Below are 110,972 nucleotides of genomic sequence, written 5' to 3' on the forward strand. Positions count from 1 at the left end.
CTCTTCGAGACCGAGGACGGGGCGCTGCGCCTCGATCCCGGGTACGAACCGACAGCCGGCCTCGGCGAGACCGGCAAGGAACACGACTTCGCCCTCCTGCAGCAGTGCCGGGATTCACGCCTCGTGGAGCCCGTCGACGAGGAGCACCTGTACTACGTCGCGATGCACTCGGGTACGTGCCGCCTCACGCCGCTGGGCCGGCACTACTGGCGGATGGCCGCCTCCGGGCGGATCTGAGCGAGAACGAGCTGCGAGGGTGACGATGGCGCAGACCCGACCGGACCGAGACACCGAGCGCAATGCCGCGCTGGCGTGCTTGCGGGACTGCGTCGCGCCGGGGGCCATCGCGATCGTGTGCTGGTTCGCGCCGAGGTGGCCCCCGCTCCAGGACTTCGTGCGCGACCTCGGGCTCGTCGACCTGGCGACGGTGCAGTGGTTCGCGGCCATCGGCGCATCGATCGCGACGGTGCTGGCCGCGATTCACCTGCTCCGGGCCGGCTCGCACCTGGTGCGGTGGCGGTCCGCCGTGCGCTGGGAGCGGCAGCTCGAGGATCCCGCGCGGGCCCACCTGGTGCCGCCGCTGGCGCGCCACACGCGGTCGTTGCGCGATCTGTCCGCCCAGGTTCGCGCGGTCCTGGTGGGAAGTGTGGTGGTGGTGGCGTTACTGGCCTATCTGGGCCTCGCGGCCGCGGGCCTGGCCCCACGGCCCCCGGACCAGGTGACCACGGAGTGGGGACCCACCGCCCTGTGGCTGCTTGGCCTGTTCGTGCTGACGCGGTTCGGGATGATGCGAGTCATCCCCCGTTGGCGCCGGGCACGCACGGTCGAACGCCTCTCGGTGGACCCAGCCCTTGCCGCCTCCGGGGCCGGGCTGCCCGCCGAGGTCGCCACCCATCGGGCCGCCCGGATCCCGACCCTCGACGTGGTCTTCGGGGCGAGTGGTCCGAGCGTGGCGGACCTGGCCGGCCGGCCCGGCCGACGGAGCTCGGGTCCGCTGGACATCCTCTACCTGAGGTTGTTCGACAACGTCGACGGCACGGCCGCCTTCCTCGGCAGCCCGTGGCGCACCGTGGGGTTCGTGCACCTGCTGCGCAGTGCCGGTCAGGTGGCCGCCGACGAACTCCGGGCGGCACGGGCCGGTGGCTCCCCTGCCACGATGTTCATCACGACGCCGGACCAGCTGGCCGCCACGCTCGCCGCACAGCCGACGCAGCGTCACGACCCGACCCGGCAGGGCGGGCTGCTCGGTACCCGCCGTTGGCTCCGCGACTCCGAACGTGGCCGATATCCGACCCGGGCGCTGCTCTGCCACGGCTCGTTCTGGCAGCAGGCGGTCGACCTGCTCCTCGACCGGATGGACCTGGTGGTGCTCGATCTGAGTGGGTACCGGCCGGAGAACACCGGCACCCGGTTCGAGTTGCAGCGCCTCGTCGACCGCGTCCCGTTCGAACGCGTGATGTTCCTCGCCGAGAGCTCCACCGACCAGCCGTTCCTCACCGCCCAGCTGCGCCTCGCCTGGTCGCAGATGGCGTCCGGGTCCCCGAACGCCGGCGTCGGCGAGCGCCGTGCCAGGGTCGCCTGGCTCGCTCCTCCGACCGGGTTCAGGCTCCCCGCGGCGCCCGCTGGCAGCGCGGGCAGAAGTACGAGGACCGGTTCATGAAGGCCTCCCGCACGATGGCGGTGCCGCAGCGCCGGCACGGCTCGCCCTCCTGCCCGTACACATTCAGGGACCGGTCGAAGTAGCCGCTCGCGCCGTTCACGTTGACGTACAGCGCGTCGAAACTGGTGCCGCCGGCCACCAACGCCTCGGTCATCACCTCGGTGGCGGCGTCCAGGACGTCCTCCACCTGGCCGGCACGGAGCCTGTCCGTGGGCCGGGCGTAGTGGAGCCGTGCCCGCCAGAGCGCCTCGTCGGCGTAGATGTTGCCGACGCCCGAGACCGTCTCCTGATCCAGCAGCACGCGCTTGATACCGCGGGAGGAGGAGCGGATCCGCCGGTTCAACACCCGCCGGGCGGGCGCGCCCGGCGCGGCCAGCAACGGGTCGAGCAGGTCCCTCGCGATGTGCGCCACAGGCGCCGGCAGGTACGCCCGATCGGGCGACGTGCCCGCGAAACCGCCGGGGCCGCCGTCGGGCGTGGGCACGAGCGGCACCACGGCGAGGTAGCCGAACGTGCGCTGGTCCACGAAGTGCAGTTCGGAGCCGTCGGCGAAGGCGGCGCGCACCCGCAGGTGCGGGTTGCGTTCGGCGTCGGGCGCGCTCGCGCCGGTGACGAGCAGTTGGCCGCTCATGCCCAGGTGGGCCAGGAGGGCGTGGTCCTCGGCGACGCCGTCGGGGCCGTCCAGGGTGAGCCAGAGGAACTTGCCGCGGCGCACGGCGGCACTGAGCGTCCGGTCGGTCAGCAGCGCAGTGAGCTCGTCGGCGCCGCCCTCCTGATGTCGCACGGCGCGGTCCCGGAGCACCTCGACGGCGGTGATGCGGCGGCCGAGTACGTGGTCGGCGAGGCCGGCCCGGACGGTCTCGACCTCGGGGAGTTCGGGCACCTCAGTCCCGCTCGGCGGCCAATGCGCGGTACGCCTGCTCGGCCGCGTTCTGCTCGGCGATCTTCTTCGAGGAGCCCTCGCCCTCGCCCCAGGCGACGTCGCCGAGGAGGAGCCGCGCGGTGAACGAGCGCTCATGGTCCGGGCCGGTGCCGGACACGTCGTACACGGGTGCGCCGAGGCCACGGTTGGCCGCCAGTTCCTGAACGCTGGTCTTCCAGTCAAGGCCGGCGCCGAGGTCGGCCGCGGCCTGCAGGGTGGGTCCGACGAGGCGCTGCACCATGGCTCTGGTGAGTTCGATCCCGTGGCACAGGTAGACGGCACCGATCACGGCCTCGAGGGTGTCGGACAGGATCGAGTCCTTGTCCCGGCCACCGGTGCCGGTCTCGCCCTTGCCGAGCAGCAGGTAGTCGCCCAGGTCGATGCCGCGGGCGGTCGCCGCGAGCGCTCGCTGGGAGACCGTCGCGGCCCGCATCTTGGCCAGGTCCCCCTCGGACAGGTCCGGGTGGGCGCGGTAGAGGTGCTCGGTCACCACGACGCCGAGGACCGCGTCGCCGAGGAACTCCAGCCGTTCGTTCGTCGGGATCCCACCGGCCTCGTGGGCGAACGAACGGTGGGTCAGGGCGAGCACGAGGAGTTCGGGATCGATCTCGATGCCGAGCGACGCCAACAGCCGCGTCGCGCTCGGGGCGGAGACGTCGACGGCCTGGTCGTCGGCGGCGTTCATCCGCGCGCCTGGGGGCCGGGACCGGGCTTGCGGCGGTCGCTCGCTGCGGGTTCCGCGGAGTCATCGGCCGTGGTCAGCCCGCTCAGTGCGGCCCAGCGTGGGTCCAGGATCTCGTGGGAGTGCCCGGGCTCGGCGTCCTCGAGCCGGATCCCGCACTCGGGGCACAGGCCCGGGCAGTCCGGGCGGCACAGCGGCTGGAACGGCAGGGAGAGCACGACGGCGTCCGTCACCGTCTCCTCGAGGTCGAGCAGTTCGCCGTTCATCTCCTTGAGCGGTTCGGCCTCTTCGTCCTCCTCCTCGACCTTCGGGTGGCGTCCACCGGCGTAGGCGAACAGCTCGGTCAGGTCCACCTCGACGTCGTGGATGATGTCGCGCAGGCAGCGCACGCACTCGCCGGTCGCCTCGGTCTCGGCGGTGCCGGTGACCAGCACTCCCTCCATCACGGCCTCGAGACGCAGGTCGAGCTCGATGGGGTTGCCGGCCTGGACGCCGATGACCTCGGTGCCCATCAGCTGCGCGGCCGGAACGGTCAGGGTCAGCTCGCGCATCGATCCGGGGCGCCGGCCCAGGTCGTGCGTGCTGATCACGAACGGGCCCTGCGGGGTGTGGCTCATGACTTCTCCTGACCGCCGCGCGGGCCCTGGTGGTTGCCCGCGCGATCCTTCGTCGCGAGCCGGCGGGGCGGGTTGGCGGGGCCCACGCGGGTGGGTCCCTGATCGTCGGCCGCGTCCTCACGCGCCGCGCGGCTGCGGTTGCGCTCCACGAGTCTGGCCCGGCCGGCCGCGACCTGGGTGTTGATCGCGTTCAGGTCGATCTCGAACTGGGCGAGCTGACGGTCGCAGTAGTCGTCGGCCTCGCGGGACAGCTTCTCCGCCGAGGCCTTCGCGTCGGCGATGATCTGTTCCGCCTTGGCGTTCGCGTCCTTCACCACGCTCTCCTTGGAGACGAGGTCCGCGGCACGCTCCTTGGCCTTCTCGACGATGCGGCCGGCCTCGGAGCGGGCCCGCTCCAGGACGGCGTCGGCGTCCGCGACGACGGTGTCGGCCTGAGAGATCTGGCTCGGCAGGACCGCCTTGGCGGACTCGACCAGCTCCAGGACCTCGGCCCGGTTCACCAGCGCTGACGCGGACATCGGCATCGACCGCGCCGAGGCGACCAGGTCGGAGAGCTCGTCGAGGATCGCGACCAGCGATTCCCCGTGCTCGGCTGCAGTACTCATCTGTGGTCTTCCTTGCTCTCGGTCAGGCGTGCGCCCGGGGCGGTGCCCAGCGCGTCGTACACGGCGTCGGCCACGCCGGGTGGGACGAGGTCGGTGATCTCCCCGCCGTAACGGGCCACCTCCTTCACCATGGAGGAGGAGATGTGCGAGAGGGTCGCCTCGCTGCTCAGGTAGACGGTCTCGACGCCCGCCAGGTGCCGGTTCATCAGGGACATCGGTTGCTCGGAGTCGAAGTCGGCGCCACCCCGGAGACCCTTGACGATGGCCGACGCGCCGAGCTCCCGGCACACGTCCGCGATCAGGCCGGGCGCGGTCAGTACCCGGGCGCCGGGCAGGTCCGCGACGGCCGCGGCGAACAGATCCCGGCGCTGGTCCACGGTGAGCAGGGTGGCCTTGGCGGCGTTGATGCCGATGACCACCACGACCTCGTCGAAGAGGGTGAGCGCCCGGCGCACGATGTCGAGGTGTCCCAGGGTCACCGGGTCGAAGGAACCCGGGCACACGGCGATTCGAGACGTCACCCCGTTAACGTACCGCCACCGCGGGCCCCGGCCACTTCTGCCGGGCGCGGCTCGCGTGTGGCCGGACGACCGGCCCGTCATCGGGAAGCGGTTTCTCGGCTAGGGTGGGAACGGTTGCGGCACGTTTGCCGTCCCCCGTCTGCAAAGGCTCATCGATGACCGACCTCCCCCTGCCCCTGCGCGACGTCGCCCTGCTGCTGCGCCCCGACGACTCGGTGGCCGTGGCCACCCGCGACCTCGCCGCCGGCACGTCGCTGACGCTGACCGACGGCGCCCCGCTGACCGTCCTGGTGGACGTGCCCCGCGGGCACAAGCTCGCCGTCCTCGACGTCGCGGAGGGTGGCCAGGTCCTCAAGTACGGGCAGTCCATCGGCCGCGCGACCGCGCCGATCGCGGCGGGCGAGCACATCCACTCCCACAACCTGGGCATGGATGCCACCGAGCGCGAACACGAGTTCGGCACGGCCCGCGTCACGCCCGAGGCGCCGGCGGACCTGCCCCGGACGTTCCTCGGCTACCATCGCGCGGACGGCCGGGTGGCGACCCGCAACTTCATCGGCGTGATCACGTCCGTGAACTGCTCGGCGAGCGCGGCGAAGATGATCGCGGACCAGTTCCGTGGCATGGCGATGGATGCCTACCCGAACGTCGACGGCGTCATGGCGATCACCCACCAGAGCGGCTGCGGCCTGGTGCCCTCCTCCGAGGGTGGGCAGATGCTGCTGCGGACGCTGCGCGGGTACGCCCAGCACCCGAACTTCGGCGGACTGCTGGTCCTCGGCCTCGGCTGCGAGATGATCCCGGTCTCCTCCCTCGCGGAGGGTCTTGACCTGCCCGAGGGGCTGCTCGTGGAGACCATGACCATCCAGGACAGCGGCGGCGTGCGCGCCACGGTGCGGGCCGGCGTCGAGAAGATCAAGGAGATGCTTCCCCGGGTCAACGAGGCGACCCGTGCCCCCGCGGACATCTCCCACCTGGTCCTCGGCCTGAACTGCGGCGGCTCCGACGGCTACTCCGGGATCACCGCGAACCCGGCCCTCGGCGTGGCCTCGGACATGCTCGTGGCAGCTGGTGCGACGTCCGTGCTCGCCGAGACCCCCGAGGTCTACGGCGCCGAGCACCTGCTCACCCGCCGGGCCACGACCCCCGAGGTGGGTCAGAAGCTGCTGGACCGGATCGAGTGGTGGAAGGCCTACACCGAGGCAGGCGAGGGCACCCTCGACAACAATCCCTCCCCCGGCAACAAGGACGGCGGGCTCACCACCATCCTGGAGAAGTCCCTCGGCGCGGTCGCCAAGGGCGGCACGGCCGAGATGACGGCGGTCTACGAGTACGCCGAGCCCATCACGGACAAGGGCTTCACGTTCATGGACACCCCCGGCTACGACCCGGTCTCGGTGACCGGGCTGGTGGCCGGTGGCGCGACCGTGGTCTGCTTCACCACCGGCCGTGGCTCGGTGTTCGGGTGCAAGCCGACCCCCTCGATCAAGCTCGCCACGAACACCGAGATGTACGACCGGATGTCGGAGGACATGGACATCAACTGCGGCCGGATCGTCGACGGCACGGCTTCCCTGCCCGACGTGGGCCGGGAGATCTTCGAGAAGATCATCGCGGTGGCCTCCGGCGAGCAGACCGTCAGCGAGGACCTGGACATCGGCCAGGAGGAGTTCATCCCCTGGCATGTCGGTGCCGTCACCTGAGCCGCACGTGGCGCTGCGTCATCAGGTGCGGCGCAGCAGCCAGTCCACCTCGCGCCGCAGGAGTTCGATGCGCCCGGCCAGGGCGTACGCGCGCGGGTCATGGCCGAACGCGTCGTAGACCACGCGGGCACCGGCCCGCTCGCGCGCCCAGACCAGCGGGTGGTCCTGCTCGTCGTGGGCATGGGTGACGAGCACCGTCACGTCCGGCGCCGTCTCGAGGTAGGAGTACCGCTCGTCGGTGGCCTCGAAGTCGCCGAGCCCGGCGGTGATCGGGTGGTCCGCACCGACCACCCGCACCACGGTGGTGTCCAGGGGCGGGTGCATCGAGGTACCCGGCACCCATCGGCCACCGAGGACCTCGGCCCACTCGGGTGTCTCGAAGAACGTGTTGGACGCCGCGTGCGTGGCCAGGACCGGCCCGCCGGCGCGGGCGAACGCGAGCGCCGCCTCCCGCGCATGCCCCTGCGCCAGTTCCGGCGCCGGCGTGCTGCCCCCACCGGCATCGACCACCAGCAGGGACACGTGGTCGAACGCGAAGGCGGCCTCGTCCGTGCCGCTGACCCGGGCGGAGACGCCAAGTTCCCCGAGCAGCGCCACGATCTGAGCCGACGTGCCCGCGAAGTCGTGCCACGGGTCCGCGTAGCGCCCCACCCCGGTGAGCACGACGGCGGTGGGTGGTTGCTGGTCGGTGCTCACGGGGCGCCCTTCAGGTCGTGCCAGGTGGTCTCGTCCGTTTCGACGGACGATCGCGGCTTCTCGCCCGAACCTATCGCTGCGCCGCGTGCCGCGGGACCCACCCCATGACCACCCCGTGCCAGGGCGACCCGGTAAGCGGTTTCCGCTAGCATGTCCGCATCAGCTGTGCCCGCATCTCGTCAGGACGCGGACCCGAGGCAACCGAAGGAGTTCCGTGACCGCACTGCACATCGGTGCGCGCGCCGTCGCCACCTACCACGACGGCCAGGACCTGGCCGAGCACCTCTCCCCCCGGCCCTACCTGCACCCGGTGACCACGCTCGAGGGCACCGTGCTCACCGAGGTCGAACCGGAGGACCACCGCCACCACTACGGGGTGAGCAACGCCGTCGTCGAAGTGAACGGGCACATGTTCTGGGGCGGCGCCTCCTACGTGCACCCGACCGGCTACGAGCTGCTCGAGAACCACGGGCGGCAGGTCCCGCGCAGCAGCGACACCACCGACCACCGCATCACCGAGACCCTCGAGTGGCTCGGCAGCGACGGCGCGCACGTCCTCACCGAGGACCGCGAGATCACCGCCGACCTGCTCCCGGAGCACCCGGCCTGGGCACTGCGCTGGCACAGCACGCTGCACGCCGACGCCGACGACCTCGAGGTCGGCTCGCCGGCCACCCGCGGTCGCACCGGCGCCGGGTACGGCGGTCTGTTCTGGCGGCTCTCCGCCGCATCGGTCGCCACCACGGCCACCACGGCCGACGGCGGCCCTCCCCTGGGCTCGACGGCGCCCTGGCTCCTGCTCACCCAGGCGCGCGAGACCGGACCGGTCTCCCTGCTGCTCGCGCAGCCGCGCGAGCGGGTGCTGCCGTGGTTCGTGCGCACGCAGGGGTACGTCGGCGCCGGACCGGCTCTCGCCTGGGACGCGCCCCGCACGATCGCCGCCGGGACGAGCCTCGATCTGCACCTGTGGGCACTCCTCGTGGACGGCGACCTGTCGCCCGAGACCGCCCAGGTCCACTACGACCGGCTGGAGCAACTGGCATGACCACCACGTTCGCCGTCGTCGGGATCCACGGGTTCGGCAGCCACCACCTGCGCGAGCTGGTCGAGCTGACCGCGGACGGCCTCGCCGAGGTCATCGCTGTGGCCGACCCGCGCGGCGCCGAGGGTGCCGAGAACGTCCCCCCGACGGCTCGTGCGTACCCGGACCTGACCGCGCTCCTGGCCGCCGAGAGTCCGGACGTCGTGATCATCGCGACGCCGATCCACACGCATCTGCCGCTCGCGGTCGAGGCGCTGCGGGCCGGCTCCCACGTGCTCCTGGAGAAGCCGACCACGGCGTCCCTCGCCGAGCTCGACGAGCTGATCGCAGTCTCGGCCGAGACCGGCCGGTCGGTGCAGGTCGGCTTCCAGAGCTTCGGGTCGCACGCACTGCCGGCCATCGACGCGCTCATCGCCGGCGGGGAGATCGGCGAGCTCGTCGGCGTCGGTGGCGTCGGCACGTGGCTGCGGGACACCCGGTACTACGCCCGCTCCCGCTGGGCCGGGCGGCGCACCCTGGACGGCGTCGCGGTGGTCGACGGCGCCGTCACGAACCCGCTCGCGCACGCCGTGGCCACGGCACTGCGGCTCGCGGGCGCGACCACCACGACGGACGTCGCCGAGGTGGTCGTGGACCTGTACCACGCGCACGACATCGAGGCAGACGACACCTCGGCCGTGCGGCTGCGCACCACGAGTGGCATCCCGGTCGCGCTCGGGCTCTCCCTGACGTCCGCGACCCAGCGCGCGCCGAGGCTGATCGTGCGCGGCACCCGCGGCACCGCCGAGCTGCGCTACACCGACGACGTCCTGACCGTCCGCACCCCCGACGGCGAACGCACCGAGACCTTCGAGCGGACCAGCCTGCAGCGCAACCTCGTCGACCACATCACGACCGGTGCCCCCTTGGTCGCCGACGCCCGGGACACCGGCGCGTTCATCCGGGTGCTCGAGGCGGTCCGCACCGCGCCGGACCCCACGCCGATCGCAGCCGAGTTCGTGCAGTGGCGCGACGACGAGCATGGCCGCCACCCGGAGGTCGCCGACGTGGAGGTGTGGTGCGAGCGGGTCGCGAGCGAGTATGCGACGTTCGCCGAGCTCGGGGCGCCGTGGGCCACCGGACCCCGACCATGACGGGCGCCCGCCACCGATGACCGGCCCAGAGCCGAGTCCCGCCGGACCGGCCGTCGCCGCTGTGCTCTGGGACGCCGACGGCGTCCTCCAGGACCTACCCGGTGGCTGGGTCCGCGCGATGGGCCAGATCGTGCCGGAACGCACCGAGGAGTTCCTCCGGGACGCCTGGTGCGCCGAACGGCCGACCCTCGCCGGTGACGGAGACTGGCCCGATCTGCTCGGCGAGGTGGTCGCCCGGTGGGGGCTCGAGCACGCCTACGGCGACATCCTGGGGGTCTGGCACGCAACGTGGAGGTGCCCGTCACGTCGGACTGCGCGCCGTGCAATGGACGATCGGCGAGGGCCACGAGGTCCTGCGGGGGCACCTGCACCGGCACGCCGCGCTGCCCGCCTCTTCCTGACCGACATCGCCGCGGTCCACCAGGAGAACCGGGGTCAGGCTTGCGGCACCGGCACCGGAACCGGCACCGGTGCCGTCCGGCCCGCACGCGCCGCCTCGACCGCCGCCGCAGTGTCCTGCGCCACCAGGGCGGCGTTGATCTGCGCACCGGCCCGCATCCCGGCCGCGGCCGCCGTGATCACCTGCGTGCTCACATCGGCGACGTTCCCGGCCGCCCAGATCCCCGGCACCGACGTCTCGCCCTTGCCGTCGGTGGGCAGGTAGGTCCCGAACAGGGTCTCGCCCATTTGGAACTCCTCCGCTTGCAGCCCCAGACCCTCGAGGGGACCGACCGGCGCGAACACCCGGGTCTGCACGGCCAGGGCCGACCTTGGCACGAACGCGCCGGACGCCAACCGGACCCCGGTGAGCCGGTCGTCGGCGCTCTCCACCGCTGCGACGGCGCCGTCGACGACCGCGATTCCCCGCGCGGTCAGCTGCTCCCACTCGGTCTCGCTCGGCTCGAGCACGTCGTTGAGGAACAGCGTCACGTCCGCGCTCCACTGCCGCAGCAGCAGCACCTGGTGCATCGCCATCGGCGAGGACGCGAGGACCCCGATCGGGAGATCCCGGACCTCCCAGCCGTGGCAGTACGGGCAGTGCAGCACGTCCCGACCGAAGCGCTCCGCCAGGCCTGGGACGTCCGGCAGCTCATCGCGGGCACCGGACGCGAGGAGCACGTGCCGGGCTCCGGTGCTACGGCCGTCGGCCAGAGTGATCTCGAAGCCGTCCGTCTCGGCCCGCCCGACGGCGGTGACGACCCCGGCGGTGATCTCGCCGCCGTAGCCGCGCACCTCGGCGCGGCCGATGGCCAACAGGTCACCGGGCGGTGTGCCCTCCCGGCCGAGGTAGTTGTGGACGCCGTCCGCGGGCGTGTTGCGCGGTTGCCCGGCGTCCACGACGAGGACGCTGCGACGAGCGCGGGACAGGGTCAGAGCGGCGCTCAGACCCGCGGCCGCGCCGCCGATCACCACCACGTCGTAGCCCCCGCGCAGTCCGGGCTCGTCGGGGTTCGTGCCGGGCATCGGGTTCGAGTTCGTCTGCATGAAGGCTCCTGGGGTCGGTAGACCGGAACAGCCGGCACTGTTGAGAATTGGTCTCGTTAGTAGTTCACACCACCCCGCCGCGAGCGGCAACGATCTTTGCCGGTCTGGCAAACTCGTCCCATGACGACCACAGACCAAGCGAGCGAGCTCGGCGACGTGCTGGACGCCGTCGGCCCGCGGTTGCGCTCCCTGCGTACCCGACGCGGCACCAGCCTGACCGAGCTGTCGCAGACCACCGGAATCTCGGTGAGCACCCTGTCCCGCCTGGAGACCGGGCAGCGGCGCCCGACGCTGGAGCTCCTGCTGCCGCTCGCCCGCGCCTATCAGGTGACCCTCGACGACCTCGTCGGCGCACCCGAGACCGCGGACCCGCGCGTCCACATCCGGCCCGTCGTCCACCACGGTGTGGCGCACGTGCCGCTCACCAGGCGGGTCGGCGGTCAGCTCGCGGCGAAACTGATCCTGCCGCCGGTCGACGTCGTCACGCCGCCGGACCTGCAGACCCATGAGGGTTACGAGTGGCTGTACGTGCTGAGCGGGCGGCTTCGGCTGATCCTCGGCGAGCACGACGTGGTGCTGACCGAGGGTGAGGTGGCCGAGTTCAACTGCCGGACCACCCCGCACTGGTTCGGCAACCCCGGCCCGGGACCGACGGAGCTGCTGAGCATCTTCGGACCGCAGGGGGAACGGATCCACGTGCGGGCTGCCCCCAAGCGTAGACAGGGTTAGGTGTCTCGTCCGGCTGCGTAGAATCGTGGCTCCTGTGCCCGTCCGTGACACCTGCGCGCACACCGACGGTTTCCCGTTCGACCGAAGGACTGAGCCGTGCCGGACCGACCTGAGATCGTCTGCATCTGCGGCTCCGCCAGGTTCGTGGCCGAGATGAGTGCGGCGAACCGTGCTCTGACCCTCGCAGGTGTCATCGTCGTCTCGCCAGCCGTCTTCCTGCGGCCCGAGGGTCAGGAGACGGACGAGTTGATCACCAACGAGCAGAAGACCGCGCTGGGCGCCCTCCACCTGCGCAAGATCGACCTGGCTGACCGGGTTCTGGTCGTCAACCCAGGTGGGTACCTCGGCGAGTCCACGAGCAGGGAGATCGCCTATGCCCACGCCACCAGCAAGCCGGTCTCTTTCACCGATCCCACCTGACCGGTTCGTTCAGGGAGCGACCCGGCCGTTCTCGTTGAAGGCCTCGTGGGTGAGCGGCATGAGGCCGGCCCAGAAGGCTTCCATCTTCTCCGCCACCATCTCGATCTCACGCTGTGGGAACGACGGGAATCGGCTGCCCTCGTTCTTCGTGCGCAGGGAGACGAAGTTCATGAGCGCGCGGGCGTTCATCGTCACGTACATCGAGGAGTAGATCGTGAGCGGCAGGACGATGCGAGCGACCTCGCGGGCGACACCGGCGTCCAGCATCCGCTGGTAGGAGCCGAAGGCCTCCGTGCAGACGGCGCGAACCTCGGCGGAGACCAGGTCCGTCTGCTCGGGGGTCCCGGGCAGGAAGTCGTAGGCACCGGCCTTGCCCACCTGCACGAGGTTGCGCTCGGGGCCGGGCACGTAGAAGACCGGGTTGAGCTCCCGGTACCGACCGCTCTCCTCGTTGTAGGAGGCGATGCGGTGCCGCATGAACTCGCGGAAGACGAAGATCGGCGCCTGCACGTAGAACGTCATCGAGTTGTGCTCGAACGGCGACCCGTGACGGTCGCGCATGAGGTAGTTGATCAGGCCCTTCGAGCGGGAGGCGTCGAGGCTCTCGTCCTGGGCGGCCCCGAGGGTCTTCTCGCCCTGCGTCGACACCCTGGCGGCGAAGAGGACGTCGGAGTCCGACGCGCTGGAGCGGACGAGTTCGACGGACACGTCGGAACGGAACGAGATCTCTTGAGCCACGGCCCTCACGATAGCGAGCACGCCGCGCCCCAGAAATGGGCGCGCCGACGCCGGGGCCGTTCCGGTACGCTTGACGACATGCACCAGATGTCTCGCTTCGCCGCGGCCGCCCGAGCTCCTCGCTCGCCGGCTGCCGCTGCCTGACATCCCCTTCCACACCGGCGACCGGAAACGGTCAGCCGGTGTTGTGCTGTTCGCACCTGGCCAGCTGGTCTTTCCGGTCCTCCCCCGAAAGGACCACTCCGTTGAGCCTCGAGAAGACCTTCATCGACTACTTCGTCCAGCGCGGTCACATCCCGACCACGGGATCCTCGCTGATCCCGCGACCCGGCGACCCCGTCCTCTTCACCGCCGCGGGCATGCATCCGCTGACTCCGTTCCTGGAGGGTGAGCCGCACCCACTCGGGCGACGGCTCGTCGGGGTCCAGCGGTGCCTGCGGACCACCGACCTCGATGAGGTCGGCGATCCGACCCATCTCACGGTGTTCGAGATGCTCGGCTCCTGGTCCCTCGGCGACTACGGCAGCGAGCAGAGCCTGCGGTGGGGATACGAGTTCCTCCATGACGTGCTCGGCGTCGACCCGGTGCGGATGCATGTCACCGTCTTCGGTGGCGACGACCGGGTCGAGGCGGACCTGGAGTCGCTGCGCACCTGGCAAGATCTCGGACTCCCGATCGAGCTGACCACCGAGGACAACTGGTGGTCGAACGGCCCGACCGGTCCGTGCGGCCCGGACTCGGAGATCTTCCTGTGGACCGGAGATGGCTCACCGGAGGGCACGCCGACCACGGACGACCGCTGGATCGAGGTGTGGAACCACGTCATGGTGCGCTTCCGCCAGCAGGAGGACGGGTCACTGGAACCGCTGCCGCAGCACAACATCGACACCGGCCTCGGCCTGGAGCGGCTCAGCATGCTGCTCGAGGGCAAGCGGTCCGTCTACGAGACCGACCGGTTCGAGCCATGGATGCGGCTCCTACCCGAGCTCTGGAAGCTGGACGAGGAGTCCGAACGGATCGTGATCGACCACCTGCGTTCGAGCATCGTCATCATCGGCGACGGCGTCCGACCGTCGAACACCGGTCGCGGCTACGTGCTGCGCCGGCTGATCCGGCGGGTGCTGACCCTGCTGTGGCGCTTCGATCAGTCCAGGACGCTCGTCGATCTGCCGGTGGAGGTGGTCGAGCACACGCTGCGACACTTCCACCAGGATGAGGGCGTCACGCTGGTGCAGCAGGTGCTCCTCGACGAGGAGGTCCGGTTCACCGACCTGCTCCAGCGGGGCCGGCGGATCCTCGGCAGCGACCGGTTCCGGAAGACGCTCGACCAACACGACTTCGAGTATCTGCACCAGACCCACGGTCTCCCGCGCGAACTCGTCCAGTCGCTGATCGCGCAGGAGAGTGGGGGGTCGAGCGCTCCCCTCTCGCTCACCTAGTGGCCGACGCGCCGATCTCGCCCATCCGCGGGGGCGAGATCAGGCGAGCACGTGCGATCTCAGCGGGTGAGGTCAGTGGTGGTCGCGAACCACAGCGTCGTGTCGCCGTAGGTCTTCTCACCGTCCGGGGTCAGTCCCTCCGGCCAGGTGGGTTCGCCCGACCGCCGGGCCTGCTCCACCACGACCACGGCGCCCGGAGCGAGCCAGCCCGGGGCGGCGAGTGCGGCCAGCACCTCGTCGAGTCCGCCGAGGTCGTAGGGCGGGTCCAGCAGCACGAGGTCGAACGGGCTGCCGGGCGGGCCGCCGTCGAGGTAGCGCTCCACCCGGGTCGCGACCACCCGGACCCGGTCCGCCAGGCCCACCTGCGCGGCGTTGGACCGGCACAGCGCCGCGGCCGCCTTCGCGGCCTCGACCGCGACCACCTCGGCGGCGCCGCGGCTGGCGGCCTCAAGCCCGAGCGCGCCGGAGCCGGCGTACAGGTCCAGCACGCGGGCGCCGCGAACCACGCCGAGATGATCGAGCCGCGAGAACAGGGCCTCCCGGACCCGCTCGCTGGTGGGCCGGGTCCCGGTGCCGGGCACCTTGAGCGCCCGGCCACCGGCGGTGCCGGCCACGATCCTCGTCATCGCGCCCCGGCTGCCTTCTGCGCCTCCGTGGCCCGCTCCATCATCGACGGCTTCTTCTCGTCCTTCACGTGGGTCGCGATGGCGAACGCGATCGCCGAGGTGGCGGCCTGCAGCCAGACGAGCACGAAGGTCGGCCCGAACGCGATGAGCGCGATGAGCGTCGGGATCAGGCAGAGCACCACCAGGTCCGGCCCGCGGGCGAACGCCAGCAGCACACCGGGCGGCACCGGTCCCATCGGGCCCGTCACCAGCGGCTTGGTCCAGTCCGGCGGCTTCCGGTACGCGGCCCGGACCACACCTGCGGCGAAGGTGGGCGCCGCGATCACGCCGAGCACGATCCAGCCGGGCAGGCTGCCATGCGTGGCACCCCAGACGGCGAACACCCCGGCGGACCAGAGCACCATGATCACGCCCGGCAGGATGATGCGGACCCGGCGCACGTCGAACGCGGAGATCGGGAAGAAGCGGTCCAGCACCGGCGCCATCTCGGCGCGGCGGGCGCTCTCGGCCGTGGCCATGGCAGCCAGGTAGCCACCGATCAGCAGCATCGCCACGTTCACGCCGGTGGGCCAGCCGGCGAGCAGTGCCATCAGCGCAACGGACGCCGCCACGGCGATCTGGATCAGGTGCCGCGGAGAACGGGCCAGCACCAGTGCATCCCCGGTGACGATGGCACTGATGGGACCGCGCACCCAGGACAGCCGCGCCGAGCGGCGACGCTGGTCCGGGGCGGTGCTCACGCTCAGGGCACGGCCGAGCTCACGGGTGTCCACCGAGGTGACCGCCCCGGCGGCGTACGCCGACACGGCGCCGCGGGCCCGTAGTTCCCGCCCTGAGATGGCGTTCAGGCCGGTGTCCACCCGGACCACCAGGGCCACCACCAGGACCGCGAGCACGGCGATGGCGACCACGGCGACGGTGCCACTGGGCAGGTTCAGGGGCGGGGGCCGCACGAACACCAGGATCAGCCCGAGCAGCGGGCCCGCGGCCATCAGGATGTCCCCGATCAGGGCTGCGGGACGCACCCGTGCTGCTCGCTTGTTGCCGAGCTGCACCTGGCCGGCGGCCACGGCGAGCGCGAGCGCCGCGCCCGCGAGGGTGCACAGGGCGACGATGGACCCGAGCGCGGGGCCGGGCTCCCCCAGCGCCAGGAACGCGATCAGGAGGCCACCTGCCGCGCCGACCACGGCGCCCATGATCGGCACCAGCACCGACCGAGGGCGCAGCAGTCCGCGGCGGTCCGCCGGCGTCGTCAGCCACCAGACGGCCTGACCGCCACCCATCCCGATCGGCCCGATCCGCCCGGCCAGCCCCACGACCGCGCCGGCCACGATGAGGGCTGCGACGACCGCGAGCCAGGTCGGGTCGAGGGTGTGCACCTCGGGCCCGGTGGTGATCGTGGCGTTCAGTCCCTGCACGGCGCCGAGCGCGACCGCCAGCGCTATGGCGGCGCTGAAGACCACCGAGTAGACCTCGGAGATCACCTCGAAGAAGTTCCCGCCGGTGTGCGCCTCGGTCGCGTCCCTGGTCAGCGAGCGCAGTTGCCGGCCGGTGGGCCAGGCGTCGTCGGGGACGCCGTCCTCGTCGGTCGGCCGATCCTCGCCGGTGTCCGTGGTGCTCACATCGCCTCGATCGCCTGGGCTGCGACCTCGGGGCTGACGACCCGGACCTCCTCCTCGCCGAGCAGGACCGCACGTGTGGCGACCACTCGGACCAGGACCGGGTCGTGGGTGGCCATGACCACGCCGCCGCCGGTCTTGCGCTCGGCGGCGAGCCGTTCCGCGAGGCGGTCGCGCATGCCGGAGTCGAGACGTTGCTCGGGCTCGTCGAGGACCATCAGCCGGCGGGGCCGGACGAAGGCCGAGGCGAGCAGCAGCCGGCGCCGCTGCCCGGAGGACAGTGCCGTGGGTGCGGCCTGCTGGCGGGCCGTGAGCCCGAACTCCTCGATGATCCCGGTGACCAGGTCCGAGACGCGCTCCATGCCGTGCCCGCGGGCGGTCAGCAGGAGATGCTCGCGGACGGTGAGGGCCGGCAGGTAGGAGTCCTCGTCGAGCACGATCGCGACGTCGGCGCGGAACCGACGGGTGCGCTCGTCGACGGGGCGACCGAACACGTTGATCTGCCCGCCGAGGACGTCCAGGAGGCCTGCGACGGCGCGGAGGAAGGTCGACTTGCCGGTGCCGTTCGCGCCCACGACGGCCAGGCCCTCGCCCGCCTTCATGCTGACGGAGATGGGCGGGCAGACGGCGCTGGCGATGTCCGAGCCGTAGCCGACGCTGACCTTGTCCGCGCGGATCATGGGGGCGGACGTCTGCTTCTTAGCCACGGTCGGGTAACTCCAGGGGGTAGGGCCGTTCAGGCACGATCGAGGAACTCCTCGTGGTCCGGGTCGACGAGCTGGGTGATGGCGACCAACAGGTCCGGGTGGTGGACCAGGTTGGGATCCTCGGCGATGAGCCTACGCGCGTCCTCGCGGGCCTCCTCGATCACGCCCCGGTCGGTGAACACCCGGAGCAGCTTGAGGGAGTTGCCGCGGCCGGACTGCGCCGCGCCGAGCACGTCCCCCTCGCGGCGCTGCTCGAGGTCCTTCTCCGCGAGCACGAAGCCGTCGGTCGTCTCGGTCAGGACCTTGAGCCGCTGCAGCGCCGGCGTGTCCTCGGCGGCGCCGGTGACGAGCAGGCAGGTACCCGGTGCGCTGCCCCGGCCCACCCGGCCGCGGAGTTGGTGCAGCTGGGACAGCCCGAACCGGTCCGCGTCCATGACGACCATGACGGACGCCTCTGGCACGTCCACGCCGACCTCGATGACCGTGGTGGTGACCAGCACGGGCGTGCGGCCGGTGGAGAACGCCGCCATGACGGCGTCCTTCTCATCGCTCGGAAGCCGGCCGTGCATCACGCCGACGGCGATCCCGGAGAGCACCGGTTCGGCCTCGAGCAGCTCGGCGACCTCCTCGACGGTGGCCAGTGGACGCTTGTCGTCGGGTGCATCGAGCAGGTCCGCGCCGTCGTCGCCGCCGTTCGCGGTGATCCGAGGCGCCACCACATAGGCCCGCTCGCCCCGCTCGACCGCCTCGGCGACCAGCTGCCAGGTGCGCGCGACCCACTTCGGCTTGTCCACCGGGACCAGGTGCGTGGTGATCGGCGAGCGACCGGCGGGCACCTCCCGCAGGGTGGACACCTCGACGTCGCCGAAGAACGTCATCGCGACCGAGCGCGGGATCGGGGTGGCGGTCATGTAGAGCTGGTGCGGCACGGTGCGCCCCTTGGCCCGCAGGGCGTCCCGCTGCTCCACCCCGAACCGGTGCTGCTCGTCGATCACGGTGAGTGCGAGGTCGGCGAACTGGACCTTCTCGTTCAGGAGCGAGTGCGTGCCGATGACGATGCCGGCCGCCCCGGAGGCCGCGTCCGCGAGCGCCTGCCGCCGCTGGGCCGCGCTCAGCGAACCGGTCAGCAACGCCACCCGGGTGCCGTCGGCGGCGCCGCCCAGCATGCCGGCCTCGCCGAGCGGGCCGAGCAGGTTCCGGATGGACCGGGCATGCTGTTGGGCGAGCACCTCCGTCGGTGCGAGCAGCGCCGCCTGCCCGCCGGCGTCGATGACCTGCATCATCGCCCGAAGTGCCACCACCGTCTTGCCGGACCCGACCTCGCCCTGCAGGAGCCGCTGCATCGGGCTGGGGGCGGCCAGGTCCGCGGAGATCTCCGCGGCCACCTCGAGCTGACCGCCGGTCAGGGCGAACGGCAGCTGCGTGTCGAGCGCGTCCAGCAGGGCGCCGGGCCGCGGTGGGCGGGGCGTGGCCTCGTAGGCGGCGATGTCCGCGCGCCGGCGGGCCAGGGCGGTCTGCAGCAGGAACGCCTCGGTGTAGCGGAACCTGTGCTGGGCACGGCGGTAGTCGGCCTCCGCATGCGGACGGTGGATCATCCGCATCGCCTGGGTCGCGTCCAGCATGCCCCGGCGCTCCACGATCTCGGGCGGCACCGGGTCGTTGACCTCGCCGTCGTGCAGCGGGTCCACCACCATGCGCATCGCCCGCCTGATCAGGAGCGAACTGACCTTCGCCGTTGCCGGGTAGACCGGGACCGGCCGCTCGGCCTCGTGGGCAGCGCGCAGATCGTCGAGGACGTCGCCGGTGTCGAACGGCTCGAACTCGGGGTGCTTGAGCTGGATGGTGCCGTTGAAGTTCTCCACCTCCCCGGAGAAGATCGCCGAGGTGCCGACCGTCAAGGCGTGCGCCAGCCCGTGGACGGTGCCCTGGTGCCGCGCGAAGAAGCGCATCGGGAGCCGGGTGCGTCCGTCGCTGACCGTGACGTCCACCAGCGTCATCGTCCCGCTGCGGGCGCGACGGGAGGAGAAGTCCACTACCTCGGCGGCAACGGTGACGTTCTCCCCCACCCGCAGTTCGGACAGCGTGGTGTACTCGCCGCGCTTGAGGTACCGGCGCGGGAAGTGGAAGAGCAGACCGCGCTGGTCGGTGATGCCGAGGGTGACCAGTGCCTTGGCAGCACCCGGACCGACCAGGCGGCTGAACTCCTTGGTCGGCGTGGGCTTCTCGGCCATCTGCATCCCTCCCCCGCGATGCTATCGCCCGGCGCCGACAGCGCCGCGCCCCGCGCAGGTCCGGGTGCGCCCACCCGGCCACGGCCGGCGGTGAGAAGATGTGGCCAAGCCCACGCACCGCCGTCGGGCCGTAGGGTTTGGGCCCGAGGGCCCGCGTGGAGTACTCTGGACCGGTTGCCCAACCATGGGCACGGTACGGCAGGCGTTGCGCCACGGCCGACCCCAACGAACTTTGCCGCTTCACCCTGTGGCGAGCACTGACCTAAGAGGAGACACACCGTGGCTGCTACGTGTGACGTCTGCGCCAAGGCCCCGAGCTTCGGCCACAGCATCTCGCACTCCCACCGTCGCACCAAGCGTCGCTGGAACCCGAACATCCAGAAGGTTCGCACCATCGTTGACGGCACGCCCAAGCGCGTGAACGTGTGCACCTCCTGCCTCAAGGCGGGCAAGGTCGTCCGCCGCGCCAGCTGAGACCCACAGACTCCGGGAGCCGTCCACCATCGAGGTGGGCGGCTCTCGTGTTTCACGGCCCCGGTCAGGTGGTCAGGGTGCGGAAGCCGTCCCGCCAGCTCGGGTGGTCCGGCTCCCAACCGAACTCGGTGCGCGCCCGGGTGTTGTCCGAACCACGGACGGCCGTCATCAGGTTCAGCCCGTGCCTGCCGAGCAGGGGCCGCACCAGCCAGGCCGGGACCCGCCGCGGCGGGCGTACGCCGAGCACCTCGTGCAGGTACGGCAGCCACACACTGACCGGCGCCGGGTCGGAATCGGTGATGTTGTAGATCCCCGGCCGGCCCCGGCCCACCGCGAGCGCCGTGGCCCGGGCGGCGTCGGCGATGTGCACGAACGACCAGACCCCGCTTCCGCCACCGACCACCGGAAGCGTGCGGGCCTTGACCATGGCGAGCTGGTCGCCGCCGGGACCGATGCCGGTGCCCGGTCCGTAGAACGTGCCGTACCGCAGCGCGAGCGCCTCGATCCCGGTCGCGGCGGTGACCGCCGCCTCGGTGTGCTTGATGCCCGCGAGCGTCAGACGGGACTCCGGCGCGGGATCGGCGTCGAGCGGTGCCGACTCGTCATGCACCGACGCCCCGGTGCGCGCGTTCGGCCACCCGGTGTAGCTGGCGGCGATGAACCGCTTCGCACCCACCGCCCGAGCCGCCTCGAGCAGGTTGTCGGTGCCCGCGACCCGGAGTTCGTTCGTCACCGCGAACTCCTCGTCGAAGTGCCTCAGGTCGCCGCCGCTGCCGGCCAGGCCGCTCATCTGGTGGATGACGACATCCGGCGCGGCGGCCCTGACCACGTCCAGCACCTCGGCACGGTCGAGCCCGTCCAGCACCACCGGTTCGGCGCCGAGGGCGCGCAGCGCATCGTCGTGGGTGTGGCCACGGCTGGAGCCGATCACCGTGTGCCCGTCGGCTACCAGCATCGGCACCAGAGGCCGACCGACCGCGCCGGTCGCACCGGCCAGGAAGATCCTCATGTCGCTCTCCTCATCTCTCGTTCACCCCGTCCGACGAGGCAGCCCGCCCGGCTGTGACAGGACGTGTCACGATGGGACGGTGGGTCTTGACGTCGAAGCCACACACGACCGGCTGCGACCGCTGATGTTCGCGATCGCCTACCGGATGCTGGGCAGCGTCACCGAGGCCGAGGACGTGGTGCAGGAAGGGTTCGCCCGGCTGCACGGCGCCCGGGACATCGAATCCGTGGAGGCGTACGCGACCACGGTCACCACCCGGCTCGCCATCGACGCGCTGCGCTCGGCCCGGGTCCGCCGGGAGCGGTACGTCGGGTCGTGGCTGCCCGAGCCGCTCGTCACGGCGGGCGCCCCGGTGGCGTCCGGGACGTCGCCGGCACCGGATCCGGCCGACGTCGCGGTGCGGCGGGAGTCGCTGTCCGTGGCCGTGCTCATGCTGATGGAGGAGCTCGGGCCGGTCGAACGCGCCGTCTACGTGCTGCGCGAGGCGGTCGGCCTCGACTACCCGCGGATCGGCGAGATCGTGGAACGGTCACCGCAGGCCTGCCGCCAGGTGTACTCGCGGGCGCGCCGCCGCCTGGCCGCGGCAAGCCCGCCCGACGGCGCAGCTGCTGACCGCAGGTCCGTCGCCGAGGCGCTGGTGGACGCGCTACACCGCGAGGACGTCGCGGGCGTGGAGGCGTTGCTCGCCGCGGACGTTCGCTTCCACGCCGACGGCGGTGGCAGGGCGCCGGCGATCGCACAGCCTCTCGAGGGGGCGGAAGCGGTGGCGCGGTTCCTGCTGGGGCTGGCCCGGCGGGGCGCTCGGTTCGGGCTCCAGCTCGACGTCATCGAGGCGAACGGCGGGCCGGCCCTGCGGGCGCGGGGCGCCGACGGCGCGTGGCTGGCCGTGATGGCCGTGCAGGTGGCCGGCGGCCGGGTGATGGGCCTGCAGAATCAGCTCAACCCGGACAAGCTCGCGCACCTGGGACCGGTCGGGGACCTCGCGGCGCTGATGGCGGGTGCTCCTCGACGGACTCCTTCAGGACGTCGCCTCCGCACAACCCGGAGACACTGACCCTGGCGACCTGCTCGGCACCGACGTTCCGGTCGGCCTGCCGCCGGCTGGACTCGGGGCGCGACCTGGTCTCGTCCCGGTAGATGATGCGGAGGTGGAGACCCCGGATGTCAGTGCCGCCTTCAGGGCGGAGATCACTCGACGTGACGCCTCGGCCGCCCCGTGGCTCGAGAGCATCCCTGATCTGTGGCGGAGGCTGTCGGGCGCGTGGGGCTTGACCACCGTGGGCCCCGCAAGGACGGGCAGGACATCACTCGTCGTTCCGGTCGTCACACCCAGCGGCGCCAGGGCCGCGTTGAAGCTGGTGAGTCCAGTGGTGTCGATGGAGGCCGAGGCGTCGGCGCTGGGCGCGTTCGGTGGTCGTGGGGCGGTGACCCTGCTCGACGCCGACACTGCGCGCCAAGCCATGTTGCTGGAGTGGGCAGTTGGACCGGCGCTCAGCGAGCTGGCCGATGAGGGCGCCGCGATGTCCATCGCGGGAGAACTCTGTCACGAGTTGGCCGCCGCGACACCACCTCCAGGTGCACCGCGTCTCGCCGAGCAGGCGTCCGGTTGGGTGGCACAGCTGCGAGCACAGCACGAGGTCGCCCAAGAGTCTGAGTCTGCACTCTCGGACCAGCACATCGAGGTGGCGGCGGAGATCATCCAGGATCTTGCGTCCGACGACACCTCGACCCTCACCCATGGCGATCTGAGCCTGTCCAACATCCTCCAGGCGGATGCTGATCGGTGGGTGGCCATCGACCCCCTGCTGCTGGTCGGGACCGTGGCCAACGAGGCTCATACAGTGGTCCGGAGCCACGTGGCGACCATCAGCAGGACGGACGACCCCGTGGTTCTCCTGACCGACTGGACCCGACGCTTCACCGAGGCGGCGGGCGTCGACCACGCGGTGGCGCAGGCCATCTCGTTCGCGCGCTACGTGTCCTCGTACTACTGGGAGTCGCAGAACCACGGAGCACCCACCAACGTGGCCGGATTGAGACGGGTCGCGCTGTCACTGGCCCGCTCAATCTGAGTTCGAGCGAGGCCCATCGCCTGAAACCCTCGCCGGGGCATGCTCGCGGACGATCGCGTGTCGGGAGTGCTCGAGTCGCCCTGATCGGCTTGCCGGCCCATGGAGAACCCGCACAGACAGCCGTGGCTCAAGCGATCACGCAGAAGAGAGTGCCGTCCGGATCAGCCAGCACCACGAAGTCGGCGTCGTCGGGATACTCCCATTCAACCCTCCGGGCGCCGAGCGTGATCAAACGCTCAACCTCTGCGCGCTGGTCCTGCTCGCCGTCTGCCCACAGATCAAGATGCGTCCTGTCCTCCACGTCCAGATGAAGCCGAACACCGGATCCATGCTCGGGCACCAGGAACGCCGGATTGTGCGGTTGTCTGGCATAGCCGAGTGCCGCTGACCAGAATGCCCCGGCCTTGTCGACGTCTGACACGTTCATCACCACAGCTCCGAGTCTCAACATGACTCGATCCTGACGCGCCAAGCGGCATTCAGCACGCGAAGTGGCACATCAACCGAGCCCGCCGCGCACCCTGGCCACGACCGGACGGCCACCGGTCACACCTCGTCGTCCGCCAGGGCTGTCGCCACCGGAACGCCTCCGCGCAGGGACATCGCCACGAGCGGGAAGACGAGCACCGACAGCATGCCGGCGCCGACGAGCGCCGCCGCCAGCCCGGTCGTGAGGAAGCCCTCGGAGACGCCGATAGCGGTCACCGCGACGATGATCGGCAAGCCCGTCGCGCCCATGAGACCGATGGAGGTCCGCTCCCGCCGCGACGCGCCGACGGGTGCCGCGAGCATCGACGGGACGCCACGCACCACGAACAGGGCGACGAAGCCGACGACCAGCACCACCAGCAGCCTCGGGTCCGCCAGCAGCGCCGCGAGATCGAAGGAGACCCCGGTGTTGATGAAGAAGACCGGCACCAGGAAGCCGAACGCGATGGCCTCGACCTTGCTCTCGACCGCCTCCTGATCCTCGTGCTTCGCGTCCCGGATCAGCAAGCGCCAGACGAGGCCTGCGACGAAGGCGCCGAGCAGGAAGTCGACCTCGAGGGCGAGGCTGAGCGCCAGGAGCGCGGCGAGCAGGAGGAACACGACGCGGATCGCGAACTGGCCGGAGGTGTGCAGCGTCGCGTTGACGAACGTGTGCAGAGCGCCGTGCGGACCGCGGATCCCGTACCAGATCGCCAGCCCGGCGACGACGGCGAACACGGCCAGTACGACCGACGCGGCGCCGGGCGACCGGGTTCCTAGGAAGACCGAGATCGCGATGAGTGGGCCGAACTCGCCGACCGCGCCGAGTGCGCTCACGCTGTGACCGAACGGCGTGTCGAGTTCGCGGGCGTCCCGCAGGATGGGCAGCAGGGTCCCGAGCGCCGTCGAGGCCATGGCGACACCGAGGATCACGGCGGCCTCCCCGGGCGCGATGAGCCACCCGAGGCCCACACCGACGACGAGGCTCACGAGCCAACCGAGCGTTGCGTTTCGGCCCGTCCGCCCTCGCAGTGCCGACGTCTGGATCTCGGTGCCGGCCACGAAGAACAGCATCGCGAGACCGAGGTCGGCGAGTCGGTCGATGAACTCGTTCGGATGCACCCACCCGAGCAGGCTCGGGCCCGCCACGATGCCGAGCATCAGCTCGAACACGACGACGGGGATGCGCACCCACCGCCCGAGCCCTCGCGTCAGCAGCGGCGCGAGCACTGCCAGCAAGGGGATGACCACGAGCGCGACGTCGGCGTCCTCCACGGGGCCAGCGTAGTAACACCCGGCTCGAAACCCGGGTCTACTCCTCGGGCGAGCCGAGCGAGTCGAGGTAGCGGCGCAACAGCTCCACGAACGCCGACCGGTCCGCCGCGTCGAAGCCGGCCAGGGTTGCCTCCTCGTCGGCGAACAGTGCGGTGACAGTCGTCTCGAGCAGGTCGAGGCCGGCGGGGGTGAGTGCGACCACCACCGACCGCGAGTCCCGGGCGGACGTCCGGCGGGTCACCAGCGCGGCAGCCTCGGCGCGGGTCAGACGCTGGGACACAGCGCCGCTGGTGACCAGGGTGCGTTCGGCGAGCTGCCCCGGCGTCAACTCGTACGGCGGCCCGGACCGTCGGATCGTGCTGAGCAGGTCCAGGGTGGCATCGTCGGTGCCGAGCCCTCGTAGCAGTCGGGACCGGCGCAGTTGCAACAGTTTCGCGGTGCGTCGGATCCGGGTGATGACGGCGATCGAGGACACGTCCAGGTCCGGGCGTTCGCGGTGCCAGTCCCGCTCGATCGCGTCAACGGGGTCGGTCGGCGAGTCGCTGGGCTCTGTCATCGCTCGCTCATCCGGGCAGCGCGCCACCGTTGACGCCGATCACCTGGGCGGTCAGGTGCCCGGCGTCGGCGGAGGCCAGGAACGCGATCGTCGCTGCGATGTCCCCCGGTTCGCCGGCCCGCTTCGTGAGGGTCTCGCCGACGAGCCGGAGGTGGCGCGCATCGGTCATCGCGTCCCCGAAGAACTCGGTGCCGGAGGTGTAGCCGGGTGCGACCACGTTCACGGTGATGCCCCGCGCCCCGAGGGCGCGAGCCCGGTCGTAGGCCCACCCGTGCAGCGCCGCCTTCGCGCTCGCGTAGCCGAGCCCGCCGCCACGTTGCCCGGCGATCGAGCCGACGGCGACCACCCGGCCGCGCCCGGCGCGCAGGGCCGGGCCGAGGGCATGGGTGAGCAACGCCGTCGAGAGCACGTTCGCAGCGAACGAGGAGCTCAGGTCCGCCGCCACCGTGCCCAGTCCGTCGCCGTCGTCGACCGGCTCGGGATCCACGAGGCCCCCGGCGGCGTGCACGAGGACGTCGACGCCGTCGTACCGCTCGTTGATCTCCGCGGCCACGCGCCGCACCTGCGCGACGTCGGTCAGGTCGCCCGGATGGACCGAGTGGCCCTCGCCCGGCAGGCCCGCACGGCTGCGTTCGAGCCGGTCCGGTCGGCGTCCGCACAGGGCCACCGTGTAGCCGTCGCCGGCCAGTCGGGCGGCCGTCGCGGCGCCGATCCCGCTTCCGGCTCCTGTGATCACTGCGATCGTCATGGATATACCTTAGCGCTAAGCAATAGTGGACTGTCTAGCATGGCGTTCGTGCCGACCTCGCGACCGCCATCCGTCCGCCTCGCCACCGCCGCCGACGTGCCCGGGATCGCCGAGGTACACGTGCGGGCCTGGCAGCGCGCCTACGCGGGCATCGTGCCTGCGGATCACCTCGACTCCCTGGACGTGTCCGTGCGCGCCCAGCAGCTCGCCCGCCGGTTCGGTCCCGACGCCGTGTCCGGGACGGTGCCGACGCTCGTCGCGCCCGGCTCCGGCGAGGACGACGGCACGGTGCTGGGGTTCGTGAACGCCGGCCCGTACCGCGAGGACGACGTGCCCGCGGATGGACCCGGCTGGGGTGAGATCTACGCGATCTACGTACACCCCGACCACTGGTCCCGCGGCGCCGGCCGGGCGCTGTTCGACGCCGCGCTAGCGACCCTCGACGCCAACCGGACCGTCGCGCTCTGGGTCCTCGAGGCGAACGCGAACGCCCGCCGGTTCTACGAGCGGATGGGGTTCACCCCCGACGGCGCAACGAGCGTGTTCGAGGTCGCCGGGGCCGAGATCCTCGAGGTCCGTTACCGGCGCGACCCAGCCACCTGACCGGCGCCGGGCGACCGGTCGCCGCGACGGCCGGGCAGCCTCGGTACCCATACTCGCACCGACGCCCGGTACCGCTCGTACGGGTCACCGAAGCGGGCCAGCAGGTCCGCCTCCTCGGCGCCCCTGATGCCGTGGTGCCACGCCAGACCACCCAGCACGGCGGCGAGGATCATCGTCCACGAGCCGAACCAGAGGCCGGCCCCGATGGACTGGAGCACGCCGGCGGTGGCCATCGGATTGCGGAGCCAGCGGTAGGGCCCGGCCACGACGAGGCGCCGCGCGGTCTGCGCCGGCAGCGGCGTGCCCTCGCCTGCGATCGCCATCGTCAGGCATGAGGCGAGGCCGAGCGGGCTGGCCACGAGGAACAGCGCCGCACCCACCGGGGGCCACGGGTCGGCCGCCAACGCGGACCAGTCCACCCGTAGTCGACGCTCGAACGCCACGAGCAGCAACGGGACCACGACGAAGAAGCCGACCCAGAACACGAGCAGTTGCGTCAGGCTCGCGATCACGTGCCGCCGTCGGGATCGGGCCCGGGCCACCCGGAACCGGAACGGCCCGACGAAGTACCAGCCCGTCGGGAACCGGCCGAACCGCAGGGTCACCGCTGCGGCCACGGACCCGACCGTCGCGGCCAGCATGAGGAGCACGCCCCCCGGCGGCGCGGTCGAGCAGGCCCTGGCCGAGCAGTGCGACCGTGAGTACCGTCGACCAGACCGCGGTGACGGCTGCGACCCGCCAGCTGCTGCGGGCCGCGGCGAGCGCGGAGCCGCCGACGAACAGGAGCAGGTCCGGCCCGACGAGCAGCCGCGGATCCCATGCGCCGAGCGTCCACACCCGTACGGTGTCGGAGGCGAACACGGCGACCCACCACAGCGCTCCCGCGACCGCCTGGCCGGCGAGGTAGAGCCGGGCCACGGTCGCGGGCGGGATCGGCTGGACACCGCCGGGACCCGTCGATCGTGACGGGGCGCCCCGCACTCCCCCGCCATCCGCTCGCACGACGGTCAGGCTATCGGGGGTCGACGTCCCGGTACCGCGCCCGGGTCAGCGGCGCACGTAGTCGACCAGGTGGTCCCGCTCGGCCTGGAGCTCGTCGATGCGGTTCTTCACGATGTCACCGATGGAGACGATGGCCTTGAGCTCGCCGTCGACGACGACAGGCAGGTGCCGGATCCGCAGGTCGGTCATCCGGCGAGCGAGGTCCTCCAGGTGGTCCTCGGGCAGACAGGTCTGCACCTCGACCGTCATCACCTCGGCGACCTGCACCTGCAGCACTGCGGGGCCGCGGTGGTGCAGCTCGCGGACCACGTCACGCTCGGTGACGATGCCGGATACCGAGTGCCCACCGTCCTCGGAGACCACCAGGGCACCGATGTGGTGCTCGTCCAACTGCGCGAGAAGGTCGGCCACGGTGGCGTCCGGCCTGATCGTGACCACGGCCGCGCCCTTGCGTCGAATCACCTCTGAGATACGCATACTCCACGATAGCCCGTTGTGACGTTGCTCACACAGTCGAGCACCGAAGTCGCCCGGCGACGGGTGCGATCGGGCGTCAGGACGACCCGAAGTGGTCCCAGCCGGAGCCGCCCACCGGCGCAGCCGCGCCGTCGAGCGTGACCCGGGCTCCGCCGTCGGGCATCTGCTCGGAGCTCTCCTCGCCGCCACCGTCGCAGGCGGGGCCGACGATACCGATCCGGCGGAATCCCGGCGGATAGGCCGCACCGGCCGGGAACGTCGCGACGAGGCCGTGGTCCTCTCCGCCGGTCAGCACCCAACCGAGGGCGCTCGCGTCGCAGGCCTGCGCCACCACGTCGAGCTCGTCCAGGGCCGGGCCGAGGTCGCGGGTGCGCAGGTCGATGGACACCCCGGAGGCCAGGGCGATCCGGCCGAGGTCCTTCAGGAGCCCGTCGCTGACGTCCATCATGGCGCTCGCCCCGGCGTCGGCCGCCGCGGGGCCGTCCGTCAGGGGCGGGTCGGGGCGCCGGTACGCGCGCACGAAGGCGGCGTCCTCGGCCGAGCCCTCGCCCGCCGTCGGGCCCTGCGCGCGGAGCAGCTCGAGACCGGCGGCGGAGTGCCCGAGCACCCCGGAGTGCACCACGACGTCCCCGGGCCGGGCGCCCGAGCGCAGCACCGGGGCGCGGCCGGCCAGGTCCCCGTGGACGGTGACGGCCGCGATGATCGCCGGCCCGCCGGACAGGTCGCCGCCGACGACGCCCACGCCGTGTGGGCCGCACGCCTGCGCGAGGCCGTCGGCGAGGTCCAGCACCCAGTCCACCTCGACGTCGTCGGGCAGCACCAGCGAGAGGACGAGGGAGGTCGGCCGGGCACCCATGGCGGCCACGTCGGCGAGGTTCTGCATGGCGGCCCGCCAGCCGACGTCCGCGCCGGTGCTCCAGGCGCGGATGAAGTGGCGCTCCTCGACGAGCACGTCGGTGCTGACCACGAAACGGCCGTCGGCGGCGCGGATCACGGCCGCGTCGTCGCCAGGGCCGAGCAGGGTGTCGGTGCCGGCCGGGAGCCGGGGGACGATCCGGGCGAGCAGCTGCTCCTCGGACAACTCACCCACGCGCATGAAGGCGAGGCTAGCGGGACCACGCCGCTCCGGCCGCATCGGGCTGCTCCGGCCGGGTGCGGGTGGGCGCTCGAACGCGGCTACCGTGAGGGGGTGAGTTCGACCTTCCTCCCACGCAGCGGTTCGGGCCCGCGCCGGACCCGTCGGGGCGCTCGCGGTGCTCGCCGTGCTCGCGCTGCCGGTTCGACGGCGGCCCTGGCGTTGGTCGGTGCCGCGCTCCTCGCGGGGTGCGCCACCCCGGCGAGCGTGGAGCCGGCTCCGAGCGCGAGCGAGCCGGTCTGCGCGGACGTGCTGATCGCCCTCCCGGACACCCTGGCCGGCGCTGACCGTCGGTCCACCACGTCGCAGGCCTCGCGCGCGTGGGGTGACCCGGCCATCACCCTCCGGTGCGGCGTCACGCCGCCCGGGCCGACCACGGACCGTTGCATCACGGCCGAGGCCGCGGACGGTTCGACCGTCGACTGGGTGGTCGCCGAGCTCGCCGATGACGACACCGGCTCCGAGTCGGGCTCGTGGACGTTCACCACCTACGGGCGGACCCCGGCGGTCGAGGTGGTGGTGCCCGTCGAGTACGCGGGTGAGGACGCCACCTCGGTGCTCATCTCGCTCAACGGTGCGATCTCGGTCATCCCGCAGACACGCGCCTGCATCGGATCCGAGGACCTTCTGTAAAGGTCGCTTGACACACTCGCACGATGTGAAGCACACTTGACGTCAAGCACGCTTCACACGTCGCACGTCGGGAGACCCCATGTTCGCTCGCTGGACCCTCACCATCGCCTTCGCGCTCGTCGCCGCGGCCGCCATCGGGGCGGTCGCCTCGGTGTTCAACCCGGAGGCGCCGCTGGTCACTGGGGTGGTCTTCGCCGCGGCGACCCTCGGCCCGGCCGGTGCGCTCGGCTGGTTCCTGTTCGTGAGCCCGAAGACCGTGACGCCGGACCCCAACGCCGAGGACAACGTCGAGAACACCTGGCTGCAGAAGGCTGCCGCCGGCGCGTTCACGGACCTGCTCATCGTGCTCGCGATCGCTCTGACCGTGGTCTCGGTCACCGGCCGCTCCCCGGACGCCGAGATCCTCCTCCTCGGTGCCGTGGTGCTCGCCATGGGCGACGTCGCGATCCGGTACGTCGTCACCGCCCGCCGGGAGCGCTGAGCCGTGCGCAACTCCCTGACCGAGCGCCGCGCCGAACGCGGCTGGTCCCAGGCCGAGCTCGCGGAGCGCCTCGGCGTCTCGCGGCAGACGATCATCTCGATCGAGAAGGGGCGCTTCGACCCCAGCCTGCCGCTCGCGTTCCGGCTCGCCGAAGAGTTCGGCGTCGCGATCGAGGACCTGTTCGATCCCGAGCGCTGACGCCTCTCAACGCAGGCCGGTCGGCCGCTCCAGGGCCAACTCGATCAGCTCGGTGATCAGGTCCGGGTACGCGAGCCCGGAGCGCTGCCACATCATCGGGTACATCGAGAACGGCGTGAACCCGGGCATGGTGTTGATCTCGTTGACGATCAGGTCCCCGGCCGGGGTGTAGAAGAAGTCCACCCGGCCCAGGCCCTCGCAGCCGAGCGCCTCGAACGTCGCGGCAGCCAGTTCGCGGACCTGCTCGCCGACCTCGGTCGGCACGTCCGCGGGCCAGGCCAGCGTCACGCCGTCGGCGTCGAAGTACTTCGCCTCGTAGTCGTAGAAGCCGTGCGAGGTGCCGGTGACCACGATCTCCCCCGGCTGGGTGGTCCGGGGCGGGTCGTCGCCGCGGCCCTCGAGGACCGCGCACTCGAGTTCCCGGCCGTCGATCGCGGCCTCCACGATCACCTTCGGGTCGTGCCGCTGCGCCTCGGCGATCGCGGCCTCGAGCCCGTCGGGGCCGTCCACGCGGGTGATCCCGATGCTCGATCCGGCCCGGGTCGGCTTCACGAAGACCGGCCAGCCGAGCCCGGCCACACGCTCGAGGGCATCGACGCGGTCGACCCGCCACTGCCGGGGCGTGATCACCTCGTAGGGCCCCACCGGGAGGCCGGCGGCGGCGAGCACCACCTTCATGTAGTGCTTGTCCATGCCGGCGGCGGAGGCGAACACCCCGGAGCCCACGTAGGGCAGCCCGGCCAGCTCGAACAGGCCCTGGACCGTGCCGTCCTCACCGAACGGTCCGTGCAGCAGCGGCAGCACCACGTCGACGGCGTTCAGCGCGACCGGGACCTCCCCCGCGTTCGAGACCACCAGGTCGCGCGGCTCGTCACCGAGCGGGATCGAGACGCCGGCGGCCTCCAGTGCGCCGACCTCCGGCACCACGCCCTCGGTGATCGCCCACCGCTGCGGGTCGTCGGCGGCGATCACCCACTGTCCGGCCCGGGTGATCCCGATCGGGACCACGTCGAAGCGCTCCCGGTCGATCGCGGCGAGGACGCCTGCCGCGGTAGCGCAACTGATGGCGTGTTCGTCGCTGCGGCCGCCGAACACGAGGGCGACGCGGACGCGGGGGTTCGGCTCGTTCATCATCGTCGAGGGTACAGGCGGACCGAGGGCCCGACGGCGGAGCGCGCCGTGGTCCGCGAAGCCGGCCCGGTCGGTGGCCGGGTAGGGCAGGGGAGGGCCAGGCCGGACCGGTCCGAGCCGGATCGGTTCGTCCGGGTCCCGAACAGCGACGGACCAGGAACCGGCGAGCGGCCGAGATGGTTCTACGCTGAATCCGTGACCGACGCATCCGCCACCCCGTCCGAGCCCACCGCCCACCCCGAGGGTCTGCACCCCGAGACGGTGGTCGTCTCAGCGGGCCGGCCGCCGCGCACCGAGCAGGCGCCGGTCAACCCGCCCATCGTGCTCTCGTCGACCTACGTCAGCACCGGGGAGCCCGGCCCGGGCGATCTGATCTACGCCCGCTCCGGCACCGAGACCTGGCTGCCGTTCGAGGAGGCCATCGCGAAGCTCGAGGGCGCCGAACTGCCGGGGCTGTTGTTCGGATCCGGGATGGCCGCTGTCACCGCGGCCCTGAGCCTGGTGCCGGTCGGCGGCGAGCTGATCGTCCCCCGGCACGGCTACCACGCCTCTCTGGTGGCCGCACGTGACCTGACCGCGCGCTCCGGGGTGCGGGTCACCGAGGTCGCCATCGAGGACACCGGTGCCGCGGTCGCCGCCGTGCGGGCCGCGGCCCGGCGCCTGTCCGGCGAGGGCACCGGCGCCGCCGTGCCCGCCGGCGCTGCCGGAGGGCGGGGGCCGGTGCTCTGGCTCGAGACGCCGACGAACCCGATGCTCGAGGTCGCGGACCTGCCCGCCCTGGTGGCCGCCACCCACGACGTGGGCGGTCTGGTGCTCGTGGACAACACGTTCGCCACCCCGCTCGGCCAGCAGCCGCTGAGCCACGGCGCGGACGTCGTGGTGCACTCGGTGACGAAGTACCTCTCCGGCCACTCCGACGTGGTCCTCGGCGCAGCCGTCACCGACGACCCGGAACTGCGAACGGCCCTGCTGGACCAGCGCAGCCTCGGCGGTGCGATCGCCGGACCGTTCGAGGCGTGGCTGGCCCTGCGTGGCCTGCGCACCCTGGCGCTGCGGGTCGAACGCTCGCAGGCCACGGCCGCGGACCTCGCCGAGCGCCTGTCCGGGCATCGGCACGTCGTCGCGGTCTCCTACCCCGGCCTGACCACGCACCCCCAGCACGAGCGGGCCACGATCCAGATGAACGGCTACGGCTCGATCCTGACGCTGCGGCCGGTCGGCGGGGCCGCGGGCGCGGATGCGCTCACCCGTGCGGTTCGGCTCTGGGTGCCGGCCACGAGCCTCGGCGGGGTCGAGTCCTCGCTGGAGCGCCGCCGTCGACTCGGCGCCGAGGCGCCCACCGTGCCCGAGGACCTGCTCCGGCTCTCCGTCGGCATCGAACACGCCGACGACCTGTTCGCTGACCTGGAGCAGGCCCTGGCGGTCGCCGCCACGTACGCTGGCTGAGATCACGAACCGGACCCCGGAGGCCACGATGACGAGAAACCGCCACCTGTTGACCCTCGCGGCCGCCGGCGCGGCCCTCGCGCTCCTGGCCGGGTGCAGCTCGGGCCCCGGCGACGACGACCCGACCCCCACCGCCACGACCACGGAAGAGACGCCGTCGGCCACCGGGACGGCCACCGAACCCAGCCCGAGCGAGTCCGGATCGACCGGCACCGGGCACACCGACGACGACATCGCCGACCCGCCGCCGTTCCCGGCCGACGCCACCGAGGACACCGGCGAGGCCTCCGGTGAGCCGGACCTGCTGCTCACCGACGTCCGCGCCGCCGAGCACGACGGCTTCGACCGTGTGGTCCTGGAGTTCGCCGGCACCGGCACCCCCGGGTGGCGCGCGAGCTACACCGACGCCCCGGCCCAGGAGGGCAGTGGCAACCCGATCGACCTCGAGGGCGACGCCGACCTGCAGATCTTCGTGTCCAACACCCGCTACCCGGACGAGGGCGAGACCGGATTCTGGGAGGGCCCGAACCAGTTCGAGACGGAGGGCGAGGAGGTCGAGGAGGTGAACGTGCCGGGCACGTTCGAGGGCGAGACCCAGGCGGTCCTCGGCATCGACAGCGTCGGCGCCCCGTTCCGGGTGTTCGCGCTCACCGACCCGGTCCGCGTGGTCATCGACGTCCAGCACGTCGAGGACTAGAGCCGGCTACTCCGCGAAACCCGCCTGCGGGTCCGGTCGCCAGACGAAGGGCTCCGCGGGCGGGGTCCCGTCCCGGATCGTCGCCAGCAGCGCGGTGATCGCGGCCATGATGCGATCGGTGGCCTCGCGCACGGCCGCTGGGTCCTCGGCACGCCCGGCGAGGTCGCGGAGGTCGACCGGCGGCCCGGCGACCACCTGCACCGGGCGGCGCAGCACCGGCCGGATCATCGACGCGTGCCGGGCCATCACCTGGTGCGCGCCCCACTGCGCGATCGGCACCACGGGCGCCCCGGTGGTCAGGGCCATCCGGGCCACCCCGGTCTTCGCGCGCATCGGCCACAGGTCCGGGTCCCGGGTGAGGGTGCCCTCGGGGAACACCGACACGCACTCCCCCGCGGCGAGCGCCGAGGCAGCCACGGTCAGCGACGCGGCGGCCGAACCAGTGCCGCGGTGGACCGGGATGTATCCGACCGAGCGCAGCAGCGGCCCGAGCAGCGGCACCCGGAACAGGGACGCCTTCGAGAGCACCTTTGGGTAGCAGCCGGCCTTCGTGAGGAAGTCCAGGAGGGTCAGCGGGTCGAAGTTCGTGACGTGGTTCGCGGCGGCGATGAACCCGCCGTCGGGCAGGTGTTCGGTGCCGCGGTGGGTCGGCTTCGTCAGCGCGCGCACCACCGGGCGCGCGATGGCGACCGCGACGCGGTAGGACGTCGGCGCAGGGGGTCGGGGCACGCACCGATCGTAGGGGTTGGCCCGAGGGCCTGCCCGACGGCGCAGCCGGGGTCGCGTAGGTCGCTCGCCGAGCCCGTGACGGGGCGGGCGGGCGCGACTGTCGGCGGTCGGTGGCAGGCTGGTGCGGTGGCGACCGCAGACCGACCCGACGTGCCCGCCGAGTGGCTCGACCGACTGGACCGAATCATGGCGGGGCTTCCCCGCGCGCACCTGGAGTCGGCCTGGGTGGGCATGCGGTGGCGGGTCGGCGGGGCGACCATCGCGCACGTGTTCGGCGGCGAGGACGGCCTGTTCCGGATCACGTTCCGCGCCGAGCCGGAGGAGGTGTTCGCCCTTGAGCACATGGGGCCGCCGTACTTCCGCACGGACTGGGGGCTCAACGTCGTCGGCATGCTGCTCGACGAGGGCACCGACTGGGGCGAGCTCGCCGAGATGCTCACAGATTCCTACCGGATCCAGGCGCCGGCCCGGTTGGCCGATCAGGTCCCGCAGCCCGGTTCGCCGAGTTAGATCCAGCCGCGGGCGCGCGCCAGGCGCGCGGCCTCGTGCCGGTTCCCGACACCCAGTTTGGTGGCGGCGGCGGACAGGTAGTTGCGTACCGTGCCCGGGGAGAGCGACGCGCGGGCGGCGATCTCCTCTACCGGGGCGCCGTCGGCGGCGAGCTCGAGGACGTCTGCCTCGCGGGCGGTCAGTGGGCTCGCACCCGCCGCGATGGCGTCGGCGGCCAGCTCCGGGTCGACGTACCGGCCGCCGTCGTGCACCTGCCGGATCACATCGGCAAGGACCTTCGCGGACACAGTCTTCGGCAGGAAGCCGCGCACGCCCGCCTCGAGCGCCTTCTTCAGGTAGCCGGGGCGGCCATGGCTGGTGACGATGATGCACCGGCACCCGGGCACGTCGACGGCCAGGCGCTGGGCGACCTCGATGCCGTCGAGCCCGGGCATCTGCAGGTCCAGTACGGCCACGTCCGGGGTGAACCGGGCGCCGGCGGCCACGGCCTCGGGTCCGGAGGCAGCCTGCGCGATCACCTCGAGGTCCTCCTCCATGCCCAGCATCATCGCCAGTGCGTCGCGGATGAGGTTCTCGTCGTCTGCGAGGAGCAGCCGGATGCTCACGTGGTCACTCCAGGGGTCGGTTCGGGGGTTACGGCCGACGCGACCGTGCCGGTGTCGAGGGGCACCACGGCCGTCAGTGCGAACTGGGTCTGGTCCCGCTGCACCTCGAGCGTGCCACCGACGGTCGCGAGCCGTTCCCGCAGGCCGTTCAGCCCGGAACCGGTCCGGGCAGCAGCGGCGAGGCGGGCGCCGTCGTTGCTGATGCTCAGGGTCGCGGCACCCGCCGCGGTGCGCAGCTCGATCACGCACCGATGGGCGTCCGCGTGCCGCACCACGTTCGTGACCGCCTCCCGGACCACCCACGCGAGGGCCTCCTGCGCCCGCGGCGGGAGCACCAGGTCCTCCCCCGCGACCAGCACCTCCACTCCCGCCGAGCGCAGGATCTCCCGGGCGCCGGCCAACTCGGTCGGCAGATCCGCGGCGCGGTAGCCGTCCACGACGGCGCGGACCTCCCGGAGTGCGTCCTGGGCGATCCGACGCACCTCGAGCATCTGCTCCGGTGCCCTGTCGTCGCCGCGGCGGGCGAGCTCGGCGGCGAGCTCGCTCTTCACCGCGACCGTGGAGAGGGTACGACCGAACACGTCGTGCAGGTCGCGGGAGAACCGCAGGCGTTCCTCGGCGACGGCCAACCGGGCGTCCACCGCGCGCCGCTGCTCCTGCTCCCAGACCACGCCGATCATCCAGACCGAGACCCGGAACGACAGTGCCGACCCGGCGGCGATGAGCGTCGTGGTGATGACCGGCACGGTCGCCTGAACCGGGCTGCCACCGGCGATCAGGGCAGCCAGGCCCGCGATCACGGGCGCGGCCAGCGTCGCCAGCATCAGTTTCCCGACGGTCAGCAGCGGCGAGAGCGCGAGGATCGCCACCACGGGCGCGATGGCCGCCACGTTCCCGACCACGATCGGCTCGGGGTTGCGCGCTCCCGCCGCCCACGCGAATGAGACGACGACCGCGACGATCGTCGTCACGGTCAGGAACCACAGCTCCCGCCGGGCGCTCACGGCCCGGCCGAGGTAGACCTCGAGGGTGGCGCGGGTGGTCACGATCGCGGCGGCGCAGTGCGCCACCGAGACCAGCGCGAAGGCCAGGGCGCCGGCGCCGGTGTACTCGGTGGCGCCGGTCAGGAGCCCGAGCGCGATCAACGGCTCGCAGGCGAGGATGACGTACAGGGTCCAGCGGTTGTAGGTCTCGAACCGCTGCGGGTTGCTGGCCCGGGACCACCCGGCCAGCCCGGTGGCGCCGGTCGTCGTGGGGGCACCGTTCACGGTCCCCACGCTACCGGCGGTCGTCACGACCGGGCCGCCGGCACGAGTCACCGGCGCGGTTCCCAGCGCATCCACCGGCGGGTCGCGAGGACGCCGAGCGCGGTCCAGGCGATCAGGACGATCAACGGCACCACCGCCTGGCCGAACGAACCCGCGAAGGCGACCTGGCCGCCGTCGGGCGTGACGCCGGTCAGGCCCAGGTTCAGCAGGGTGACCACCGGGAAGAGCGGGGTCAGCTCGGCGAGCGTCTGCGCCGGCTCCGGGAGCAGCGAGAGCGGGAGCGTCAGCCCGCTGAAGAGCATGGTCACCATCAGCACCGGCAAGGTCGTGAGCTGGGCGGCCTCGACGGTCTTGGTGAGGCCGGAACTCGCGTAGGCCAGCCCGGCGAACATGGCGAAGCCGAGGCCGAGGGCGAGGACCACGAGGATCGGGTTGGTCAACGGCGGCACCTCGATGACGCCGGCCGCGGCGGCCAGGCCGAGCACCGCCTGCGCGAGAACGATGATGAGGGCAGGCATGCTCATCGCGACGAGGACCTCGACGCGGCTGGACGTGCCGGAGGTGAGCCGCTTCAGCGTGAGTTCCTCGCGGCGAGCGACCGCGGTGGTGGTGAGGTTGTAGTAGGCCACGAACAGCAGGCCGAACGCGACGAGCGTCGTGAGCAGGGCGCCGCTGAACACGCCGGCGCCGGCGCCGTCGGTGCGGTCACCGATGACGCCCATCAGCAGCAGCACCATCAGGGGGGCGAGGGCGATCGCGTTGAAGAGCGTGGTCTTGTTGCGCCCGAGGAGCGTGACCTCCATCCGGGTCAGGGCCCGGGTCCGGGCGAGCGTGCCGGGGGCGAGGCGGGCACCGGTGGTGGCCGTGGCAGCGGTACTCATGCGGGGACCTCCGAGAGATCGTGGGTGGGACGGCCGCCGGCGGCGATGGTCAGGAACGCCTGCTCGAGCGATGCGGCACGTGCGTCCAGGCCGTCCAGGGCGACGTCCTGGGCCTGTGACCAGTCGAGCAGGATCCGCAGGTCCGCCTGCAGGTTCTGGGTGCGGATCAGGTGCCGCACGCCCCGGGCGGACGCGTCGGCCGAGTCGCGTCCGTGCAGTGGCGGCAGCGGCTGTCCGGTGGCGAGGGTGAAGGAGATGGTGGCCGGGGCGTCCGCGCCGATCTCGGCGGGCGTGCCCTCGGCGACCACGACACCCTCGTGCATGATGGCGATCCGGTCGGCGAGGTCCTCGGCCTCCTCGAGGTAGTGCGTGGTCAGGACCACCGTCACGCCGTCGGCCAGCATGGACCGCACGAGGTCCCACGCGTCCCGGCGGCTCTCCGGATCCAGCCCGGTGGTGGGCTCGTCCAGGAACAGCACCTGTGGCCTGCCCATGATGGCAAGGGCCAGGTCGAGCCGGCGGCGCTCGCCGCCGGACAGGCTCTTGACCGCCACGCCGGCGCGGTGCGCGAGGCCGACGGCCGCGAGCACGTCCTCCGGCGGCATCGGTGCCGGGAGGGTGGCCGCCCAGGTGCGGGCCATCTCGACGACCCGCAGGTCGGACGGGAAGCCCGCCTCCTGCAGCATGATCCCGATGTGCGGGCGCACCTTGGCCCGGGCGGCGTACGGGTCGTGCCCGAGCACGCGCACCCGGCCGTCGGTGGCGGGCGCGATTCCCTCCACGACCTCCATCAGTGACGTCTTGCCGGCGCCGTTCGTGCCGAGCAGGGCGAACAGTTCGCCGCGGCGCACCCGCAGGTCCACGCCCCGAACGGCCTCGAACGCCGCGGCGCCGGGGGTGGAGGGGCGGTACCTGCGCCGCAGCCCGTCGATCGTGATGATGTTGGAGTCCATGGATCCAGACTCCCGCCGGGTCCGGCATCTGCCCAGTGCGGGCCATCACGACCCGAAGGCCCGTACGCACCGCCGGACCATGAGAAATGTCATGAGTGGGGCACCGGCTCCCGGGGGAGGGGAACCGGCGCCCCGCGCGGGCACGGGGGGAAAGTCGCGCCGCGCAGGCCACCCGGGCATCACGTCCCGGGTGACGGTCTCTCGAGGTCGTTGTCCAGGCGACCCCGCGGCACCCTTGGGTGCCTCATGACCTACTCTGCGCGACGGGGCTGGGAGATCCCTGGGAAACCGCTGGCACCCACCTGCCAGTTCATCGGTGGTCCCGGCGGGTGCTAGTCCGTCTCGACCTTCGCGCCGAGCGCCTCGAGCTTGGCGGTGAAGTTCTCGTAGCCACGGTTGATCAGCCCGATCCCCCGCACTCGCGAGGTGCCCTCGGCGGCCAGCGCCGCGATCAGGTGGGAGAAGCCGCCGCGCAGGTCCGGCACCTCGATGTCGGCGGCCCTCAGCGGGGTCGGACCCGAGACCACCGCGGAGTGCAGGAAGTTCCGCTGGCCGAAGCGGCACTGCAGGCTGCCCAGGCACTCGCGGTAGACCTGGATGGTCGCCCCCATCCGGACCAGGGCGTCGGTGAACCCGAACCGCTTCTCGTAGACCGTCTCGTGCACGATCGACAGGCCGGCGGCCTGGGTCAGCGCGACGACGAGGGGCTGCTGCCAGTCGGTCATGAACCCGGGGTGCACATCCGTCTCCAGGACGATCGAGTTCAGGTCGGTGCCGGGGTGGCGGAACCGGATCCCGCCATCGTCGATGTCGAACGCGCCGCCGACCTTCCGGAACGTGTTCAGGAACGTCATCATGTCGGCCTGCCGGGCGCCGCGCACGTACACGTCGCCGCGGGTGGCGAGGGCTGCCGAGGCCCACGAGGCCGCCTCGATCCGGTCCGGCAGCGCAGTGTGGGTGAACCCGCCGAGGCGGTCCACCCCCTCCACCCGGATGGTCCGGTCGGTGTCCACCGAGATGATGGCACCCATCCGCTGCAGCACGGCGATCAGGTCCATGATCTCGGGCTCGATGGCGGCGTTGCGAAGCTCGGTCAGGCCTTGGGCCCGGACCGCGGTGAGCAGCAGTTGCTCGGTGGCGCCGACACTCGGGTACGGGAGTTCGACCTTGGTGCCGTGCAGCCCGCGCGGGGCGGTGATCAGGATGCCGGTGTCCAGCTTGTCCACCTGGGCGCCGAACTGGCGCAGGATGCCCAAGTGGTAGTCGATCGGCCGGTCCCCGATCCGGCAGCCGCCGAGGTCGGGGATGAACGCCTCACCGAGGCGGTGCACGAGCGGACCGCAGAGCAGGATCGGGATCCGGCTGGAACCGGCGTGGGTGTCGATGTCCGCCTTGTGCGCAGACTCGACATTGCGCGGGTCGAGGCGGATCACGCCGCCCTGGACGTCGCGCTCGACGATCACCCCATGCAGCTTGAGCAGACCGCTGACGACGTTGACGTCACTGATGTCCGGGATGTTGCGCAGCTCGCTCGGTTCCTCACCCAGCAGTGCCGCGACCATCGCCTTGGAGACGAAGTTCTTCGCCCCACGGACCGTGATCTCGCCGGACAGCGGCGACCCGCCATGCACCCGAAGCTGATTCATCCACTCATCCTCACGTCGGAACCCCCGACCTCACTCCCACCGTGCGGTGGGCAACCGATCAAGGGTACGACGTGTGCTCGGGTGCGCCCGGCAACCGCGCGCGAACGCGCTCGACCCGCACCCGCGGCGGCGGTGCCGTCCGGGCCGGGGTCAGGTGGGTGGCACCAGGCCCGCGCGGTGCGCGAGGATCGCGGCCTGTACCCGGTTCTCCACACCGAGCTTCACCAGGATCGCGCTGACGTACCCCTTGACGGTCCCCTCCGTGAGGTGCAGTTCGCGCCCCACCTGGGCGTTCGAGGAGCCGGCCGCGAGGAGCGCCAGCACGTCGCTCTCGCGCTCGGTGAGCACCGCCAGCCGGGCCCGGTCGTCGGCCGCGGCCGGTGCGCCTGCGATCCGGAGCCGGTCGATCACCCGCCGGGCCACGCGCGGCGAGAGGTACGCGGCGCCGTCGGCGACGGCGTGCACCGCGGTCACCAGTTCGCGCGGGTCGGAGGCCTTGAGCAGGAAGCCGGACGCACCGCCCTCGAGAGCCTCGGCGATGTAGGAGTCCTCGCCGAACGTGGTCAGCATCACCACCCGGGCACCCTGACCGAGTCCGACGATCTCGCGACAGGCCATGAGCCCGTCGAGCAGCGGCATCCGGATGTCCATCAGGACCACGTCCGGTCGCCTGCGACGCGTGAGGTCGACGCCGGCACGCCCGTCGGCGGCCTCGTCGACGACCTCGATCGTGGGATCCGAGGCCAGCACCGCCCGGATGCCCGCGCGGATCATGGCCTCGTCATCGACGATCAGCACCCGGACCGCTCGGTCGGCGGCGGTCCCACCAGGGTCGATGCCCGTCATCGAGGGCCGTCCGGGGTGAGCCGGTCGGTGGCCACCACGACACCCTCGTCGAAGCAGATCCGGAAGATGTCCGAGCCGAGGTCGAGCGCGTGGCTGCGAGCGAGGTAGAACTCGCACTCGCTCGGCTCGGGCGCCGGTGGGATCGGCACCGGCACACCCTCGAGCGGAATGCTGCGGGGTGGGAGCAGGTCGGCGATCTCCGTGCGCTCAGCACCGGTCTCGATCTGGCTGAACGCCGCCGGGGCGAGACCGGTGGTGCGCACGGTGAGCACCTGCAGCACCAGCAGCGCCGCGGCCAGGAGGCAGGCGAGCGCCAGCGGAATCATCGCGGTCTGCCACTGGCGGCGCCGTTCCTGGCGGCGGGCGTGTGCCACGATCCGGTCCGTCGCCCGGTCATCTTCCGGAGCCGGTGTCCCATGCGGCGCGGACCGGGGAACGTGGGCGATCACCTCGAACCCTGAGGCGCGCGGGCCGGCGTCGAGGTGTCCCCCGGCGAGCCGGACCCGCTCACTCAGGCCGATCAGTCCCTGGCCCGCGCGTGGCGGCGGTGGTTCGCCCACCGGGGGCAGGGTGCTGGGCTCGTTGACGACCGACACCGAGACCGGGTCCTCGGTCGCGTCGATGGTCACCGTGACGCCCGCGCCGGGCGCGTGCCGGGCCGCGTTCGTCAGTGCCTCCTGCACCACTCGGTGCGCCACCCGCTCGAGGGACGGCGGCAGCTCGCCGACCCGTCGCAACCGCACCGGTGCACCGGCACGCTCGGCACGCGCGACCAGATCGTCGACGCTCTCGTGCGCCGGCACGTTCGAGGCGGCGGTGCCGTCCTCGCGAAGCAACTCGACGACCGTGTGCAGCCGGTCCGTGGCAGCCACGGCCCGGGAGCGCACCTCGGCGGCCGCCTCCCGCACCCGGGGCGGGGCGTCCGGGGCCAGTTCGAGCGCGCCGCTGCCGAGGGCGATCATCGCGAGGTCGTGCCCGATCGTGTCATGCACCTCCTGCGCGATCCGCGCTCGCTCGCGCAGCCGGGCCTGGTCCGAGACGATCTCCCGGAGCCGCAGCCGCTGCTCCTCGCGCAGGCGCAGGTACCGTCCGATCCACCACGGCAGGATGAGCCCGGCGAACTGGGCGATGACGGACACGAGCCACTCGGACAGAAAGGCGTCGGGGCTCCGTAGCCACGTCGCGAACAGATTGATGAGCGCGCCTGTCCCGAATGCGATCAGCGCCATTCTCAGGGAGTGCATTCGGCGACCCACGAAGAAGGCGAGCGTAATCAGGACCGGAACGACGAGGAGGCCGGCATTTCCGGTACCGAGGGGAAGCAGCACCGTCGCGGCCACCAACGCCACACCGAGGAGGCGCTCACTCGGTTGGCTTCTCATCCGGGAAGGCTAACAGCCGCAACGTCGCAGCCGGCATCCGTCGCTGGGCGGAGAGCCGGGACCACCACCCCTGACCTTCGTCAGGTGGAGGCCCTGACGTTCGGCCGTGGCGACGCCCGTCGCGTGTTCCTTAATCTCGATCCATGATGACCGGAACAATCAGATGATCGAATTGGATGGCCTCACGAAGGCCTATGGACGGAAGAAGGCGGTCGACAATCTGACCGTGAATATACAGCCCGGAAAGGTGACGGGATTCCTGGGGCCCAATGGCGCCGGGAAATCGACGACCATGCGCATGGTTCTCGGCCTCGACCGGCCGACCGCCGGCCGCGCGCGGATCACGGGTCGACGGTATGTCGACCTCGTCGACCCGTTGCGAACGGTCGGAGCCGTGCTCGACGGCCGGGCCGGCCACCCCGGGCAGTCCGCCCGCAGCCACCTCCTCGGCATCGCCAGGAGCAACGGGCTGGCCCGTGGCCGGGTGCCCGCCGTCCTCGAGACCGTCGGCCTCGGCGCGGTCGGGAGCAAGCGGCTTGGCACCTTCTCGCTCGGCATGACCCAACGCCTCGGGATCGCCGGCGCGCTCCTCGGCGATCCCGCGGTCCTGCTCCTTGACGAACCGGTGAACGGCCTCGACCCGGACGGGGTGCTCTGGATCCGTGGGCTGATGCGCTCGCTCGCGGCGCAGGGCCGCACCGTGCTCGTGTCCAGCCACCTGCTCTCGGAGATGCAGGACACCGCCGATCACCTCGTCATCATCAGCAGGGGCCGGTTGGTGGCGGACGAGCCGATGGCCACCCTCCTCGCGAGACGAAGCGCCCGTGCCGCCACCGTCCGCACACCCCGGGGACCGGCGTTCGCGGCAGTGCTCGAGCGAGCGGGGATGTCGGTCACGACCGGCGCGGATGCCGCCCTGCACGTGACCGGCGAGGGCATCGAGGAGATCGGCGCCCTTGCTTTCGATCACGGCCACCGGCTGGACGAACTCTCGTTCCGCCGTCCCTCCCTCGAGGAGGCCTACCTCGACCTGACCGGCGCCGACCTGGAGTACACGAGCAGACCCGTCGGGTCGCCGAAGGAGCCCACATGAGTAGCACGCGCACCACACCGGCCCCGGGCCGGCTGCTCGGACCGCCCTCCGAACGGGGACGGGTGCATCGCTGGGTTTCGGCGATCGCGTTCGAGTGGACGAAGCTGACGGGGGTCCGTTCGACCCTGTGGTTGGTCGTGACCGGCACACTCCTGACCCTGGGCGGCACGCTCCTGATCGGCGCGTCCGCACGGGCGAGCGGCGAGAACGGACTCGAGACGGCGGCGCCGGCTCCGCTGTTCGCGGTCCAGACGATCTCGTTCACCCAGGTGACGGTGCTGCTCGTGGCCGTGTTCGCCTTCACCGCCGAGTACTCGAGCGGCTCGATCCGGACCACGCTGCTGAGCGTGCCGGGCCGCGGCCGGGTGCTGATCGCGAAGTCCGTCGTGCTCGCCGCGATGTCGATGGCCATCGGCTCCGTGCTGGTCCTGCTCGGCACGCTCACGGCCGCTGCGGCCGCTGCCGAGTACGGCACCTTCTCGGGCACGCAACTCGGCCATGCCGTGCTCGGCACCGCGGTCTCGCTGGCGCTGACGAGCGTGTTCGTGCTCGGTGTCGCCGCCGCACTGCGGAGCACGGCCGGCACCATCCTGACCATGTTCGTGGTCCTGTACGCCCTCAGCAGCGTGCTGCCGATCTTCGGCCAGGACTGGCTCACCGACCTGGCTGCGTACCTGCCCGGCACGGCGGCAGGAGTCCTGGTGACCAACGCCGCCGAACCGTACGGCTGGGCCACCGCCCTGACGGTGTTGGCCGGGTGGGCCGGCGCGGGTCTCGGCGTCGGCTACCTGGGCCTGCGCTACCGGGACATCTGAACGCGCTCGGGCCCGCCGATGTGGAAGGTCCCGCTCATATCCGGCGATATGCGCGGGACCTTCCGCACTCGGTGAGTCAGCCGACGGGCCGGGCGGCCTCGATCTCGACGGCCGGCAGGTGCTTGGCGGGGAGGGTCTTGGGCCGCCACGGCTGGCGCTGCGCCTCGAAGTCGGAGATCTCGGACTCGTGCTCGAGGGTGAGCCCGATGTCGTCCAGGCCCTCCATCAGGCGCCAGCGGGTGTAGTCGTCGATCTGGAACTGGGCGATGACGTCCCCGCAGATGACGGTGCGCGCCTCGAGGTCGACGGTGACCTCGGTGCCCGGCTCGGACTCCAGGATCTTCCAGATGAGCTCGATGTCCTCCTGGGCGACCTGCGCCGCGAGCAGGCCCTGCTTGCCGGAGTTCCCGCGGAAGATGTCCGCGAACCGGGGTGCGAGCACAGCCTTGAAGCCGTAGTCCTTGAGGGCCCAGACGGCGTGCTCACGGGAGGACCCGGTGCCGAAGTCCGCGCCGGCGACGAGCACGGAACCGGAGGAGTAGGCCTCCTGGTTCAGCACGAACGACGGGTCGCCCCGCCAGGCGGCGAACAGCGCGTCCTCGAACCCGGTGCGGGTGACCCGCTTGAGGTAGACGGCCGGGATGATCTGGTCGGTGTCGACGTTGTTGCGGCGCAGCGGCACCCCGACGCCGGTGTGGGTGGTGAACTTCTCCATGGCTGGTTCCTTCGTTTCGTCGGGGTGGCTCAGACCTGGACCTGCAGGCGCGGGTCGAGCGGGGCGAGCGGCGTGCCGTCGAAGGACGTCAGGTCGGTCTCCTCACCCAGGTCGAGGTCCGCGAGCGAGGACAGCGTGCCGCGGATCGCGGTCGCGGCGGCCACCAGCGGGGACACCAGGTGGGTGCGCCCGCCCTTGCCCTGGCGACCCTCGAAGTTCCGGTTCGAGGTGGACGCGGCCCGCTCCCCCGGCTTGAGCTGGTCCGGGTTCATGCCCAGGCACATCGAGCATCCGGCATTGCGCCACTCGGCGCCGAAGTCGAGGAAGATCCGGTCCAGGCCCTCGGCCTCGGCCTGCAGCCGGACCCGCGCGGAGGCGGGCACCACCAGCACACGGACGTCGTCGGCCTTCTTGCGGCCCTTGACGACCTTCGCCACCGAGCGCAGGTCCTCGATCCGCCCGTTCGTGCAGGAGCCGATGAACACGGTGTCCACGTGGATGTCGCGCAGCGGCGTGCCGGGCACCAGGCCCATGTACTCGATGGCCCGCTCGGCGGTGGTGCGCTCGTTGTCGTCGCCGATCTCCTCGGGCACCGGCACGTTCGCGGACAGCGGCAGGCCCTGGCCCGGGTTCGTGCCCCACGTGATGAACGGCTCGAGGTCGGACGCCTTGAGCACCACCTCGGCGTCGAAGGTCGCGTCGTCGTCGGAGCGCAGCGTCCGCCAGTACTCGACAGCGGCGTCCCAGTCCGCGCCCTCGGGCGCGTGCGGGCGTCCCTCGAGGTAGTCGAACGTGGTCTGGTCCGGCGCGATCATGCCAGCTCGGGCACCCGCCTCGATCGACATGTTGCAGATCGTCATCCGAGCCTCCATGGAGAGCCTGCGGATCGCCTCGCCGCGGTACTCGAGCACGTAGCCCTGCCCACCACCGGTGCCGATCTTGGCGATGATCGCCAGGATGATGTCCTTCGAGGTCGCGCCGGGCGGCAGATCGCCGTCGACCGTGATCGCCATCGTCTTGAACGGAGCCAGCGGGAGCGTCTGGGTGGCCAGCACGTGCTCGACCTCGCTGGTGCCGATCCCGAACGCGAGCGCGCCGAACGCGCCGTGGGTGGAGGTGTGGGAGTCGCCACAGACGACCGTCAGACCCGGCATGGTCAGGCCGAGCTGCGGGCCGACCTGGTGCACGATGCCCTGGTCCGCGTCGCCGAGCGAGTGCAGCCGGATCCCGAACTCCTTGGCGTTGTTGCGCAGGGTGTCGATCTGGGTGCGGCTGGTCAGGTCCGCGATCGGCAGGTCGATGTCGAGCGTGGGCGTGTTGTGGTCCTCGGTGGCGAGGGTCAGATCCGGGCGTCGGACCGTCCGTCCGGTGAGACGGAGCCCCTCGAACGCCTGCGGACTGGTCACCTCGTGCACCAGGTGCAGATCGATGTAGAGCAGGTCCGGAACGCCGTCCGCGCCCTTGCGGACCACGTGGTCCTGCCACACCTTTTCAGCCAGAGTTCCGGCCATGTCACGTCACCTTCTTCGTTCTGCAACCCCGTGGGTTTGGGGCTGTGTTGCCATCCGGACTTGCGTCTCACGGTGCGAGACGGCAATATCGACCTATGGACAACTCTAGCGGAGTCGGCGTTCTTGACAAGGCGGCCATCGTCCTGGGTGCTCTCGAGGCGGGCCCCGCGACCCTGGCCCAGTTGGTGGCGGCGACCCATCTCGCGCGCCCCACGGCGCACCGCCTCGCCGTGGCGCTCGAACACCACCGCCTCGTCTCTCGTGACATGCAGGGCCGGTTCGTGCTCGGGCCGCGCCTGGCCGAGCTCGCCTCGGCCGCCGGTGAGGACCGGCTGCTCGCCGCCGCGGGCTCCGTGCTGCTCGCCCTGCGGGACCACACCGGTGAGAGCGCCCAGTTGTTCCGACGCCAGGGCGATCAGCGCATCTGCGTCGCCGCGGCGGAGAAGCAGATGGGCCTGCGTGACTCGATCCCGGTCGGCGCGACCCTGTCGATGATGGCCGGTTCGGCTGCGCAGATCCTGCTCGCCTGGGAGGAGCCGGACCGCCTGCACCGCGGCCTGCACGGCGCGAAGTTCACCGCGACGATCCTGTCCGGTGTGCGCCGGCGTGGCTGGGCGCAGAGCGTCAGCGAGCGCGAGGTCGGAGTCGCGTCGGTCTCCGCACCGGTCCGCGGTCCCTCCGGCCGCGTGATCGCCGCCGTCTCGGTCTCCGGACCGATCGAGCGGATGACCCGTCAGCCCGGTCGTGTGCACGCGAACGCCGTGATGGCCGCCGCGAACCGGCTCACCGACGTCCTGCGCGCCACCGAGGAGAGCTGACGGCCGGCTCCCCGGCTCCCGGGCCGATCGGATGGCTCGCACCGGTGACAGCCCGGGCCCGGTAGGGCTCACCGTTCACATCGTGCGCCGTCCGCGGGCAGGCTCAGGTCGATGAGATAGTCGGCGACGACCCCGTTCACGCAGGGGCTGATGGCCTCCAGCGCGGCCGTGTGCCGCTCTCCCTCCACGGTCAGCAGGCTCGAACCGAGATCCTCGGCGAGGTTCACGCCGGACTGGTAGGGCGTGGCCGGGTCCCCCGTGGTTGAGATGACGAGCGTGTCGGCCAGCCCCTCGACGTCCTGCGCATAGGGTGCGTCGAGCGTGGGCTCGGCCGGCCACTGTTCGCAGGCGTTGCGAGTCGTGCCGTCGAACTCCTCACCCGAGTCCAGGAACGGATTCACCTCGGCGATCCGGGCGCGCAACTCGGCCTCGGCCTCCGGAGTGCGCCGCTCGTCGTCCATGCAGTTGATCGCGTAGTTCGCGTCCAGGAAGTTCGACCACGACCCGTCCGGGGCACGGCCGTTCAGGTTGTCGTTCAGGACCATCAGCCGATCGGCCCGCCCCTCGTCGGCGAGTTGTGCGATCCCGGCGATCACCTCGTCCCAGAGCTCCTCGGCATACAGGCCCGAGCCGACGCCGCCCGTCACGTGGTAGAAGTCCGCGCTGCGGCCGCCCCCAGCCGGGACCGGCTCATCGACGAGCGGCTGCACGAGCTCCTGGAACACCTGCGTCGCCTGGCCCGGGTCGGTGCCGAGCGGACAGTCCGCGCTCTGCGCGCAGTACTGCGCCAACTCCTCGAAGGAGCGCTGGAAGCCGGCATGCAGCTCGATCCGGCGCTCCCCCGCGCCCTGGCGTGGGTCGATCGCGCCGTCCAGGACCATCGCCCGCACGTTCCCAGGGAACTGCTCGGCATAGACGGCACCGAGTCGGGTCCCGTAGCTCTGCCCCAGGAAACTCAGCCGGTCATCACCGAGCGCGGCGCGCAGTACGTCCATGTCCCGTGCCGCATCACGGGTGCCGACCGAGCTGAGCACGTCCTCGCCACCGGAGCCCTCCGCGCACCGGTCGACGAAGTCCTGCGTGTCGTCCGAGGTCCACGCGCCCGACGTGCCCAGCAGGGTCGTCTTGGCCAGACCCGCGTCCCGTTCGGCGTCGGTGAAACACTGGATCGACGGGACGGAGGCGCCCACCCCACGCGGGTCGAACCCGACCAGGTCGAATCGCTGCAGTAGCGGGGACTCGGCCAGACCGATACTTGCCACGGCAGCGATGAACGCCCCGCTCCCACCGGGACCGCCCGGGTTGGTGACCAGGGACCCGATCCGCTGCCCCGGGTCCCCCTGAGCGGGCACCCGCAGCACCGCGACCTGCATCTGCCGGCCGTCGGGATCGTCGTAGTCCATCGGCACGTCCAGGTAGGTGCACTCGAAGGCGTCCGCCTGCAGGAACTCCGCCTCGGCCGGCGACTGGCCGAGGTCCGCACACGGACCGAACTCGAGGTCTTGCTCGTAGTACTGCGCGAGATCGGCCGCAGGCCCGTCGTCAGGCTGGTGCGGCTCGGTGGTACAAGCCGCCACCAGCGGGGCGGCCAACGCAAGGGCGGCGAGGACCACACCCGTGCGCGGACGGTTTCGGGAACGGGGTGTCGATGGTGAGGTTGGCATGCGACCACTGCACACCGTGTTCCCGGAACATGGTCAAGGCGAACCTCGATGGGTCACCGGCCCGGGAGTGCCGATCAGCCCTGCGCGCCCTCGAGGAACGCCGAGACGAGCGGCCCGGAGGTCGCCGCGCCGTACTCGCCCACCTCGACGAACGCCGCGACGGCGAGATCACCCTGGTAGGCGATCATCCAGGCGTGCGTCTGGTCGGCATCGCCGAACTCGGCGGTGCCGCTCTTGGCGCCGACCTCGTTGGGCAGGACCGCCAGCATGGTCGCCGTGCCGTAGGTGACGACGGCGCGCATCGCCGCGCGCAGCTGCGCCGCCTCCTCGTTCGTGAGGGGCACGATCTCGCTGTCGGTAGCGTCATCCGACGCAGCGTCGGTCGCGCCGGCATCGTCGGTGTCGCCTGCCTCCTCGCCGGCGTCGTCGGTGGTTTCGGCCTCATCGCTGGCGTCGTCGGCCGCTGCGGCGTCGTCGGTAGCCCCGTCGGCGCCCTCGGCCGGCTGGTCACCCTCGGGCAGGTTCAGCAGGTACGGCTCCACGCGCGCACCAGCCGCCACGGAGGCAGCGACGGTCGCCATCGCCAGCGGCGATGCGAGCACCTGACCCTGACCGATCAGATCGGCAGCGTGCAGCGTGCCGGCCGCGTCGGTGGGCACCGAGCCGAGGAAGTACGGGAACCCGAGCTCGGGCGTCGCGGCCAGGCCGAGGGAAGCAGCCGCCGAGGCCAGGTCGGCGGCGCTGATCCGCTGGTACTCGGCGATCAGGGCGGTGTTGCAGGACTGTGCGATCGCCGTCTCCAGGCTGATGTCACCGAGCGCGTCGGCCGGATAGCCCGGGTAGTTGGAGAACTCGCGGCCGTCCACGGTGACGGTCTCGGTGCAGTGCACCGTGTCGTCGAGGTTCAGCCCCGAGCGCAGCAGCGCGAGCAGGGTGACGATCTTGAAGGTCGAGCCGGGGGCATACTGGCCGACGGTCGCCGTCGAGAGTCCCTCCCCGCCGGGACCGCTGGCGGCGGCGAGGATCTCGCCGGTGGATGGCCGGATCGCCACGAGCGCGCTGGCGCCTGTGACCGGGGCGAGGATCGACTCGGCCAGGATCTGCAGGTCCGGGTCGAACGTGGTGGACAGGGCGGTGCCCTGGACGGCGTCGGCGGCGTACACCTCCGTGACGGCCTCGCCGTCGACGATCGAGATCACGGTCCCGCGGATGCCGCGCAGCTGCTCGTCATGGTCGCGCTGCAGGCCGGACCTGCCGACCATGTCCCCCTCAACGATCACGCCGTCGGAGTCCTCGATGATCTCGGCGGTGGCCTCCCCGACCCGGCCGAGGATCGGCCCGGCGAAACCTGGCGTCGGGCCGAGCTGGCGTTCGCCGGAGAGCATGTTCACCCCGGGCAGCGCGCGTACGGCGTCCAGGTCGATGCTGCCCGGGTTCTCCTGGGCCACGACGGCCGCCTCGAGGTAAGCCCGCGGCCCGGCTGCGAGGACCCGGTCCGCGTAGGCCTGCGGGTCGGACAGCCCGACCGCCTCGGCCAGGGCGAGCGCGGCGGGCCCCCACTCCTCGGCACCGATGAACGTCTTGTCGAGCCCGATCCGGAAGACGTTCCGGTTCGTCACGATCACGGCGTCCCCGCCGCCGAGCACCTCACCGCGGGCGGGCTGGCTGCGGGCGACGTCGTAGACGCCGGTCTCGCCGAGGTCGGCGCCGAGCAGGTCGCGCTGCCAAGTGGCGGTCCAGGTGTCGTCGGACTCGACGAGGTGGACCGACACGGGGTAGGACCAGTCGGTCTCGGTGCCGTCGATGTCCCAGGTCCAGCCGAGTGCGGCGTCGGCGGCACGGCCGGCGCCCTCGTCGTACACGCTGCTCACCCAGGACACCTCGACGGTCCGTGGGATCTCCGCGAGCGCGCCGAGCACGGCCTCGGTGTCCGCGACGGCCACGGCTCGGTCCTCGGCACTCAGCGGCGCATCGTCGTAGGTCCCGGCGGTCAGCGCCTGCGCCACGGCCAGTGCGGCGGCCTCCTGCGGTGGGAGGGCGTCGTCCCCACCGTCGGGGTCGGCGTCCGTACAGGCGGCGAGCCCGCCGGCGAGTAGGGCGAGGGTCAGCCCGATCCCGATCTTCCGGTCGAACCGCACCGAACCTGCCGCCATGTCGCTCTCCTCGTCGTGGGCCGGCACGAGCCTAACCCGGCTCGCTGGAGGGGACGTAGGGACACGACGAAGGCCCCCGCTCGGTGAGCGGGGGCCTTCGGATTGTAGCCCCGACCGGATTCGAACCGGCGCTACCGCCGTGAGAGGGCGGCGTCCTAGGCCACTAGACGACGGGGCCGTGCACTGGAAGATCATAGCGGAAGCTCCGAGGAGCGCCTGCCATGCCTACCGCTGGGGTACCAGGACTCGAACCTAGACTAACTGGACCAGAACCAGTCGTGCTGCCAATTACACCATACCCCATGGGGGTATAACGTCCGGCCCGGATGCAGGTGAATCGCGCCCGAAACGTGAACGTCGTACCGGCGAGGAACTCTACCCGAGCCGGGCCCGTTGACCAAAACCCGAGGCCGTGGGCGACGTCACAGGCAGGGCTCGCCTGCCCAGTTGAGCCGATTCGGCCGGTTCACGACGCGGCCGCGCCGACGGCGAGCAACGCGTCGATGGTGCACGCCGTCACGCGCCGGTCCAGGAACTCCGCCACCCCGGCCACGCTGCGGGCCAGGTGCTCCCCGCGCAGCCAGGCCCGCACGTGCAGCTCGAGGATGTGGCCAAGCACACAGAGCACCATCGAGAAGTCCGCCGGTGCGTGCAGCCGGGCCGGTCCGCCCGCCGCCAGGTAGCCGTCGAGGAGACGCCGGGCCCGGCACACGTCGACGCTCCCGACGCCGTCGGTCGCGAACTCGGTCAGCACCATCGCGAGTTCACCGGCCGGGTCGGCCGGGCCCGCGTTGTCCCAGTCGATCACGCACACGCGTCCGCCCGCGGTGGTCCGCACGTTGTCGCCCCACAGGTCGCGGTGGCAGATCCGCAGGCCCGACGGCGGCCGCACCACCTTCTCGAGGTCGCTCACCGACGCGGTCGCGGCGGCGAGGTCGACGGCGAACGGCGCTGCGCCGTCGAGCGCCGCCCGCGCGAGCTCGGCCCAGGCCCGCTCCCCCACGATCTCGGTGTACCAGGGGTCCACGGGAGCCGTGGTGGGCTCACCGACCCGGTGCAGTACCCCGAGGAGCTGCCCGACGGCGCCTGGATCGATGCCGGGATCGGCCTCGTCGAGGTCCACCCAGTCGTAGACCCGGACCTGGGTCGGCTCGAGCGCCGGCCGGCCCTCGGCCAGGTCGGTGAGCAGGTCCCCCTCGATGGTGCGGACGGCGGTCGGGGCGAACACGCCCGCGGCGATCGCAGCGTCGGCGAACGCGGCGCTGGCGCGCATCTCGTGCTCGTCCTGACGGCGCACCGGCACCTTGACCGCGAAGTCGCCCTCGGTGGTGCTCAGGCGCCACACGGCACCCTGCAGCCCGGTCGCGGTGGGACCGGTCAGGGCTGTCACGGGACCGAGGCGGTAGCGCCGCGCGATCGTGGCCGCGTCGGACCGGCCCAGCATCAGGTCGCCGTTGCCCGGCGGGTCGCTCACCGGTCGGCCTCGAGCAGGCCAAGGTCGAGCGCGCGCAGGACGGCGCGGGTCCGGTCCCGGACGCCGAGTTTCGCGAACACGCTGGACAGGTGGTTCTTCACGGTGCCGGCGGCCAGGTGTAGCGCAGTGCCGATCTCGGCGTTCGAGTACCCGGCCGCGGCGAGCCGCAGCACGTCCAGCTCCCGGGCGGTCAGAGGCTCGGGCCGCTCGATGCCCCTCACCTGCTCCTCACGTGCGGCGACGGCGCGGAACAGCCGGTCGGTCAGACCCGGCTGGAGCAGGGTGCCGCCGCCGGCGAGGGTGCCGATGGCCCCGACGAGCTGGGCCAGCGTGACGTCCTTGAGGAGGTAGCCCTTCGCGCCGGCGCGCAGGGCGCGCAGCACGAGTTCGTCGTCGTCGAACGTGGTCAGGACCAGCACGGGGACGGCGGAGCCGCGTGCGGCGAGCGCCTCGAGGGTGGCGATGCCGTCCCGGCGGGGCATCCGCAGGTCGAGCAGCAGCACCTCCACCTCGGTGGCCTCCAGCAGTTCCAGCGCCTCGTCGCCGTCGGCAGCCTCGCCGACCACGGTGACCTCGTCGCTGAGCGAGAGCAGGCTCAGGATGCCCTGACGGACCAGGGTCTGGTCATCGACGACGGCCACCCGGATCGGCGCACCGCCGGCCGGTGCGGCACCGTCGGAGCCGCCGCCGGAGGCGGCACCGCCGGACCGGCCGGTCACGACGGTCCCACCGAGAGCAGCAACCGGAAGCCACGGCCCGGTTCGGAAGCCAGCGTGAGCGTGCCACCGATCGCCTCCGCCCGTTCGGCCATCCCACGCAGCCCGTTGCCCCGTTCGATCGCGGCGGTGCCCCGGCCGTCGTCCTCGGCCCGCACGGTCAGTCCGTCGGCGTCGGAGCGCACCTCGATCCGCAGCCGGGTGGCTCGCGCGTGCCGGAGCGTGTTCGTGAGGGCCTCCTGGACGCAACGCACCGCGACCAGGGTGCGCTCCTCGTCGAGTGGGCGCACCTCCGCGACCGACAGGCTGACGGTGAGCCCTGGCACGTCGGAGACGATCATGCGCAGCGTCGGCTCGAGCCCGACCGGCGCATCCCGCAACTCCCCGACCGTCGCGCGCACGTCGGTGAGCAGCCCCTTCGCGATGCCGCGGGCCCGGGTGACGTGTTCGAGTCCATCGCCCGTCGTCCGGTGCGCGGCCACCTCGAGTTCGAGGGCAAGCGCGGTCAACTGGTGCCCGAGTACGTCGTGCAGCTCCCGGGCGATCCGGAGCCGCTCGGCGGACCTGCTGGTCGTCTCCAGCACCGCGGCCGAAGCGCGCAGTTCGGCGTGCGCGACGGCGAGCTCCTCGCGGGCTCGCGCCTCCTTGCGTGCCGACCCGATCACCAACGCCGCGAACGCCTGGAATGCGAAGTAGGTGATCGTGGTCAGGAAGACGCCCGCAACGGTCGCCCCGCTCAGCGCCGTGCCGACGCACACCGCGAGGGACTGCGCCACCACCACCGCGGCGACCCACCGTGGTTCCAGCGCGTAGGCGGTGGTCGCGGCCGTGACCACGAGCAGCACCGAGCTCCAGCCGAGCTGAGGTTCAGCGAGCCAGACCGTCATTCCGCTGACGACCAGGATCGCGACGACCGGTCGCTCGGGCAGCAGCGCGCGGAAGAACATCTCGGTGTCCAGGGCGAACGTGAGCGCGAACACGCCGTAGGCGACCCACCAGACGACGGCCGACTGGCCCTCGAGAGAACCCGCAACGAACGTCGTGATCCCGACCGCGAGGGTCGCGAGCAGCCCCGCGCCGGCGCTCATCCGTTCCGCCGTGCCAGGGACCATGCTCCGAACTCTAGCCACGAGGCGTCCGCGCGCGATGTGCCGTTGGTCATGGGTCGGATCGGTGCCGTCCGGCACATCCGCCGCGGGCGCTGCCTTCCTAGCGTGGTCATCAGTCGGAAGGAGACTGACATGACCGTGCTGGAACTGCGCGACGTGCGCAAGGCCTACCCCGGGGTGGACGCCCTGGCCGGGCTCGACGTAAGCATCGCCCGAGGCGAGATCGTCGCCCTGCTGGGACCGAACGGTGCCGGCAAGACCACGACGTTCGAGCTCCTGCTCGGGTTGATCCGGCCCACGTCCGGAGTGGTGCGGGTGTTCGGGCAGGAGCCGGGCGGGCGGGTGCGGATCCGGATCGGGGCCATGCTGCAGGCCGCGGGTCTGCCGGACCAGCTGCAGGTACGCGAGCTCGTGCGGCTGATCGGACGGGGCTACCCGACCGCCGTGCGGGTGGACGAGGTGCTCGCCCGGACCTCCCTGACGAAGCGGGCCACCCGGACCGTGAAGTCGCTCTCCGGTGGCGAGCGGCAGCGCCTGCTCCTCGCGCTCGCCCTCGTCGGGACCCCAGAGCTGCTGCTGCTCGACGAGCCGACGGCGGCCATGGACGTGGCCTCCCGCCGCGCCTTCTGGGAGCAGGCCCGGGCCAGCGTGGCCGACGGCGCCACGATCCTGTTCGCGACGCACGACCTGACCGAGGCGGCCGCCGTCGCCGACCGGGTCGTGGTGGTCGCCGGCGGCCGGGTGGTCGCCGACACCACGCCGGACGCGCTCACCCACCACGGCGACGACGACCTCGAAGAGGTCTTCCTCGCCCTCACCAACGAGAGTTCCACCGCCGCGGACGAAGGAGACGACCGATGACCACCACCCGACCGGCCAAGCCGGGCTCCGCCGTCGGGCAGGTCCGCAACGGCGGCCCTCTCGGCCTGGTCGCCCTGGCTGCGACCACCGAGGTGAGATCGAAGCTGCGCACGCCCGAGTTCGCCATCGGCGCGGTCGCGATCCCGGTCCTTCTCTATGCCATGTTCGGGCTGCCCAACGGGTCCGTCCTGCCCGGCGGCACCCCGGTGGCGACCGCGTTCGTGGTGTCGATGATGGCGTACGGAGTGGTCTCGCTCGCGATCTTCACGTTCGGCGAGGACGTCGCCAAGGACCGCGGCCAGGGATGGCTGCGCACGCTGCGGGCAACGCCGGTGCCGGTCTGGACCTACTTGGCGGGCAAGGTGGCCAGCGCGGTCGTCCTGGCCGCGCTGATCGTGGTCGCCATCGGCGTGCTCGCCGCGACAGCGGGCGGAGTGCGGCTCGATCCAGGCACCTGGGTCGCCCTCGGCGCCCTGATGATCGCCGGTGTGCTGCTGTTCGCCCCGCTCGGGTTCGCGATCGCGTTCCTGGTGCGCCCGCGAGCCGCGGCCGTGATCGCGAACCTGATCTTCCTGCCGCTGGCGTTCGCGTCCGGGTTCTTCATGCCGCTCGGCGAGCTGCCCGCGATCCTGGGCGACATCGCCCGGTTCCTGCCCACGTTCCACTACGGCCAGCTCGCCTACGCGGTGGTGATGCCCACCGAGGACGTCGAGTTCTGGACCGGGGCCGCAACCAGCCCGGCGTGGGTGCACCTGATCTGGGTACTCGGCAGCGCCGTGGTGCTCGGGGCGGCCGCCCTGATCGCGGCCCGCCGGGAGGCGGTCACGGCCCGGGGCTGACGTGATCACCGCCGATCCGGCTGACACCGGGCCCTTGGTGGCCCGGTGTCAGCCGATCTGGGCGGCCGGCCGGAGCAGGATCTCGTTGATGGCCAGATGTCGGGGCCGGGACAACGCGAAAGCGATGACCTCGGCCACCTCCTCGGGCTTGACGGTGGCGGCGTCGTAGCCCTGCTGGACAGCCTGCCTGGTGGCCTCGTGGGTGATGTGGGTGGGCAGTTCGGTGTCGACCACACCGGGCTCGATCAGCGTGACGCGGACGTCGGGCAGCAGTTCCTGCCGCAGCGACTCCGACCAGCCGTTCAGGCCCCACTTCGTGGCGGCGTAGACGCCGTTGGTGGCGCGGGCGGTGCGCCCGGCGACGGAGGAGATGTTGATCAGGTCGCCGCCGCCGTGCTTGAGCTGGTCGAGGAACACCTCGGTCGCGGTGATGGCGCCCAGCAGGTTGACCTCGACCATGGCGCGATAGTCCTCGCGCTGGGCGGAGGAGAACGGGCCGAGGAGCATCGTGCCGGCGTTGTTGACCAGTACGTCCGCCCCGCCCAGCTCGTCGGCCACGCGCTCGGCCGCGGCGACCAGCCCGTCCCTGTCGGTGACGTCGGCACGGATGGCGATGGCGCCGTCGCCGAGCTCCCTGGCGAGGGCCTCGATCCGGTCGACGCGGCGCGCCAGGAGCGCGACCCGGTAGCCATCGGCGTGCAACACGCCGGCGGTGGCGGCACCGATTCCGGAGGAGGCGCCGGTGATGACCGCGGTGCGTCGGGTGCTCTCGGACTGGGTCCTGCTCATGCTTCCTCCAGGTCGTAGTCGGTGGTGGCGCTGACGTGCGCCCAGGCGTCGATCTCGTCGATGCGTTTCTCGTACTCGCTCCGGACGAGCCGGACGGCGTCGCTTCCGAGCAGGAGCCGGAACGGCACCTCGTCGCCCTCGAGGGTGGCGATGATCGCCCGCGCCGCTCGATGGGGGTCGCCGGGCTGGGTGCCGTGGGAGCGGTCGTTCTCCTTGCGACGCCTGCCGGCCGTGTCGGCGTAGTCGGCGATCACGGTGCTGGACTGGGTCAGGGATCGGCCCGCGAAGTCGGTGCGGAACGCCCCCGGCTCGACGACCAGCACCCGGATACCCAACGGTCCGACCTCGCGGTTGAGGGCGTCGGACAATCCCTCCAGGGCGGCCTTCGTGGCGGTGTAGTAGCCCGAGGCCGGGTTCGACCGGGGCGCGCCGATCGAGGAGACGTTCACGATGGTGCCGGACCGCCTGGCGCGCATCTGCGGGAGCATCGTCTTGATCAGGTCGACGGGCCCGAAGAGGTTCGTCGCGAACAGTTCGGCCACCTCGTCCGGAGCGGCCTCCTCGACCGCGGCGCGATAGCCGTGCCCGGCATTGTTGACCAGCACGTCGACGGTCCCGAACCGCTCGGTGCCCGCAGCTACGGCGGCGACGACCTGGTCGTGGTCGGTGACGTCCAGCGGCACCGCCAGTGCACGATTGGGGAACCTGTCGACCAGCCCCTGCACGTCGTCGACGTTGCGGGCCGTGATCACGGCGTCGTGCCCGAGGTCGAGGACAGCCGCGGCCAGTGCGGCGCCGAGGCCGCTCGAAGCACCCGTGATGAACCAGGTCGTCATGTTCGTCCCTCTCCTTCGTGTGATGCTCAGCGCTGCGCGAGAACGTCCTTGAGGATCGTTGCCGCGCTCATCCCGGCCGGCCAGCCGGCATAGAACGCCAGGTGGGTGGCGACCTCTGCCAGTTCCGCCTCGGTCACGCCGTTCTCCAGCGCCAGGCCGAGGTGGGAGCGGAGCTGATCGGGGCGGCCCAGGGCGATCAGCGCGGCGACCGTGATCAGGCTGCGGTCGCGCCGGGAGAGCTCGGGGCGCGCCCATACGTCACCGAACAACACGTCGTCGGTCAGTTCCGCCAGCTTCGGGGTGACGTCACCGACGAGCTCTTGGGCGCGGCTGCGTGCTTGTGTCATGAGTGATCTCCTGAGGTCGGCCCCATGGGGCGCGTGCTGGATCGTTTCCGTTGGCGACGGTAGCCGCGCCGGCCGGAACGAGACAGGCACCGGTATTACTCCCCGCGCGCATCGGGTCCGTAGCCGGGGCGAGAATGGGCACATGGACGCCACCATCGCGCGACGGTTCGTGGTCCGCGGGCTGGTCCAGGGCGTCGGGTTCCGGTACCGGTGCGTGCGCGCTGCCACGGCCGCCGGGGTCACCGGTTGGGTCCGCAACCGCACCGACGGGGCGGTTGAGGCGCACGTGGAGGGCCGGCCCGACGCCGTCGAGCAGGTTCTCGCCTGGGCCCGGACCGGGCCGGAGCACGCGCGCGTTGACTCGGTCGAGGTCGGCGAGGTCGCGCCCGCCGGCCACCGCGACTTCACGGTGCGATGACCGGTGCTGGGCGCCCGCTTCAGCCCGGGCCGTCGGGATGGGTGAGGTCGTAGGCGCGCGAGACCTTCACCGGCACGACCATGCGCCAGGCCTCGACGACGAACTCACGGGCCTCGGTCGGGTCCAGTTCCGCGAGGCTGGCGTGGACCCAGTTGAAGCGCATGTCCGACGCCGACGGCAGCTGGAACTTGCGCGGTTCGCCCCCGACCAGCGCAGCCCGCTCCTCCTTGGGGAAGGCGAAGCCCATCACCTCCTCGTCGAGGGAGAACGCCACGTAGACGATCTGCTTGACGCGGAACTTGAGCCGGCCGTGCACGTACACCTCGTACGAGCGGTCCAGCTCGGTACCGAGCGGGCGAACGTTTTCGAGCGTAGCCATCGTCGCCACCCCTCCCTCGTGTACCGGATACCCAGTGTTGACAGCGGCGGCGGCCCGGACTCATCGCGACCAGCGCGACCCGGCACGCTCGCGCGCACCAGATGTCCGATGTCTGTCAGGCGTCGGCGGCGGTGAGTTCGGTCGCCTCGGCCACGCTGTGCGGCCGCTCGGGTTCGGCGTCGACGTGCGCGAGCGTGCGACGTCCGAGGGTGATCAGCACGGCGGCGGCGGTGACCGCTGCGGCGCCCACCCAGAACGGCAGGTGAACGCTGACGTGCTCGCCGAGGTAGCCGGCGAGCCACGGCGCCACGGCTCCCCCGGCGAACCGGACGAAGCTGTAGGCGGCCGAGGCCACCCCACGCTCCACCGGGGCCGCCTTCATCACGGTCTCGGTGATGAGGGTGTTGTTGATGCCGAGGCAGGCACCGGCCAGGATCACCCCGACCGCGAGCGCCGGCTTGGAGTCCGTGAAGACCGCCATCAGGGCGAGGATCACCGCGAATGCACCGAGCGCCCACGTGATCGGGCGCAGCGTGCCGAAGCGCGCCTGCAGCCGCGGTGCGACGAACACCGAGGTGATCGCCAGTAGCGCCCCCCAGCCGAAGAAGATCAGGCCGATCTGGAAGGCACCGAGATCCAGCGGGAACGGCGTGAACGCGAGCAGGGTGAAGAACCCGAAGTTGTACAGCAGCGCCGTCAGCCCGGTGATCAGCAACCCGCGGGGGCGCAGCGCCTTGAGCGGTTCCAGCACGGAGGTGGCGCGCTCCGCCCTCGGGGTGGCGGGCACGAGGAAGAAGGTGGCGATCAGGGCGATCGCCATCAGGACGGAGACGCCGTAGAACGGACCGCGCCAGGAGATGTGCCCGAGCAGGCCACCGACGAGCGGCCCGATCGCGATGCCCACGCCGAGCGCGGCCTCGTAGAGGATGATCGCCTGGCCGACCGAGCCCTTGGCCGACTTCACGATGGCCGCGAGCGCGGTGGCCACGAACAGGGCATTGCCAAGACCCCAGACGGCGCGCCACGCGATGATGCCCGTCACGGAGTCCTGGGAGCCGGCCATCCCGGCGCCGACGATGATGATGGCCAAGCCGATCAGCATCGTGGTCTTGGCCCCGAGCCGGCTCGACACCGCACCGGTGACCAGCATCGCCAGGCCCATCACCGCCATGTAGCTGGTGAACAGCAGCGACACCTCGGACGCGGTCGCGCCGAGCTCGTCGGCGATCGGCTTCAGGATCGGGTCCACGAGCCCGATGCCCATGAATGCGATCACGCTCGCGAAGGCGATCGCCAGGACGGATCTGGGTTGACGCAGCATTGTTCTCCTTGCTCGCCCGCGGCTGCCGCGGGATCGTGCCGGCCTCAGACGGGGTCGGTGGGTGCGGGGACCGGCGCGACCGCCGGCAGTTCGACGAGCCGGCGCATCACGGCGATGCCCGCCTCGAGGTCGGCGCGCTCGGCGGCGCTGAGCTGCGCGAGCGACGGCTCGAGCGCACGCTCGCGGGCAGCACGTACCTCGCGCAGCGCGGCCCTCCCGGCTTCGGTCATTCCGACGAGCGCCGCGCGGCCGTCGGTCGGGTCCGGCTCCCGGCTGACCCAGCCGAGGTCCTCCAGTCGCTGCACCTGAGTCGTCATGGTGGGCTGGCTGGTGCGGTCGGCCCTGGCCAGGTCGCTGATCCGGGCCGGTCCGGCCCGCTCGACGAGCGCGAGCAGCCGGGCCTGCGCCGCCGGGACGTCGAAGTCGGCCCGCGCCGTGGCCCAACGGTTCAGCAGAGCCACCGCGGCGAGCAGGTCCGCTCCGAGGTTCGCACTCACTCGACTCAGATTACATAGGTAACCTATGCATGTCCAGCACGGTACGGGCCGCGGCATGCGCTGGAGGACGGATTCCGTCCGACGCGCCGGCGTGCTTCGGCGGAGGTCGCCGGCGGGCGGCTGGTCGCTCGGTACCGGACGTGGCAGGCCGGGCGGTCAGTGCCCGTCGGGCCGCTGCCCGACGGCGGTCTCGAGCCTGCCGATGATCGCGCGGCACCGCTGAAGGAACTCGGGCGGCCCGAGGATGTGGAACTCGGTGTCCAGGCCGAGCAGCCAGCCGAGGAAGCTGTCCACGTCGTCCCAGCCGGCACGCAGGATGCTCCAGTCCCCCGGCGCACCATCGGGCGGCTCCGGGTCGCCCTCGAGCTGCCCAGCGGTCGGCCCGACCCGGCCGGCGAGAGTGGCTGGACTCCCCCGCAGCCGGACGGTCACGTCGTAGCGGTACGGCGAGCGGGTGATCGCCTCCTGCACGTAGGCTGCGGCGTCCGCGGCCGGGAGCGTCCGCGGCGTGAACCGGGTGCGCTCGCTCGGCTTGGTGCGGATCCGGTCCACCCGGAACGTGCGCCAGTCCGTGCGGGCGGCGTCCCACGCGACCAGGTACCAGCGCTGCCCGGCGTCGACGAGCTGGTAGGGCTCGACGAGGCGCCGGATCCGCTGGCCGTCCGCGCGCTCGTACTCGAACGAGAGCTGCCGCTTCGAGGAGATCGCCGCCGAGATCTCGGTCAGGTAGGAGGGGTCGACGGCGTCGGCCGTGCCGCCGAGCCGGGTCACCGCGGCCTTGAGGGACGTGAACCTCGTGCGCAGCCGGGCCGGCAGCACCTGTTCGAGCTTGGTGAGCGCGCGCACGGATCCCTCGGCCACCCCCGCGACCGGGCTGGCGGCCACGGCGGCCAACCCGAGCGCGACGGCGAGCGCCTCGTCGTTGTCCAGCAGCAGCGGCGGCAGTTGCGCGCCGGGTCCGAGCTGGTAGCCCCCGGCGACCCCGGCGGTGGCCCGGATCGGGTAGCCGAGCTCGCGCAGCTTGTCGATGTCGCGGCGCACGGTGCGGTCGGTGACACCCATCCGTTCGGCGAGCGCAGCGCCGGTCCACTCGCGCCGGATCTGCAGCAGCGAGAGCAACTGCAGCAGGCGTGCGGTAGAGGACATCACGCCGTCATCGTAGCCCGACGTCTAGGACGGGAACTGTCCGCGTTCACAGAGACACTTGCAGGGCAGCAGAATCCACGGGACAGGCCGGAAGAAGATGACCGAGATGACGCAGTACACAGGCTTCCAAGCACAGGCGTTCATGCCCTCACGGGTCGAGTCGAACCGGGCCGGCGCCGTCGCGCGCGGCCCTCGCAACACCTTGATGGTCCGGGTCGGCCGGGCGCTGATGGCCTTCGGCGCACGGCGACGCGGCCAGGCCCAGCGCCGGCTCTACCTCGAGGCAGCCGAGGAACGCACCACCACGCTTGCCGCGCTGAAGGCTTCCGGCATCCCACCGCTCTGAGGACGCCGCACCGCGAACACCGACAGGACCAAGAGAGGTCACCGAGACATGCACCCCTTCGCCCCGATCGCCGCGACGCGCCACGACGAGCTGCTCGCCGACGTCGCACGCCGGCAGTTGCTCGCCGAGAACCCGGACCGCGTGGTTCCCGCCCCGTGGCTCGTCGCCGTGCGCCGGATCACGGCAGCGCTCCGGCGCCGGTTGCCCGGCGCCTCGAGGAGCGCCGCTCCCGCGGCCGAGCACGCCGCCGAGGCCGCGTGCGAGCGGGACCTGTACACCACAGCCGGGTGAGGGGTCCTCTCCGTTGCGGACGTGACGCAGACCGGCCTAGGACCAGAGCGCCGGGAGTTCCCCGAGCCCGCCGATCACCGCGATGCCCTCGGCCGCCGCCCCTGCCGGGTCCTCGTCATGCGGGCCACCGCGGCGGCCTCCCGGACGGTCCAGCCACACGCCGCGCAGACCGGCGCGCTGTGCGCCGCGGCCGTCGGTGTCCAGTTCATCACCGACGTAGATGGTCTCCTCTGGCGCCGTACCGAGCAGCCGGCAGGCCTCGAGGAAGACCCGGGGATCGGGCTTGCCCACCCCGAACGTGTCCAGGGACACCAGCAGCGGGGCGAGACCGTCGAGGCCGGTCACCGCGAGCTTGACCCGCTGCATCGCGGCCAGCGCGTTCGACAGGCTGCCGGTGCGCAGCCCGGCACGCCGAGCCGCCGTGACCGTCGGGACGGCGTCGTCGAACGCGGTCCAGGCACGTTCGAACGCCTCGTCGTAGCGCTCGTTCCAGCGCAGGAACGTCGCGTCGTCGAGCGTCGCCCCGTCGTAGACCTCGTGGAGCTGGTCCACCCGGGCGCGCCGCTGGTCGAGGTGGCCGATCTCGCCCCGGGTGAACGCCTGGTAGTAGCGCCCCGTGTCCGCACGCCAGGTGGCGAGCAGTCGCGGATAGTCCTCGGGGGGCACGCCGGGCAGGAACTCTGCGGCGACCTCCCCGAGCGCGGCAGCGAACGCCGATCGGGTGTCCACGAGGGTGTCGTCGATATCGAACAGAACGCCCCGGATGACGGTCCTCGGGACGTCAGCTCCGCCGTCGGGCATCAGAGCGTGGCGCGCAGCGCCCGCAGCCGCGCTAGCGAGGCGTCCCGGCCGAGGATCTCCATGGACTCGAACAGCGGCGGGGACACCCGCCTCCCCGTGATGCCCACGCGCAGCGGCGCGAACGCGAACCGGGCCTTGATGCCCATGCCCTCCACGAGCGCCGCCTTGAGCGCCTCCTGCTGGGATTCCGGTGCGAAGTCGGCCAGGTTCGTCAGCACCTCGATCGCGGCGTCCAGCACGGCCGGCGCCTCCTCGCGCAGCGCACCACGCGCGTCCTCCTCGATCACCACGGCCTCGTCGGCGGTGAACAGGAAGCCGAGCATGCCGGCGGCCTCGCCGAGGAGCGTCATCCGCTCCTGGACCAGCGGCGCGGCCGCGTCGAGCAGCGCCCGGTGCTCGGGCGAGAGGTCGGCGTAGGAGTCGGCGGGCACCAGGCCGGCCGCGTGCAGGTACGGCACCAGCCGGCCCCGGAAGTCCTCCGGCGCGAGCAGGCGCAGGTGGGCGGCGTTGATCGCCCCGGCCTTCTTGAGGTCGAACCGGGCCGGGTTCGGGTTGACGTCCGCGATGTCGAAGGCGGCAACCATCTCCTCGCTGGTGAAGATGTCATGGTCGGCGGAGATGCCCCAGCCGAGCAGCGCCAGGTAGTTCAGTAGGCCCTCCGGGGTGAAACCTCGCTCGCGGTGCAGGAACAGGTTCGACTCGGGGTCGCGCTTGGAGAGCTTCTTGTTGCCCTCGCCCATCACGTACGGCAGGTGCCCGAAGGCCGGCATCACTTCTGCCACGCCGATGTCCAGCAGTGCGCGGTAGAGCACCACCTGGCGGGGCGTGGACGAGAGCAGGTCCTCGCCGCGCAGCACGTGGGTGATGCCCATCAGTGCGTCGTCGACCGGGTTCACCAGCGTGTAGAGGGGCTGGCCGTTGCCGCGCACGATCACGAAGTCCGGCACCGAGCCGGCCTTGAAGGTGACGTCGCCGCGGACCAGGTCCGTGAAGCCGACCTCGTCCTCGGGCATCCGGATCCGCAGCACCGGCTCGCGGCCCTGCGCCCGGAACGCGGCGATCTGCTCCGCGGTGAGGTCGCGGTCGAAGCCGTCGTAGCCGAGCTTCGGGTCCCGCCCGGCGGCGCGGTGGCGGGCCTCGACCTCCTCCGGGGTGGAGAAGGACTCGTAGGCGTGCCCGGCCTCGAGCAGGCGCCGGGCGACGTCGGTGTAGAGGTCCATCCGCTGCGACTGCCGGTACGGCTCGTGCGGCCCGCCGACCTCCACACCCTCGTCCCAGTCCAGCCCCAGCCAGCGCAGCGCGTCGAGCAGCTGCAGGTAGGACTCCTCACTGTCCCGAGCGGCGTCGGTGTCCTCGATGCGGAACACGAACGTGCCGCCGGTGTGGCGGGCGTACGCCCAGTTGAACAGCGCCGTCCGGATCAGCCCGACGTGCGGAGTGCCGGTGGGCGAGGGACAGAAGCGGACGCGGATGTCGGAACCCGAGGGCGTGGCGGCGGTAGTCATGATGGCGCCCAGCCTAGTGCTGTGCCGGCAGCCGGCTCAGCACCATCGGCGAACGACCAGACCCACCGTCGGCGTCAGTTGTAGCGCTCGCCCGTTCCGGCGTCGAGGACGGCCCAGTCTGGTGCGCCGACGGCGGCAAGGGCATCGAACACCTCGCCCGTCGGCCCGTTGACGAAGATCATCCGGACCTGACCCTCGTGCGTCGTGAAGCTGACACTGTCGACGCCGTGCGGTAGGAGCACGCCGGTGCCCTCGTCGATGAAACCCTCGGCTCCGGTGGCCGCGAGCGCCTCGTTGAGTGCGCCCGCGAGCGCGTCCGGCTCGCCCATCGGCAGGTACTCGCCGGCATCGTCGTACAACATCTGCGTGTACGGGTCCTCGATCCCCTCGGGGACCCGGTGGACCATGATCATGACGCCCATGCTGGCGAGGGTAGCGGGTCCTAGCGCCGCACCACGGGGTTGCCGAGGACACCGATCCCCTCGATCTCCACCTCGACGCGCTGACCCTCGCGGATCGGGCCGACCCCGGCCGGGGTGCCGGTGAGGATGACGTCGCCCGGCAGCAGCGTGAACAGGGTCGAGGCGTAGGCGATCAGGTCCGGCACGGAGTGGATCATCTGCGCGGTCGAGCCGTCCTGGCGGACCTCGCCGTCGACTCGGGCCTGGATCCGCAGGTCGGAGACGTCGAGGTCGGTGACCAGGACCGGCCCGAGCGGGCACGAGGTGTCGAACATCTTGCCGCGGGTCCAGGTCTTGTCGGACCGTTGCACGTCCCGGGCCGTCACGTCGTTGGCGGCGGTGTAGCCGAGGATGACCTCGTTCGCGCGCTCGGCCGGCAGGTCCTTGCAGATCCGGGAGATCACCACGGCCAGCTCGGCCTCGTGGTGCACGTCCTGGGAGTAGGCGGGCAGCACGATCGGGTCGTCCGGACCCACCACGGTGGTGTTCGGCTTGATGAAGACGAGCGGCAGTTCGGGGACCTCGTTGCCGAGTTCGGCGGCGTGCTCGGCGTAGTTGCGCCCGAACGCCACCACCTTCGAGCGTGGGATCACCGGCGCGAGCAGCCGGGTGGTCTCGATCGGAACCCGTTGCCCGGTGGGGGTGAGCGGGGTGTAGAGCGGGTCACCGGTGAGGACCACGAGGTCCGAGCCCTCCACGATGGCGTAGTGCGGGTCGTCTCCAGTGGTGAAGCGCGCGATCTGCATACTCGCAAACCTAGTGCCGGGTGGGCCCGTTCGATCGCCGCGCCCACCGCGGGCTCCCTCACATTCGGATGATCAGCTCCCCATGCACCACCACGAACCAGCCGTCCTCCTCCTGGCCCCAGTCCCGCCAGGCCTGCGCCACCTCGGTGATCTCGGTCTCGGTGCCGAACCCGCCGGTGAGGATCTGCCGGCCGAGCGAGGACTGCTCGAGCCGGTCCGCCCACAGGTTCGACCACCACGTGCGCGAGTCGTCGTCGGCGTAGGTCCACGTCCCGGACGTGGCGGTGATGTCCTCGAAACCGGCCTCGCGCGCCCAGGCGAGCAGCCGCCGTCCGGCATCGGCTTCGGCGTTGTTCTTCTCGGTGACCTGGTGGTAGAGCTCCTGCCACCGGTCCAGCCCGGCGTTCGCGGGGTACCAGGACATCGCGGCGTAGTCGGCGTCACGGACCGCGATCAGGCCGCCGTGGCGGGTCACCCGTGCCATCTCCTTCAGGGCGGCGATCGGGTCGCTCAGGTGCTGCAGCACCTGGTGGGCGTGGACCACGTCGAACGCTCCGCGCGCGTACGGCAGGTTGTACACGTCGGCCTGCTCGAAGAGGACGTTGTCCACGTCGCTGGCCTCGGCGAGCTCGGAGGCCTTCATGAGGACGTCGGTCGCACGGTCGACGCCGAGCACCCGGCCCGGGCGGACGTGCTTGGCCAGCCCGACCGTGATGGTCCCGGGGCCGCAGCCGACGTCGAGCACGTCGTTGCCCTCCTCGAGGTACGGGAGGAGGTATCCGGCGGAGTTCTCAGCCGTGCGCCACCGGTGTGACCGCAACACGCTCTCGTGATGCCCGTGGGTGTAGGTGTCGACGCGCTCCATGGACCGAGTTTAGGGGCGATCTGCCCGTCCGGCCCGGTCAGGGGGACGGCGCGTTCGTTAGCCTGAGCGGGTGAACCGAATCGTGGGAGTGGACACCGCGCGTGGCCTGGCCGTGCTCGGCATGTTCGTCGCGCACCTGGGCATGGAGCAGCACGTCGGCTTCTTCACCCCGACGGGTTGGTTCTTCGTCGCGGACGGCCGCCCTTCGGCGCTGTTCGCGCTGCTGGCCGGAGTCGGGCTGGCGTTCATGACCCGTCGCGGTTACCCCGACGACCTCGTGGAACTGCGGGTGCAGCGCACCCGCATCATCAAACGCTCCGCGATCCTGTTCGTGTTCGGCTGGTTCCTGACGTTCCTGCTCACCCCGGTGGCGGTGATCCTGCCCTCCTACGCGTTCCTGTTCCTGTTCGCGCTGCCGTTCCTGCGCCTACGCCCGACGGCGGTGTTCGCCTGGGCGGGCGCCGCCGTGCTGGTCATGCCGCAGGTCGTGCTGCTGACCCGGTGGGCGCTGTTCTCCAGCACCGAGCCGCGCTTCGACTTCCCGCCGATCGGTGAGCTGCTCACCGGGTACTACCCAGCGCTGAGCTGGACCGCGTACCTGCTGGTGGGCCTGGGCGTGGGCCGGCTGCCGATGCAGCGGATCAAGGTCCAGGTCGCGCTCATCTGCGCCGGTGTGTCGGCGGCCGCGGTCGGCTACGGCGCCGGGTACGTCCTGTGGTCCGGCCTGGACGACCAGAACGGGCTGGCCGCGAGCCTGACCAGCGTCGAGGCGCACTCGGGCACCACGTTCGAGATGGCCGGCAACATCGGCGTCGGCCTGGTCGTGCTGGGCCTGTGCCTGCTCGTGACGACCCAGGTGAAGGTGCTCCGGGTGTTGCTCACGCCCATCTCGGCGACCGGCGCGATGTCCCTGACCGTCTACAGCCTGCACATCGTCTACATCCGGATCCTCGGCGACGACGCCGTCTGGTACCCGCAGTCGAACTGGCCGCTGATCGCTCTGATCCTCGGCACCTTCGTGTTCGCCACGGTCTGGCAGCTGACCCTCGGGCGCGGGCCGCTGGAACGACTGATCAACCGGATGATCCGGCCGAGGCAGCCCCAGGCGCACCAGCAGTGGCCGCCGGCAGGCCCGGGTGCCCCGGCGTGGTCCGGTGCCCCGACCGGTCCGGGTGGCCCGGGAGGACAACCCGCCTACACCCAGGTCCCGGTGGGTGGGCCGTACGGTCCGCCCGGCCCGGGCGGTCCGGCCGCCGCTGGTCCGTACGGTCAGGCACAGCAGTTCCAGGCGCCGCACTTCGGCGCGCCGCCGCTGCCGGGACAGCCCGCCCAACCGCAGTATGGGTATCCGGTCCAGCCGCGATCCGGGCAAGCCGCCACACCGCAGTACGGCCAAGCCGCCCCACCGCAGCACGCGCATCAGTCCCAGCCGGCACCTGCCGCACCGGCAGGACCGACCGGACCTTCGCCGTCGGGCCAGCAGCCGCCGTCAGGTCCGCCGCCGGTGCCGACCTACCCGCCCGCTCCCCCGCCGCGATGACCGCCCCGATCGCGACCGCACCGACACCGGCGACGAATCCGGCGGCGACCACCCTGGCACCGCTACGGTGGCGCGCGCTCGAGGCGAGCCACGCCCGGCGGGCCGATGACTACACGGCCGAGCACCGCCGTCGGCGGTCCCGTCACGAGGCACACCCGGTGCAGGACTTCCTGTTCACGTACTACCCGACCAAGCCGGCGCAGCTACGGCGCTGGCACCCCGGCGTCGGGGTGACGCTGCTGGACGCGCCGGAGCGGGCGGGCGCTCGCTGGTACACCCGCGGGCGGGTGCCGGATTCCGTCGTCGTCGATGTCGCGGCCTACCTCGAACAGCGCCGCGACACCGTGGTCTACGTCCACGACCTGCTCGGCGCGACGCGGTCCCGGCCCGGCCAGTTCGGCTGCTTCGGACTTCACGAGTGGGCCATGGTGTACCGCCAGGACCCCGCCCAGGTGCGCCACCGCAGCACCCCGTTGCGACTGGGAGCCGGGGGCACGGATGCGGTGGTCGAGTCCCATCAGCTGCGGTGCACCCACTTCGACGCCTACCGGTTCTTCACGCCCGAGGCGGTCGGCCGCAATGCCGAGCCGCTCTCCCGCGCCGACCAGCCGGCCCGCGAGCAGCCGGCCTGTCTGCACGCCGGGATGGACGTGTTCAAATGGGCCACGAAACTCGGCCCGGTGGTGCCCGGTGCGCTGCTGCTGGACACGTTCGAGCTGGCGCGGGACATCCGCGAGCTGGACATGCGCGCCTCGCCGTACGACCTGACCGGCTGGGGCTACGAACCGGTGCCGATCGAGACGGCGGCGGGCAAGGCGACGTACGTGGCGGCACAACGGGCGTTCGCGGAGCGTTCGGACGCGCTGCGGGTGCGCCTGCTCGAGGTGACGGGGGCCGTCCTGCACGGCGCGTGATCCACGCGCCGGCACTCCCCTGACTGAAACGTCGATCGAGCCGCACGGGACCCGCATCTCGCGTCAGTGGAACGCGCGCCTCTGCTACTCCACTGACCCGAAACGTCGATCGCAGCCCACCCGACCCGCATCTCGGGTCAGGGGAACGCGGCTCGGTGGCATCCTCGCCGTCAGGCGCCGTAGCGCTCCCAGCTGACGATCTCCGAGATCGACTTGCGGCCGGACAGGCTGGGCGAGGCCTGCGCCTGGGTGGTGTCGGTGTAGCCGAGCCCGATCGCGGACCAGGGCTCGAGGTCGTCGGGGATGCCGAGGAGGTCACGGACCTGCTGCCGGCTCTCCGGGGTGCCGAACCACGCGGTCCCGCTGCCGATCCCGAGGGCTCCGGCGGCGAGCATGACACGCTCCTGGAGGCGGCCGTCGTCGTAGGCGACCGATCGGCTCTCGCCCTTGAGCGCGACCACGATCGAGGCGGCCACACCGGACAGGAAGGCGGTGAACGCGCCGGCCCCGGCGAGCGCGGCATTGATCTCGGGGTCGGTCACGACGACCAGATGCCAGGGCTGCGTGTTCTTCGCGCTGCCGGTCCAGCGGGCGACCTCGAGCAGCCGTTCGAGGTCGTCGCGGGCGATCGGGTCCGGGAGGAACCGGCGGGACTGGCGCAGGCTCCGCAGCGCGGCGAGGGTGGCTTCGGGCGACGGGGTCTCGTAGGTGCTCACGGCACCATCCTGCGCCAAGGCAGGCGGCGATGTCCCAGGGCGCGTCTACGATCTCGCCCATGGAGACGTTCCGCTGTTTCGGGACTGGCGATCCCCTCTACGAGGCCTACCACGACCACGAGTGGGGAGTGCCGCCGTCGAGCAGCCCTGATGAGAGCGAGCTGTTCGAGAGGATGAGCCTCGAGGCGTTCCAGTCCGGGCTCGCCTGGATCACGATCCTGCGCAAGCGGGAGGGGTTCCGGGCCGCGTTCGCCGGGTTCGATCCCGCCGTCGTCGCGGCGTTCGACGAGGACGACGTCGCCCGGCTGATGGCCGATGTCGGCATCGTGCGGAACCGGGCGAAGATCGACTCGACCATCGCGAACGCCCGTGCGCTGCTGGACCTGCACGAGCGCGGCGAGCGGCTGGCGGACGTGTTCGAGGCGCACCGGCCGCCAGCCCGGGAGCGGCGGGTGCCGGGGTTCGACCAGGTGCCGGCGAGCACCCCGGAGTCGAAGGCGTTGGCGAAGGAGCTCAAGCGGCGTGGCTTCCGCTTCGTCGGTCCCACCACCGCCTACGCGGCGATGCAGGCACTCGGGTACGTCGACGACCACCTCGAGGGGTGCATCAGCGCACGCTGAGCCGCACGTGACCGGCGCAGGTTCACCCGTCGTTCACGTCGATGGCCGATAATCAGGGTATGTCGTCCTGGACCCTGACTTGAGCATGCGCGCCGCCGATCTGGCGCCCGAACCACGGACGCTGGTGGACATCTTCACCGACGTCGTGAGCAGGTACCCGGAGGCACCCGCGATCGACAACGGCGTCGAGATGCTCACCTACGCCGACCTCAACGAGGCCGCCGAGACGCTCGCTGCGGTCCTCGCGGACGCCGGTGTGGCGCGCGGGGACCGCGTGGGCGTGCGGATCACGTCCGGCACCACCGACCTGTACACGGCGATCCTTGGGATCCTGTTCGCCGGGGCCGCCTACGTGCCGGTGGACGTCGACGATCCGGAGGAACGCGCCCGGACCGTCTTCGGCGAGGCTGCCGTGGCGGCCGTGCTCGGCGACGATCTGGTCGTCACGTCGCACCGGCAGGACGAAAGCACCGTTGACGCCGACGGTAGCGCCGGGACCGCCGGCAGCATCGATACCGGCGGTCCGAGCCTGACCGACGACGCCTGGATCATCTTCACGTCCGGATCCACCGGCACCCCGAAGGGCGTGGCCGTCTCACACCGCAGCGCCGCAGCCTTCGTGGACGCCGAGGCGGAACTGTTCCTGCAGTCCGACCCGCTTCGACTGGGCGACCGGGTCATGGCCGGGCTGTCCGTCGCCTTCGACGCCTCCTGCGAGGAGATGTGGCTCGCCTGGCGGTACGGCGCCTGCCTGGTGCCCGCGCCCCGGTCCCTGGTCCGCAGCGGCATGGACCTCGGCCCCTGGCTGGTGGCGAACCGGATCACGGTCGTGTCCACCGTGCCCACATTGGTCTCACTGTGGCCGCCGCAGGCTCTCGACGACGTCCGCCTGCTCATCGTCGGCGGCGAGGCCTGCCCGCCGGAGCTCGGGGCCCGGTACGCGAGCGCCACCCGCGAGGTGTGGAACACCTATGGCCCCACGGAGGCGACCGTGGTCTCCTGTGCTGCGCGGCTCACCGGCGAGCCGCCGGTCCGGATCGGGCTGCCGCTGGCGGGCTGGGACCTCGCCGTGGTCGACGACCAGGGGATGCCGGTGCCACCGGGCGGCACCGGGGAGCTGATCATCGGTGGGGTCGGCCTGGCCCGCTACCTCGACCCGGCCAAGGATGCGGAGAAGTACGCCCCGATGCCCTCCCTCGGGTGGGACCGGGCCTACCGCAGCGGTGACCTGGTCCGCTACGAGGAGGCGGGCCTGCTGTTCGCGGGCCGCATCGACGACCAGATCAAACTCGGCGGTCGGCGCATCGAGCTCGGCGAGATCGACTCCGCGCTGATGGACCTGCCCGGGGTGAACGGCGCCGCGGCCGCCGTGCGCAAGACGTCCTCCGGGAACCAGTTGCTCGTCGGCTACCTCACCGTCGACCCCGGGTTCGACGCCACGGCGGCCGTGGCCCGGCTCCGCGAGAGCATGCCCGCGGCGCTGGTGCCGCGGCTCGCCCCGGTGGACACCCTGCCCACCCGCACCTCCGGCAAGATCGACCGGGACGCCCTGCCGTGGCCGGTGCCCACCGCGGCGTCGACGGCGACCCGACCGTCGCCCCTGACCGGCACCGCCGCGTGGGTCGCCGAGCTGTGGGCGGACATCCTCGCCGTCGACGCCGCCGGGCCGGCCGACGACTTCTTCGACCTCGGTGGCGCCAGCCTCACCGCCGCGCAACTCGTCGCGCGGCTGCGCGAGCGGTACCCCGAGGCGACTGTCGCGGACGTCTACGAGCAGCCGACGATCGCCTCGCTGGCCGCGTACCTGGACGCCCTCGCCGCACCCACCGGGCGCACGAACGAACCGGTGCACCCGGTCCCGCTGAAGACCCAGATCGGTCAGGTGTTCGCCACGTTCGCCCTGCGCACCCTCGGCGGGATGCGCTGGCTCACCTGGATATCCGCCGCGAACAACCTCGCCGCGGCCGCCCTCGATCTGGCGTGGCTGCCGACGCTGTCCTGGTGGTGGGTACTGGCCGGCTGGTTGCTGTTCCTGACCCCGCCCGGACGGGTCCTGCTCACCGCCGCGCTCGCCCGGATCATCCTGCGTGGAGTGACGCCGGGCACCCATCCCCGCGGCGGCAAGGTGCACCTGCGGCTCTGGCTCGCCGAACGGGTGGCCGAGGAGATCGGCGTGCTCAACCTCTCCGGCGCCCCGCTGATGACCTGGTACGCCCGGACCCTCGGCGCCACGGTCGAACGTGGGGTTGACCTGCACACCATCCCCCCGATCACCGGGATGCTCACGCTCCGCACGGAGGCCTCGGTCGAGGCCGAGGTGGACCTGAACGGGTACTGGCTGGATGGGCACACCCTGTACGTCGGCCGGATCGAGGTCGGGCCGAGGGCCAGGATCGGTGCCCGCAGCATGGTCCTGCCCGGGTCCGTGGTCGGTGCCGGCGCGGAGATCGGCGCGGGTTCGCTCGTCTCCGGCGAGGTCCCCGCCGGCGAGGAGTGGTCCGGCTCCCCCGCCACCCGCCGCCGCAAGGCTCGCGGGCCGTGGGAGGACCAGCAGCCCCCTCGGCACCGCGGCTGGCAGTTCGCGTACGGGCTCACCGCGGTCCTACTCTCCGCGATGCCCGTGCTCGCCGTCGGTGCCGCGATCGCGGTCATCGCGCCGGCCGTGCGGGGTTCGCAGTCCCTCGGCGAGGCCGCGCTCGGAGCGCTCGCGTGGCTGCCGCCGGCCACAGTCGTCGGCGGGTTCGCGCTGGCGTTGCTGGTGCTGGTCACCGTTCGGGCGTTCTCGATCCGGCTGCAGCCGGGGCCGCACCCGGTCCACGGCCGGATCGCCTGGCAGGTCTGGAGCACGCTGCGCGTCTTGGACGAGGCCCGCACCTGGCTGTTCCCGCTGTACGCGAGCTGGCTCACGCCCACCTGGCTGCGGCTGCTCGGCGCACGCATCGGCAAGGACGTCGAGGCCTCCACGGTGCTGCTGGTCCCCTCGCTGACCACCGTGGCCGACGGCGCGTTCCTCGCCGACGACACGCTGCTCGGCGGTTACGAGCTCGGCGGGGGCTGGCTGCGCGCGGAACACGTGAAGATCGGCAAGCGCGCGTTCGTCGGTAACTCCGGGATGACGGCGCCCGGCCGGAAGGTCCCCAAGCGCGGTCTGGTCGCGGTGCTGTCCGCCGCGCCACGGCGCACCAAGGCCAAGTCCGGCACGTCCTGGTTGGGCAGCCCGCCCACCAGGCTGCGTCGCTCCGCGGCCGAGGGTGGCGAGGAACGCACCTACGCCCCGCCGACGCGGCTGCGCGTGGCCCGTGCCCTGGTGGAGGCGTGCCGGGTGATCCCGGTGATGGTGGCGGCCGCGATCGGGCTCGGTGTGGTGGTCGCCGTGCAGGCCCTCGCGATGGTCGCGTGGTGGCTGCCGGTGCTCACGACCGGGCTGGTGCTGATCGTCGGCGGCGCTGTGGCGGCCGGCGTCACCGTGGGCGCCAAGTGGCTCCTGATCGGAAAGGTACGGGTCGGCGACCACCCGCTGTGGAGCACGTTCGTGTGGCGCAACGAGCTCGCCGACACGTTCACCGAGGTGGTCGCGGCGCCCTGGTTCGCCCGCGCGACGCTCGGCACGCCGGTGCTGAACGTGTGGCTGCGCCTGCTCGGGGCGAAGGTGGGCCGCGGCGTCTGGTGTGAGAGCTACTGGCTGCCCGAGATGGACCTGGTCGAGCTCCGTGACGGGGTCACCGTGAACCCCGGCTGCGTGGTGCAGACCCACCTGTTCCACGACCGGGTGCTCTCCCTCGAACAGGTCACGCTCAGGGTGGGCGCCACGCTCGGCACCCACAGCGTGATCCTGCCGTCGGCGACGCTCGGCCGGCACGCTACCGTGGGACCGATGTCTTTGGTGATGCGCGGCGAGTCGGTGCCGGACAAGACCCGCTGGATCGGCAACCCGATCGGACCGTGGGTCGACGATGACGCGGACGAACCCGTGCCGTCGGCCCGATGAGCGCGCCGGCAGGGGCCGACCGCTACGTCCCGGGCCACGGCGACACCTCCTACTCGGTGCACCGGTACGAGCTGGAGATCGACTACCGCCCGGGCGTGCACCAGCTCACCGGCACAGCGGCCATCAGTGCCGTCGCCGAGACGGACCTGACCAGGTTCGCGCTCGACCTGCACGCCCTGCGGGTCACGAAGGTCCGCCTGGACGGGGCGAACGCGAAGTACTCACACCGGTCCGGCCGGCTCGTCATCAAGCCGCGCGAGCAGATCACGGCGGGCGCCGCCTTCACGGTGACCGTGCACTACGACGGCCCACCGGAGACCGTGCCCGGCATCGACGGCGAGGCCGGCTTCGAGGAGCTCGAGGACGGGGCGATCGTCGCCTCCCAGCCGCACGGCGCGCCGTCGTGGTTCCCCTGCAACGACCGGCCCTCGGACAAGGCGAGCTACGCGATCGCGGTGACCGTTCCGAACGAGTATCTGGTGGTCGCCAACGGCGCGTTCACCGGCAGCCGGCGCCGCTCCAGCCGCACCACCTGGACGTTCGACCAGCCCGAGCCCATGGCGACGTATCTGGCGACCGTGCAGATCGGGCGGTACACGATCGCCGACGACGGCGGGTCCCCGGCTCTGCGGGTGGCGCAACCCGCCGGGTCGAACGGCAAGGTCAGGGCGACCTTCGGTCGCCAGCGCGAGATGATGACGCTGTTCGAGAGGCTCTACGGCCCGTACCCGTTCGCAAGCGGCTACGCCGTGGTGGTCACCCCGGACGACCTGGAGATCCCGCTCGAAGCGCAGGGCCTGTCGATCTTCGGAGCGAACCACCTGAGCACCGACTGGGAGACCCAGCGGCTCGTCGCCCACGAGATGTCGCACCAGTGGTTCGGGAACAGCCTCACGCTGCGGCACTGGAGCGACATCTGGCTGCACGAGGGCTTCGCCTGCTACAGCGAGTGGCTGTGGTCGGAGGCCGGTGGCGGCCCGAGCGCCGGCGAGCATGCAGCCCGGCAGGCCAAGCGGCTGGCCGCCCTTGACCAGGACGTGGTGCTCGCCGACCCGGGCCCGGAACTGATGTTCGACGACCGGATCTACAAGCGCGGCGCGCTCGCCCTGCATGCGCTGCGGCTGCGGATCGGCGACGAACAGTTCTTCGGCCTGCTGCACGCCTGGGCCACCACCCACCGGCACGGCGGCGTGACCACGCAGATGTTCACGGACCTCGCCCAGGAGCGCGCCGGGGTGGACCTGGCGGAGTTCTTCACGTCCTGGCTCTGGAGCAAGCCGCTGCCACCGCTGGACCCGGCCGCCGGACGGCGACGCAAGGGCGCCTGACGCGCGCCTGCGTACCACGCTCGCTCGATGACGGCGTAGTGGCCCGGCTCGGACCGCTACGATGCCAACTTCGGTGACTATGGGGCCACGAGGGGCGGCAGATGCAGCGTTACACCTACGCGCTGCGTCGCACGCGTGCCCGGTCGGCGATCGTGGCGGTCCTGCTCCTGATGGCAGCGCTGGTCACGGCGGCGCTGGCCGGAACGGTCACCTACCTCGACACCGCTTCCGCCGCGGCCGTCCGGACCGTGCTTGCCGACGCCGGTGGTGCCCGGTCCACCACCACGGTGCAGACGCGGCTCGACGGCGACGGGGTCGACCAGGACGAGGCCGCCCGAGCCGTGATCGCGGCCGAACTGCCCGACGACGCCGTCATCTGGCGAACGCTGCGTACGGTCGGGGTGCCGGTCGCCTCGGGCGTCGAGGACGACGGTTCCGACAGTTCGGGTGAGGACTCCGACGGCGACCCAGCCGGCGGGTCCGACGCGACCGTCGTGCTCGGCGTCGACGAGTCGATCTCGGAGTTCGCGGACCTGACCGGGGGTGCGTGGCCGACCGGACCCACCGAGGCCGCGCTGCAGGCTGACGCCGCCGAGACCCTCGGCCTCGAGGTCGGAGACGTGATCGCCCTCGGGGTCGAGGAGGCCGAGGTCCCCCTCACCCTCGTGGGCACGTGGCGGGCCGCCGACCCGGAGCACCCGCATTGGGTCGGCGAGGCGCTCGTGGCCGGCGGCGCCGATCCGATCACCGGCGAGTTCGGGCCCGTGATCGTCACGGCACCGGCCCTCGACCAGCTCGGTTCCGTGCCGTACGTCCGGTGGACCATCACGCCGCCACCGACCGTGACGGATGCGGACCTGCCGGAGTGGCGATCGGGCCTCGCCGGGCTCGAGCAGGCCATGAACGACGCCGGGGTGGACGTCCGCGGACTGACGGTCGCCGCCGGGCTGGCGAGCACGCTCGACGACGCCGCCTCCGGCCTCGCGGCGGTGGACGCGGCGACGACGATCCCGTTGGTGATCGTCGCGCTCGTCTCGCTCGTGGCCGTCTGGCAGATCGCCCGCCTCCTCGCGGCCCTGCGCGAGCGTGAGACGAGGGTGCTGCTCTCCCGGGGCGCCGCGAACGACCAGATGATCCGGATGGGTGCGGCCGAGGCAGTGCTCCTGGCCGTACCCGGCGCGGCGCTCGGCGCCGTGATCGTGTTCCTGTCCCTCGGAACGCGCGCGGGGGCCCGCCCGCTGGCGATCGTGGCCATCGCGGCAGCGGTGGCCGCGATCACGGCACTGATCCTGACCGGGGTGGGCACCGTCGCGACCCTTCGCGGTCTCCGGCCGACCTCGGAGAGCGGCCGGTCCTCGACCATCATGGCCGGCGGTGCGCTCGTGCTGGTGGTCCTGGCCGCGGGGTTCACCCTTTGGCGCTTCACGCTGAACGGTTCCCCGCTCGTGCCGGGCACGACCGTCCCGGATCCGCTCGCCGTGGTCGGCCCAGCCCTCGGGCTGCTCGCCGTGGCGCTCGTGGCGGTCGCGCTGGCCGGTCCGGTCACGGCATGGCTCGCCACCCGGGCCGCACGCGGCCGGCCCTACTCCCCCACGATGCCGTTGCGTCAGACGGCCCGGCGGATCTCCCTGAACGCGGTCCCGGTGATCCTCGTGGTGCTCGCCACCGCGATCACCACTCTCGCGGCCGGGTACGCGGGCACCTGGACGCAACTGCGGACGATGTCCGCCCAGGTGAGCAACGGCGCGGACGTCCGGGTGGTGTACGGCTCGCGGGTATCCGGCGAGATGCCGCGCGGCGTGACCGACTACCTGGACGTGCCCGGGGCCGCCGGAGTCACCGGGGTGCTGCAGACCTCGATGCGCCAGGAGGAACTCGATGGGCAGCTGACCGTCATGCCGGCCACGGATCTGGGCATCGGATCGGCACCGAGCACGGTTGTGGATCCGGCCGCCGTGGCGGACCTCCTCGGCGCCGACCCCGACACCCTGAGCGGGCCGGAGCTACCCGAGGGCACCACCGAGCTGACCCTGACCACCACGGTGGCGGCCCACTCCAGCGACATCAGCGACGGACCCAACCGACAGGTGGTGTTCGCCCTCTGGCTGTTCAACGGCATCGAGCTCGTGCGCCTGGAGTCCGACACCACGGTCGCGCGTGCCGAGGGGACCTTCAACTTCGACGAGGCCTCCCAGAGCGCGCAGATCGTCGAGGTTCCCGGACAGGGTGAACCGGTGACCGCCACCACGACGCTGGCCGTCTCACCGGGCACCTGGCGCATGGTCGCCGTCGACGCCGTCATCGAGTCCGGATGGGCGCCGACCGACTACGACATCTCCGTGGACTCGCTCACTGCGGACGGGGCCGACGTGCTCGCCGGCGTCGGCGCGGACTGGACCCCGAACATCCTCCCCCTGGCCGATCCGACGTCGACGATCAGCCCCGGCGACGACGGCGTCCTGTCCGCGTCGGTACTGAGCATCGGACCGGAGATCGGCTACGCCGGGCGCACGCACCGCGCCGAGCCGGTCCGGTTCATGCCGACGTCCACCGATCGACCCACCCTTCCGGTCGTCACCACGGGCGCCTGGGACGGTCTGATCCTGCCCGGCGGCACCGACGTGCTGGTGAACGGCGTCACCGTGCGAATGGAGGCCGTCGGGACTGTCGCCGTGGTGCCCGGCAACCCGGACCCGGCCGCGGCCCTCGCGGATCTGCCCACCTTCACGGACCTGATGCTGCGCTCCACTGAGAACGTCCCGGCGATCACCGAGATCTGGATCGACGCCGAGCCCGGTGCCGCCGGCGAGGTCGCGACGGCGGCCGGCGCGGTCGCCGACCCACGCGCCGAGGTGCAGCTGGGCTCGGACGGCTCCGCCGACCCGATCGCCGCGCCCGCGCGCACCGTGTATTGGGTGGCCGCCGTCTGTGCGCTGCTGCTGGCCATCCCGGCGGTTGCCGCGGTCGCGCTGACCCAGGCCGCGGCCCGGCGGGGTGAGGTGGTCGTGCTGCGCGCCGTCGGTGTCGGTTCGGGTCAGCAGGCCAGGTCCCGGCGTCAGGAACTGCTGGGCCTCGAGCTCGGCGCGGTCCTGGCGGGGATCGTGGCGGGGGCCGGTGTGTCGTGGCTCGTCATGGTGGACCTGGTCCGCTCGACCACCCCGCAGATCTCCGAGGCCGTGCCGCTCGGGCTGCGTTTCGATCTACCGGTCGGACTGGCCCTGCTCGGGGTGATCGTCGCGACCGTGGCCGGCGTCGCGTTCTGGTACGGCCGCCGCGTGCGCGCCCAGGCCGTCGACACGACCTGGCGGGAGGAGATCCGATGAGGTCCTCCCTGATGCGCCGCCAGGCGGCCAGTTCCCCCGGGGCGTCGATCGCGCTCGCGCTGATCGTGCTGATCGCGGCCGGCCTGTTCACGGCGTGGCCGCGCCTGCAGCAGTCCACGTTCAACGACGAGATCAACTACCAGATCGAGCAGACCCCGGCACCGGTGCGGGCTCTGACCGCCGGCTACGGCGGCTGGTTCCTCGATCCGGATCCCGACGCGTGGTCCCGGCTCGATGCGTCCCTCGCCGACGCCGTGGCGGACGGCGGTGCTGCGCTCGCCGCGAGCGCGGGCGCCCCGCGCTACTCGGTCACCTCGGACGAGCCGATCCTGCCGACCCTGCCGAACGGGTTGCCCTCGGACCTGGCCGATGCGGGTCTGCGGCTGCGGATCGATCCCGGCATCGCCGACCACCTCCGGATGGTCGAGGGGGATCTCCCCGCCCCGTCGCCGGTGGACGACCTTTTCAACGAGGTGCAGAACCAGGAGGAGTGGGACGCGCTCCTGACGGGTGGCTTCCCGGCCACGGACATCATCCTCTCGGTCGAGACGGCGGAGCGGCTCGGACTGGCTGTCGGGGACATCGTGGTCCTGCCACGTGGCTTCAGTGGAGGCGCGGAGATCCCGCTGCGGTTGAGCGGGGTCTTCGAGCCGGCGGATCCGGCAGACCCCCAGTGGCAGTTCCAGCTGAACACGGTGCGCCCGCTGATCATCGACGACCCCAACACCGGCCTGCATCTCACCGCGACCGGATACGTGAGTCCGGAGACGGTGGCGTGGCTGACCAATACCGGCCTGGCGACGATGAGTGCCGAGTTCTGGATCCCTATCGAACCGACCACGACGGACACCCCCGCGCTGATCGCCGACCTGCGCTCCTTCACCGGCACGCCGCAGGACCTCGACTACTCCAGCCACAGCCCGCCCGTCGAGGTCCGGTTCGACAGCGGCCTGACCGACGTGCTCTCGGGCGCAACGGCCCGCTGGCAGGGCACCGCCGCGGTGCTGACGATGGTCGCCGCCGGGCCGGCCGGCGTCACCTTCGCGATCCTCGCGCTCGGCGCTCGGCTCGCCGTCTCCCGCCGTCGGACCACGCTGGCCCTGGTCAGCGCGCGCGGCGGCTCCGGCGCCCAGGTCCGCGGCATGCTCGGCCTCGAGGGCCTCGTGCTCGGCCTGCCCGCGGCGGCGCTCGGCGCAGCGGTCGCAACCGTCGCGGTGCCCAGTCCGCAGCCGGGCTGGACCGACTACCTGCTACCTGCCGCCGCCGGGCTCGCCCCGGCCGTGTTCCTGGCCGCGGCGCCGGTGCCGAGCCTGCGCGCGTCCCGGCCGGATCTGAGTGCCCGGTCCACGAGCCGGTGGCGGTGGGTCGTCGAGGTCGTGGTGCTCGCCCTGGCGGCAGCAGCGCTCTACCTGATGCTCCAACGCGGGATCGGGGACGCGACGGTGGCGGCGGACCCGATCGCCACGGCCACCCCGTTGCTGATGGCCCTGGCCGCCTGTGTGATCGCGCTGCGGCTGTACCCGGTCCCACTCAGGATGGTGCATGCCCTGACCCGGTCCCGGCGGCGCCTCGGCGGCTTCCTCGGGTCCGCCCGCGCGATCCGCGAGGGTTCCGCCGGTGTGGTGCCGATGCTCGCCCTGATCGTTGGAATCTCGATCGCGGTGTTCTCCACCACGATGATCACCACGCTGCGTTCGGGGACGGACAGCGGCGCGCTGGCGGACGCGGGTGCGGACATCCGGATGTCCGGCCCGGTCTACTCCGAGGAACTGATCGCACGGATCGCCGCCACCGACGGTGTGACGGACGTCGCGGCGGTCACCACGATCCCGAACACGCCGCTCAGCGAGGACGGCACGATCCGTCGACTCGACCTGTACGCCGTCGACTCCGACGCCCTGGCCCGGGTCCAGGAGGATGTCCCCGGCGCGCTGGACGTCTCCGAGCTGGCCACGCCCGACGGCGACACACTGCCGATCGTGGTGTCCACCGGACACGAGGTGGAGACCGACGTACCCCTCGAACTCGTCTTCTCGGACGCGGTCCCGGTGAGCGTCGTGGGGCAGGCGGAGGCCGCATCGGGGGTGGCGGAGGGCAGGTCCTGGGCGATCGTGGACCTCGACCTGCTCCGCGAGGCCACCGGGCAGAACCTGTCCCCCCGGCTGCTGCTGGTGGACGTCGCCGACGACGCGGACCCCGCGCTCGTCGCCGAGACGCTGCACGACGTCGTCGGCGGCGAGGGCCAGGTCACCTCGCCGGCGCAGAATGCGGCCGACGTCTTCGCCTCGCCCAGCGCCAGTTCGATGATCCGCGGCTTCGTGATCGCGCTCGTGGTCTCGGTGCTGCTGAGCATCGTCGCGCTCGTGATGACCCTGGTGCTCGCGGCACCGGCGCGGGGCCGGCTGATGGCCGTGCTGCGCACCCTCGGGGTGGGTCCGGGGCTGACCCGGAGCCTGGTCGCGTGGGAGACGGCGCCGCTGACGGTGGTGGCCATCGTGGTCGGCACCGCCCTCGGGCTTGTCCTGCCCCAGCTCGTGGGCGCCACGGTCGATCTGCGACCCTTCACGGGGGACGACGCCCAGCCGCCGATCATCTATGACCCCCTGCTCCTGGTCGGGGTGATCGCCGGCGTCGTGGCGATCCTGGCCGGTTGCGTCGTACTCGCCAGCGGGATCGCCCGCCGGCTGTCCTTGTCCGTGCTGCGGATCGGAGATGCCCAATGACCACCACCGACACGACGACGCCCGCCGCCGACGCGCCACCACGCGGCGGCGAGATCATCTGCGAGGACGTGGTGCGGATCTTCTCCGCCGACGGCATCGAGGTGCAGGCGCTGCAGGGCCTCAACCTGCACGTCGCGGCCGGGGACCTGGTCGCGATCGTTGGCGCCTCCGGCTCCGGCAAGTCCACCCTGCTCACCATCCTGTCCGGCCTGGACACGCCAACGGCCGGGAAGGCGAGCGTGGCCGGCACCGACCTACTCACGATGCGTGGCCGCGCCCGGGTGAACTACCAGCGGCACACCGTCGGGTTCGTCTGGCAGCAGACCTCCCGCAACCTGTTGCCCTACCTCACCGCCCTCGAGAACGTGTGCCTGCCGATGTCACTGGCCGGCAAGGTCTCGGTCCCTCACGCCGAGCAGCTCCTCCAGCTGCTCGGCGTGGAGCACTGCCGCGACCGGAAGCCCACCGAGATGTCCGGCGGCGAGCAGCAACGCGTCGCGATCGCCGTCGCCGTGGCGAACTCGCCACAGGTGCTCCTCGCCGACGAGCCGACCGGTGAGCTCGACGAGGCGACCAGCGTCGAGGTCCTCGAGATGATGCGGGCGGTGAACGCCGAGCTCGGCGTGACCGTCCTGATCGTGACGCACGACCCGACGGTCTCCGAGCACGTGCGGCGCACCGTACAGATCCGGGACGGGCGCACCTCCACCGAGGTGCTGCGCCGCCGGGAGACCGACGAGCACGGTCAGGAACAGCACATCGCCGAGGAGTTCGCGGTGCTGGACAAGGTGGGCCGGATGCAGTTGCCACACGACTTCGTCGGCGCCCTCGAACTGAAGGACCGGGTGCGCCTGGCCCTGGAGCCGGACCACGTCGGCGTCTGGCGCGACGCCACGAACGACCCGAAGCCCGCGCCGGAAGGCGACCCCCCGCCGTCGGGCGCTTCGTTCGACCAGGCCGGCCCGAGCGGCACCGATGGCACCGGACCGACCCAGCAGCCCGCCGGTGAGGAGACCCGATGAGCACCGCGACCGCCGCGCTCACCGCGAGAGGGATCAGCCGCGTCTACCCGAGCCCGTCCGGGGAGGTGCAGGCGCTGGAGGACGTCAGCCTCGACCTGCACCCCGGCGAGCTGCTCGTGGTCCGCGGGCCCTCGGGCTCGGGCAAGACGACTCTGCTGAACATCCTCGGTGGCCTGGACGCCCCGACGTCGGGCACCGTGCACCTCGGGACGCGGGAGCTGACCGCCATGCCGGAGACGCAGGCCCTCGACGTGCGCCGCCGGGAACTGTCCTACATCTTCCAGTCCTTCGGGCTGATCCCGGTGCTGTCCGCGGCGGAGAACGTCGAGGTGCCGCTGCGGTTGCTCGAGACCGAACCGGCCGAGCGGGACGAGCGGGTCGCCGCCACGCTGGAGCTCGTGGGGCTCGGCGCGCACGCGAACCAGCGCCCGTACGAGCTCTCCGGTGGGCAGCAGCAGCGCGTCGGCATCGCCCGGGCGCTGGTGACGGAGCCGAAGATCCTGATCGCGGACGAACCGACCGGTCAGCTCGACTCCGGCACCGCCGCGACCATCATGGAGCTCCTCTCCGAACTCACCCACGCCCGCGGCCTGGCCGCCGTGGTCTCCACGCACGACCCGCTGCTGATGGCGCGGGCGGACCGGGTCGTCGAGCTGCACGACGGCGCCCTGCGCCGGCACGGGCGGCACGCCTCGGACGCTGCGGCCGACTGACGCAGCCCCGGCGTACCGTGTTCGGGTGCCCACCACCCTGACCATCTCCGCGGTCTGCTTCACCACCGACGGCCACCTGCTCACCGTCCGCAAGCGCGGCACCTCCCGCTTCATGCTCCCGGGCGGAAAGCTCGACGACGGCGAGTCACCCGCGCAGGCGGCCGTGCGGGAGGTGGCCGAGGAGTTGGGCATCGAGCTCGACGAGGCGGACCTGGTGCCGCTCGGGACGTTCCGCGAGGAGGCCGCGAACGAGCCGGACACCCACGTGGACGCGACCATCTACACGGCCGAGCTGTCCGGGACACCCGACGCAGCGCGCGAGATCGCGGAACTGCGCTGGACACCGATCGAGACGTCGCCCGCGGACCTGGCGCCGCTGCTGGCCCGGCACGTGCTGCCCGCGCTACGCACCCGCTGAACGGCGCAGCAGCGCCCGGAACTCGGCGTCGTCGGCGTCCACGGGCTCATCATCGCCGTCGGTCGCGACGAAGAACGCCAGGAACGTGCTCGCCGGCCCGGCGTCGGTGAGCAGCTCGCGCCAGGACCACAGGTTCGGGTGGTCCACGTGCGTGGCCGCCTCCGCCGGGGCGAGCAGCACGGCCGCGGCGGCCAGCTGTTCCCGGGTCAGCGGGTACGTGCCGGTGCGGTCGGTGTAGCCGCACACCGAGGCCAGCACCACCGCGGGCAGCCGGTGCGAGCTCCCGGCGGCGTTCACCGCCCCGAACGTCAGCGTCCCGGAGTCCACCCGCGCGATCCCGTAGGACGCCGGAGCCACGAACCCCGGGATGGTGGCGGCGAGATCGTGGCGCGCCGCGGCCAGTTCGGAGTCCGTGCGCCACGCCTGCATGTAGGGCTCCCGTTCACGCCGAGCCGGATGGGACGTCACGATTATGTACGGCGCGACCACGCCGGTCATCTACGTCCCAGGTGCCGGGATCGGCCTGCCCGGGGTGGTCAGGCCGCCACGGTCAGGTCCACCACCACGGGGAAGTGGTCACTCGGGACCACCTCCGCGGCTGGCCGGAGGGTCTCGTGGGCGTGCACGGTGATGCCGTCCCGGACGAACACGTGGTCGATCCGGGCGTCCGCGTCCGCCCACGCCGAATCGGGGGTCCAGTCGTGGAACGTGCCCGCCGGCCCGGCGGGCCGGGTCCGGGAGGTGGCGTGGGCCTCCTGCCAGCCCGCCCGCCGGGTGTCGGTCAGCGTCGGGGAGCCGGGACCGGCGTTGAAGTCGCCGAGCAGGACCTGGGCCTGGCCAGGTGCTCGGGCCGCGGTCTTCGCCCGATGGTGCACGACGGCGAGCTGGCGCCCCCGGAGCGTCTCGTCCAGGTGGTCGAGGTGGACGTTCCAGACGCGTAGTCCGCGACCGGATGCCGGCGCGTCGTGTGGCCGCACGTGCGCCCAGGTGCAGATCCGGGGCAGCGCACCGGCGGTGTACCTGCTCGGCACCTCGGGCGTGGCCGAGAGCCAGAACGTGCCCGCGTCCAGGACGGTCAGGTCCGAACGGACCAGCAGCGGGACGGCCTCCCCGGCTCGTGCGCCGTCGTCACGACCCACGCCCAGCACGGTGTAGCCGGGCAGATCCGCGGCCAGGTCGTCCCGCTGCCCGGCGAGCACCTCCTGCAGGGCGACCACAGCGGCGCCCGAGTCCCTGATCACCCCGGCGACGGCGGCGCGGCGCCCCGCCCATGCGGCCCGCGGATCGGCCACGTCGTCGAACTTGATGTTGAAGGTCATGATCCGCAGCGGGGCCGCCGCAGCGGCGGACGCAGGTTCGTCGAGCATGGGCACGAGCGTAGGCGCACGCCCGCGGTTGTCGGTGGCAGGCGCCACAATGGGGCGATGCGACTCGCGGAGGTGGTGGCCACGTCGGCCGTGGTGGCCTCGACACGGTCCCGGAAGGCGAAGGTGGCCGCCCTGGCGCAGGCCCTGGAGCGGGCCGAGCCGGAGGAGATCGAGACGGTGACGGCGTACCTGTCCGGGGCGTTGCGGCAGCGGCGCGTCGGCGTCGGGTGGCGCTCCCTGACGGAGCTGCCGGAGCCGGCCGGGTCGCCGTCGCTCGGCGTCGCCGAGGTGCACGAGCGCCTCGAGGCGATCTCACGGTTCACCGGCGCCGGGTCCCAGGCGGCGCGGTCGGCGGCCGTCGCCGAGTTGTTCGGGCAGGCGACGGCGCAGGAACAGTCGTGGCTGCGTGGCGCCATCACGGGCGAGTTGCGCCAGGGCGCCTCCGACGCGCTCGTGCAGGACGCCGTGGCGGCCGCGGCCGGGGTGCCGGTGGCGCAGGTGCGCCGGGCCGCGATGTTCGCGGGGGCCACGCTCCCGGTTGCCGTCGCGGCTCTGACCGGCGGGACCGACGCGCTCGCGCAGTTCCGGCTCCAGGTGGGCCGGCCGGTGCTGCCGATGCTCGCGTCCAGCGCACCGGACCTCGACGGGGCATGGGAGAAGCTGGGCGGCGGTCAGGTCCCGCTCGCGGTGGACCACAAACTCGACGGGATCCGGATCCAGGCGCACAAGGACGGCGACCGGGTGCTGCTCGTGACCCGCTCCCTCGAGGACATCACCGACCGGCTGCCGGACGTGGTCGCCGTGGTCCGGGCGCTGCCGGCCGAGCGCGTGGTGCTCGACGGCGAGGCCCTCGCCCTCGACCCGGCCGGCCGGCCGCGGCCGTTCCAGGAGACGGCGTCGCTCACCTCCACGGGCACCGCCGCCGGGGCCGCGGTGGCCCGGGCGGGCGCGATCACGCCCTACTTCTTCGACCTCCTCCTGCGCGACGACGCCGATCTCCTCGACGCGCCCGCCACCGAGCGGTGGCGCCACCTGGAGGAGCTGGTGCCGGCCGCACATCGGGTGCCGCGGCTGCTGACCGACGACGCCGACGCCGCCCGGGACTTCCTCGCCGGTGCCATCGCGGCAGGGCAGGAGGGCGTCGTCGTGAAGTCCACCGACGCCCCGTACGCCGCAGGCCGGCGCGGCTCGGCGTGGGTGAAGGTGAAGCCGGTCCACACCCTGGACCTCGTGGTCCTCGCCGTCGAACGCGGCAGTGGACGGCGCCGTGGCTGGCTCTCGAACATCCACCTCGGCGCCCGTGATCCCGAGACCGGCGGTTTTGTCATGCTCGGCAAGACGTTCAAGGGGATGACCGACGAGATGCTGGCCTGGCAGACCGAGCGGTTCGAGGAGCTGGCGACTGATCGCGACGACTGGGTGGTGCACGTGCGCCCGGAGCAGGTGGTCGAGATCGCGTTCGACGGCATTCAGAGGTCCTCGCGCTACCCGGGTGGCGTCGCCCTCCGTTTCGCGCGTGTGCTCAGGTACCGCCAGGACAAGACTGCCGACGAGGCCGACACCATCGACACCGTCCGCTCATTTCACGCCGTGGGCTGACTCCAACCTCTAGGTTCAGATACGTCGAGGTCCGGGGCCATCCTCTCCGAGCGCATCCTCGGGGTTGAGGAGGCGGCATGCCTTGAGGGAGACGCAGCCGCATCCGATGCATCCGGTCAGTTCGCGTTGCAGGTGGTCGAGTTGGGTTCGTCGCAACTCGAGCTCGGCGTGCCACAGCTTCGCCACCCGCCGCCAGTCACGCAGAGACGGGGAATGATCCAGCGGGAGGCTGGTGAAGACCTCTTGCACGTCACTCAGCGGAATGCCGAGCCGCTTCGCGACGACGATCAGTGAGATCCGGCGCAGCATGTGGCGTCGATACCGGCGCTGGTTACCCGCGGTGCGCGTAGAGGCGATCAGGCCCAGCTGCTCGTAGAAGTGCAGCGCCGACACTGGGACGCCGGTGCGATGCGAGACCTCGCCGATAGCGAGTAGATCGTCGGGCTCCAGCGACATCGTGTCCTCCTTGACCTCAAGTTTACCTGAGGTATTAGCGTGCCATCTGGACGCACGCAGAGGCGACCCGGACACGCATCCCGTGCCCGACTTCCCACCGACACTCGAAGGACCAGGCTGAATGGCGCAGGCTCAGCAGGACGCGGAAACGACCGGTACATGGCGGGAGCTGCTTGGCCGACAGTACGCACCCATCGCGGCAGTTCTCGCAGGCGGCGTGCTGTTGGAGGCGAGCAACGTCTACCTCACCACAAGCCTCCTCCCCACGATCGTGGGTGAGATCGGCGGCGCGGAGTTCTACGCGTGGACGATGACGGTCTTCCTGCTGGCCTCCGTGGTCAGCGCTATGCTTGTGAGCAGGATCCTGACTCAGCAGGGCGCCGTGCGCGCGTACCTTCTCGCCCTCGGCCTCTTCGCGCTCGGTTCACTACTGTGCGCGGGCAGCCCATGGATGCCGGCACTGCTCTTCGGGCGCGCCGTACAAGGGCTCGGCGGCGGTCTGCTCGCAGGCCTCGGCTATGCGCTCATTCAGCGAGCATTGCCCCAACGGCTCTGGGCGCGTGCCGCTGCGCTGGTGTCAGCGATGTGGGGAGTCGGCAACATCGTTGGGCCCGTCGTCGGAGGCGTGTTCGGACAGCTCAACGCCTGGCGCGCCGCATTCGTCGTCCTGGCGGTCGTGGCCGTTCTCATCTGCGTGCTCGTCGTTCGGTCGATGCCACGAACCGCTCGAGGTCGCTCAAGCGAGCCGGTGCCATGGACGTCGTTGCTCCTGCTGACGGGTGGCGTCGCCGCGGTGAGCGTGGCGAGCGTTGTTCCGACGGGCCTCGCCACTGCCGTGGCACTCCTCGTCGGCATCGGGCTCGGAGTTCGGTTCATCCGCCATGAACGGCGCAGCGGCAGCGGCATCCTTCCCAAGATCACGTTCAAGGCGGCATCCTCGCTCCGGTGGGTCTACCTGGCAGTCGCGGTTCTGGCGTTCGGAATCGGCACCGAGGCATTCATCCCGCTGTTCGGTCAGGAGATCGGAGCCCTGAGCCCGTTCGTGGCCGGCCTGCTCGGAGCAGCACTGTCGCTGGGATGGGCCGTAACTCAGATGTTCACGGCGAATGTGTCGGGAGACAGGGCCCGTCGCTGGCTCATCATCGCTGGGCCTGTGGTCGTGGGAGCGGGGCTCGCCGCGTACGGCCTACTTCAGCAGGACGGCCCATCCAACACGGTCATCGCCGCGTGGTTCATCACCCTGTTCGCAGCCGGAGCCGGAATCGGTCTCGGATTCCCGCACCTGACCGTCGCAGCCCTCGGCAGCACCGACGGCGAGGAAGAGGGAGCGAAGGCGGCCGCCGCGGTCAACACCGTCTTCATCATCGCGAACTCCTTCAGCGTCGCACTGGCAGGAGTGCTCGTGAACCTCGCAGCTCCCGACCTCGTCCGCTCTGCGCAACTGCTGATGCTCGTGTTCGCGGGCATGTCCGTTCTCGGGGTGACCGCCGCACGTCGAGCCGCTTCGGGCGTCCGCCCTCGAGCCACGACCAACTGAACGAAAGGAACACCATGACCACGAACAGCCAGGTCACCGTGCTCGGTCTCGGTGAGATGGGGTCAGCGCTCGCAAGAACCCTCGTCGACCGCGGATATCACACGACAGTCTGGAACCGCACCGCGACCAGGGCTACGCCGCTGGCCGAGGCGGGCGCAACAGTCGCCGCGACGGCGCTCGAGGCCGTCGCGGCGAGCCCGCTCGTCATCATCTGCCTCCTCGACAGCGCGGCGGTCGAAACGGTTCTCGCCACCATCGAGTCGTCAGTGTCTGGCAAGGTTCTGGTGGATGTGACCAGCGGCTCTCCTGGCCAGGCAAGAGCGAACGCGGACTGGACGCGCGAGCGCGCCGCGCGGTACCTCGACGGCGGCATCATGGGAGATTCGCCGTACGTCGGCACCCCGAACGTCAAATTCTCCTTTAGCGGCGACCGAGGTGCTTTCGAAGCCCATGAGTCAACTTTGCAGGAGTTGGGTGACATCGCCTACCACGGCGAGGACGCCGGTCTTGCGTCAGTGGAGTTCTTGGCGCAGGTCGCGGTGGGGTACGAGTTTCTCATCGGCCTGCTGCACACACTCAGTCTTGTGGATGCAGAGGGAGTCGACGTGGCAGAGTTCGCGCAGCGTGTCGCCGGCTCGATCGGCGGATACGCGCCGCTGGTTAAGGCCTTCGGCGAGTCCATCGCGAACGCTGAGTACGCGCCCGATCTCGGCTCGCTGGACGTTCAGGCAGCTCTGATGGACGACCTGATCAGCCACCGGGATTCCCTCGGCATCGAGGCGGTGCGCATGCGCGAGGTGAAGATGCTCATGGATCGGCGCATCGCCGACGGCCACGGCGGTCAGGGATTCTCGAGTCTGTTCGAGTTGCTGCGGGCGGGCGGACCATCGTCTCCCACCAGCGAGTCGGGCAACTCGCGGGCGTAAGGGTGGAGGTTCGCGGACAGACGCGTTCCGCATCCCCGCACTAGGATCCGTGGTTCATGGAGGTCGACGAGACACCGATCCGCAGGCACGGCCTGGTCGGGCTCCTCTGCACGCCACGCACCGCGGCGCCGGCGCCGGGCGTACTTCTCGTGGGTGGATCGGAGGGCGGACGGCACGACCGGGATGCGGTGGTACTCGCCGGCGAGGGCTTCACCGTGTTCGCCCTCTCCTACTTCGCCGACCGCGGGCTCGCGCGCGGCCTCGTTGACATCCCGCTCGAACTCTTCTCTCGAGGCCTGGACCTGCTCGAGTCGCTCAGCGAGGGACGTACCCTCGGAGTGACCGGTGGCTCCCGAGGCGGCGAGGCCGCCCTGCTGGTCGCCGCGCACGACCACCGGGTCGGCGCGGTGGCGACCATCGCCGGCAGCGGCGTGGTCACGCAGGGTATCGACTATGGCGCCGGGCTCCTGCCCCAGATCCTGCGGCGCGAGGTGGCGTCCTGGACGCTCGGCGGCGAGCGACTCCCCTACCTGCCGTACGCGAACCTCGACGAGATCGACCGGCTCGTCGCGGCGACCGAGCCGGTGCCGCTCGGTGTCGCGTTCCCACCGGTGCCGACCGACCCCGACGTGCTCGACCGTGTGAGCATCCCGGTCGAGCGCATCTCCGGGAAGGTGCTCTCCATCTGCGGCGACGAGGACCGGATGTGGCCCAGCGACGCCTATACCCGAGTAGCTGTGGACCGCCTGGCCGCCCACGACCGAGCCGGTGACATCGAACACGTGGTGCTGCCTGGCGTGGGGCACCCCATCGCCGGGCCTCCAGGCCAGTCGTTCACCAGCACCCTCTCGCCCGGCCCCGGCGTGACCTTCGAGATGGGCGGATCGCCTCGTGCCAACACCGCCGGGCGGATGGACGCGTGGCGTCGCCAAGTGATGTTCTTCAAACGCGAACTGGATGCGGATCAGCGGTAGAGAGCCCGGACCCAGCCCGCCGCACCCACGGCGCGAGCCGTCGGATCATCGTCGATCGCGTCGTCCACAGATGGGTAGGCGGTCTTCCGTTTGTCGGTGGGCGGGCGTAGTGTAGTACACATGTTCGAGGTCGACGGCGGGGGTGGTGTTCCGCAGGCGGGTGCGCCGTCGTCGGGGTGCTGCGCGCATTGCGCCGAGGCGAGTGGTGGGCCGGTGCGGGTGGTCGATTATGGCGCGTTGGATGAGGCCGCGTTGGCGGTGTTGTCGCCGCGGGAGTTGGCTGAGGTGGCCGCGTTCGAGCGGGAGTTGGCGTATCAGGACTGGTTCGAGGAGTTCGTCGGTGCGCCCGAGGATCTGATCAGTGAAGGCGACCTCGGCGGTACGCAGGGCCCCGAATCGTCCACGTCTGAGGCTGGAGCGATCCACGGACCCAGCGTTGAGCAGGGCGCCGTGCCGAGCCCTGGCTCGGGCGCCGTGCCGAGCCCTGGCTCGGGCGCCGTGCCGAGCCCTGGCTCGGGCGTCTTGCCCGGCGCTGGCTCGGCTCCGACGACGCAGGCGGGCGCCCGCCAGGTGTTCCGGGCCGAGGTCCCGGTGGATCTGGGTGGCGACGACCTGCCGCGGGTGGATGCGCAGGCGTTGTCGACTCGGGCGGTCGATGGGTTCTTGGTCGATGAGCTCACGCGTGCGGATCTGACCGGGATGGATGAGTACGAACTCGTCGATGCCCTGGGGTGCTTCCGGCGTCTGGAGGCGGTCGGGTCGGCCGGGGTGCGGGAGGTCGCGGCGGAGTTGGCGTCGCGGGCGTCGATGGTGATGGCGCGGCCGCGGGCGGTCGGTCGGCGGGTGGTGTTCCGGGAGTCGTTGGCCGCGGATGAGATCGCGGCGAAGGTGGGGTGTTCGAAGCAGGAGGCGAACCGGTTGGTCCGGGTCGGGCAGTTCCTGGGCGGGATCGCGGCCCCGACGGGTGAGGCGTTGGCCAGGGGTGAGATCGATGCGGGTAAGGCCGACGTGATCGCGGTCGCGGTGTCGGTGTTGGAGGCCGAGGCGGCGTTCAAGGTCCAGGACGAGTTGTTGCCGAAGGCGGTGTTGTGGACTCGGCACCGGGTGGTGCGGGAGGTCGCGAAAATGGTCGCTGCGGCTGATCCGGCGCAGTTCACGCAGCGGGCCGCGCGGGCCAGTACCCGCCGGTATGTGGGCCGGGCCAGGGTCGATGTCGATGGGATGGCCTCGCAGACGGTGTACTGGCCGGCCGCGGACGCCCTCGGCCTGGATCTGTTGCTCGATAGTGCGGCGTCCTCGGCGAAGGCCGCCGGGGACCTGCGCACGTTGGAGCAGTTGCGGGCCGATGTCATGGCCGACATCGTCGCCCACGGCCTCAACACCGGCCAGGTCGGCGACCTGACCGGATTCACCTTCCAACTCCACACCGGCCCCTGCACCCACACCCACCACCACGACCACGAGGCCGACCACGAGCACGAGCACGAGCACGAGCACGAGGTTGGCAGCGATGCCGAGCACGGTGATCGCGTCGACCACGGCGACGGCGAGGGCGCTGGTCAGGCGCCGGCCAGTGCCGCGGACGCCGGCTCAGAAACTGAAACTTCCACGGCCAGCCCGACCGATGAGCCCGAGGGGACGGGTGCGCCCAGCACCGCTGCGACAGCCGAGTCCGACCAGGCGACTGCGCCCAGCACCAGCCCGACAGATGAGGCCGGGGGGACGGGTGCGCCCACGAGCAGCCCAACTGGCGTGCCGGAGGGGACGGAGATGCCCACCGCCGACCCGCAGAACGGGTCCGAGGGGACAACTGCGCCCGCCGCCGACCCGCAGGGCGGGCCTGAGGGGACGAGTGCGCCCGCCACCGGCTCGGGTGCGCCCGTCGCGCCCGGTGCCGGGTTCCTGGGGTCCTGGCATGGTGCTGATACCGGGGCCGATCCACGGGTGTTCACCCCCGCCCGGGGACAAGGACTGCCACGGGTCTGGCCCCTCGGAGTCCTCGGCGGACACCGCGCCCAGATCCTCATCCGCGTCTCCCTCTCGACCTTGATGGGCGGCGAGGACCCCGGCGACATCGAAGGACTCGGCCCGATCCCCGCCGACGTCGCCCGCGCCTTCGCCGCTGGCGGCACCTGGCGACGCCTGGTCACCGACCCCATCACCGACCGCGTCCTGGACTACGGCACCACCCGCTACGAACCGCCACAGAACATGAGCGACCGGATCAAAGAGAACGAACCCCACTGCACCGCAGCCGGCTGCTCGGCCACCGCCCGAATGACCGAACTCGACCACCGGACCCCGTTCCCCCTCGGACACACCAGCGACGACAACCTCGACCCCAAATGCCGCCGCTGCCACGTCCTGAAGACCCACGGCAACTTCGAAGACGAAGTCGACGACCACGGCAACCGGTTCTGGCGCACCCCCACCGGCCACGTCTACATGCGCACCCCGAACGGCACCATCACCGAACTCCCCAGAACCCGCCCCGACAGCAACGGCCCCACCTACCGCACCGCACCCGACCCCGACGAACCACCACCCTTCTGAGCCCTGGGCTCCGACACGAGCGAGGCCGAGCGTCGCCCAGTGGCCTACGCCCCCATGACGTTGGAACTCACTCGTCGCTGGGCAGGAACAGTGCGACGACCGCGGTCAGCGCCGCGGGAATGTAGAAGACGCCGATGCCCAGGAGGGTGAACAGGGCGAACGCGATCAGCAGCACTGCGGTCAGCACCGCGGTGATCCGGCCCTTCACGAGCAGTGGGAGCCCGGCCAGCAGCACCGGGACCGCGAGGGCACCCAGCACGGCCGGACCGCTCAGCGCGATCAGGCTGATCCGCTCGATGTCCGCCGCGGATTCCGTGGCGTCCTGACCCGGGACCAGGAAGATCGGCACGAACGCCAGGACCACGAATGCCACCGCCGCCAGCACGAACGCGACCCTGTGGGCGAACCGCCGGGTCAGCGGTGGTCTGCGGTGACGGTCGGGGTCACGCTTGCCGCCGACGGCCGGGGTATCGGACATGATTCGACCCTATCGATCGAAAGTCCCTCAGAACTGCAACTGAACAGTTGCGCCATCGCAATCTGTGAGTTACGGTGAACTGCAACCGAACGATTGCAGCAAACCCGATTCGGCAACTCGCCGAATCGGCCACGCCTCGATCAACCACCCAGCAGCTACTGACCAGGAGAATCTCCCATGAGCATCGACCACGCCGTCGCCGACCTCGACGCAGGCACCATCACCCGCACGATCCGGATCGAGGCACCGATCGGCACCGTCTGGACCGCCCTCACCTCTCCCGAACACATCGCCACGTGGTGGGGCCACCCCTCGGAGTTCCCGGACGGCTGGCGGGCCGGCTCCCTGGGCCACTTCGTCTGGGAGGACCACACGTTCCCGGTCCGCATCGACGAGATCGCACCGCACGCAGCGTTCGCCCTCACCTGGGGCGATCTGGACACCACGCTGGAGGAGTCCGCGGCCGCCACGTCGGTCCGGTTCACCCTCGCATCCGAAGGCGACACCACCACGGTCACGGTCCTTGAGACCGGCTTCGACCGTCTCGACGCGGCCGCCCGGCGGGCTGCGATGGATGAGAACACCGGCGGCTGGAACACCGTCCTGGACGCACTCCGCGACTACACCGCGGGCCGGGCCACCCCCGCCGACCTCCAGGCCGTGCGATGACGCCCTCGCCGACCACCGACCGACCGGCGCACACTCTCACGACGAGACGTCCGCCGTCGGGCACCGCCGTGCTCGACCCGGTGCCGCTGTGCGCGGCTCTCGCGGACGCGACCAGGTGGGAGATTCTCGCGGTGCTCGGCGACCGGGACGCCTCGGCCAGCGAGCTCGCCGAGGAGTTGCCGATCTCACGGCAGGCGATCGCCAAGCATCTGCAGCAGCTCGCGGCCGTCGGGCTCGTGGAGCCGGTCCGGGTGGGCCGGGCGATCCGCTACCGCGCCCTGGGTGCCCGGCTCGGTCAGCTCGCCCGGCACCTGGAGACGATCGGCCGCGGTTGGGACGCCCGGCTGTCCCGGCTCAAGGACGTCGCGGAGACCCTGCACCGCGACTGACGACGCAGCCCGAACCCGGGTCAGTGGCCGACGACGTCCGAGTCGGCCACGTCCGCGTCGCCGGTGTCGAGGGCGTCGATCCCGGCGATCTCCTCGGCGGTCAGCTCGAAGTCGAAGATGGCGATGTTCTCAGCGATCCGCCCCGGGTTCGCGGACTTCGGGATCGGCAGCGCCCCGGTCTGGGTGTGCCAGCGCAGTACCACCTGGGCCGGGGTGCGCCCGTGCGCCTGCGCGGCCTGCGTGATCGCAGGTTCGGCGAGCAGGTCACCGGCCTTGCCGAGGGGCGTGTATGCCTCCGTGAGGATGCCGTGCTCGGAGTGGAAGGCCAGTTCGGCGCGACGCGGGTTGCGGGGGTCGCGCTTGATCTGGTTCACGTCCGGCACCAGGCCGGCATCGAGGACCGCCTGCAGGTGCGCGGGCTTGAAGTTCGAGACCCCGACGGCGCGGATCAGTCCCTCCTCGCGCAGTGCGACGAGGCCTCGCACCGCCTCGACGAACCCGCCGAACGCGGGCCGGGGCCAGTGCGCCAGGAACAGGTCGATGTAGTCCAGGCCGAGCCGGGCGGCGCTGGCCTCGAACGCCTGCCGGACACCGTCGTAGGAGTGCCACTTCTCGTTGAACTTCGTGGTCAGGAACACCTCGCCCCGGTCGATCCCGGAGCGGCGCACGCCCTCACCCACCCCTGCCTCGTTGCCGTAGTTCTCGGCGGTGTCGATGAGCCGGTAGCCCGCGCCGATGGCGGTCTCGACGGCCGTGGCGACATCCGCGTCGTCCATCGGCCAGGTGCCGAGACCCAGGCCGGGGATGGTGGTTCCGGAGGTCAACGTCAGGTTGGGAGCAGTCATGGGCCCGAGTCTGTCATCCACGCGCCGCCCGGGGCCAGGTGCGACCACGCCCTGAACTACGACCGGGCCTCACGCCTGCGCTGGGCGGCGCCGGACCAGGAGGGCGACCACGGCCGCGATGGCGGCGGGCGCGTAGAACAGCCCGATCGACGCACCGCCGAGCGCCATCAGGAACACGAGCAGCGCCGCACACGCGATGGTCACCCCGGGCAGCCGACCGCTCGGGATCAGCAGCGGCACCGCGGTCAGCAGCACCGGCACGAGCAGCGCCACCAGCACCCCGGGTCCGTTCACCTCCACCAGCGTCGCGGTGAACTCCTCGGTGCCGTCGGAGGTGGTCGTGGTGCCCCGGTAGAGCGGCATCACCAGCAGCAGCACGCAGGCCGCGCTGGCGAGGCCGAACGCGACGAACTGCCAGACTCGCGCGGTGGTCCGGTACGGGGCGGGTGCCGCTGCCTGCGCAGCATCGGCGGTCGGACTCATGGGACCGAGTATCCCACCGGCGCGGTCGGCACGCCCCGGGGCGAAACCTGCGCTCACCGCCTGGTGCCGATCAGCAGGCGCCGGTGAGCTCCTCGGCGCTGGCGCCGCCGGTGCCGGCGTCTGAGGGAGTCTGCGTGGCAGCGTCCTCCGGTTCGTCGATGCCCGACGGCGGCGCGTCCGTCTCGCTGTCCGGACCGTTCGGCGGGTCCACACCACCCGGTGTGCCCGACGCCGTGCCTTCGGTCCCGAGGATCGGTTCGTCGTCGGCCATCGCCTCCCAGATGTCGTCCACCCCGCTGGTCCAGACGAGCCGGTTCGGGTCCGGTGCGTAGGCGGCGTACGGCGTGGTGAGGAACACGACGTCGTCGGCGGAGAGCGAACGCAGGCTCAGGGCGAGGCCGGCCATGCCGGTCAGCGAGGAGAGGTTCGAGCTCATCGTCAACGAACCGAGAGCGGCGTTGACCATCCCGTACAGGGCGGGGCCGTCGGTGAGGATGTTGCGCGAGAGCACCTCGTCGACGAGCGCGGACATCAGCCGCTGCTGGCGTTCGATCCGGCTGGTGTCGGAGCCGTCGCCGAGGCCCGCGCCGGTGCGAGCTCGCGCGTAGCCGAGGGCCTGCTCCCCGGTGAGGATCTGCTGCCCGGCATCGAGGTAGAGGTTCGCCTTGGGGGCCGCGATGTCCTGCGGGATGCAGATGTCGACACCACCGAGCGCGTCGACCATCTCGACGAACCCGCCCATCTCGACCAGGACGAACCCGTCGATGGTCAGCCCGGTCGCGGACTGGGCCAGGTTGATGTCGCAGGCGACAGCGGACTCCTTGTCGCCGCCGACCCGCCAGCCGGTCGCATACGCCGCGTTGTACTGCCCGTACCACCCTCGGATCGTCTCGCCGGACGTCGTCGGGCAATCGGGGATCTGGACCATGATGTCGCGCGGGATCGAGACGAGTTCCACGCGGGACCGGTCCGCGGAGATGTGAGCGATGATGTGAGTGTCCGCAAGCACCGAATCGGTGCCATCGGCGACAGCCCCGTCGGCCCGGCTGTCCGAGCCGATGATGAGCAGGTTGAGTGCCGTGCCCGCGTTCGGGTCGGCCGGCGGAGCGGGGGTGACGGTCTCACCATCGTCGCCGGTGGGCTGCACGATCAGGGCGCCGGGATCGATGACCTCGACCTCGGACTGCAGTTGCGCGTACACCGCGCCGCCGAACGCGAGGGCGAAGGCGAGCGCGCCCACCACGCCGACCGCTGTGGTCCGGAGTCGGCCGCGCCGGATCCTGCGGGCGTGCCGCGGTCGGCGTGCGGGCTCCCCTCGACCCCCGGCTGCGCGGTTGCGGGTGGGTTCGGTCGAGGGACGGCCCGAACGTCGGATCGGGACCGGCGACCTGGCGTGGCGGGCGGATGGCATCGCCCCGATTTTAGGAGCACCGCGAGCCGATATCCGCACACTCACGGGCGCGCGCCGTGGACGGATTGTGCAGGATCGCGTCAGTCCCGATCCGACTCCGTCGGCACTGACTCCACCGCATCGTCCATGCCCGCGACGGACGCCTCGGATCGGGTCGGCACCAGCTTGAGACCGACGACCGCGCCGATGATGCCGAGGATGAACACGATCTTCCACACCGAGACCGATTCGGCACCGGTGGCGATCGCGTAGGTCACCGTGAGCGCCGCGCCGATCCCCGTCCAGACCGCGTAGGCGGTCCCGATCGGGATGGACCTCATGGCTCGCCCGAGCCCGAGCATGCTGAGCGTGAGGGCGACGACGAACACGATCGTCGGGACCAGCTGGCTGAAGCCGTCCGACTGCCCGAGCGCGGTCGCCCAGACGGCCTCGAGGACGGCGCTGAGGAGCAGGATGAGCCACGGCATCTCAGCTCACCACCTTGAGGCCGACGACGCTGCCGACGAGCAGGACCAGCAGGCAGATCCGGGCGATCGACGCCGGTTCCTTGCGCGTGATCATCGCCCAGACGACGGTCAGCGACGCACCGATGCCGACCCAGACGGCGTAGGCCGTGCCGGTCGGCAGGGTCGTCATCGCGTACGCGAGACCGGCCATGCTGGCGAGCATGGCGACGACGAACAGGATCGACGGGCGCACCCGTTTGAAGCCGTCGGAGGCGGACAGAGCCGAGGCCCAGACCGCCTCAAGCATTCCGGACAGGACAAGAATCAACCAAGCCATGATGAGGCCTTCTGAGTCAGTCTTGTCGCGATGCGGGTACTGCTCCCTCGTCCGCAGACCCTCCTCGGGCCTCAGTCACGAGGGTATCCAAACAGGTCGACGGCGTCCACGTGGGTTCGGTCACCACAACGCGGTGCGCGGTCTCCCAGCAGAGCATGGTCCCGTACAGCGGTCCGGCACCGACGCTCGGAACGCCGACGAGCATCCGGCTAGTCGAAGTTGCGGTAGTGCCACCAGCCGCTGCCCCGTGTGGCGAACGGCGTTGGGCTCGTCGCCCGCGCGAATCGCTCGTCCAGCTGCTTCACGGCGTCGGCGACGCGTCTGCCACGACGACCACCACGGCAGATCAGAGACTCGAGGTCGTCTCGTGCCTCGAGTCCGTTCCAACGGTCGCAGTCCTCGCAGCCGGTGGACAGTTCGAACGTGCCGGCCTCGACGCGTTGGACGGTGACCTTCCAGGTCTTCAACAGGTACGGGGTGAGCAGACCATCGGTCCGGGATGGTCGAGGTCGCCGCGGCATCCCGCGGGCGCCAGATCCAGTCATGTGTGTTGCGCCGTGACGTGGCGCGCTCCGGTGAGGGTGCCTGGAGGCTACACCCTCTGTCGATCAGCCCGGCGTGGCCGCGGCGGCGGCCCGCGCAGCCGCGGGCAGTGCCGCGAGGATCTGCTCGACTGCCGCGTCGTCGTGTGCGGCCGAGACGAACCATGCCTCGAACGCCGACGGCGGCAGGTTCACCCCGGCATCGAGCATCGCGTGGAAGAACGGCGGGTAACGCCAGGCCTGCGCCGCCCTCACCTCGTCGTAGTTGCGCGGCCCCGGTCCGGACCAGCCCTGCTCGGCCGGGCTGCCGAACGCGAACGAGAACAGGTTGCCGGCCCGCTGGGTGGCGACCGGCACCCCCTCGGCGGTGAGCGCGGCCTCGACGGCGCTCGCGACGGTGTCGGCGACGGCGTCCACCCGGCTGTACACGCCGCCGTCGGCCAGGCGCAGGGTCGCCGCGCCGGCGGCGACCGCGACCGGGTTCCCGGACAGGGTGCCGGCCTGGTAGACGGGCCCGGCCGGTGCGAGCATCCGCATCACGTCCGCCCGCCCGGCGAGCGCCGCGACGGGCAGTCCGCCGCCGATGACCTTGCCGAACGTGAGCAGGTCGGGGGTCCAGCCGCCCTCGAGGCCCCACCAGCCGGCCGGACCCACCCGGAACCCGGTGAGCACCTCGTCGGCGATGAACAGGGCGCCGTCGGCGTGGGCGATCTCGGCGACCACGGCGTTGAAGCCGGAATCCGGGGCGACCACGCCCATGTTCGCGGCGGCGGCCTCGGTGATGACGGCGGCGATCCTGCCGGGATGGGCCGCGAACGCTGCCTGCACGGCAGCCAGGTCGTTGTAGCCGAGCACGATGGTCTGCGCGGCGAACGCGGCGGGCACCCCGGCCGAGCCGGGCAGGGACAGGGTGGCGATCCCGGACCCGGCCTCGGCGAGCAGGCCGTCGGAGTGGCCGTGGTAGTGCCCGGCGAACTTGATGATCAGGTCCCGGCCGGTGAAGGCGCGTGCCACCCGAAGGGCCGTCATGGTGGCCTCGGTGCCGGTGGAGACGAGCCGGACCAGCTCGGCGACGCCCACCCGGTCCCGGATGAGCTCGGCCAGCTCGATCTCCCCCGGGGTGGGCGCCCCGAACGAGAGCCCGCGGGCCGCGGCCTCCTGCACCGCGGCGACGACCTCCGGGTGCGCGTGCCCGAGCAGCGCCGGGCCCCACGAGCCGACCAGGTCCACGTACTCCCGCCCGGTCGAGTCGGTGACCCGTGGTCCGCTCGCGGAGACGAGGAAGAGCGGGTCCCCGCCCACGCCGTTGAAGGCGCGCACGGGCGAGTTCACCCCGCCGGGGATCACGGCGGCGGCGCGGTCGAACAGGGTCATCGGGGGTCCGTTCCGGGCAGCTGCCCACGAGTGAGTCGGTCGGCCAGTTCCACGGCCCAGTAGGTCAGCACGGCGTCCGCGCCGGCCCGCTTGATGGACAGCACCGTCTCGGCGATCGTGCGGTCCCGGTCCAGCCAGCCGTTCGCGGCGGCGGCCTCGACCATCGCGTACTCGCCGGAGACCTGGTAGGCCCAGACCGGGACCGGCGAGGTGGCGGCGACGTCGGCGAGCACGTCGAGGTAGCTCATGGCGGGCTTGACCATGACCACGTCCGCGCCCTCGGCGACGTCAAGGTCCGCCTCCCGGGCACCCTCGCGGCGGTTCGCCGGGTCCAGCTGGTAACTGCGCCGGTCCCCGGTCAACTGGGAGTCCACGGCCTCGCGGAACGGCCCGTAGAACGCGGAGGCGTACTTGGCGGCGTAGGCGAGGATCGCGACGTCGGTGTGGCCCTGCGCGTCCAGGGCGTCCCGGACGGCGGCGACCTGGCCGTCCATCATGCCGCTCAGTCCGAGCAGCGCGGACCCGGCGCGGGCCTGCGCCAGGCCCATCTCGGTGTATCGCTCGAGGGTGGCGTCGTTGTCGACCCGGCCGGCGGCGTCCAGCACGCCGCAGTGGCCGTGGTCGGTGAACTCGTCAAGGCACAGGTCGGTCTGGACGACGACGGCGTCCCCCACCTCCGCGGCGACGGCGGCGGTGGCCACGTTCAGGATGCCGTTCGGGTCGGTGGCACCGGTGCCGGTCGCGTCCCTGACCTCGGGCACGCCGAACAGCATCAGCCCGCCGACCCCGGCCTCGGCAGCTTCGGTCGCGGCCCGGCGCAGGGAGTCGAGGGAATGCTGGAGCACGCCCGGCATCGAGGCGATCGGCCGGGGCTCGGCAGCCTCGATGACGAACATCGGCAGCACCAGGTCGCTCGGGTGCAGCCGGGTCTGGGCGACGAGTCGGCGCATGGCCGGTGTGGCTCGCAGGCGGCGGGGTCGGATCCTCAACTGACGTCCTCCAGTGCCCCGATCAGGGCCTCGATGGTGCGTTCGGGTGCGACGACGTCCGCGCGGAGCCCGACGGCGGCCGCGTCCTGCGCGGTCACCGGGCCGAGGCAGGCGATGGTCATGGCGGCGGGCAGGTCGAACCGGGCCAGCGACCTGGCCACGGAACCACTGGTGACGAGCGCGGCGTCCGCACGGCCGGCGGCCAGGTCCGCGGCGGCGGCCTCCTCGACTGCCAGCTCCTCGACGCGGTAGCCGACCACGCTGTCCACCCAGTGCCCGCGTTCGCTCAGCCCGTCGGCCAGGGTGTCCCGGGCGAGCTCGGAGTGCAGCACCAGGACCCGGGACGGGGTGGGGATCGCCGACGCGCCCCGGGACGCGGCCTCGATGCCCGCGAGTTCCCAGGCCTGCAGCAGGCCCTCGGCGCTGAAGTCGGACTCCGGGACGAGGTCCACCGCGAATCCGGCACCCTCGAGGGCGGCGGCCGTGGCCGGGCCGACGGCGGCAACCTTGGCCAGCACCTCCACGGCGGCCTCGAGTACTCCCACGGTGGCCGCGGACGTCACCACCAGCCAGTCGTAGCCGCCCGCGGCGAGCCGGTCCAGTGCGCCGCGGACCTCGGCGGTGTGCAGCGGTCGGGCGGCCACCAGCGGCACCACCCAGCCGGTCGCGCCGCGCTCGGCGAGCAGGTTACAGACCCGCTCACCCCAGCTACCGCTACGAGGGACCAGCACCGTGCGACCGGCGAGCGTCATCGACGCCTCAGCCCGTGATCCACGCGTCGGCGCCCGCGGCGATCAGATCGGCCGCGACGGCGCTACCGAGCGCCACCGCCTCATCCGGCCGCCCGCTGGCGCTGGCGGTACGCGACTCGCCACCGCCCGGACGGTACGCCGATCCGGAGACCGTCAGGACGCCGTCGGACACCGTGGCCGTGGCGCCCACGGGGGCGGCGCAGCCGGCCTCGAGGGTGGCGAGCAGGGACCGCTCGGCCGTCGCGGCGGCCCAGGCGTCCGCGTCATGGATGCCGGCCAGGGCCGCAGCCAGGGGCGTGCCGGTGGCGTCGCCCTCGCGGACCTCGACGGCGAGCACCCCTTGCCCGGGTGCGCTCGGCCAGGTGTCGAGGCCGAGCTCGGCGGTGATCGCGTCAGCCCGCCCGATGCGGCGCAGCCCCGCCGCGGCGAGGATCACGGCGTCGAGCTCGCCGTCGCTGACGAAGCCGAGGCGAGTGTCCACGTTCCCGCGGATGTCCACGACCTCCAGGTCCGGGCGCGCGGTGCGCACCTGGGCCGCGCGGCGCGGGGACCCGGTACCGACGCGGGCGCCGGCAGGCAGGGTGGCCAGGGTCAGTCCGTCCCGGGCGCAGAGCGCGTCGCGGGCATCCTCGCGCGCCGGGGTGGCGGCCACGACCAGGCCGGGGTGCGGGGTCGTCGGCAGGTCCTTGAGGGAGTGCACCACGGCATCACACTCCCCTGCCAGCAGCGCGGTCCGCAACGCCGCGGCGAACACTCCGGTACCGCCGAGAGAGGCCAGCGACGCCCGGTTGCGGTCCCCCTCGCTGGTCATCGGCACCACCTCGGTGCGCAGCCCCGCGGCGGTCAGCGCGTCGGCGACGGTCTGCGTCTGGGTCCGAGCGAGCCGGGACGCGCGGGTGCCGATGCGGATGACCGCGACGGTGGTCACGGTGCCAGCCCGGCCACCGCGGGTCGGAAGCCCCGCCGGGCGTTCTCGCAGCACCCTGGGCGGCAGACGTCGTACCAGGGCCCGAGCGCGGTCAGCGCGGGACGGTCCGCGACCGCAGTGCCCTCGAGCCGTTCGACGACGAGGTCCACCAAGCCCGCCACGAACTTCGGGTGGATGCCGGGCGTGGGCACCCGCGCGGCCGCGATGCCGTGCTCGCCGGCTGTCTCCATGGCCTCGGTGTCGAGGTCCCAGGCGACCTCCATGTGGTCGGAGAGGAACCCGAGCGGCACGATCACCACGCCGTCGACGCCCTTGGCCGGGAGCTCGGCGATGGCGTCGTTGACGTCCGGCTCCAGCCACGGCTGGCTGGGCGGGCCGGAGCGGGACTGGTAGACGAGCTGCCAGGGCGTCTCGGGCTCGCCGATCGCCTCCATGACCACCTCGGCGACCGCACGGTGCTGGGCGGCGTACGCGCCGCCGTCGCCCAGGCCGAGCTCCGCGGGCCCGGAGCGCTGCGCGTCGCCCATCGGGATGGAGTGCGTCGCGAAGAGCACCTCGATGGCGCTCGCGCCGTGCTCGCGCAGCGTCGCCAGGCCGGCCGCGACACCGTCGACGAACGGGGCCACGAAGCCCGGGTGGTCGAAGTACTGGCGCACCTTGTCCACCTCGAGGACGCCACCGAGGCCGGTGTCCTCGAGCGCGTCGGCGAGGTCCTCGCGGTACTGCCGGCAACTCGAGTAGGAGGAGTACGCGCTGGTCGGAATGGCGAGCAGGCTGCGGTGCCCCGCGGCGTCGGCCTCCCGGAGCGCGTCGTTCAGATAGGGGTCCCAGTTGCGGTTGCCCCAGTAGATCGGCAGGTCGATGCCACGGCCGGCCAGCTCGGTCTCGAGCGCCGCCTTCAGTTGGCGGTTGTGGGAGTTGATCGGGCTCACCCCGCCGAACGCGCGGTAGTGGTGGGCCACCTCCTCCAGGCGCTCGTCCGGGATGCCACGGCCCGCGGTGACGTTGCGCAGGAACGGCAGCACGTCGTCCTGGCCCTCGGGACCGCCGAAGCCGGCCAGCACGATCGCGTCGTAGGCGACCGGCTCGGTGACGTGCTCGGGTCCGGCCTGGGCGGCCGGTGTGGCCGCGGGGACGACGGCGCCCGGAGCCATCGCCACGGTGGTGGCGGGGGCGGGCTTGCGGCCGCGCGCCGCGGCCGCGTCCTTCGTGGTGTCCACCGTGCTCACGCCAGCACCTGCGCGAGGTCTGCCACGCTGACCCGGCGGCCGGCGTAGAACGGGGTCTCCTCGCGCACGTGGCGGCGGGCGTCGGTGTAGCGCAGGTCCCGCATCAGGTCGACGAGGTTCGCGAGGTCGTCGTCCTCGAGGGCGAGGATCCACTCGTAGTCCCCGAGCGCGAACGCGGCGACGGTGTTGGAGAGCACCGACCGGAACTGCGAACCGCGGCGGCCGTGGTCGGCGAGCATCTGCCGGCGCTCGTCCTCGGGCAGCAGGTACCACTCGTGGGAGCGCACGAACGGATACACGGTCAGCCACGCGGCCGGCTCCTTGCCACGCAGGAACGCGGGCACGTGCCGGGCGTTGAACTCCGCCTCCCGGTGCATGCCGAGCGTGTTCCAGGTGGGCAGCAGGGTGCTCAGCAGGGCGGTGCGGCGCAGGTCCCGCAGACCGGCCTGGAGGTCCTCGGCGCGGTCTCCGTGGATCCAGATCATCGCGTCCGCGTCAGCCTTGATGCTGGAGACGTCGTAGAGCCCGCGGGTGGTGACACCGGCGGCAGCCAGACGCTCGATGGTGGCCTCGACCTCGGCGACGGCGGCGTCGGAGACGTCCACATCGCGGTGGGGGTCACGGCGCAGGACCGACCAGAGCGTGTAGCCCTCGGGGTTCTCCTCGGCGGCCGTCTGCTGGGGGTTCGACGCGTTGCTCTCAGTGGTCACCCGATCACCATAAACCCGCACCAGAATGCCGATGACGACGCTCCGTCAGAACCCCGAGATCCGCCGTCCGGCGGCCCTCGCATCGGCGATCACGGAGGCCAGCCCGGTGCCCGCGATCCACGTGCCGACCACATCGAGGGAACCCATCGCCGTGACCGTTGAACGGGCTGCGTCGACGTGCTGTGACATTCCCCACGCCCGGGTCGGGCGGGGCAGCGTGAGCGACACCCGGGCGTGGTCGAGGAGCGCGTCGGCTCCGATCGTGATCCCGAGCAGCCGGCCCGCGTCCGCGAGCGCGAGCGTGGCACGTTCGGCAGCGTCTCCGGGCACGATCCCGGCCGCGTAGGACAGCCGGATGACGGCCCGGTCCGGGCCGGCCGCCTCGGCGACCCAGTCCCACTTGGCGCTGGCGTAGGTGAGTGCCTTCGCGCCGCGGCCGGGGACGGCGACGAGCACGCCGGCGCGGGTGTGCTCGGGCAGCGCGGTCGCGTCCAGGACGAGGGTCACCAGGTCAACGCCCGACGGCGCAGGCCACTCCGCGGCGAGGCGCACCAGGGCGTGGGTCGCCTCGGGCGACGAGCGGTCGAGGAAACGCCAGGTGTGTGGCGGGCAGGCGAGCAGCACCGTGTCCGCGCGGACGCGGGCCGAGCCCGCGTGCACGAGCCAGCCACCGCCGTCGGGCAGGAGGGCGGTGACCGGGGTGCCCGGGCGCAGGTCGGCGCCGGCGCGGGCCAGATCCGCGACGAGGGCCTCGACGAGCCGGTGGATGCCGCCCCGCAGGCCCTGCACCGCGCTGCCCGCGGGGGCGGCGGCACGGATCTCGGCGAGCGAAGCGGCCAGCGACCCGGTCCGGGCGAGGCGGTCCAGCACCCCGGGGAGCAGGTCGGTCGCGGCGAGTTCCTCGGGTTCGACCGAGTGCACGCCGCGGACCACCGGGCGCAGCAGCCGGTCGGTGACGGCCTCACCCATCCGGGCGGTGACCAGGGCGGCCAGCGTCGGGCCGGCCGGGGTGGGCGCGGGACCGACGCCGCGGGCGACGGCGCCCGGTCCGGCGCCGGGTCTGGCGCCGGTGACGTCGACGGGCAGGTCCAGGTCCCGCCGGGCGCGGGCCAGGCCGTGCTCGCCGAGGACCTCGACCAGGCCCGGGGCGTCGAGGTCGGTCGGGATGCCGAGCACGCCGGTGGCGGGCATCGCGCGGGAGACGCCGTCGTGGTGGACCCGCGCGGGGACCCGGCTCGGGCTGACGATCTCGGAGGCGAGTCCGAGGTCCTCGACGAGGGCGGCGACGGTGCCGCCGCGGGTGGCGAAGCTCTCGGCGCCGGAGTCCAGCGCCAGGCCGGCCACCGGGTTCGAGCCGACCAGACCGCCGAAGGAGTCCGAGGCCTCCAGGACCGTGACCGAGTTGCCGGCGCGGGCCGCCTCCCACGCGGCGACCAGTCCGGCGACGCCGCCGCCGATGACGACGACGTCCGCAGCAGTCATCGGTCCGCGGCCGCGTGCACCGTCTCCACGATCCGGGTCAGGACGCCCGGGTCGGTGTCCGGCGGCACGCCATGGCCGAGGTTGAGCACGTGCGCGGGAGCCGCGACGCCGCGGGCGAGCACGTCGTGGACGTGCGACTCGAGCACCGGCCACGGCGCGGCGAGCAGCGCGGGGTCCACGTTGCCCTGCAACGGCACGCCGGGCACGACCGCAGCGGCGGCGTCCAGCGGGGTGCGGTAGTCGACGCCGACGACGTCGACCCCGACGTCGTGCATGGCCCCGAGCAGGTGGCCGGTGCCGACACCGAAGTGCACCGTCGGCACTCGTCCCTCGTTCGTCGCCGCACCGGCGTCCCCGGGCACCCGCAGGTCGCGGACCGGCGCGAGCGCGGCCGCCGAGTGCGGTGCGACCAGCGCGGTGTAGTCGGCCAGGGACAGCCCGCCGGCCCAGGAGTCGAACAACTGGCCCGCGGACGCGCCCGCTCCGATCTGCGCGAGCAGGAACGCCCCGGTCAGCTCGGCGAGCCAGGACATCAGATCCGCCCACACCTCGGGCTCGCCGTGCATCAGCGTCCGCGCGGCGAGCTGGTCCTTCGACGGGCCACCCTCGACGAGGTAGGCGGCGAGGGTGAACGGGGCGCCCGCGAACCCGATCAGGGGCGTGCTGCCGAGCTCGCCGACCAGTTGGCCGACCGCGGTGGTGACCGGCTCGAACAGGCCCGCGGGGACGCCGTCGGGCGTGAGAGCGCGCAGCGCGGCGACGTCTGCTGCGGTCCGCACCGGGTGCGCCAGCACCGGGCCCTTGCCGGGCACGATGTCCACGTCCACACCGATCAGGCGCAACGGGACGACGATGTCGCTGAAGAAGATCGCGGCGTCGACGCCGTGCCGGCGGACCGGCTGCAAGGTGATCTCGGTGACCAGGTCCGGGTCCAGGCAGGCCTCGAGCATCCGGGTCCCGGTACGCAGTGCCCGGTACTCGGGCAGCGAACGTCCCGCCTGCCGCATGAACCACACCGGCGTGGTCGGCGGACGCTCCCCTGAGTAGGCGCGGACGAGGGGCGAGGAAGCCGTGGCACCCGTGAGCGGGTGGTCGGCGGGCAGGAGGGTCACACGCTCGATTCTGACATCTCGGGCGCGGGCGTCGTGACCATGGTGGGGTTGACGCGACGTCCCACGGCTCCGAGGTGTCACCGGCTCATGTCAGGATGCCCACGTGTCTTCTCGCGCGGATGCCGTCGATCCTGCCCGCCTGGCCCAGTGGTGCACGGAGCAGCTGGGCAGCCCGCCGGCGGAGGAGATCTTCAGAACCGGGCACCTGTCCGCCGTCATCGGGCTGCGGCTCGCCGACGGCCGCGAGGTGGTGGTCAAGGTCCGTCCGGACTCGCCGCGGATGGCCGCCTGCGTCGAGATCCAGCGCCGCATGTTCCAGGCCGGCTACCCGTGCCCGGAGCCGCTCACCGACGCCGTGCCTCTCGGCCGCGACATCGCAACCGCGGAGGCCTACGTCCCTGGCGGCGCCCTGCTCCCGAGCACGGACCAGGGGGTGCGGGCCTCAGCGGAAGCCCTCGCGCGGCTGATTGAGCTCGCCCCCCGGCCGGCCGAGGTGTCCACGCTCGAACCGGCACCGTCGTGGGCGGCGTGGAACCACGCCGAGGACGGACTGTGGCCGCGTCCGGAGGGCCCTGTCGTCAACCTCAACGAGGTGGCCGGCCCGGACTGGATCGACGACGCCGGGCGCCTGGCCCGGGACAGGCTTCGAGCCGGCGAGTCGGACGCAGTGATCGGCCACTGCGACTGGCTTGCCGGCAACCTGCGGTGGAGCGGCGACGCGCTGCTTGTGGTGCACGACTGGGACAGCATGACCGTCGACAGCGAGGCCGTCCTCGTCGGCTTGGCTGCCGCGCTGTACTCGTCCGTCGACGTGGACGAGCTTGCCACCGTGGCGGAGACCGAGCAGTTCCTCGTCGCGTACTGCCGTGCGCGTGGCCGGGACTTCAGCGCCGACGAGATCGAACGGTCGTGGGCGGCCGGCGTCTGGACCAGGGCATACGACGCCAAGTATCAGCACACGGTCGGACAGCCCATCACCTCACTGCGCGATAGCGAGGCGCGTGAGCGGCTCCGCCGCGCTGGGACCGGCCGGGTGCCTCCTGACCGACCTCGCGGCACCGGCCCTGCGGTTGCCTCGGGGATACGCTGACTCGCATGACCCATCGGGAGCCGCCATGACGACGTCGCCGCAGGACCGGGCCAGCATCGGCCGCCCGCTGCTCGCGCTCATTCCGGGCGCCGGGTCGGACCCCGGCTACTGGCAACCGCTCCGGGCCGCCCTCGGGGCCGTCGGGCTCGACTCGGTGGCGGTCGATCTCCCCTGCGCCGACGACTCCGCCGATCTGCGGGCATACGCGGACGCCGTCCTTGCCGTCACCGCGGACCATCCCGGAGACGTCGTGCTCGTGGCCCACTCGTTCGGCGCCTTCACCGCGCCGCTCGCCGCGCAGCGGCTCGCCTCGGCGCGGCTGGTCCTGCTCTCAGCGATGGTGCCGCGCCCCGGGGAGGCACCCGGCGACTGGTGGGAGGCGACCGGTCAGGCCGCCGCGCGCCGCGACGCCGACCTCGCCGCGAACCGGGAACCGGACGACTCCCTCGAGGCCCTGTTCTACAACGGGCTGACCCCGGCGCAGCTCGAGCAGGCGAGTTCGTGGGATCGGCCACAATCGGGCACGCCGTTCGGCGCCCCCTGGCCGCTGCCGGCGTGGCCGGACGTGCCGACCACCGTGCTCGCGTTCGCCGACGACCGGCTCTTCCCACCTGCGTTCCAGCGGCGGATCGCCGCGGACCGGCTGGGCCTTGGCCTGGGCCTGGTGCCCGGTGGCCACATGGGCATGATCTCCCACCCCAGACCTCTCGCCGCCACCCTCGCGCGCATCGTGGGCGAGGGTTCCGACACCGCGTCATAACGATCAGCGGGCCGCGGACGTACGATGGCGGGCGTGCTGGTGTGTGTGAGTGCGAACCATCGGACCGCGAGCTTCGCGGTCCTCGAGCGACTCTCCGCAGCACATCCGGACCCGACGGCGCATCTCGCTGACGTCGGCGTGCGCGGCGCCGTCGTGGTCGCGACGTGCAACCGGCACGAGTCCTACCTCGACGTCGACGCCGAGTCCGAGGCGGACGTCGAGGCGGCCGTCGAGACCGCGCTCGGGCGCCTCGCCGGTCCGGCGGGGCTGACCACGGACGACCTGCGGGCCAAGGCCCGCGTGATGACCTCCAGCCGGGTGGCGGCGCACCTGTTCGCGGTGGCCAGCGGCCTCGACTCCGTGGTGGTCGGCGAGGACGAGATCGCCGGCCAGGTACGCCGCGCGCTCAGCGACGCCCGCGAGGCCGGCGCCACCACCGGTGCCCTGGAGCGGCTGTTCCAGATGGCCTCGACCACCTCCCGCGGCGTGAAGAACACGACCGGGATCAACGCGGCCGGCCGGTCCATGGTGCGCCTGGCGCTGGACCTCGCCGAGAGCCGGATCCCGGAGTGGGCCCGAGCCCGGGTGCTGATCATCGGCACCGGTGCGTACGCGCGGACCACCCTGGCGGCGCTGCGCGAGCGGGGCGTCGGCACCGTGGACGTGTCCTCACCCTCGGGGCGCGAGCAGTCGTTCGCGAGCCGGGAGGGCGTGCGGCCCGTCGGCGCGGCCGAGCTGGCGGTCGCGCTCGGGCGCGCGGACCTGGTCATCACCTCAACGAACGTGCTTGCGTTGGACACCGAGCGGCTCGCGCCCGCCCGCGGCACGGACGCGCGGCCGCTGCTGGTCATCGACCTGGGTCTGCCGAGCAACGTCGCCAAGGACGTCACGACCGTGCCCGGCGTGGATCTGC

Annotated in this window: 114 protein-coding genes, 2 tRNA genes and 1 riboswitch (2 of these 117 running past the window's edge); of the genes, 46 read left to right on the plus strand and 70 right to left on the minus strand. The window is 72.0% G+C overall.

Translation table 11 applies throughout. The features are described from left to right. Positions 1–237: the end of a caspase family protein gene (locus GKS42_RS16530; RefSeq protein ID WP_232847703.1), read on the plus strand. 777 nt of this gene lie to the left of the window's left edge; 237 of the gene's 1,014 nt are visible here — the last part of the coding sequence; its start codon lies beyond the left edge, outside the window; it ends in the stop codon at positions 235–237. Positions 238–262: 25 nt separating this feature from the next. Next, on the plus strand, positions 263–1,660 hold the full coding sequence (locus tag GKS42_RS16535) for a hypothetical protein (RefSeq protein WP_154794823.1): 1,398 nt from the start codon (positions 263–265) through the stop codon (positions 1,658–1,660). Here the strand turns inward: GKS42_RS16535 and mutM are convergent. The 5 genes from mutM to coaD are packed head-to-tail and all read right to left on the minus strand — an operon-like array spanning position 1,602 to position 5,007. Then, positions 1,602–2,543, minus strand: a complete 942-nt coding sequence (gene mutM, locus GKS42_RS16540; protein ID WP_154794824.1) for a bifunctional DNA-formamidopyrimidine glycosylase/DNA-(apurinic or apyrimidinic site) lyase — start codon at positions 2,541–2,543, stop codon at positions 1,602–1,604. The genes GKS42_RS16535 and mutM overlap by 59 nt on opposite strands. A gap of 1 nt (position 2,544) precedes the next feature. Beyond that, the gene (rnc, locus tag GKS42_RS16545; RefSeq protein ID WP_154794825.1) at positions 2,545–3,267 is read right to left on the minus strand and encodes a ribonuclease III; all 723 of its coding nucleotides are present in this window, start codon (positions 3,265–3,267) and stop codon (positions 2,545–2,547) included. Next, positions 3,264–3,881: a YceD family protein gene (locus GKS42_RS16550; protein WP_154794826.1), complete on the minus strand. Its 618-nt coding sequence runs from the start codon at positions 3,879–3,881 to the stop codon at positions 3,264–3,266. Before GKS42_RS16550 ends, rnc begins: the two co-directional genes overlap by 4 nt. Beyond that, complete coding sequence (locus tag GKS42_RS16555) at positions 3,878–4,486, minus strand: ATP synthase subunit B family protein (RefSeq protein WP_354002665.1); 609 nt, start codon at positions 4,484–4,486, stop codon at positions 3,878–3,880. Before GKS42_RS16555 ends, GKS42_RS16550 begins: the two co-directional genes overlap by 4 nt. Further along, entirely contained in the window at positions 4,483–5,007 is a 525-nt protein-coding gene (gene coaD / locus GKS42_RS16560; RefSeq protein ID WP_232847704.1) for a pantetheine-phosphate adenylyltransferase, read from the minus strand. The genes GKS42_RS16555 and coaD overlap by 4 nt, the downstream gene beginning before the upstream one ends. A gap of 155 nt (positions 5,008–5,162) precedes the next feature. Between coaD and GKS42_RS16565 the strand changes: the two genes are divergently transcribed. Next, on the plus strand, positions 5,163–6,710 hold the full coding sequence (locus GKS42_RS16565) for a UxaA family hydrolase (protein ID WP_154794828.1): 1,548 nt from the start codon (positions 5,163–5,165) through the stop codon (positions 6,708–6,710). A 21-nt stretch (positions 6,711–6,731) separates the two neighbouring features. Here GKS42_RS16565 and GKS42_RS16570 read toward each other — a convergent pair whose 3' ends face one another. Next, the gene (locus tag GKS42_RS16570; protein WP_154794829.1) at positions 6,732–7,406 is read right to left on the minus strand and encodes a ThuA domain-containing protein; all 675 of its coding nucleotides are present in this window, start codon (positions 7,404–7,406) and stop codon (positions 6,732–6,734) included. 214 nt (positions 7,407–7,620) lie between these two features. Here GKS42_RS16570 and GKS42_RS16575 point away from each other — a divergent pair, with 214 nt between their 5' ends. Then, a complete protein-coding gene (locus GKS42_RS16575) occupies positions 7,621–8,451 on the plus strand; it encodes a DUF6807 domain-containing protein (RefSeq protein WP_168217872.1) in 831 nt (276 codons plus the stop codon). Then, the gene (locus GKS42_RS16580; RefSeq protein WP_154794831.1) at positions 8,448–9,581 is read left to right on the plus strand and encodes a Gfo/Idh/MocA family protein; all 1,134 of its coding nucleotides are present in this window, start codon (positions 8,448–8,450) and stop codon (positions 9,579–9,581) included. The genes GKS42_RS16575 and GKS42_RS16580 overlap by 4 nt, the downstream gene beginning before the upstream one ends. A 94-nt stretch (positions 9,582–9,675) precedes the next feature. Here GKS42_RS16580 and GKS42_RS16585 read toward each other — a convergent pair whose 3' ends face one another. Together GKS42_RS16585 and GKS42_RS16590 are read right to left on the minus strand one after the other, a co-directional pair. Continuing rightward, the gene (locus tag GKS42_RS16585) at positions 9,676–9,834 is read right to left on the minus strand and encodes a hypothetical protein (RefSeq protein ID WP_154794832.1); all 159 of its coding nucleotides are present in this window, start codon (positions 9,832–9,834) and stop codon (positions 9,676–9,678) included. Between the two features lie 182 nt (positions 9,835–10,016). After that, entirely contained in the window at positions 10,017–11,066 is a 1,050-nt protein-coding gene (locus GKS42_RS16590; protein WP_354002666.1) for an NAD(P)/FAD-dependent oxidoreductase, read from the minus strand. A 120-nt stretch (positions 11,067–11,186) separates the two neighbouring features. On the opposite strand from GKS42_RS16590, the gene GKS42_RS16595 reads away from it, so the two are divergent. Both GKS42_RS16595 and GKS42_RS16600 read left to right on the plus strand, forming a co-directional pair. After that, entirely contained in the window at positions 11,187–11,795 is a 609-nt protein-coding gene (locus tag GKS42_RS16595; protein WP_154794833.1) for a helix-turn-helix domain-containing protein, read from the plus strand. 96 nt (positions 11,796–11,891) lie between these two features. Further along, positions 11,892–12,215 (plus strand): hypothetical protein, encoded by a 324-nt coding sequence (locus GKS42_RS16600; protein ID WP_154794834.1) that lies wholly within the window; start codon positions 11,892–11,894, stop codon positions 12,213–12,215. Positions 12,216–12,224: 9 nt separating this feature from the next. Here GKS42_RS16600 and thyX read toward each other — a convergent pair whose 3' ends face one another. After that, positions 12,225–12,953: an FAD-dependent thymidylate synthase gene (gene thyX, locus GKS42_RS16605; protein WP_232847705.1), complete on the minus strand. Its 729-nt coding sequence runs from the start codon at positions 12,951–12,953 to the stop codon at positions 12,225–12,227. 245 nt (positions 12,954–13,198) lie between these two features. Between thyX and GKS42_RS16610 the strand changes: the two genes are divergently transcribed. Beyond that, positions 13,199–14,392: an alanine--tRNA ligase-related protein gene (locus tag GKS42_RS16610; protein WP_154794836.1), complete on the plus strand. Its 1,194-nt coding sequence runs from the start codon at positions 13,199–13,201 to the stop codon at positions 14,390–14,392. 59 nt (positions 14,393–14,451) lie between these two features. Here the strand turns inward: GKS42_RS16610 and rsmD are convergent, their stop codons facing one another. Genes rsmD through GKS42_RS16630 form a run of 4 tightly spaced genes read right to left on the minus strand, consistent with a single transcriptional unit; the run spans position 14,452 to position 19,575 of the window. Next, complete coding sequence (rsmD, locus tag GKS42_RS16615) at positions 14,452–15,018, minus strand: 16S rRNA (guanine(966)-N(2))-methyltransferase RsmD (protein WP_154794837.1); 567 nt, start codon at positions 15,016–15,018, stop codon at positions 14,452–14,454. Next, positions 15,015–16,640, minus strand: coding sequence for a DUF6297 family protein (locus GKS42_RS16620; protein WP_154794838.1), 1,626 nt, complete (start codon positions 16,638–16,640; stop codon positions 15,015–15,017). The genes rsmD and GKS42_RS16620 overlap by 4 nt, the downstream gene beginning before the upstream one ends. After that, on the minus strand, positions 16,637–17,344 hold the full coding sequence (locus GKS42_RS16625; RefSeq protein ID WP_232847706.1) for an ABC transporter ATP-binding protein: 708 nt from the start codon (positions 17,342–17,344) through the stop codon (positions 16,637–16,639). Before GKS42_RS16625 ends, GKS42_RS16620 begins: the two co-directional genes overlap by 4 nt. Positions 17,345–17,373: 29 nt before the next feature. After that, positions 17,374–19,575 (minus strand): ATP-dependent DNA helicase RecG, encoded by a 2,202-nt coding sequence (locus GKS42_RS16630; RefSeq protein ID WP_154794839.1) that lies wholly within the window; start codon positions 19,573–19,575, stop codon positions 17,374–17,376. Between the two features lie 279 nt (positions 19,576–19,854). On the opposite strand from GKS42_RS16630, the gene rpmB reads away from it, so the two are divergent. Beyond that, the gene (gene rpmB / locus GKS42_RS16635; protein WP_154794840.1) at positions 19,855–20,049 is read left to right on the plus strand and encodes a 50S ribosomal protein L28; all 195 of its coding nucleotides are present in this window, start codon (positions 19,855–19,857) and stop codon (positions 20,047–20,049) included. Positions 20,050–20,113: 64 nt separating this feature from the next. Here the strand turns inward: rpmB and GKS42_RS16640 are convergent, their stop codons facing one another. Continuing rightward, positions 20,114–21,058 carry an NAD-dependent epimerase/dehydratase family protein gene (locus GKS42_RS16640; RefSeq protein ID WP_154794841.1) on the minus strand — a complete coding sequence of 315 codons (945 nt, stop codon included), beginning with the start codon at positions 21,056–21,058 and terminating at the stop codon, positions 20,114–20,116. Positions 21,059–21,137: 79 nt separating this feature from the next. Between GKS42_RS16640 and sigJ the strand changes: the two genes are divergently transcribed. Further along, positions 21,138–22,112, plus strand: coding sequence for an RNA polymerase sigma factor SigJ (sigJ, locus tag GKS42_RS16645; RefSeq protein ID WP_232847707.1), 975 nt, complete (start codon positions 21,138–21,140; stop codon positions 22,110–22,112). Positions 22,113–22,206: 94 nt separating this feature from the next. Continuing rightward, complete coding sequence (locus tag GKS42_RS16650; RefSeq protein WP_290368026.1) at positions 22,207–23,130, plus strand: aminoglycoside phosphotransferase family protein; 924 nt, start codon at positions 22,207–22,209, stop codon at positions 23,128–23,130. A 127-nt stretch (positions 23,131–23,257) separates the two neighbouring features. On the opposite strand, the gene GKS42_RS16655 is transcribed toward GKS42_RS16650, so the two are convergent. The 4 genes from GKS42_RS16655 to GKS42_RS16670 form a co-directional block, all read right to left on the minus strand. Next, positions 23,258–23,581, minus strand: coding sequence for a VOC family protein (locus tag GKS42_RS16655; protein ID WP_154794844.1), 324 nt, complete (start codon positions 23,579–23,581; stop codon positions 23,258–23,260). A gap of 95 nt (positions 23,582–23,676) precedes the next feature. Beyond that, positions 23,677–24,873 (minus strand): cation:proton antiporter, encoded by a 1,197-nt coding sequence (locus GKS42_RS16660; protein WP_154794845.1) that lies wholly within the window; start codon positions 24,871–24,873, stop codon positions 23,677–23,679. Positions 24,874–24,910: 37 nt separating this feature from the next. After that, complete coding sequence (locus tag GKS42_RS16665; protein ID WP_154794846.1) at positions 24,911–25,429, minus strand: MarR family winged helix-turn-helix transcriptional regulator; 519 nt, start codon at positions 25,427–25,429, stop codon at positions 24,911–24,913. A 7-nt stretch (positions 25,430–25,436) separates the two neighbouring features. After that, a complete protein-coding gene (locus tag GKS42_RS16670) occupies positions 25,437–26,177 on the minus strand; it encodes an SDR family NAD(P)-dependent oxidoreductase (RefSeq protein ID WP_154794847.1) in 741 nt (246 codons plus the stop codon). Positions 26,178–26,225: 48 nt separating this feature from the next. Between GKS42_RS16670 and GKS42_RS16675 the strand changes: the two genes are divergently transcribed. After that, positions 26,226–26,780, plus strand: coding sequence for a GNAT family N-acetyltransferase (locus GKS42_RS16675; protein ID WP_232847708.1), 555 nt, complete (start codon positions 26,226–26,228; stop codon positions 26,778–26,780). On the opposite strand, the gene GKS42_RS16680 is transcribed toward GKS42_RS16675, so the two are convergent. From GKS42_RS16680 to GKS42_RS16690, 3 genes are all read right to left on the minus strand, one after another. Beyond that, positions 26,756–27,421 (minus strand): methyltransferase family protein, encoded by a 666-nt coding sequence (locus GKS42_RS16680; RefSeq protein ID WP_168217874.1) that lies wholly within the window; start codon positions 27,419–27,421, stop codon positions 26,756–26,758. The two genes, GKS42_RS16675 and GKS42_RS16680, sit on opposite strands and share 25 nt — an antisense overlap. Positions 27,422–27,827: 406 nt before the next feature. Continuing rightward, positions 27,828–28,259 carry a CBS domain-containing protein gene (locus GKS42_RS16685; protein WP_154794850.1) on the minus strand — a complete coding sequence of 144 codons (432 nt, stop codon included), beginning with the start codon at positions 28,257–28,259 and terminating at the stop codon, positions 27,828–27,830. 76 nt (positions 28,260–28,335) lie between these two features. Further along, positions 28,336–29,355: a thiamine-phosphate kinase gene (locus tag GKS42_RS16690; protein ID WP_154794851.1), complete on the minus strand. Its 1,020-nt coding sequence runs from the start codon at positions 29,353–29,355 to the stop codon at positions 28,336–28,338. A gap of 93 nt (positions 29,356–29,448) precedes the next feature. Between GKS42_RS16690 and GKS42_RS16695 the strand changes: the two genes are divergently transcribed. The 3 genes from GKS42_RS16695 to GKS42_RS16705 all read left to right on the plus strand — a co-directional run bounded on the left by GKS42_RS16695 (position 29,449) and on the right by GKS42_RS16705 (position 30,706). Continuing rightward, positions 29,449–30,027, plus strand: coding sequence for a DUF3515 family protein (locus tag GKS42_RS16695; protein WP_154794852.1), 579 nt, complete (start codon positions 29,449–29,451; stop codon positions 30,025–30,027). 79 nt (positions 30,028–30,106) lie between these two features. Continuing rightward, a complete protein-coding gene (locus GKS42_RS16700) occupies positions 30,107–30,508 on the plus strand; it encodes a hypothetical protein (RefSeq protein ID WP_154794853.1) in 402 nt (133 codons plus the stop codon). A 3-nt stretch (positions 30,509–30,511) separates the two neighbouring features. Beyond that, positions 30,512–30,706, plus strand: a complete 195-nt coding sequence (locus GKS42_RS16705) for a helix-turn-helix transcriptional regulator (protein WP_154794854.1) — start codon at positions 30,512–30,514, stop codon at positions 30,704–30,706. Positions 30,707–30,712: 6 nt separating this feature from the next. On the opposite strand, the gene GKS42_RS16710 is transcribed toward GKS42_RS16705, so the two are convergent. Beyond that, positions 30,713–31,840, minus strand: coding sequence for a D-alanine--D-alanine ligase family protein (locus tag GKS42_RS16710; protein WP_154794855.1), 1,128 nt, complete (start codon positions 31,838–31,840; stop codon positions 30,713–30,715). Positions 31,841–32,032: 192 nt separating this feature from the next. On the opposite strand from GKS42_RS16710, the gene GKS42_RS16715 reads away from it, so the two are divergent. Together GKS42_RS16715 and GKS42_RS16720 are read left to right on the plus strand one after the other, a co-directional pair. Next, positions 32,033–33,283, plus strand: a complete 1,251-nt coding sequence (locus GKS42_RS16715) for a trans-sulfuration enzyme family protein (protein WP_232847709.1) — start codon at positions 32,033–32,035, stop codon at positions 33,281–33,283. Positions 33,284–33,311: 28 nt separating this feature from the next. Beyond that, complete coding sequence (locus GKS42_RS16720) at positions 33,312–33,980, plus strand: AMIN-like domain-containing (lipo)protein (RefSeq protein WP_154794856.1); 669 nt, start codon at positions 33,312–33,314, stop codon at positions 33,978–33,980. 6 nt (positions 33,981–33,986) lie between these two features. On the opposite strand, the gene GKS42_RS16725 is transcribed toward GKS42_RS16720, so the two are convergent. Further along, positions 33,987–34,709 carry a lysophospholipid acyltransferase family protein gene (locus tag GKS42_RS16725; protein WP_154794857.1) on the minus strand — a complete coding sequence of 241 codons (723 nt, stop codon included), beginning with the start codon at positions 34,707–34,709 and terminating at the stop codon, positions 33,987–33,989. Between the two features lie 126 nt (positions 34,710–34,835). On the opposite strand from GKS42_RS16725, the gene GKS42_RS16730 reads away from it, so the two are divergent. Beyond that, positions 34,836–35,219, plus strand: a complete 384-nt coding sequence (locus tag GKS42_RS16730) for an MmcQ/YjbR family DNA-binding protein (protein ID WP_232847710.1) — start codon at positions 34,836–34,838, stop codon at positions 35,217–35,219. On the opposite strand, the gene GKS42_RS16735 is transcribed toward GKS42_RS16730, so the two are convergent. From GKS42_RS16735 to GKS42_RS16765, 7 genes are all read right to left on the minus strand, one after another. Beyond that, on the minus strand, positions 35,216–35,824 hold the full coding sequence (locus tag GKS42_RS16735) for a response regulator transcription factor (RefSeq protein WP_290368027.1): 609 nt from the start codon (positions 35,822–35,824) through the stop codon (positions 35,216–35,218). The two genes, GKS42_RS16730 and GKS42_RS16735, sit on opposite strands and share 4 nt — an antisense overlap. After that, positions 35,821–37,092 carry a sensor histidine kinase gene (locus GKS42_RS16740; RefSeq protein ID WP_210769204.1) on the minus strand — a complete coding sequence of 424 codons (1,272 nt, stop codon included), beginning with the start codon at positions 37,090–37,092 and terminating at the stop codon, positions 35,821–35,823. The genes GKS42_RS16735 and GKS42_RS16740 overlap by 4 nt, the downstream gene beginning before the upstream one ends. Before the next feature lie 47 nt (positions 37,093–37,139). Further along, complete coding sequence (locus tag GKS42_RS16745) at positions 37,140–37,973, minus strand: ABC transporter permease (RefSeq protein WP_154794858.1); 834 nt, start codon at positions 37,971–37,973, stop codon at positions 37,140–37,142. Then, the gene (locus GKS42_RS16750) at positions 37,970–38,926 is read right to left on the minus strand and encodes an ABC transporter ATP-binding protein (protein ID WP_154794859.1); all 957 of its coding nucleotides are present in this window, start codon (positions 38,924–38,926) and stop codon (positions 37,970–37,972) included. The genes GKS42_RS16745 and GKS42_RS16750 overlap by 4 nt, the downstream gene beginning before the upstream one ends. Positions 38,927–39,258: 332 nt before the next feature. After that, on the minus strand, positions 39,259–40,572 hold the full coding sequence (gene murA, locus GKS42_RS16755) for a UDP-N-acetylglucosamine 1-carboxyvinyltransferase (protein WP_154794860.1): 1,314 nt from the start codon (positions 40,570–40,572) through the stop codon (positions 39,259–39,261). Between the two features lie 150 nt (positions 40,573–40,722). Continuing rightward, entirely contained in the window at positions 40,723–41,418 is a 696-nt protein-coding gene (locus GKS42_RS16760) for a response regulator (protein ID WP_154794861.1), read from the minus strand. Continuing rightward, positions 41,415–42,662: a sensor histidine kinase gene (locus tag GKS42_RS16765; protein ID WP_168217875.1), complete on the minus strand. Its 1,248-nt coding sequence runs from the start codon at positions 42,660–42,662 to the stop codon at positions 41,415–41,417. Before GKS42_RS16765 ends, GKS42_RS16760 begins: the two co-directional genes overlap by 4 nt. A 301-nt stretch (positions 42,663–42,963) precedes the next feature. On the opposite strand from GKS42_RS16765, the gene GKS42_RS16770 reads away from it, so the two are divergent. Next, a complete protein-coding gene (locus GKS42_RS16770; protein ID WP_154794863.1) occupies positions 42,964–43,893 on the plus strand; it encodes an ABC transporter ATP-binding protein in 930 nt (309 codons plus the stop codon). Continuing rightward, a complete protein-coding gene (locus GKS42_RS16775; protein ID WP_154794864.1) occupies positions 43,890–44,708 on the plus strand; it encodes an ABC transporter in 819 nt (272 codons plus the stop codon). The genes GKS42_RS16770 and GKS42_RS16775 overlap by 4 nt, the downstream gene beginning before the upstream one ends. Positions 44,709–44,784: 76 nt before the next feature. Here GKS42_RS16775 and leuD read toward each other — a convergent pair whose 3' ends face one another. Together leuD and leuC are read right to left on the minus strand one after the other, a co-directional pair. Beyond that, a complete protein-coding gene (leuD, locus tag GKS42_RS16780) occupies positions 44,785–45,423 on the minus strand; it encodes a 3-isopropylmalate dehydratase small subunit (protein WP_154794865.1) in 639 nt (212 codons plus the stop codon). Positions 45,424–45,452: 29 nt separating this feature from the next. Next, entirely contained in the window at positions 45,453–46,934 is a 1,482-nt protein-coding gene (gene leuC, locus GKS42_RS16785; RefSeq protein WP_154794866.1) for a 3-isopropylmalate dehydratase large subunit, read from the minus strand. Positions 46,935–47,029: 95 nt separating this feature from the next. On the opposite strand from leuC, the gene GKS42_RS16790 reads away from it, so the two are divergent. Further along, a complete protein-coding gene (locus GKS42_RS16790) occupies positions 47,030–47,752 on the plus strand; it encodes an IclR family transcriptional regulator (protein ID WP_154794867.1) in 723 nt (240 codons plus the stop codon). A 68-nt stretch (positions 47,753–47,820) separates the two neighbouring features. Here the strand turns inward: GKS42_RS16790 and GKS42_RS16795 are convergent, their stop codons facing one another. From GKS42_RS16795 to GKS42_RS16825, 7 genes are all read right to left on the minus strand, one after another. Then, positions 47,821–49,416: an alpha/beta hydrolase gene (locus GKS42_RS16795; RefSeq protein ID WP_154794868.1), complete on the minus strand. Its 1,596-nt coding sequence runs from the start codon at positions 49,414–49,416 to the stop codon at positions 47,821–47,823. Positions 49,417–49,490: 74 nt separating this feature from the next. Next, on the minus strand, positions 49,491–51,569 hold the full coding sequence (locus tag GKS42_RS16800) for a penicillin-binding transpeptidase domain-containing protein (protein ID WP_154794869.1): 2,079 nt from the start codon (positions 51,567–51,569) through the stop codon (positions 49,491–49,493). Positions 51,570–51,674: 105 nt separating this feature from the next. Beyond that, positions 51,675–51,747, minus strand: a tRNA-Glu gene (locus GKS42_RS16805). Positions 51,748–51,800: 53 nt separating this feature from the next. After that, positions 51,801–51,872, minus strand: a tRNA-Gln gene (locus GKS42_RS16810). Between the two features lie 163 nt (positions 51,873–52,035). Beyond that, positions 52,036–53,043, minus strand: a complete 1,008-nt coding sequence (locus tag GKS42_RS16815) for a phosphotransferase (protein WP_154794870.1) — start codon at positions 53,041–53,043, stop codon at positions 52,036–52,038. Continuing rightward, on the minus strand, positions 53,040–53,762 hold the full coding sequence (locus GKS42_RS16820) for a response regulator (protein WP_232847711.1): 723 nt from the start codon (positions 53,760–53,762) through the stop codon (positions 53,040–53,042). Before GKS42_RS16820 ends, GKS42_RS16815 begins: the two co-directional genes overlap by 4 nt. Next, positions 53,759–54,871 carry a sensor histidine kinase gene (locus GKS42_RS16825; protein WP_154794871.1) on the minus strand — a complete coding sequence of 371 codons (1,113 nt, stop codon included), beginning with the start codon at positions 54,869–54,871 and terminating at the stop codon, positions 53,759–53,761. Before GKS42_RS16825 ends, GKS42_RS16820 begins: the two co-directional genes overlap by 4 nt. Before the next feature lie 129 nt (positions 54,872–55,000). Between GKS42_RS16825 and GKS42_RS16830 the strand changes: the two genes are divergently transcribed. Both GKS42_RS16830 and GKS42_RS16835 read left to right on the plus strand, forming a co-directional pair. Beyond that, positions 55,001–55,729 carry an ABC transporter ATP-binding protein gene (locus tag GKS42_RS16830; protein ID WP_168217876.1) on the plus strand — a complete coding sequence of 243 codons (729 nt, stop codon included), beginning with the start codon at positions 55,001–55,003 and terminating at the stop codon, positions 55,727–55,729. Then, the gene (locus GKS42_RS16835) at positions 55,726–56,568 is read left to right on the plus strand and encodes an ABC transporter permease (protein WP_154794873.1); all 843 of its coding nucleotides are present in this window, start codon (positions 55,726–55,728) and stop codon (positions 56,566–56,568) included. Before GKS42_RS16830 ends, GKS42_RS16835 begins: the two co-directional genes overlap by 4 nt. Positions 56,569–56,616: 48 nt before the next feature. Here the strand turns inward: GKS42_RS16835 and GKS42_RS16840 are convergent, their stop codons facing one another. Genes GKS42_RS16840 through GKS42_RS16850 form a run of 3 tightly spaced genes read right to left on the minus strand, consistent with a single transcriptional unit; the run spans position 56,617 to position 58,540 of the window. Further along, the gene (locus GKS42_RS16840; RefSeq protein ID WP_154794874.1) at positions 56,617–57,357 is read right to left on the minus strand and encodes an SDR family oxidoreductase; all 741 of its coding nucleotides are present in this window, start codon (positions 57,355–57,357) and stop codon (positions 56,617–56,619) included. Next, the gene (locus tag GKS42_RS16845) at positions 57,354–58,193 is read right to left on the minus strand and encodes an oxidoreductase (RefSeq protein WP_154794875.1); all 840 of its coding nucleotides are present in this window, start codon (positions 58,191–58,193) and stop codon (positions 57,354–57,356) included. Before GKS42_RS16845 ends, GKS42_RS16840 begins: the two co-directional genes overlap by 4 nt. Before the next feature lie 26 nt (positions 58,194–58,219). Then, on the minus strand, positions 58,220–58,540 hold the full coding sequence (locus tag GKS42_RS16850; RefSeq protein WP_154794876.1) for a carboxymuconolactone decarboxylase family protein: 321 nt from the start codon (positions 58,538–58,540) through the stop codon (positions 58,220–58,222). Positions 58,541–58,682: 142 nt separating this feature from the next. Here GKS42_RS16850 and GKS42_RS16855 point away from each other — a divergent pair, with 142 nt between their 5' ends. Continuing rightward, complete coding sequence (locus tag GKS42_RS16855; protein WP_154794877.1) at positions 58,683–58,958, plus strand: acylphosphatase; 276 nt, start codon at positions 58,683–58,685, stop codon at positions 58,956–58,958. Positions 58,959–58,977: 19 nt separating this feature from the next. Here the strand turns inward: GKS42_RS16855 and GKS42_RS16860 are convergent, their stop codons facing one another. The 4 genes from GKS42_RS16860 to GKS42_RS16875 form a co-directional block, all read right to left on the minus strand. Then, the gene (locus tag GKS42_RS16860; protein WP_154794878.1) at positions 58,978–59,337 is read right to left on the minus strand and encodes an MmcQ/YjbR family DNA-binding protein; all 360 of its coding nucleotides are present in this window, start codon (positions 59,335–59,337) and stop codon (positions 58,978–58,980) included. Between the two features lie 115 nt (positions 59,338–59,452). Beyond that, on the minus strand, positions 59,453–60,658 hold the full coding sequence (locus GKS42_RS16865) for an MFS transporter (RefSeq protein ID WP_154794879.1): 1,206 nt from the start codon (positions 60,656–60,658) through the stop codon (positions 59,453–59,455). Between the two features lie 44 nt (positions 60,659–60,702). Further along, positions 60,703–61,155 carry a MarR family winged helix-turn-helix transcriptional regulator gene (locus GKS42_RS16870; protein WP_168217877.1) on the minus strand — a complete coding sequence of 151 codons (453 nt, stop codon included), beginning with the start codon at positions 61,153–61,155 and terminating at the stop codon, positions 60,703–60,705. Between the two features lie 156 nt (positions 61,156–61,311). Continuing rightward, a complete protein-coding gene (locus GKS42_RS16875) occupies positions 61,312–62,304 on the minus strand; it encodes a helix-turn-helix transcriptional regulator (RefSeq protein WP_154794881.1) in 993 nt (330 codons plus the stop codon). Between the two features lie 103 nt (positions 62,305–62,407). Between GKS42_RS16875 and GKS42_RS16880 the strand changes: the two genes are divergently transcribed. Both GKS42_RS16880 and GKS42_RS16885 read left to right on the plus strand, forming a co-directional pair. Continuing rightward, positions 62,408–62,647, plus strand: coding sequence for a hypothetical protein (locus GKS42_RS16880; protein ID WP_154794882.1), 240 nt, complete (start codon positions 62,408–62,410; stop codon positions 62,645–62,647). Positions 62,648–62,695: 48 nt separating this feature from the next. Beyond that, positions 62,696–62,938: a hypothetical protein gene (locus GKS42_RS16885; protein ID WP_154794883.1), complete on the plus strand. Its 243-nt coding sequence runs from the start codon at positions 62,696–62,698 to the stop codon at positions 62,936–62,938. A 36-nt stretch (positions 62,939–62,974) separates the two neighbouring features. Here GKS42_RS16885 and GKS42_RS16890 read toward each other — a convergent pair whose 3' ends face one another. The 5 genes from GKS42_RS16890 to GKS42_RS16910 all read right to left on the minus strand — a co-directional run bounded on the left by GKS42_RS16890 (position 62,975) and on the right by GKS42_RS16910 (position 67,316). Then, on the minus strand, positions 62,975–63,739 hold the full coding sequence (locus tag GKS42_RS16890) for an HAD family hydrolase (RefSeq protein WP_154794884.1): 765 nt from the start codon (positions 63,737–63,739) through the stop codon (positions 62,975–62,977). Next, a complete protein-coding gene (gene gltX / locus GKS42_RS16895) occupies positions 63,739–65,244 on the minus strand; it encodes a glutamate--tRNA ligase (RefSeq protein WP_154794885.1) in 1,506 nt (501 codons plus the stop codon). The genes GKS42_RS16890 and gltX overlap by 1 nt, the downstream gene beginning before the upstream one ends. Positions 65,245–65,318: 74 nt before the next feature. After that, the gene (locus GKS42_RS16900) at positions 65,319–65,666 is read right to left on the minus strand and encodes a hypothetical protein (RefSeq protein ID WP_154794886.1); all 348 of its coding nucleotides are present in this window, start codon (positions 65,664–65,666) and stop codon (positions 65,319–65,321) included. 20 nt (positions 65,667–65,686) lie between these two features. Further along, positions 65,687–66,451: a fumarylacetoacetate hydrolase family protein gene (locus GKS42_RS16905; protein ID WP_154794887.1), complete on the minus strand. Its 765-nt coding sequence runs from the start codon at positions 66,449–66,451 to the stop codon at positions 65,687–65,689. Between the two features lie 58 nt (positions 66,452–66,509). Next, positions 66,510–67,316: a methyltransferase domain-containing protein gene (locus tag GKS42_RS16910; RefSeq protein ID WP_154794888.1), complete on the minus strand. Its 807-nt coding sequence runs from the start codon at positions 67,314–67,316 to the stop codon at positions 66,510–66,512. Between the two features lie 70 nt (positions 67,317–67,386). Here GKS42_RS16910 and GKS42_RS16915 point away from each other — a divergent pair, with 70 nt between their 5' ends. Next, complete coding sequence (locus GKS42_RS16915; RefSeq protein WP_154794889.1) at positions 67,387–68,856, plus strand: heparan-alpha-glucosaminide N-acetyltransferase domain-containing protein; 1,470 nt, start codon at positions 67,387–67,389, stop codon at positions 68,854–68,856. Continuing rightward, positions 68,853–69,770, plus strand: coding sequence for a 3-methyladenine DNA glycosylase (locus tag GKS42_RS16920; RefSeq protein WP_232847712.1), 918 nt, complete (start codon positions 68,853–68,855; stop codon positions 69,768–69,770). Before GKS42_RS16915 ends, GKS42_RS16920 begins: the two co-directional genes overlap by 4 nt. Positions 69,771–69,940: 170 nt before the next feature. Here the strand turns inward: GKS42_RS16920 and GKS42_RS16925 are convergent, their stop codons facing one another. Continuing rightward, positions 69,941–70,486: a nitroreductase family protein gene (locus tag GKS42_RS16925; RefSeq protein WP_168217878.1), complete on the minus strand. Its 546-nt coding sequence runs from the start codon at positions 70,484–70,486 to the stop codon at positions 69,941–69,943. Positions 70,487–70,545: 59 nt separating this feature from the next. Here GKS42_RS16925 and GKS42_RS16930 point away from each other — a divergent pair, with 59 nt between their 5' ends. From GKS42_RS16930 to GKS42_RS16965, 8 genes are all read left to right on the plus strand, one after another. Then, the gene (locus tag GKS42_RS16930) at positions 70,546–71,106 is read left to right on the plus strand and encodes a DNA-3-methyladenine glycosylase I (RefSeq protein ID WP_154794891.1); all 561 of its coding nucleotides are present in this window, start codon (positions 70,546–70,548) and stop codon (positions 71,104–71,106) included. An 85-nt stretch (positions 71,107–71,191) separates the two neighbouring features. Further along, positions 71,192–75,094, plus strand: a complete 3,903-nt coding sequence (locus tag GKS42_RS16935; protein WP_154794892.1) for a Pls/PosA family non-ribosomal peptide synthetase — start codon at positions 71,192–71,194, stop codon at positions 75,092–75,094. Next, a complete protein-coding gene (locus tag GKS42_RS16940) occupies positions 75,091–76,422 on the plus strand; it encodes a M1 family metallopeptidase (RefSeq protein WP_154794893.1) in 1,332 nt (443 codons plus the stop codon). The genes GKS42_RS16935 and GKS42_RS16940 overlap by 4 nt, the downstream gene beginning before the upstream one ends. Before the next feature lie 101 nt (positions 76,423–76,523). Next, positions 76,524–79,745, plus strand: a complete 3,222-nt coding sequence (locus tag GKS42_RS16945; protein ID WP_154794894.1) for an FtsX-like permease family protein — start codon at positions 76,524–76,526, stop codon at positions 79,743–79,745. Beyond that, entirely contained in the window at positions 79,742–82,468 is a 2,727-nt protein-coding gene (locus GKS42_RS16950; RefSeq protein ID WP_154794895.1) for an ABC transporter permease, read from the plus strand. The genes GKS42_RS16945 and GKS42_RS16950 overlap by 4 nt, the downstream gene beginning before the upstream one ends. Continuing rightward, positions 82,465–83,490, plus strand: coding sequence for an ABC transporter ATP-binding protein (locus GKS42_RS16955; protein WP_154794896.1), 1,026 nt, complete (start codon positions 82,465–82,467; stop codon positions 83,488–83,490). The genes GKS42_RS16950 and GKS42_RS16955 overlap by 4 nt, the downstream gene beginning before the upstream one ends. After that, on the plus strand, positions 83,487–84,203 hold the full coding sequence (locus tag GKS42_RS16960) for an ABC transporter ATP-binding protein (protein WP_154794897.1): 717 nt from the start codon (positions 83,487–83,489) through the stop codon (positions 84,201–84,203). Before GKS42_RS16955 ends, GKS42_RS16960 begins: the two co-directional genes overlap by 4 nt. Before the next feature lie 25 nt (positions 84,204–84,228). Then, positions 84,229–84,621: an NUDIX hydrolase gene (locus tag GKS42_RS16965; protein ID WP_154794898.1), complete on the plus strand. Its 393-nt coding sequence runs from the start codon at positions 84,229–84,231 to the stop codon at positions 84,619–84,621. On the opposite strand, the gene GKS42_RS16970 is transcribed toward GKS42_RS16965, so the two are convergent. Together GKS42_RS16970 and GKS42_RS16975 are read right to left on the minus strand one after the other, a co-directional pair. Then, entirely contained in the window at positions 84,607–85,119 is a 513-nt protein-coding gene (locus tag GKS42_RS16970) for a hypothetical protein (protein WP_154794899.1), read from the minus strand. The genes GKS42_RS16965 and GKS42_RS16970 overlap by 15 nt on opposite strands. A gap of 38 nt (positions 85,120–85,157) precedes the next feature. Then, positions 85,158–85,988 (minus strand): endonuclease/exonuclease/phosphatase family protein, encoded by an 831-nt coding sequence (locus GKS42_RS16975; RefSeq protein ID WP_154794900.1) that lies wholly within the window; start codon positions 85,986–85,988, stop codon positions 85,158–85,160. A gap of 57 nt (positions 85,989–86,045) precedes the next feature. On the opposite strand from GKS42_RS16975, the gene GKS42_RS16980 reads away from it, so the two are divergent. Next, positions 86,046–87,587: an ATP-dependent DNA ligase gene (locus GKS42_RS16980; protein ID WP_154794901.1), complete on the plus strand. Its 1,542-nt coding sequence runs from the start codon at positions 86,046–86,048 to the stop codon at positions 87,585–87,587. Between the two features lie 15 nt (positions 87,588–87,602). Here GKS42_RS16980 and soxR read toward each other — a convergent pair whose 3' ends face one another. Continuing rightward, entirely contained in the window at positions 87,603–88,043 is a 441-nt protein-coding gene (gene soxR / locus GKS42_RS16985) for a redox-sensitive transcriptional activator SoxR (RefSeq protein ID WP_154794902.1), read from the minus strand. Between the two features lie 121 nt (positions 88,044–88,164). Here soxR and GKS42_RS16990 point away from each other — a divergent pair, with 121 nt between their 5' ends. The 4 genes from GKS42_RS16990 to GKS42_RS17005 all read left to right on the plus strand — a co-directional run bounded on the left by GKS42_RS16990 (position 88,165) and on the right by GKS42_RS17005 (position 94,033). Further along, positions 88,165–89,580 (plus strand): MFS transporter, encoded by a 1,416-nt coding sequence (locus GKS42_RS16990; RefSeq protein ID WP_154794903.1) that lies wholly within the window; start codon positions 88,165–88,167, stop codon positions 89,578–89,580. 14 nt (positions 89,581–89,594) lie between these two features. Next, positions 89,595–90,506: an NAD(P)-dependent oxidoreductase gene (locus tag GKS42_RS16995; protein ID WP_154794904.1), complete on the plus strand. Its 912-nt coding sequence runs from the start codon at positions 89,595–89,597 to the stop codon at positions 90,504–90,506. A gap of 56 nt (positions 90,507–90,562) precedes the next feature. Continuing rightward, positions 90,563–91,480, plus strand: a complete 918-nt coding sequence (locus tag GKS42_RS17000) for an acyl-CoA thioester hydrolase/BAAT C-terminal domain-containing protein (RefSeq protein WP_154794905.1) — start codon at positions 90,563–90,565, stop codon at positions 91,478–91,480. Between the two features lie 120 nt (positions 91,481–91,600). Further along, positions 91,601–94,033 carry a DUF222 domain-containing protein gene (locus GKS42_RS17005; RefSeq protein WP_154794906.1) on the plus strand — a complete coding sequence of 811 codons (2,433 nt, stop codon included), beginning with the start codon at positions 91,601–91,603 and terminating at the stop codon, positions 94,031–94,033. 67 nt (positions 94,034–94,100) lie between these two features. Here GKS42_RS17005 and GKS42_RS17010 read toward each other — a convergent pair whose 3' ends face one another. Then, positions 94,101–94,511: a hypothetical protein gene (locus GKS42_RS17010; RefSeq protein ID WP_154794907.1), complete on the minus strand. Its 411-nt coding sequence runs from the start codon at positions 94,509–94,511 to the stop codon at positions 94,101–94,103. A gap of 177 nt (positions 94,512–94,688) precedes the next feature. Here GKS42_RS17010 and GKS42_RS17015 point away from each other — a divergent pair, with 177 nt between their 5' ends. Next, entirely contained in the window at positions 94,689–95,180 is a 492-nt protein-coding gene (locus tag GKS42_RS17015; RefSeq protein ID WP_154794908.1) for an SRPBCC domain-containing protein, read from the plus strand. After that, positions 95,177–95,569: an ArsR/SmtB family transcription factor gene (locus GKS42_RS17020; protein WP_174791086.1), complete on the plus strand. Its 393-nt coding sequence runs from the start codon at positions 95,177–95,179 to the stop codon at positions 95,567–95,569. Before GKS42_RS17015 ends, GKS42_RS17020 begins: the two co-directional genes overlap by 4 nt. Before the next feature lie 20 nt (positions 95,570–95,589). On the opposite strand, the gene GKS42_RS17025 is transcribed toward GKS42_RS17020, so the two are convergent. The 14 genes from GKS42_RS17025 to hemE all read right to left on the minus strand — a co-directional run bounded on the left by GKS42_RS17025 (position 95,590) and on the right by hemE (position 108,209). Beyond that, positions 95,590–96,414, minus strand: a complete 825-nt coding sequence (locus tag GKS42_RS17025) for an aldo/keto reductase (RefSeq protein ID WP_154794909.1) — start codon at positions 96,412–96,414, stop codon at positions 95,590–95,592. A 69-nt stretch (positions 96,415–96,483) separates the two neighbouring features. Next, entirely contained in the window at positions 96,484–96,897 is a 414-nt protein-coding gene (locus GKS42_RS17030; RefSeq protein ID WP_154794910.1) for a hypothetical protein, read from the minus strand. A 70-nt stretch (positions 96,898–96,967) separates the two neighbouring features. Beyond that, positions 96,968–98,137, minus strand: a complete 1,170-nt coding sequence (locus GKS42_RS17035) for an LCP family protein (RefSeq protein ID WP_168217879.1) — start codon at positions 98,135–98,137, stop codon at positions 96,968–96,970. 251 nt (positions 98,138–98,388) lie between these two features. Then, the gene (locus GKS42_RS17040) at positions 98,389–98,775 is read right to left on the minus strand and encodes a DMT family transporter (protein WP_154794912.1); all 387 of its coding nucleotides are present in this window, start codon (positions 98,773–98,775) and stop codon (positions 98,389–98,391) included. Position 98,776: 1 nt separating this feature from the next. Continuing rightward, the gene (locus GKS42_RS17045; protein ID WP_154794913.1) at positions 98,777–99,091 is read right to left on the minus strand and encodes a DMT family transporter; all 315 of its coding nucleotides are present in this window, start codon (positions 99,089–99,091) and stop codon (positions 98,777–98,779) included. Between the two features lie 10 nt (positions 99,092–99,101). Further along, a riboswitch (guanidine-III (ykkC-III) riboswitch) is annotated at positions 99,102–99,167 on the minus strand. A gap of 133 nt (positions 99,168–99,300) precedes the next feature. Next, the gene (locus GKS42_RS17050; RefSeq protein WP_154794914.1) at positions 99,301–99,636 is read right to left on the minus strand and encodes a hypothetical protein; all 336 of its coding nucleotides are present in this window, start codon (positions 99,634–99,636) and stop codon (positions 99,301–99,303) included. Positions 99,637–99,699: 63 nt separating this feature from the next. Further along, positions 99,700–101,007, minus strand: coding sequence for a glutamate-1-semialdehyde 2,1-aminomutase (locus GKS42_RS17055; protein WP_154794915.1), 1,308 nt, complete (start codon positions 101,005–101,007; stop codon positions 99,700–99,702). Then, entirely contained in the window at positions 101,004–101,996 is a 993-nt protein-coding gene (gene hemB, locus GKS42_RS17060) for a porphobilinogen synthase (RefSeq protein ID WP_174791088.1), read from the minus strand. Before hemB ends, GKS42_RS17055 begins: the two co-directional genes overlap by 4 nt. Then, positions 101,993–102,748, minus strand: coding sequence for a uroporphyrinogen-III synthase (locus GKS42_RS17065; RefSeq protein ID WP_154794916.1), 756 nt, complete (start codon positions 102,746–102,748; stop codon positions 101,993–101,995). Before GKS42_RS17065 ends, hemB begins: the two co-directional genes overlap by 4 nt. 7 nt (positions 102,749–102,755) lie before the next feature. Further along, positions 102,756–103,676: a hydroxymethylbilane synthase gene (hemC, locus tag GKS42_RS17070; protein ID WP_154794917.1), complete on the minus strand. Its 921-nt coding sequence runs from the start codon at positions 103,674–103,676 to the stop codon at positions 102,756–102,758. Further along, positions 103,673–104,830 (minus strand): ferrochelatase, encoded by a 1,158-nt coding sequence (locus GKS42_RS17075; RefSeq protein WP_154796787.1) that lies wholly within the window; start codon positions 104,828–104,830, stop codon positions 103,673–103,675. The genes hemC and GKS42_RS17075 overlap by 4 nt, the downstream gene beginning before the upstream one ends. A gap of 71 nt (positions 104,831–104,901) precedes the next feature. Then, positions 104,902–105,615, minus strand: a complete 714-nt coding sequence (gene hemQ, locus GKS42_RS17080; RefSeq protein ID WP_154794918.1) for a hydrogen peroxide-dependent heme synthase — start codon at positions 105,613–105,615, stop codon at positions 104,902–104,904. A gap of 45 nt (positions 105,616–105,660) precedes the next feature. Next, the gene (locus GKS42_RS17085) at positions 105,661–107,097 is read right to left on the minus strand and encodes a protoporphyrinogen/coproporphyrinogen oxidase (protein ID WP_154794919.1); all 1,437 of its coding nucleotides are present in this window, start codon (positions 107,095–107,097) and stop codon (positions 105,661–105,663) included. Further along, positions 107,094–108,209 carry a uroporphyrinogen decarboxylase gene (gene hemE / locus GKS42_RS17090; protein ID WP_154794920.1) on the minus strand — a complete coding sequence of 372 codons (1,116 nt, stop codon included), beginning with the start codon at positions 108,207–108,209 and terminating at the stop codon, positions 107,094–107,096. The genes GKS42_RS17085 and hemE overlap by 4 nt, the downstream gene beginning before the upstream one ends. Before the next feature lie 103 nt (positions 108,210–108,312). Here hemE and GKS42_RS17095 point away from each other — a divergent pair, with 103 nt between their 5' ends. The 3 genes in view from GKS42_RS17095 to GKS42_RS17105 are tightly spaced (at most 45 nt apart) and all read left to right on the plus strand, a layout consistent with a single transcriptional unit that may run on beyond the window. Beyond that, entirely contained in the window at positions 108,313–109,299 is a 987-nt protein-coding gene (locus tag GKS42_RS17095) for a phosphotransferase (RefSeq protein WP_210769205.1), read from the plus strand. Between the two features lie 25 nt (positions 109,300–109,324). After that, a complete protein-coding gene (locus GKS42_RS17100; RefSeq protein WP_154794921.1) occupies positions 109,325–110,059 on the plus strand; it encodes an alpha/beta fold hydrolase in 735 nt (244 codons plus the stop codon). A gap of 45 nt (positions 110,060–110,104) precedes the next feature. Then, positions 110,105–110,972, plus strand: partial view of a glutamyl-tRNA reductase gene (locus GKS42_RS17105; protein WP_232847713.1) — the 5' portion only. The gene runs 398 nt beyond the window's last position; 868 of the gene's 1,266 nt are visible here — the first part of the coding sequence; it begins with the start codon at positions 110,105–110,107; its stop codon lies beyond the right edge, outside the window.

The sequence above is a fragment of the Occultella kanbiaonis genome, from assembly GCF_009708215.1.
In the GTDB taxonomy this organism is placed as follows: domain Bacteria; phylum Actinomycetota; class Actinomycetes; order Actinomycetales; family Beutenbergiaceae; genus Occultella; species Occultella kanbiaonis.

Coding starts and splice junctions, on each gene's coding strand:
- GKS42_RS16535 (WP_154794823.1), top strand. CDS start 263: ATGGCGCAGACCCGACCGGACCGAGACACCGAGCGCAATGCCGCGCTG.
- rnc (WP_154794825.1), bottom strand. CDS start 3,267: ATGAACGCCGCCGACGACCAGGCCGTCGACGTCTCCGCCCCGAGCGCG.
- GKS42_RS16550 (WP_154794826.1), bottom strand. CDS start 3,881: ATGAGCCACACCCCGCAGGGCCCGTTCGTGATCAGCACGCACGACCTG.
- GKS42_RS16555 (WP_354002665.1), bottom strand. CDS start 4,486: ATGAGTACTGCAGCCGAGCACGGGGAATCGCTGGTCGCGATCCTCGAC.
- GKS42_RS16565 (WP_154794828.1), top strand. CDS start 5,163: ATGACCGACCTCCCCCTGCCCCTGCGCGACGTCGCCCTGCTGCTGCGC.
- GKS42_RS16580 (WP_154794831.1), top strand. CDS start 8,448: ATGACCACCACGTTCGCCGTCGTCGGGATCCACGGGTTCGGCAGCCAC.
- GKS42_RS16590 (WP_354002666.1), bottom strand. CDS start 11,066: ATGCAGACGAACTCGAACCCGATGCCCGGCACGAACCCCGACGAGCCC.
- GKS42_RS16595 (WP_154794833.1), top strand. CDS start 11,187: ATGACGACCACAGACCAAGCGAGCGAGCTCGGCGACGTGCTGGACGCC.
- rsmD (WP_154794837.1), bottom strand. CDS start 15,018: ATGACGAGGATCGTGGCCGGCACCGCCGGTGGCCGGGCGCTCAAGGTG.
- GKS42_RS16630 (WP_154794839.1), bottom strand. CDS start 19,575: ATGGCCGAGAAGCCCACGCCGACCAAGGAGTTCAGCCGCCTGGTCGGT.
- GKS42_RS16640 (WP_154794841.1), bottom strand. CDS start 21,058: ATGAGGATCTTCCTGGCCGGTGCGACCGGCGCGGTCGGTCGGCCTCTG.
- GKS42_RS16655 (WP_154794844.1), bottom strand. CDS start 23,581: ATGTTGAGACTCGGAGCTGTGGTGATGAACGTGTCAGACGTCGACAAG.
- GKS42_RS16665 (WP_154794846.1), bottom strand. CDS start 25,429: ATGACAGAGCCCAGCGACTCGCCGACCGACCCCGTTGACGCGATCGAG.
- GKS42_RS16670 (WP_154794847.1), bottom strand. CDS start 26,177: ATGACGATCGCAGTGATCACAGGAGCCGGAAGCGGGATCGGCGCCGCG.
- GKS42_RS16680 (WP_168217874.1), bottom strand. CDS start 27,421: ATGCTGGCCGCGACGGTCGGGTCCGTGGCCGCAGCGGTGACCCTGCGG.
- GKS42_RS16685 (WP_154794850.1), bottom strand. CDS start 28,259: ATGCGTATCTCAGAGGTGATTCGACGCAAGGGCGCGGCCGTGGTCACG.
- GKS42_RS16690 (WP_154794851.1), bottom strand. CDS start 29,355: ATGCGCGTGGGTGAGTTGTCCGAGGAGCAGCTGCTCGCCCGGATCGTC.
- GKS42_RS16700 (WP_154794853.1), top strand. CDS start 30,107: ATGTTCGCTCGCTGGACCCTCACCATCGCCTTCGCGCTCGTCGCCGCG.
- GKS42_RS16710 (WP_154794855.1), bottom strand. CDS start 31,840: ATGATGAACGAGCCGAACCCCCGCGTCCGCGTCGCCCTCGTGTTCGGC.
- GKS42_RS16720 (WP_154794856.1), top strand. CDS start 33,312: ATGACGAGAAACCGCCACCTGTTGACCCTCGCGGCCGCCGGCGCGGCC.
- GKS42_RS16745 (WP_154794858.1), bottom strand. CDS start 37,973: ATGAGTACCGCTGCCACGGCCACCACCGGTGCCCGCCTCGCCCCCGGC.
- GKS42_RS16750 (WP_154794859.1), bottom strand. CDS start 38,926: ATGGACTCCAACATCATCACGATCGACGGGCTGCGGCGCAGGTACCGC.
- murA (WP_154794860.1), bottom strand. CDS start 40,572: ATGAATCAGCTTCGGGTGCATGGCGGGTCGCCGCTGTCCGGCGAGATC.
- GKS42_RS16760 (WP_154794861.1), bottom strand. CDS start 41,418: ATGACGGGCATCGACCCTGGTGGGACCGCCGCCGACCGAGCGGTCCGG.
- GKS42_RS16765 (WP_168217875.1), bottom strand. CDS start 42,662: ATGCACTCCCTGAGAATGGCGCTGATCGCATTCGGGACAGGCGCGCTC.
- GKS42_RS16770 (WP_154794863.1), top strand. CDS start 42,964: ATGATCGAATTGGATGGCCTCACGAAGGCCTATGGACGGAAGAAGGCG.
- GKS42_RS16775 (WP_154794864.1), top strand. CDS start 43,890: ATGAGTAGCACGCGCACCACACCGGCCCCGGGCCGGCTGCTCGGACCG.
- leuD (WP_154794865.1), bottom strand. CDS start 45,423: ATGGAGAAGTTCACCACCCACACCGGCGTCGGGGTGCCGCTGCGCCGC.
- leuC (WP_154794866.1), bottom strand. CDS start 46,934: ATGGCCGGAACTCTGGCTGAAAAGGTGTGGCAGGACCACGTGGTCCGC.
- GKS42_RS16790 (WP_154794867.1), top strand. CDS start 47,030: ATGGACAACTCTAGCGGAGTCGGCGTTCTTGACAAGGCGGCCATCGTC.
- GKS42_RS16795 (WP_154794868.1), bottom strand. CDS start 49,416: ATGCCAACCTCACCATCGACACCCCGTTCCCGAAACCGTCCGCGCACG.
- GKS42_RS16800 (WP_154794869.1), bottom strand. CDS start 51,569: ATGGCGGCAGGTTCGGTGCGGTTCGACCGGAAGATCGGGATCGGGCTG.
- GKS42_RS16825 (WP_154794871.1), bottom strand. CDS start 54,871: ATGGTCCCTGGCACGGCGGAACGGATGAGCGCCGGCGCGGGGCTGCTC.
- GKS42_RS16830 (WP_168217876.1), top strand. CDS start 55,001: ATGACCGTGCTGGAACTGCGCGACGTGCGCAAGGCCTACCCCGGGGTG.
- GKS42_RS16835 (WP_154794873.1), top strand. CDS start 55,726: ATGACCACCACCCGACCGGCCAAGCCGGGCTCCGCCGTCGGGCAGGTC.
- GKS42_RS16840 (WP_154794874.1), bottom strand. CDS start 57,357: ATGAGCAGGACCCAGTCCGAGAGCACCCGACGCACCGCGGTCATCACC.
- GKS42_RS16845 (WP_154794875.1), bottom strand. CDS start 58,193: ATGACGACCTGGTTCATCACGGGTGCTTCGAGCGGCCTCGGCGCCGCA.
- GKS42_RS16850 (WP_154794876.1), bottom strand. CDS start 58,540: ATGACACAAGCACGCAGCCGCGCCCAAGAGCTCGTCGGTGACGTCACC.
- GKS42_RS16855 (WP_154794877.1), top strand. CDS start 58,683: ATGGACGCCACCATCGCGCGACGGTTCGTGGTCCGCGGGCTGGTCCAG.
- GKS42_RS16860 (WP_154794878.1), bottom strand. CDS start 59,337: ATGGCTACGCTCGAAAACGTTCGCCCGCTCGGTACCGAGCTGGACCGC.
- GKS42_RS16865 (WP_154794879.1), bottom strand. CDS start 60,658: ATGCTGCGTCAACCCAGATCCGTCCTGGCGATCGCCTTCGCGAGCGTG.
- GKS42_RS16880 (WP_154794882.1), top strand. CDS start 62,408: ATGACGCAGTACACAGGCTTCCAAGCACAGGCGTTCATGCCCTCACGG.
- GKS42_RS16885 (WP_154794883.1), top strand. CDS start 62,696: ATGCACCCCTTCGCCCCGATCGCCGCGACGCGCCACGACGAGCTGCTC.
- GKS42_RS16890 (WP_154794884.1), bottom strand. CDS start 63,739: ATGCCCGACGGCGGAGCTGACGTCCCGAGGACCGTCATCCGGGGCGTT.
- gltX (WP_154794885.1), bottom strand. CDS start 65,244: ATGACTACCGCCGCCACGCCCTCGGGTTCCGACATCCGCGTCCGCTTC.
- GKS42_RS16900 (WP_154794886.1), bottom strand. CDS start 65,666: ATGGGCGTCATGATCATGGTCCACCGGGTCCCCGAGGGGATCGAGGAC.
- GKS42_RS16905 (WP_154794887.1), bottom strand. CDS start 66,451: ATGCAGATCGCGCGCTTCACCACTGGAGACGACCCGCACTACGCCATC.
- GKS42_RS16910 (WP_154794888.1), bottom strand. CDS start 67,316: ATGGAGCGCGTCGACACCTACACCCACGGGCATCACGAGAGCGTGTTG.
- GKS42_RS16920 (WP_232847712.1), top strand. CDS start 68,853: ATGACCGCCCCGATCGCGACCGCACCGACACCGGCGACGAATCCGGCG.
- GKS42_RS16930 (WP_154794891.1), top strand. CDS start 70,546: ATGGAGACGTTCCGCTGTTTCGGGACTGGCGATCCCCTCTACGAGGCC.
- GKS42_RS16935 (WP_154794892.1), top strand. CDS start 71,192: ATGCGCGCCGCCGATCTGGCGCCCGAACCACGGACGCTGGTGGACATC.
- GKS42_RS16940 (WP_154794893.1), top strand. CDS start 75,091: ATGAGCGCGCCGGCAGGGGCCGACCGCTACGTCCCGGGCCACGGCGAC.
- GKS42_RS16945 (WP_154794894.1), top strand. CDS start 76,524: ATGCAGCGTTACACCTACGCGCTGCGTCGCACGCGTGCCCGGTCGGCG.
- GKS42_RS16950 (WP_154794895.1), top strand. CDS start 79,742: ATGAGGTCCTCCCTGATGCGCCGCCAGGCGGCCAGTTCCCCCGGGGCG.
- GKS42_RS16955 (WP_154794896.1), top strand. CDS start 82,465: ATGACCACCACCGACACGACGACGCCCGCCGCCGACGCGCCACCACGC.
- GKS42_RS16960 (WP_154794897.1), top strand. CDS start 83,487: ATGAGCACCGCGACCGCCGCGCTCACCGCGAGAGGGATCAGCCGCGTC.
- GKS42_RS16970 (WP_154794899.1), bottom strand. CDS start 85,119: ATGACCGGCGTGGTCGCGCCGTACATAATCGTGACGTCCCATCCGGCT.
- GKS42_RS16975 (WP_154794900.1), bottom strand. CDS start 85,988: ATGCTCGACGAACCTGCGTCCGCCGCTGCGGCGGCCCCGCTGCGGATC.
- GKS42_RS16980 (WP_154794901.1), top strand. CDS start 86,046: ATGCGACTCGCGGAGGTGGTGGCCACGTCGGCCGTGGTGGCCTCGACA.
- soxR (WP_154794902.1), bottom strand. CDS start 88,043: ATGTCGCTGGAGCCCGACGATCTACTCGCTATCGGCGAGGTCTCGCAT.
- GKS42_RS16990 (WP_154794903.1), top strand. CDS start 88,165: ATGGCGCAGGCTCAGCAGGACGCGGAAACGACCGGTACATGGCGGGAG.
- GKS42_RS16995 (WP_154794904.1), top strand. CDS start 89,595: ATGACCACGAACAGCCAGGTCACCGTGCTCGGTCTCGGTGAGATGGGG.
- GKS42_RS17000 (WP_154794905.1), top strand. CDS start 90,563: ATGGAGGTCGACGAGACACCGATCCGCAGGCACGGCCTGGTCGGGCTC.
- GKS42_RS17005 (WP_154794906.1), top strand. CDS start 91,601: ATGTTCGAGGTCGACGGCGGGGGTGGTGTTCCGCAGGCGGGTGCGCCG.
- GKS42_RS17010 (WP_154794907.1), bottom strand. CDS start 94,511: ATGTCCGATACCCCGGCCGTCGGCGGCAAGCGTGACCCCGACCGTCAC.
- GKS42_RS17015 (WP_154794908.1), top strand. CDS start 94,689: ATGAGCATCGACCACGCCGTCGCCGACCTCGACGCAGGCACCATCACC.
- GKS42_RS17020 (WP_174791086.1), top strand. CDS start 95,177: ATGACGCCCTCGCCGACCACCGACCGACCGGCGCACACTCTCACGACG.
- GKS42_RS17025 (WP_154794909.1), bottom strand. CDS start 96,414: ATGACTGCTCCCAACCTGACGTTGACCTCCGGAACCACCATCCCCGGC.
- GKS42_RS17030 (WP_154794910.1), bottom strand. CDS start 96,897: ATGAGTCCGACCGCCGATGCTGCGCAGGCAGCGGCACCCGCCCCGTAC.
- GKS42_RS17040 (WP_154794912.1), bottom strand. CDS start 98,775: ATGCCGTGGCTCATCCTGCTCCTCAGCGCCGTCCTCGAGGCCGTCTGG.
- GKS42_RS17045 (WP_154794913.1), bottom strand. CDS start 99,091: ATGGCTTGGTTGATTCTTGTCCTGTCCGGAATGCTTGAGGCGGTCTGG.
- GKS42_RS17050 (WP_154794914.1), bottom strand. CDS start 99,636: ATGACTGGATCTGGCGCCCGCGGGATGCCGCGGCGACCTCGACCATCC.
- GKS42_RS17055 (WP_154794915.1), bottom strand. CDS start 101,007: ATGACCCTGTTCGACCGCGCCGCCGCCGTGATCCCCGGCGGGGTGAAC.
- GKS42_RS17065 (WP_154794916.1), bottom strand. CDS start 102,748: ATGACGCTCGCCGGTCGCACGGTGCTGGTCCCTCGTAGCGGTAGCTGG.
- GKS42_RS17075 (WP_154796787.1), bottom strand. CDS start 104,830: ATGGCTCCGGGCGCCGTCGTCCCCGCGGCCACACCGGCCGCCCAGGCC.
- GKS42_RS17085 (WP_154794919.1), bottom strand. CDS start 107,097: ATGACTGCTGCGGACGTCGTCGTCATCGGCGGCGGCGTCGCCGGACTG.
- GKS42_RS17100 (WP_154794921.1), top strand. CDS start 109,325: ATGACGACGTCGCCGCAGGACCGGGCCAGCATCGGCCGCCCGCTGCTC.